The following is a 112831-nucleotide window of genomic DNA, read 5'->3' as shown; positions in this document are numbered from 1 at the left end:
CCGACCTCCTGGAGCTGATGAAAAGCGACGATTCAGCGCATGGATTCACCGCGCAGAAGACCGGCCGCAAGGGAAACCTGCGCCAGGCAAGGCGCAGGCTGGCAGAGCTGGCGGCCCTGAGCAGCAATGCCAGGCGGGACTTTCCGAGTAAGTACGACGCGCTGATCGGCCTGTTCCATTCCGGCGGGCTGCACCGCGGCAAGAGCCGGATCGCCAACCACCCAGGGCAGTTCGTGGCCGCAGTGGCGGACATCCTTGACCGGCGCAACCTCTCGCCTGCCAAAGCGTTTACCGTTCTACATCGACATTTTGGCGCCATCACCGGAGCAGGCATCAACCTGCTGACTGAGATTCTGCACGCGCTGGACAACAAGCGGTTCGCCGTGATGAACCAGAACGCGGTGTCGGGACTGGCGCTCGCCGGCATCCGGGACTACCCACTGCATCCAACCAAGCAGAACGTCAGTGCGGAAAGCTACGCAAGGTACTGCGGGCATGCCGATACGGTCAGACGATCGTTGGGCCTGGACGACTTCACGGAGCTGGATGCACTGTTCAACTACGCCTATTGGCGGGAAACGGAAGAAGACGAAGCCGCGACCTGACTGGATCACCCCACGGAAGGCGACCTGTTCCGTCTATCCCCTGGGGATAGCTCAGGGATCGCGCAAGGCTGAACGCAGCCGTGCGAGGTAGGCGCGCGCCACCTCGGGGTCGGCTGGGCGGGAGGCCGAAGGCGACGACGATGACGCGGGCCCCGCAGCTCGCGGCGCGGGCGGCGCTGCTGCGTCGGTGCCCGCCCACGCCTTGAACTCCCCGCGGATCGCCTTCTGGATGATGCCAAACAGGTAGCCGGCCGGGTTGCGCACCGCGCTGTTGTGGCAGCGTGCCGCCCACTCGTCGAGAACGGCCTGCCGCTGCGCCTCGTCCACCTGCTGCAGCGCCACCAGCGCGCCGGCCTGCTGCTCGTCCTTCAAGCGCAGGAAACGCTCGGGCAGTCGCAGGTTCTGCAAGGCCCTCGCGCGCGGTACTGTACGTACTTCATTTATACGATCATTACGTACTGTACGGTCCTCCTTCGGAATCCGAAGAGAGCTGTCCGGCGCGGGTTTCGGCCCTGCTTCGGATTCCGAAGACGGGCGCGCAGCATTCCGAAGAAGGGCTTCCTGGCCTGCTTCGGATTCGTGGTCCGCACCCTCCTGTGGATAACCTGGCGTCGTCCAGCCATGCCGCGCCATGCGCTGCGCCAGCACTTGCAGACGGGTCGGCAGCGTGCGCCCGCTGAGCAGCGGGTCTTCGGCGATCTCCCGCAGCGTGTTCATGCCCACGACCTGCACCGCCTTCGCCGCGTGCGTGAGCGCCTGGCTCACCAGGCCCAGGTAGTCCGGGTCGAGCTGCATCGCCTCGAAGGGTGACAGCGGTTCGTCGTGCAGCACGTAGAGGTTGCCTTGGATACGGCCGGTCTTGGGATCGCGCCGCCGCCGCACCAAGCTGAGCCAGCGCGTCAGCCGCAGCAGCGTCAAGGCGCGCGCCACGGTCTCGTGCGAGGCTTGCGCCGCACAGGGCATGGACGCCAGATATGGGCGGAGCTGGTCGTAGGTGGGAAAGGCGGTCACGCCGTCGTCGTTGAGCTGCAGGCGGAACACCTGCCAGGCATTGCGCTCCAGCGGCGTCAGGCGCCGGTCGAGGAACAACGCGCGCGGCACGCTCTCGTGCCGGTTGCCGCTGTAGAGAAAGCCGTCCTGGCTCGGCGCCGTGCCCTGCGCCGGTTTCTTCGGCTCAAGGTGCCGCAGCGCCTCGTCGAACAACGCCGACAGCGCAACCGGGCCATCACGCCGTGGAGCGTCGCCCGTCGTCATGACCTACACCAGCCCCTGGTCGACCCAGTTCCGTATCGCCGACCAGATCACCGACATGGGCAGGGTCATGGCCTCGGCCAGGTCCATGGTCAGCGCCAGCATCGCCATGTCGTCGTTCAGTGCGATGTGCCGCTCCGTGATGCCGGCCTTCCAGCGTTCCCACAGGGCCACGTCCTGCGCCTCGTCGAGCACCGGATGCCGACCCTTACGCTTGGGCAGCCCGAGGATGTCGCGGCGCAGCGCCACTTCCTGATGCGTGAGGCCGTAGAACTTGCTGACCATCTCCGTGCTCGCCCCCAGGCGCAGCATGCGGTCCACCGTGGCGATCTCCCGCTCCACGTCGTGCACCTGGCTCAGCAGCCGCTTCAACACTTCCCGGTTCACCGACACCGAACACCACGACACCGTGGCATTCACCAGCATGCTCACGAGTTCTGGGTGCTTCAGCGCATCCAGCTCCTCCTCACCGAAGCCCATGGCCTTGCAGCGGCGCAACTGGCCGTTGCGCAGGTCATGCAGGGCCTGGGCGATCACGGCCTGGTTGAGCGGGTGCGGTGCCGACATACGGGAGCCTCCTGCGCTCAGAAATCCTGGCTCGCTACGCCGGCTTCCAGATCCAGCAGCCGGCGCGCCAGGCGCAGCAGACGGAACAGCTTTACCAGCCCGGCATCGCTCAGGCGCGTGACCAAGCCGCCGTGACCATGCAGCAGCGGCCCAAGGTCATCGGCCAGCCGCGCGCTGTCCAGCCCGGTCGCGGGTGCCGGCGCGGTGCTCAGCGCGTGCAGCAGGGTCAGCATCGCACGCGCGAACGCCGGGAGCGCCTTCGCCTGGCCCACGGCCGGCGTCACGCAGACGAAGCCGATGCCGCCATCGCTGGCTTCGATGTGGTCGCCCACCGCCGCTTCCCCCGCGATCTCGCGAGCGAACTGCGCGATATGCACGCGCAGGCGATCCGGCACGTCCAGGCCCGGCTCGATGTACCAGACATCCGAGATGGGAAAGAGCCCGCCAACCTGCACCGGGATCGCACGCAGCGCGTCGGCCTCGAAGTCGGGTAGCTTGTCGCCGAGCTGATCCGCGACCATCCTCTGGATGGACTGCAGGCGCTCGGTGGTTGGGGCCGGCGTCACGATGTGCCCCTGCAGGCGCTCGTCGCGCTGCCCTTCCCGGGCGTTTGGTGCAGCGGCAGGTGGTGCCGAGGGTGTCTCTGCCGGTGGCGCGACGGGCGAGGTGTCCCGTGGCGTTGGCGCCGCGGGCGACAGTTGCGGCGTGATGGCTGGCGCCGCAGGTGCGACAGGCGTTGCCGGGTTCGGCGCGGCCGGCTCGCTGGTCAATACTCGCTGACGGCTTTCGCTGTCATCGACCTCCAATGCCAGCGTGTCGTAATCCGCTTCCAGCAGCTCGGCCATCTGACCCACCAGTTCGTCCTGCACGCGCTGGGGCGAGAAGCCCTCCGGCTGCGTGTCGAACTGCGACAGCACATCCTGAAACAGCGAAGCGAAGTCCACGGTCAGCGGCCGGCCCAGCGCACGCCGCTCCCAGGTGCGCTCGCACGCCTTGCGCAGCACTGCGAGCCGGTCCACCTGATGCCGGCCCAATCCGCCGTACAACAGCGTCGGGATCGCCGGCAGCAGATAGCGCACCGCATCGTTCATGCGGCTGATGTGTGACTGCGGCACCGGATAGCCGTCGGCCGTCAGTCGCCGCGCGAGTTCGCTTTGCGACAGCGCCTGGCCGCTTTCCTGCTCGTAGAACTCGCGCGCCTTCTCGATGCCCAAGGCCCGCTCGATGAAGGTCAGGCCGCCGCGCAGCTCGTTCTCGGCCAGATGCCCGGTCAGCGCCACGATTTCGCCGCGCGCCGGCCACGGGCGGAACAGGCACGCAATCCGGAAGAAGCGTTCCTCCTTGGTCTCGCTCCACAACTCGCGCAGGATCGCCAGCCGCGTGTTGCCACCGTTGCGAATGATGTAGTGCGCCTCGCCCGGCCTGCGCGTGATCGCGGGGGGCGCGTCCAGCCCACGTTCGCGGATGGACGCCTTGATCTCCGCATAGGCCGGGTTGCGCGTCACGCGTGGGTCGTGGTCGTAGGGCCGCAACTGGTCCAGCGTCACCACCATCGGCGTGTCGGCGATGGGGTCGCTCAAGGTCGCGGCCGAAGGGCCGCTGCGCTCGAAGCCGGTGGCCAGCAGCTTGGCAGCCATGTCCTGCGGCGTCAGCTCAGCCACGGCCATTCTCCTGCGCTTGCCGGTCGGCGCGGCGAAGCTGTGCGCGGGCATTGCGGTCGGCACGGTGGTCGCTCGCCGTCGAGCTGGTGTAGATCGACGCGCAGCCTTGCTTCGTGAATTTCAGGTGCCCGCCGGACGTGCGAACCACGCGCCAGCCTTCGCCCAGCGCGAACTCGATCAGCGCGCGCAGCCGTTCGCGGCCGCGCGCCAGTTCATGCGCGCTCGCCATGGCCGGCCCCTCCCGCATCGGCCCGACCGGTGACCAGCGCGAAGCGCTCCCGCCACACGGGGAACAGCTCGCCGGCCAGCGTGCGCATGGTCTCCAACGCCGCGGGCGCCGTGCGCCCAGCCGGCTGCCGGTACTCCACCCGGTGCACCGGCAATCCTCGTGTCGCAGCGCGCGGATAGGCTTCGATGGCCGGTACGTCGGTGCCCAGCACCTGCACGCCGGCCTGTTCCTGAAACACCTGTCGCAGCGCCTGCTGGACCAGCCGCGCATTCGACGACACAGGATGCACACGGTTGATGAGCAGACGCAGCGGCGGCGGCTCGATGCCCAGGTGCCGATACGGCGCGATGTCCTCGATCAGTTGCAGCGTGCCGCGCCGCAGCTCGCGCGCCGCGAGGATTTCCGGCGTCACCGGCGACAGCGCCAGGTCGGACGCCAGCACCGCCATCTCCAGCAGCACGCTGCGCGCGCCCTGGGTGTCGATCAGCAGCAAGTCGTAGTGCGTGCGGAAGACGGGAAGCAGATGGCGCAGTCGCAGGCGCCCATCCGGAGCGTGCAGCAGCAGCGTGTTCAGTTCGCCGCGGTCGTCGTTGGAGAGCACCAGGTCCAGGCCCGCGATCACGGTGCGCGACACCAGTTGCTCGATGCGCCGCTCGTTGAAGGCCAGCATCTGGTAGATGCCGCCGGGCGCGCGAACGTCCAGCGTGAAGTAGCTCGACAGCGTGGGCTGCACGTCCAGGTCCAGCAGCAGCACGCGCAGCCCGGCATCGGCGATGAAGCCGCCCAGGTTGGCCGCCGTCGTGGTCTTGCCCACGCCGCCCTTGGTCGAAATGATGGACACCACCTGCATGGGCTTCTCCTCGTCGAATGGCATGAACCGAGAAGAAGCGTCAGGCGCGTTCTTTGAGGCGATCGGCGATCCACTGTTCGATCTCCACCGAGTCCCAGCCCACCGCGCGCACGCCCAGGCGCAGCGCCTTGGGGAACTTGCCTTCCTTCATGAGGCTGTAGATGTGCGCGCGCTTGAAGCCGGTCTTGGCTTCGACCTCGGCGCGGCGCAGGATGCGGTGCTCGGGCGGCAAGGCCGGCGCGATGGTCTGCGAAGACATGAGAGGCACTCCTTGACGCTCGATGGCGTTGTTCAGAAAGTGCCTCGCATTCCATATGCTGCTGCTGCGAGATTCACTGCAACTGCAGAACACGCAACTGCAATTGCAGTCTGCTGTTACAGGCTCAGCGCGATGCCTCCAGGTGGCGACGCGCCTGTGCCAGCTTGCTCCACAGCGTTCGCTCGCTGATGCCGGGCCGCCCTTCATGGTGGGCCAGTAGCGCACTGATCACCGCATCCATGTTGCGGAAGGACGAGTAGGCAGAGCCCGCGGGGGACTTGCCCAACAGCAATGTCAGCAGGCCGCCAATGATGTTCAGGTAGGTCGATTCGCTGCGCAGGCCCGGCTCACGCGCATCGCCCTCTCGGATGCGAATGGCATGCTCCTTCGCCAACGCTTCGTGCTGCGCCTTCAGCGCCGTATGCAGTTGTGCGAGTTCGGCAAGCTGCAGCTTGGCGGCCTCGCGATCGGCCAGCAACACGTTCAGCATGGCGACGCTCACCGCAGGGTGCAGTTCGCGCTCAATGCCGTCGAACAGGAACGGAGGCCGCTCACCGGGGTAGTAATGCGACATCCACGCCTTCAGGTCGACGTGGCGCACGATCAACGCAGGATCGTCGAGTGCGGGGCGCTGAGATTCCTGCGCCATGCCTGCCTTGCCATAAGAAAGTTCATCGTGTGCCAGTGCGTCGAAGATGCGCTCGGAAAAAAGGCGCAGTAAGGGCCAGCGCGGAAAGTCGTTCGGCTCGGGCATGGCCCGTGGCCCGAGCGTTTCAAGAATCCGCGGCTCAAAGCGCAACAGGCCCGCCCAACGGATGGCCGCCTCGATCGGGCGGTAGTAGATCCTGGCGCCAAAGGCAAGGCAACTCGATTTCTCCATGTCGCGTGCGTCCCATCGTCGGATCGAACTCCGGCAGACGCGCACCGCCCAAGTGGGCGAGGCGATTGCCCAGAAATCCGGATGAAGCGCAGGGCCGGCCGGCATCGTGGAAGGAGGCGTTGCATCGGCGCTGACGGCCGGCCAAGGGCAAACTACATCTTGCTACGCTTGAAACTCCTCAACCATAATGCGGGCGCTTTGCCTTTGGACCGGCACGCGGCTTGGTGGTCGCGCTCCCCTGGAATCAAGCATGGGTGCCGCGCTTTACCCGAAACCTGGTCAAAGTTTTCCGTAGGAATTCCAACGGCGTAAAGTGCCAATGCGTCAATCGGATGAGCCGGTTTGCAACCAGCAAAAGCTCATGCGTTCCGCGTCAGTGAAATGACCGCGGCGGCGAGCCCGCAGGCGGGTGCTGGAGTACAGAAGGGCGCAGCAATTGCGTCGAAACTGGAATCAGTACAGCGCATGAGCCATGCAGATCGGGTCAGCCGCAAGACCAAAAATGAATCGCGCAATCCGAGAAAACTAGCCGCGCACCTTCCGATAGATCCGCGTCAGATCGCGCGTGATGTGCTTGCGTCCTGATGGCATACACGTTCGGCGCGTTCGATGAACCGCTGCAACGGCTCCGTCATACCACCCTCGGTTCGTAACAGATAGGTGGTTATCGATGCGCTCTGATCGGCCAACGGGCGGACAACAACATCCGCCGGCTGGCAAGTTGCCAAGTGCGCGGCAGTGGAAAAACCTAGCCCGTACCCTGCGGCCACCAACGTCAGCATCAGCCCGTGAGAAGCGGCGTACTCGGCCACAATCGGTTGGACATCGACAGAGCGGAACAGTCGTTCGCTCTGCCGACCGCAACCTTGGCATGCCCGTGGATCACAAAGTACCAGCGGATAGCTCACCACTTCCTGCAACGGCACTTCCTTGAAGGCTACAAGCGGGTGCCGTGCGGGCAGGAGCACTACCAAGGGGTCGGCCCACAACGGCTGAGCAATGATCCCGGCCTCCACTTCATCGACCATTGCAAAGCCGGCGTCGAACAGATCCGCGTTCAGCCCCTGCACGAGTTCGGTCAGCGGTACTTCGGAGAGCCGGATGTTTACCTGCGGCGACTCTTCGCGGCACAGCGCAAGCAGTGCTGATAGCCTCGCCCGCCCTATGTCTCTCGACAGCGCGATGCGCAAAGTGCCCTGAAAACCGGAGGCAGCAGCCTTCGCTCTGGCCACTGCCTGCTCAACGCTCAACATGACGCGGCGGGCGTCCTCCAAGAAGACTCGCCCTGCCCAGGTCAGGGTTGCGCCACGCGGCGTGCGACTGAGCAACGTCACGCCTAGAGTTGTCTCCAGCTTGCGGATCGTGCGTGATAGGGGAGATTGTTCTATGTGCAGCCGCCGAGCGGCTCGACCGAAGTGCAGTTCCTCGGCTACAGCAATGAAGCAGCGAAGATGACGTAAGTTCATGCGCAGTCCTTCGTGACGTGACCAGTCCTTATGATCGTAGGGAGCCGCATGCGTGCGGAGAAGAGACCGGCATGTCTTGCAGCGCCTGCCGTCGCCGGCTTACAGCACGCGGGCAATGGTGTCCGGAGTTATTGCAACGCTGCTTGAGCGCGGGCGGCGGTCATGGCGGATGGCTAGAGCACTCGCGCCAGCGCGCCTCGGCTAGTCTTCTGTGGCCGCAGCGACCCGAGGAAGACAGTCGCGGCGTCTTACGTCACTCCCCGAGGGCGAGCGATTTGGTCTGTCGACACGGGCGGCGGCGCGGCGTCTGAAGCTCGCGCCAGCGGGCATCGCGCCGGATGAACTGTCGATGGGCATGTTCGGCGACTTCGAGATCGCCACCTGTAACCGCGCTGCTGAAGCACTGCGACCGGAGCAGCCGCAGCAAGCGGCTGACGCGGGCGGACAAGCAATTCCTGGAACATGTGCCGCGCATCTTCACTGCCTTGCAGCAAGCCCGCGACAGCGTGAGGGCAGCGGCCAACGGCTTTCACGGTCAGCAACGCATTGCGCTGTCCGATGGCATCACCCCGTCGCGCTTGCCGACCTTGCTGGCGCTATGCCGGCAGGAGGAGCCCGAAGTCGAGTTGCGCCTGTTCGAGGTGCCACTGTCGCAGCAAATCAAGGGGCTGCATGACGATCTGTATGACCTAGGGCCCAGTCTGGTGAAGTGGGTGACGGCATCGTGGCTAAGGTGCTTTGGAGCGACCCCCTCATGGTCGCGGTGCCGGCATGGCATCCGCTGCTCAAGCACAAACGTATCTCACTGGACGAGGTGCTGCGTTATCCGATGGTGCCGTGTGACCCACATGCATGCGGGAGTCATGCACGTCAGATCCAACGAGTGCTGCGGCGGGTGAAGCAGGAACCCGTGATCGCTGAACGGGTGGCTTCTTGGGAACCTGGAACTCGTCGAGGTATATCGATTGGATAGGGGCTAGTCTTCCGTCAGCAGGTGTAGCCATCCCCTGCTAGCGACTTCCATAGAACTTTTCCACGAACGAGCGACGGTAACTCTGGTGGCAGGCTAGGCAGCTTTGCTGGGTCTTGGAGAAAGCCGCGATGACTGCTTGGCCGTCACTCCGCTTTGCGGCCTCGCCCATGGCGGTCGTGGCGTCATGCACCTGTCCATCAAGACCCCGAAACTTTCCAGCGTCTGCCCCAAGCCAGGCAAGGATGCGCATCTTTTCCGACATGGGCGGCTCGGCATGCTTGGCGATTCGTGGTGCTAGCTCGGCGACCAGTGGCCAGTCTTCTTTGGAGATCGCGCCCGTGACGACTTGCATGTCGCGCCCGAGTCTTTCCATTATGGTACGAAGCGCCATTGGCTTTGCCGCCTCTGCGGACTGCGCACCGAGTGCCGTGGCGAAGGTTGCCAAGAGCACGGACAGCGAGACTGTGAAGAACGATCTGGGTTTCAAGGGCTGGTTCACGAATTTCTCCATTGATGTTGTGACGAATGCTTTGGGTCTAACGAATGGTTGCAGGTGTCCTCAAAATTCCAAGCTCAGCGCGATCGATCCGAATGCGTGATAGCCCGCCTGCTGGTCGAACTCGCGGGTTCTCCAAACGCGCATCACGGCAAGCCGCACGCCACGTCCAGCAACGATCCATTGGCTGCTGATGCCGAGAGCTGCTTGCGCGACCCAAGGCCGCCGGCTGACATGGTGGCTATTCCGGAACATGTTTCCGTCGAGTGAGAAGTCCCAGGCGACGGCTTTACCCTCCAGGTTCAGGAAGACATGTGCCCCAGGTTTGGGCGCCAGGACCGATTGCGGCGTTGTCGTGCGCAGATCGGCAACACCAGAGGGCGGGCGGTTCTCCGCGCCAGGGCGGATCGGATAGCTGCCGAAGTCGTTCGGTATGTTCCAGCCCGCGCGAAACTCCACGCCGGTACTGGCGGCGGTTTCGATGTTTCCGACCCGCAGGGCATAGCTGCCGATCACGTCGCTGCCCCATCCAGGGCGGACCGCACCCTCCGTGTACGGCTTGAACTTGCGTTCCATGGCCATCTGAAATGCCGGCTCGTTGCGCAACTGGTTGTCCCAGCCGCGAAATCGCTCGATGCCACGCACCCGATGCACCAGATCCTGCGACTTCTCTGCCAGCGACCAGGGGCCGATCAAGCCCAGGGTTAGTTCGCGTACGTCCAGCATTTCATAGCTGGCAGCCTGTGGGTGGATTCGGCGATTCCACGCCAGGCTCAGGTAGAGCAGGCCAGCGTACGGCCGATTGTCGGGAATCAGATCGGTGCGAGTCTTGTCCTCGGGTGTGTACATAGACTGGCCAAAGCGAACGACGAGGTTCTGCGATGCCGGTTGGTCGCCGGTATCGCGCCAGAAGCCGGGATCGGCCCAGCCGATGAAGCGGGCGTACAAACCAATCGGCTGTGGCAGGCACTCGGGACGGAGCTCGCCTTGCAGATCACGTGAGACTGCTGTTAGCGCGACACCGTTGGTGTAGTTGCGGTCGGAGCCGGTGAATAGATCGTTCTCCAGGCGCAGGGTGCCACCCCGCCAGCGCAGGGATTGCCCTGGCGAGCAGGAGGGAGGATCTGCAGAGAGCGAGAAGTCGGAACCGAAAGCAGAAATCGGGCTGAACAATGCACAGGCAATCAACAAGGTGGCGCACTGCATCGACTGCTGCACCTTGGTGCCGCACAGGCTCCGGCAATACCCGTCGACGCCGATCATGTCGCCCCATCGCCTGCTGCCCTGTTGACGTAAAAGCGTTCGAGGGCACTAACGATTTCCTCGGCTTCGTCTACGCAGGTGAACAAGTCGAGATCGGATGGAGAGACATAGCCTTCGTCGAGCAGAAGATCGAAATCAACTACGCGACGCCAGAATGCACGGCCGACCAGCACCACCGGAATACGCTGCATCTTTCCGGTCTGGATCAAGGTGAGCACCTCGAACAGCTCATCGAGCGTTCCATAGCCACCGGGGAAGGCCACCAAGCCCTTGGCGTGCAACAAGAAGTGCATCTTGCGCAGCGCGAAATAGTGGAATCGGAACGCCAAATTTGGGCACATGTAGGGGTTGGGTGCCTGTTCGTGGGGCAGCGTGATGTTGAGGCCAATCGAACGTGCGCCGACCTCGAAAGCACCGCGGTTGGCGGCCTCCATGATGCCGGGCCCACCCCCGGTGACGACGACGAAATCACGGCGGTTTTGCTGCTGGAAACGCGCCGAAATAAGGCCCGAGAAACGCCTCGCTTGCTCGTAGTGACGTGCCTGTTCGACCCGGCGATTGGCTCGGGCAAGCTCTTGCCTCAGCCCGACATCCTCCGGAGTGACGCGCGCCTGACGCTCCAGCGCGCCAAGACGGGCTTCTGCCGTCTCGGCATCGCTCACGCGTGCGCTGCCGAAGACCACTACCGTCGAGCGAATGCCTTGCTCGTGCAGGATGCGGTCAGGCTTGAGCAGTTCGAGCTGCAGTCGCAGCGGCCGCAGTTCTTCCTGGCCAAGCAGCTCGATGTCTTCGTACGCAAGACGGTACGTTGGCGACTCGCGGATGGCGCGCAGGCGTTCATCGAGATCTTCGGCGGGCTTCATCACTCGTGCGCCAGAAAGTCCGGCCAGCGCAGCGCATGACCATACTCAGGCACCGTGACCTGCCAGCCGAGTTGCTGTTGCAAGAGTTCGGCGAAGGTCTGGGCGGCGGACAGTTCCCCATGCACCACGAAGGTTTGCGCCGGGGGGTGAATAAAACCCCGAGCCCAATCCAGCAACGCCTTTTGGTCGGCATGCGCCGAGAGGCCATCCACGCTGTGGATCGCAGCACGTACCGGAATGTCCTCACCGAAGATGCGCACGCGTTCGGCCCCCTCGATCAGGCGCCGGCCAAGCGTCCCCTGCGCCTGGAAACCGGGAAACAAGATGCTGCATTCGCGGCGTGGCAAGTTGTGCCGCAGGTGGTGCCGGATGCGTCCCGCATCGCACATGCCGCTGGCAGAAATGATGATGGCTCCGGAGCGGATCCGGTTCAGCGCCATGGACTCCTCAGCGCTCGCTGTGAAACTCAGGTATGGGAGGTTCTCGCCGCGCGCGTGCCAGCCGGCCAACCGCTTCGCCTGTTCGTCGAACAATTCGAGATGCTCGCGCGTGATGCGCGTGGCCTGCGTGGCCATCGGCGAATCGACGAATACCTTCGGTTGCCGCAGCCGCCCCTCGCAGGTGAGTCGGTGCAGGTGATAAAGGATTTCCTGGGTTCGGCCGACCGCGAAGGCCGGCACGATGACATTGCCGCCGCGTTCGAACAATGTCTTTTCGACGATGCCGATCATTTCCTCTTCGGTCGCCGAGAAATCCTTGTGCTGGCGGTTGCCGTAGGTGGACTCGATGACGAGGATGTCGGCGTCCTCGATGGTTGTCGGGTCGCGCAGTATCGGGCGCCCCGGCTGGCCGAGGTCGCCACTGAAAACGAGCTTTGTCGGGTAGCCATATTCGGTGACCCAGACCTCGATGATGGCCGACCCAAGAATGTGCCCGGCATCGCGGAAACGGGCGCGCACCCCGACGCGGGGCGCGAACTCCCGGTCGTATTCGATGCCTCGCACCTGCTGCAAGCAGTCGCTGGCATCCTGCAGCGTATACAGCGGCGGCAGTGCGTCCTTTCCGCGGAGTCGCTGCGCATTGCGTTTTGCATCGCTCTCCTGGATGTGGGCACTGTCGGGCAGCATCACGCCCAGCAGATCAACCGTGGCGGGAGTGGCGTAGATGGCCCCCTTGAACCCGGCGCGCGTGAGTTTGGGCAATAGCCCACTATGGTCGATATGGGCATGGGTCAGGAGCACGAAATCAATCGACGCCGGGTCGAACGGGAATGGCTCATGGTTGCGCGCCGCCGCCGTGCGGCCGCCCTGAACCATGCCGCAATCCACCAGGAAGCGTACGTTGAGCGCTTCCACCAAGAAACACGACCCGGTGACTTCGCGCGCAGCGCCCAGAAAATGCAGTTTCATGGGATGCTCACTCCGGTTTTTTCTTTTGTATCGGGCAAGTGCTCAGGCCAAGCAGACGGTAGCCCGGACAGCGGCCAGCCAGGCCGGTGATGAGGGGCATGATTCCGATGAGTCCCAGCCAACGCCAGGATGAATCCAGCCACAGCGGGAGGCTGAGCAGAACCAGTCCGACGACGATGCGGACAATGCGGTCGAGACTTCCAACGTTGATTTGCATTACGGTCTCCTTGTGTTGAGTCAACGGCTTGAAAACGCGACGGGGGCGGCAGCGCCCCGCAGCGGATGGGTTGCGGTCGATGCCGTCGTGGATACGTCCCAGCCGCCACCAAGGGCCTTGTACAGCGCCACCAGTTGCACGGCGGCGTTGGTATGCGCGCGTGCGGCTGCGGTTTCGGCCTCGTGCAGGCTGCGCTGGGCAGCCAGCAGTTCGACCAGCGCAATGTCGCCTGCCGCATAGCGCGCCTTGGCGTGGCCGTAGCTGGTGCGCGCGGCATCCAGTGCCATACCGCGGCGCTCCAGTGTGTCCAGCCCGCCGTGGTAGTCGCCCAGCGCGCGCTCGGCGTCGCCCAGCGCCGTCAGCACCGCCTGCTCATAGGCCAGCGCGGCCTGCCGCTCGGCCGCCTCGCGTGCCCGAATTTCGGCTCGCACACGGCCACCGTCGAACAGGCGCCAGGAAATCAGCGGCAGGATGGAAAAACGCGAGCTGGATGCATCGAACCAATCGCCCGTGCTGAGCGCTTGGAACCCGCCGCCGATACCGATGGAGAGTTTGGGGAACAGTTCGGCCGTGGCCACGCCGATGTCGGCGGAACTCGCTGCCAGGCGACGTTCCGCAGCCAGCACGTCCGGGCGCCGGCGCAGCATCTCTGCGCGCTCGCCCACCGGCAGCGCCCGCAGCGTGCTCGGCGTCAAGGGGCCATCCAGCAGTGCCAGCTCCCGCTCCGGCGGCGCGCCCAGCAGCACGCCCAGGCTGAGTATCGCGGCGCGCTGACGCACCTGGATATCCGGGATGAGCGCGTTGACTGCTGTCCATTGGGCGTACGCCGCCTCCACGTCGGCGGCCGACGCGTCGCCCAGCGCATGCCGCAGGCGCACCAATTCCAAGGTGTGCTGCAGCGTATCCAGTGTGGCCTGTTGTGCGTGCAACTCGTAGCGGGCGCCGACGGCGGTGAACCAGGTGCGCGCGACCTCGGCCACGATGCGCATGCGTACTCCCTGTGCCTCGGCTTCGGTCGCCTGCAGGCGAGCGCTGGCGCCCTCCAGGGCGCGCCGCCTGGCCCCGAACAAGTCGGCCTCCCAGGCCGCGTCGAAGCCCGCGTCGTAGATGGTCTGCGTGGCGTCAAGACCGGGGATGGAGCCTACGAGCAGGGGTCCGTTCTCGCTTTGACGGCGCCGGTTGACGCTCGCGCCAGCGGCGGCGGTGGGCAATGCCTCGCCGGCCACACGATCGCGCAGGGCGCGTGCCTCATCGATGCGTGCCGCAGCCTGGCGCAGATCCAGGTTCTGTGCCAGCGCCGTGGCCATCAGGCGATCGAGGATGGGATCGTCCAGTGCAGACCACCATTGGCTCAAGTCTGCGGACTGGGATTCGCTTGCCAACGGCAAGCTCCAGCCGCTGCCGACGTCGACCGGCGGCGGCTCGCGGTAGTCAGGGCCCACGCTTGCGCAGGCGGTCAGCAGCACGCAGGACAAGGCCAGCGCGAGCGGACGCGCGCGCCCAGGGGTCAGGCCGCTGACGGTTGCGCGAAGAAAGGAAGTGCGGGGCTTGGATTTCATTGCAGGCGTCCTCGGACGAATACGGTGGCCATCGTCAGCGTGGCCAGGGCGATGACCGCCAGCGGCCACAGGCTGGCGAGAATGTCGCCGGGCGGCATGGCCTTGAGAAAGCTGCCTTCGACGATGATGAGGAAGTGGGTCAGCGGAATGGCCTGGGCCAGCCATTGCAGGACGACGGGCATGTTTTCCACAGGCGTCGCAAAGCCGGACATCAGCACCGCCGGCACGCCGATGGCGAACGCCCCCAGGATGGCCTGCTGCTGCGTCATGCTGACCGCGGAAATCATCAGACCGATGCCGACCACCGACAGGATGAACAGCACCAGGCTGGCGAGCAGGAGCGCAAACGAGCCCGTAAACGGGATGCCGAACAGGAATACGCCCGCGCTGATCATGAACAGGCCCAGCGCGGTGCCAATTGCGAGTGCCGGCAGTGACTTGGAAATGATGATCTCTGGCGTCGAGGTGGGGGACACCAGCAACTGGTCGAAGGTGCCGAGCTCGCGTTCGCGTGCAATCGACAGCGAGGTGATGAGCAGCGCGCTGAACAGCGCCAGGATGCCCGTGAGGCCGGGCACGATGAACCAGCGGTAGACCAGATTCGGGTTGAACCAGTGGCGCACGACCACGGGCGTTGGTGCCTGGGCGTCGGGCACGACCTCGGCGCCGACATCGGCGGCGATGGTGGACAGATAGGCTACGGTGATCTGCCCGGAGTTGCTGCGCCGGCCATCGACCAGTACCTGCGCGCGGCCACTTTCGCCGGCGGCGATGGAGCGCGAAAAATCCACCGGGATGGCAAGCGCGGCGATCACCTCGCCACGGTCGATCAGCTCGTGTAGCTGCTGCTGGCTGTCGACATGCCGGACGTGGGTGATGAAGCGGGCGCTGTCCAGGCGCTGTACCAACTCGTGCGACCAGCGCCCCGCATCCTGATCGTAGACGGCGATATCGACGTTGCGCACTTCCAGCGTCGCGGCAAAGGCGAACACCAGCAACTGAAGGATCGGCGGCACGAACACCACCATGCGGCTGCGCGGGTCGCGCAGGACGCTGAGCACTTCCTTGATGAACTGGGCACGCAGGCGGGTGAACGAGAATGCGGAGGTCAACATCGCTTCACTCCAGGTTCTTGCGCGTGGCGCGCTTGGCGATCACGAAGAACAGCACCCCGATCGCCGCCATGGCCGCCAAGTTGGGCAGGAACACGGCCCAGATGTCGCCGGCCAAGAACACCGTCTTCAGCGAATCGACGAAGTAACGCGCCGGAACCAGCCGGGTGATGGCCCGGATTGGCGCGGGCATCGCGTCGATCTCATATAGAAACCCCGACAGCATGAAAGCCGGCTGAAAACCCGTGAACAGCGCGATCTGCGCCGCCAGAAACTGGTTGCGCGCCAGCGACGAAATCAACAGACCCTGACCCAGCGCCGGTACCATGAACACTGCGGACAAGAGCAGCAGCGCCGCCAGCGAGCCCCGCATCGGAACGCCGAACACGAATACCGCCAGCGCCGCCGCGCCCAGCGTGGACAGCATGCCGAGCACGAAGTACGGCAGCAGCTTGCCGATCAGGATTTCGGCCACCGAGGCCGGTGTGGACAGCACCGCCTCCATCGTGCCGCGCTCCCATTCACGCGCCACAACCAGCGCCGTTAGCATGGTGCCGATGATGGTCATGACGATGGCGATGGCGCCGGGAATCAGCGCTCGACGGCTTTCCAGCTCTGGGTTGAACCAGTAGCGCGGCTCCAGCACTACGGCCTGCGGCGGCGCCGCGACATCGAGCCCGGCGCGCCAGGTCTGGACCACGCCGCGGGCGTAGTTCTCGACGTAGTTGGCGGTATTGGGGTAGGAGCCGTCGGTGACGATCTGCACCAGCGGTTCGCTGCCGCGCTGCGCCAGGCGCTGCTCGAAGTCCTGCGGGATCACCACGTAGCCGCGCAGGTCGCCGGAGATCAGTTGATCGGCCACTTCGCGCCGGTCATGGGCGAAATGGGCATCCAGGAAGCGCGTACCGGCAAAGGCCGCCGCAAGCTCTTGCGCTGCAGCGCCGGGCGACTCCAGCACCACGCCGACGCGGACATCCTTCGCATCCAGCGACACCGCATAGGCGAACAACAGCAACAACACCACCGGCAGCACGAACGCGATCAGCAGCGTCGAGGGGTCGCGCAGCGCCTGGTAGCTTTCCTTGGTGACCAGGGCGATCAAGCGCCGCAGATCAAAATGGCGCAGGTCGGTCTGCTGTGGTCCATTCCCGTCTTTGTGCTTTGTGGTGCCGTTCATATGGCGGCCTCCAGCTCGCGGTCCGCCGACTCCACCAGGTGAATGAAGGCGTCCTCCATCGTCGGGTCGGGTCGTTCGGGGCTGATCGCCGAGCGTTTGAGCGCGTCGGGCGTATCCAGCGCAATCAGTTGCGCACGCGACAGCATGGCGACGCGGTCGCAGTACTCGGCCTCGTCCATGAAGTGGGTGGTGACCATGATGGTCACGCCCTTGCGCGCCAGGCCGTTGATGTGGGTCCAGAATTCGCGCCGGGTAATGGGGTCCACGCCCGACGTGGGCTCATCCAGGAACAGCACGGGCGGCCGGTGCATCAGCGAACAAGCCAATGCCAGGCGCTGCTTGTGTCCCAGCGGCAGGGAATCAGGCGTGGCGGACAGCCAGTCGCCCAGATCGAAGGTTTCGATCATCTCGGCAATGCGCTCGCGCCGGGTGTTGCCTTCCAGTCCGTAGACGCCGGCCGAGAATTCCAGGTTCTGCTGCACCGAGAGCAGGCCGTAGAGCGAAAACTTCTGCGCCATGTAGCCGAGCCGGCTCTTGGCCGCTCCGGTGGCGCGGCGCAGATCATGGCCCACTACATGCGCTTCGCCAGCAGTGGGTTTCAACAGGCCGCACAACATCTTGAAAGTGGTGGACTTGCCGGCACCGTTGGGGCCGAGCAGGCCGAAGATTTCGCCCTTTTGCACCTCGAAGCTGACGTTGTCGGTGGCGGTGAACTCGCCGAAGCGCTTGGTGAGGTTTCGGCACGACACGGCAATGTCGAAACCCAGCTCAACCGGCGGCAGACGCTCGGCCAGCGTCGAAGTGCCGCCGGGGCCGCCACCGAGCAGATCGATGAAGGCGTCTTCGAAGCGCGCTGGCACCTGCGCCAGCCGCACCTGCGCCTGATCGGACAGGGCCTGGAGCTGCTCCGCTTGAGCGCCCTCGCGCAACACCACGCGCACGCCGGCGCCTTGGATCACGCCATCGCTCACGCTCTCCAGGTCGAGCGCCTGTGTCAGCACCGCCCGGCGCTCGGCGCCGACGTTCTCCAGACGGAAGCTGCGGCCTTCGAGCTGCGCGGTGAGTTGCTGCGGCGGACCATCGAACAGGAGCTGTCCCTGGTTCAGCAACAGCACGCTCTCGCAGCGCTCGGCTTCGTCGAGATAGGCGGTGGACCACACCACGGCCATGCCCTCGTCGGTCAACGCCTGCACCATGCGCCATAAATCCTGGCGGCTGACCGGGTCGACGCCCACACCGGGCTCGTCCAGCAGCAGCACCTTGGGCCGCGCCATGAGTGCACAGGCAAGGCCCAGCTTCTGCTTCATGCCGCCGGAGAGCTTGCCGGCCAGGCGTTTGGTGAAGGGTCCGAGCCGCGTGAAGTCCAGCAGCTCGGCAAACAGAGCGGCGTTGCAGTCCGCATCCATACCGCGCAACTGCGCGTACAGGCGCATGTTCTCCATCACCGACAGGTCTTCGTACAGGCCAAAGCGCTGCGGCATGTAGCCGCTGGCGACGTGGATGGCGTCGTTGTCCTTGACCACGTCATAGCCTGCCAAGGTGACGTGGCCGGCGTTCGGCACCAGGAGGCCGGTCAGAATCCGCATCAGCGTCGTCTTGCCGGCGCCGTCGGGGCCGACCAGACCGGTCAGCCGCCCATAGTGGATGCGCGCGCTCAAGCCCCGCAGCGCCTTTATGTCGCCGAAATGCTTGTCCACGCCCTCGATGACGACGGCAGCGTCTTCGCGCGCACCCGTAGGCACCGCGGCGATGGCAGGGCTTGCCTGCATCTCAACGCTCCCCCGGGATAGTGGTGCCGGCTTTCGCATCGACCTCGATTGTCACCGGCATGCCCTGGCGCAAGGCACTGTCGCTGTCGGCTTCGTCGATGACGATGCGCAGGCGGTACACCAGATCCGTGCGTAAATCCGTCGTCTCCACCGTCTTGGGGGTGAACTCGGCGCGCGGCGAGATGAAGCCGATCTGGCCGCGATAGACCTTCTCTGATGAATCGCTTTTGACGCGCACCACAGTACCGGGCGCGATACGCCCCAAGTCCGACTCGCCCACGTAGGCGCGCACGTAAACCGGCTTGTCCAGGCTCAGGCTGTAGACCGCGCTCTGGCTTGCAACCATGCTGCCGGGCTCGCGCACCCGTGCGATGACGGTTCCGCTACTGGGCGCCATCAACTCGGTGTCCGCCAAGGCTGTCGTGGCTTGCGCTGCGGCGGCCTGTGCGGCCGCAAGGCGAGCCTCGGCCGCGGCAATGTCTTCCTTGCGAAAGCCTTCGGACGCTTGCGACAGGGCGGCCTTGGCTGCTGCGACGCCCGCGGTGGCTTGATCCCTCGCCGTGCGGGCGGCATCGACCGTGCGCTGGCTGCTGGCGCCTGATGCCAGCAGGCCACTTTGGCGTTGGAAATTGCGCTCGGTTTCGGTGGCGAGCGCCTGTGCCTGCCTGAGCGCTTCGCGCGCCAGGGTGATTTCCTGCGGCCGCAGGCCACGGCGCAGCTTGGCCAGTTCCGCCTGCGCCACTTGCACCTGGGCCTGCGCTGCCGCAAGGGCTTCCCGATACGGCTGCGCGTCGAGCGTCGCCAGCCGCGCACCGGCACTGACGGCATCGCCCTCATCGAAAGCCATTTGCATCACGCGCCCGGGCTGACGGAAGGCCAGTTGCACCTCGCGGATGTCGACGTTGCCGTAGAGGCGCAATGCATCTTGTTGTCCATGGTCGCGCGACAGCCAGAACGCCAGTGCGCCGCCAAGAGCGAGCACGACAACGGCGATCACGACCCAACGGGTTTTTCTGGAAAGGAGGTTTGGAGTTTTCATCGATGGGTTTCCGCTGGATAAAGGTGCTCAGTGCTCGCGTGCGACCGGCGCATTCGCCGCTGACCGGCGCCAGGCTATGGCCGCTATGCCAGCCCACACCAACGTGCGCAGCGTCATGGCGACCACCGTGCGCCGCTCCCAGGCGCCACCCAGAGCCACATGCACTCCGAAAGCCAGGAACACGAGTGCGGTCGCCACCGTGATGACAATCGCCAACCACGCGGCCCAGCGCCGGCGCATCCACAAGCCGACGCCGGCGACGATGTAGGCGATCCCGGCCAGAAAATTGAACCAGAGCACGAAAGGCACATAGTCGCCGGCGGCTTGGCGCGCCGCGCCGTCGACAAACAGGACTGCGCCGCCTTCCCAGATGGTCATCAGGCCAAAACCGATCGCAATCAAGGAGACCACGCGCATCCAGATCGAGCGTCCGCTGTGTGCCGTCATGTTCGTTGCTCCCGATTTGTGGAAGGGTTTGGAGGTCGCAGTCGCGCTTGCGGAGAAGACAGGTGTTTCATGTGTTGCTTTCGATGCCACGGCGATAGATGGCAAACACGGCTGGTGCGTCACGGCGGATGCGACAGACCTTGCCCGCCAACAGCGACTGCATGACCAGTCCCTGGATCGTGCCGATGAACAACACGGCGGCGGCATCCACATCCAGTCCCGCATCCAGTTCGCCCTGCGCCTTGCCGGCTTCGAGCAGGCGATGCAACCGCTCGCCGTAGTGCTGAATCAAGGTCTGCACCATTCGCTTGGGCAGGGTCTCTCCAGGTCGCTGCAATTCGCCGAAGAGCATCCTCGGCACACCCGGGTGCTCGGACACGAAGTCGATATGCGTCATGAAGACCGCCTCAAGGGCTGCGACCGGAGACGTAGTGCCTTCTGCTGCCTTGTCCACCCGAGCCAGCAGGCGTTCCGTGACCCAGGACATCACCGCCTGCAGGATGGCGTCCTTGGTCGGGAAGTGACGAAACAGCGCCCCCTGGGTCAGCCCCATACGCTGTGCGATGGCTGTGGTCGTGATGTCGCTGGGGTTCTGCTCGGCGGCCAAGTCGACCACCGCCTCGACTGTGGCCGCGCGCCGCTCATCGGCCGGTAGATGCTTGGAGTGTCCACTCATTGCTTGCGCCTTCGAAAGTGAGATAATCTATTACTATCTTAGCACCATGCAAGCTTGCCGCAAGAGGGGAAGCGCGAAAAGGAGGTCTCGATGAACAGCAGAACTGCTATCTCAGACGGCTGCCAACGGTCGATTTCTGGCGGGCGCATACGTCGCCCTCCGCACCTCATTGGCGGAAGGGCGCCGGCACATCGCAAGCCTGGCGGGGGCGTAAGTGGACGGGATGTGGATGGAGATGCTGGCGCCCGAGAGGCCGAACCAGAAGAAGACGAACAGGAGGTGGCCTTGGATTTCAGATTGCTGCGCTACTTCGTCGCAGTTGCGGAAGAACTGCATCTGGCCCGGGCAGCCGAGCGTCTGGGCATTGAGCAATCGCCTGTGTCGCGTGCGATGCGCGACCTGGAAAGCCAGCTTGGCGTGCAGTTGTTCGACCGCAGCACACGCCTGACGCGGCTGACCTGGGCCGGCCAGGTGTTCCTCGGCGAATGCCGGCGCGTGCAGGCCACCGTGGAGCAGGCAGTCAAGAGCGCCAAGGCGGCGGCACAGGGCTACCAAGGCAATCTACGCATCGCGATCTGCGACAGCCTGGCGCAGCCCCGCATCGCCACCTTGCTGGCACGCAGCCGCGAGGATGAGCCCGAGCTGGAGATTCGCGTCTTCGAGTTGCCGTTCGCGCAGCAGCTCAAGATGCTGCACGACGATCTGCTGGACATCGGCTTTGCCTTGTCAAACGCGGTACATGATGGCCTCGTCGCCGAGCCGGTGTGGACCGATCAGCTGTCGGTGATCGTGCCCGCACGCCACCCCTTGCTGGCGCACGTGCAGGTGCCGCTGGCCGAAGCCCTGAAGTTCCCGCTGGTTCTGTGCCATCCCGAATCGGGATCGGGCTGCCGCCATCAGATTCAAGCGTTGCTGCAGGACGCAGGCACGCCCCTCAAGCTGGTCGATGAAGTGACCAGCCTGGGTGTGATGCTGACCTTGGTCGGTGCCGGCTACGGCATCGGCTTCGCCATCGCCTCGCAGGTGCAGACGCTACAGCGCCCGGACATCTCCATTCGTCCCCTGGCCGGCACCCCACCGGTGCTCTATACCTACCTGCTGCGCCGCCAGGGCGAACCCTCGGAGCCCATGAAGCGGTTCATCGAGCGGGCGAAAGGCGGGCGGGACCGCGCCTGTCGATGATGAGTCAATCCTTTGAGGACGCAGCTCACCTGTCCGTTGCGGCCTGTGGCGTGATGTGCCAGTGGACAGATAGACTTCGGTATGAAATCCGATGCTCTGGCTGTTAGTGGATGTGCTTGGCTCGCTTTGGATCACCCGCAACGGCCTGCGTTGACCAGGCCGAAGACTTGAGTCCACAATCGAGTCCATTCCGTGACGCTTGGATCGGAAAAGACGTTCGTAATAAACGAGTTAGCGACCGGGTGCTGTTCCCATCGCCCGCTCCAGCATTCCAGCAAGGCATGCTGCAACGCGGCCCTCCGGCTGCTCTCCCCTCCCCCACTTTCCCACACGCTAATCCGTCAGCGGGCGCAGTTCCAGCCGGCTGTCAAACCGCCGCGCCTCTCCGCTGAGGGGATCGGTAAAGGCAAGCGTGCGCGCCAACAGTTGCAGCGGGTTGGAATAGTCCCCTTCCGGCGGGTCGTTCACCTCCGGGTAGAACGCATCGCCGCGCAGAGGCAGGCCCAGCGCGGCCATGTGTACGCGCAACTGGTGGCGCTTTCCGGTGATGGGCTGCAGCCGGTAGCGCGCCCAGGGTGCCGCAACCTCCAACACGTCGATGTGCGTGCGCGCGTTGGGCGTGCCGGGCACCTCGTGCATGCGAAAAAAATGGCCGCTTTCCTCCAGCCGGCTTTCATGGATGCACGGCAGCGGCAGGTCGGCGCACCACGGTGCAACGGCCTCATAGACCTTGTGCACCCGTCTGTCGCGAAAGAGGGCCTGGTAGGTGCCGCGCGTTGCCCGCTGCACGGAAAACAGCACCAGGCCTGCCGTGTCGCGGTCGATGCGGTGCACGGGGGACAACTCGCTCAGGCCCAGCCGGCGCTTCAAGCGCACCAGCAGGGTCTGCTGCAGGTAGCGGCCCGCGGGCACCACGGGCAGAAAGTGGGGTTTGTCGGCCACAAGGATGTGCGCATCCTGGTAGAGCACGGTTTCGTGGAACGGCAGCTCGGGCTCGGGCGGCAGTTCGCGGTAGTAGTAGTAGCGTACGCCCGGCGTGAACGGGCAGCGCTCCGTGGCGGCCGCGCCGAACTCGTCCACCACTTCCTTCGCGCGCAGGCGGCGCAGCCAGTCCTCGCGCGACACGGCGGGCAGGCGCTGTGCGAGGAAGTCCACCAGAAGCCCCTGCCCCGCCGAGGGCAGAACCACGCAACTGGGGTTGACGCCGTCGCGCATGGGCAGAACCCGGGGATCGTGGCTGTTGTGCATGGGGCCGCGATTGTAGGGGTCCAGGCTCCCGCCCCATGTACCAATACTACTGTTTTGATAGCTACCAGCGCTTGATGGTAAAGCGCTAGATGCTATTTTGTCTTGGGTTGCAAACCGACGATCACGAAGCGCGATCCACGCCGTCCAACGCCTCGTCGATGGCTTGCTTGATCCGTGCGAGCGTGTGCAGGTCGCCCTCCGATCCTTCCACGGGCGCCCAGCGTATGGCGTCCATATGGGCTATCGCGTGTTGCGAGATGGCTGCCACGCTGACCTGGACCGGCGTGCCGGCAGCGACGGGCGTGGCCTCAGGAATAGGAATGCGGATCAGGAAGCCGCGATAACCCTCTTCCAGGACCTGGGGCAGCGCAGGCGTTGCATCCATCGCGGTGGGCTCCGGTGTCATGCGACCGCGGGCTTGCTCTCGCCCGATGCGATGGCCGCCAGGCCGCGTACCGCGGCATCGCGCGAGGTCCAGTGGTCATGTGGCAGGGGCAGGGTGCGTCCATCCACCTGGGCATGGGCGTAAAAGTAGCGGCGGCCATCCGGCGCCAGGCACAGCATGCCGGAATAGGTCACGCTGTCGGCCACGCCGAAGATCGTTTCCTGGGTGAGTGCGTCGGTCGTTTGCATGAGGGGCGCCTTGGTGTAAGTGAATGCAATGGCGCCATTCTTGAAGCAACAGCTGTGGTTCAACGTAGGCCAAAGGCGCATGCACGCCCCGGCGGCGTCCTATGGGTGGGCTGTAGGACAAGCGCGGCAATCGCCGTACGCACGGCCCAGCGCGAGGATGTTCGCACTAGCATGGCTTCAAACACCACTCCGCGCCCTGCGGCAAGGCACACCCGTTTGGCCAGCTTGCGGCGCCTTTGCCATGCCCCCTGAGAACACGCCCACCGCCGCCTCCCTCCCCCACCGTTCCACGCGCCAGCGCGTGCTGCGCTGGACGCTGGGCACGATAGGCGCAGTGGTGGCGGCCCTGGCGCTGTTCGCCGTGGTACTGGTGAATTGGGACTGGAACCGCGCCAAACCCTGGGTGAACGACAAGGTGAGCGAGGCCACGGGGCGCACCTTCTCCATCGATGGCGATCTGTCGGCGGAGTGGCACTGGCCCCAACCGCTGGAAGAAGGCTGGCGCCGTTGGGTACCCGGTGTGACCGTGCGTGCCCAGCAGCTCTCCCTGAGCAACCCGGAGGGCTTTGAGGTACCGGAAGCGCCGGGCAAAGGCACGGACCAACTGCCCGCCCTTCCCCCGCGCCCCGAGCCAGCCGCGCCCGCAGGTGATGCCGACGCGCCCACGGCGGCAGCAGCGCCTGCATCTGCGGGTTCGGCGGCGTCCGACGTCGCCCGCGCCGTCGCGCTGGAGGTGGGGGGTACCCAAGCGAATGCTCCGGCACGCCCGCCCACGGGCATGGGCACCATCGCCAGCGCCAGCGCCACATTGCGCCTGCTGCCGCTGCTGTCCCGCACGCTGCTGCTGGACACAGTCGTACTGACGGCGCCCGACATCGTGCTGGCACGCAAACAGGACGGGCGCAACAACTGGACCTTCACGCGCTCCCATTCCCGAGAGAGCACTGCCGAGGACAACCCTTGGGATCTGCGCTTGAACCAGCTCGTCGTGCGCGGCGGCTGGTTGGGCTATGCCGATGGCCTGAAGGATTTGGCGCTGCGTGCCCGCATCGACACCCTGCCCACTGGTGCACCGCAGGCCGAAGGCAAGTACGGCATGAAGATCGCGCTGCAGGGCACCTACCGCAAGGCGCGCATCACCGGAGAAGGACTGGCAGGACCGGTGCTGTCGCTGCGCCAGCAGGCCGCGCGCTATCCGCTGCGCTTTTCCGCGCGCTCGGGCAGCGTGCAGACGCGGGTGGAAGGCGTGCTCAACAATCCCGCCAAGCTTTCGGGCATGGATCTGCAGGTGTTCGTGAAGGCGCCCAGCATGGCGGACCTGTATGAACTGACCGGCCTGGTGCTGCCCAACACGCCGCCGTTCCAGGTCGAGGGGCGCCTGCTGGGCAACCTGGCATCGGCCAAAGCGGTGTGGGAATACCGCGACTTCAACGGCACCGTGGGCAGCAGCGACCTGCACGGCAGCCTCACCTACACAGGCGGCGAGCCCCGTCCCAAGCTGCAGGGCCATATGACGTCCAAACAACTGCGCCTGGCGGATCTGGGCCCGGTCCTGGGCGCGCCCAGCGGCGTGCGCGCGCAGGAGAAAGGCACGTCGCGCCGCCCCGGCAAGGTGCTGCCCGATGCCCGCTTCGCCACCGACCGCTGGGGCGCCATGGACCTGGACCTGGCATTTGCCGGGCAGAAGGTGGTGCGCCCCGACAGCCTGCCACTGGACAACCTGAGCGTGCGCGCGGTGCTGGAAGACCGCCAGCTGCGCCTGACACCGCTGCGCTTTGGCGTGGCCCACGGCCGCATCGACTCCAACGTGCTGCTGGACAGCCGCACCGATCCGCTGCAGGTGCAGTTGCAGGGCTCGGTCCAGGGCCTGCAGCTGTCGGCTCTCTTTCCCAAGGTGGAGCGCATGCAAAAGAGCCTGGGGCGGCTGGACGGCGCTCTGGCGCTGACCGGCCAGGGGCAGTCGGTGGCGCGCATGCTGAGCACCAGCGGGGGCGAAATGCGGCTGTACATCCGCGACGGCACGCTAAGCAAGGAATTGCTGGATCTGGCGGCGCTCAACCTGGGCAGCGTCATCGTCTCCAAACTGTTCGGCGACGACAAGGAGGTCAAGCTGCGCTGCGCCGTGGCCAACCTGGACGTACAAGGTGGGGTGGCCAGCACGCGCACCGTTAAGCTCAACACCGAGGAGGCCATCGTCGAAGCCAAGGGCACGGTGGACCTCGGCGACGAACTGCTCAACCTGCGCATCACGCCCGATTCGCTGAAGTGGAAATTCTTCTCACTGCGCACGCCGTTGTATGTGCGCGGCACCTTCGCAGATCCGCAGGTGGGGGTAGAACCCGGGCCGCTGCTGCTGCGCGCGGGGGCGGCGGTGGCTGCCGCCCTCACGGCGCCCGCGGCGCTGGCGCTGCTGCCGATTACCGTGCCCGCCGCGGAGGACGACGCGCACTGCGCTGCACTTTTGGCCAAGGCCGGCGCGTCACCGGCATCTGCGCCGGCCAAGCCCGCCTCGCGCGCTCAACGTTAAAGTAGCCACAAGGCTCGCCAATACAGCGTCAACAGCTATTGTTTTAATAGTTTCTGGGTGTGCGGCCTGGGGCACGCACTGGTCGTGCTCACTGCACGGCCGGAACCGTGAGTTGCACACACAGACCGCGGCCTTCCTGCGGCAACAGCTCCAGCCAGCCCGCCACCGCCGCCGCACGCGAGCGCATGCTGTCAATGCCGCGTCCCAGACTGTGGCACGCGGGCTCGCCGCTCGGCAGCCCTGCGCCGTTGTCCGCCACCTGCAACTGCCACGCCCTGCCCTGCAGCGTTTGCACGGAGTGCAGGCGGATCACGAGCGCCGTGGCGTCCGCATGCTGCAGCACATTGCTCACGGCTTCCTGGACGATGGCGGCTATCTCCCGCGCCACCTTGCCTCCTGGCAGGGCCAGTTCATCGTGTGGCGCAATCTCCCAGTGCAGCGCGATGCCGCGCCGGTCCAGCGCAGGCTGGATGCGGTGGCGCAGCCGCGCGAGCCGGTCTGCCAGGGAATCGTCCTCGCCGTCCATCGAATCCACCAACAGGCGCAGGTCGAGCAGGCACAACTCCAGCGACTGCATCAGCGTCCCGTGTTCGGGATCCCGCTCGTCCACCAGGGCGATGGCGTTGACAAGTTGGGACCCCACCTGGTCGTGGAGGTTGCGTGCAATGCGTTCGCGCTCGCGCTTCACGTCAGGGCTGGGCCGGATGCTGCGCCGTGGGCGCCACTGCAGTGCGCGCGGCAACTGCACGATCAGCAAGATGCCCAGCACTACCAGAGCCCCCAGGCCCAGGAGCTTCCAGCGCAACTGCGCCTGCAGACTCAGTTGCTCCGCAGAGGCCAGCAGCAGGGTATCAACGGACATGGCAAGCAACCAGACAGCAACGCAGGCGATTGCAAAGGCCGGCGGACGGGTGCGAAACATGGAAATCTCCCTCATCCCTGCAGCAGGTGCGACGGACGTTTGTGCGCCCAGGCGGCTCTTCTTTCAGAACAGCCCGCGCAGTGACGCGAAGCGCACGGCCTGCGCCCGCGTGCGCACCTGCAGCTTGCGGTAGATGTTCTTGATGTGCGTGTTCACGGTCAGGCTGCTGATGAACAGCCGGTTGCCGATCTCGGCGCTGGTGTAACCGCTGGCCACCATGCGCAGCACTTCTTTCTCGCGCTGGGACAGGCGCTCGGTTTCCTGCTCCACGCGCCGCTGGGCGTGCGGGGCGGCGGCGCCGCTCGGGTCAAACCGCTGCAGCAGGCGGCGCGCAAGGTTGGGGGTGATGGAAGCACCGCCGTTGGCTACCTGCAGTACCGCCTGCGGATAGCTGCCGAACCATGAGTTCTTGACGAGATAGCCCGTGGCACCCAGCTCGAAGGCGTGCAGCACCTGCTCATCGTTCTGCATGATGGAGATGACGATGGCCTCGGCCGTGGGGCGCACCGACTTCATGTAGTCGATCAGCATGAAGCCCTCGCCATCGCCGAGGTTCAGGTCCACGAGCATCACATCGAACTCATGCTGCTTGATGGCCTTGCGGCCCTCGCGCACGCTGGTCGCTCATCAACTCTTGCGCGATGACGCGCCGCATGTGCGCATCGTCATCCACCAGCAAAACGCGCACAGGCTTTTCTAGCTGCCCCGCCAGAAAGTCCGGCCAGATGGAGGGCGGATTCTGGTGCATGGCGAATTGGCCTGGGGTGACAGACGTCCCCCGCGGAGCGGCCATTGCACCAGGAGGATCGTTGACGGGCAGCATAAAGAAGTCTCCAGACGGGGGCGCCTGTTGGCGGCCCCTCAGCGTTTGCACACCGTAACCACGGAAAGATCATCCCAACGCTTTGGGTGCTTTCCTCACAGGAAAACAAATTACACCGAAACATCCGGAGATATTCGTAATTTCTTCGTGAGTTACCTGACTCACATTTTGAAACTAACGCAGATAAGGGATAAACCTCGCTCAAACACATTAATGGGAAATTTTCCCTGCGAAAGAATATGCAGGCGTGCCAGCTGTTTTTTGCAGTCCCGCCCGGTCCGGCCCTCACTGGTAATAAACACATCCCATCCGCAGCGATTCGGTTGTTACCGAATGACACTACCTGAGAAACACCCCTGCGCCGGTCCTTTTCAGCGCCTCTCTTGGCCCTCTTTCCTCTCTGACGCACGCATTTGCAGTGCTGTCAGAGCGCCCCCTTCTTCGGCTACCCGCGATGGGAGATGGATGCCGGAGGCCCCCCTGCGGAAACTGGAGCCAGACAAAAAGACGGGCGGCCTCCGGCATTCCTCCTCGGGTTGGGCGCGGTCTTTCTTCTTGTCGATGTAGCCGTGACACCGGTCATAACCCAAGCCACCGGAGGGCGCGGTCTTTTTGACACGTTATAGGAGAGACAGTCATGAAAGTTCTTGCATTTTTTGCGTTGAGTGCCGTCGCGACTGCTGCCATGGCAGTGCAACCGCCCAGCACCATCACCCTGAATGGGCCGTCCGTGCAAATGACCAACTCGGTCGGCACCGCCATCTCCAATACGTCCGGCGCACACAACGAGGCATTGCAAAACATTGCCTCCAACGCCGGCCCCGTGCAGGTCTTTGCTGGGGGCTCGTCTACACAGACCGCCAATTTGGGCCTGGGTGCCGTGACCAACGAAGCCAAGGGTGACGACGCCCTTGCCCGCCAGAACCTCGCCAGCAACAACGGCAAGGTGGAAATCCGCGCTGCTTCCAGCCAGACGGTGAACAGCCTGGGTGCCGTGCTGAGCAACCTGGCTGACGGCAGCGATGCGCACGCCACCCAGAACGTCGCCTCCAACTACGGGCATGTGGTGGTAGCGGCAGCTTCTACCCAGACGGCCAATTTCATCGGTGGCAGCGCAGTCAACCAGGCCAAGGGCTCGCACTCGTTCGCGGTGCAGAACATCTCCTCCAATGACGCTTGCGCCGAGGATCCCTGCCCCGGCGGCAACTGCTATCGCCCCAACTGGTGAGTCCGCGAGCGCCAGGCCTACTGAAGGCCTGGCGCTTTTTGTGCAGGTTGCTTGAGGAGATTCGCCATGCTCAGTCGCGCAACACGCTTCCTGGCGCCCGCCACGGCAGCCCTGGCCTTGTGCGCCGCGGCACCCGCCTGGGCCGCGCCGGGAGAAGACCCGGTGGTGCTGGACAAGAAGGTCAATGTGCAGATGCAGCCGTTGCCTTCTGCGCCGCGCTCCGGCTACATCAACCACGACACCGGCCTGCCCGCCTGGCAACAGGCGCGCCTGACTCGTTACGTGGCCAAGGCGTTCTCTGGCGACACCACGGGCATCGTGACCGAAAAGGACGTCGTCAACGCGGTGAACACGCAAGGCTCCAAGGTCGTGTGCTCGCAATCCGTGGGCAGCAACTTCGGCACCGCGGCCTCGGGTGGCACCGGCAAGCCCGGCGCCGACCAGGTGGTGGTGCTGCGAGGGGATCTGGTCAATATCTGCTGGTGACGGCCATCAGCGTGCGGGCGCGGCCGGGCATGCGCCGCGCGCCTGCTCGGCCGCGCCAGAGGGTTGGATAACGCGAAGACGAGAGGGCTTTGCCATGAACACCGCAACCACACTTCCCCGCGGTCCCGGCCGCAACGGCGCCCCACGCCGTGGCGCTGCCTGGCTGATGCTGGCGGGCGCTCTACTGCTCAGCGCCTGCACAACGCCGCTAGACCCCCGCAAGGACGCATCGCTGCAGCAGGCGGCTTATACGACGGACCGCCCCGTCGTGCGCCCGACGCGCTCGGTCTCCAGCTTCTCGGATTCGCTGATGTGCATGGACCACATGCTGCGCGCCGCGCAGGTGCCCACCACGCTCATCACCAGCAAGCAGGTCATCGACTATTCCAGCCGCGTGCCCGTTGCTGCCAAGGACATGATCATCACCTCTCTGTCGCAGATGTCGCGGCTGTCCAACGCCTTCCGCTACGTGGACTATGAGGTGGACATCGTGCGCCAGGATACGGTGCAGAACCTCACCACCATCTTGCTCAACAACAACCTGATGCAGCTGCAGCGCCCCGCGCTGTACGTGTCGGGTGCCATTGCGTTCGTGGACCAGAACGTGGCCACCAACCGCTTCGACGCCGGCACCTCCGCCAGCCGCCTGGACACAGGCTACAGCCGCAACCGCTCGGCCACCGTGATCGGGCTGGAGATGCACCTGGGGGACTTTCGCACGCGCACGCTGATTCCCGGACTGGACTCAGCCAATGAGGTGGTCATCGGCAGCGGCAGCCAGGGCCTGGACGTGGCCGGGCGCATCGGCAGCTACGGCGTCAACTTCAACGTGGGGCGCGACTACGCGCTGGGCGCCGGCGGCGCCATGCGCACGCTGATTGACCTGGCCACCATCGAGCTCGTGGGCAAATGGGCACGCGTGCCCTACTGGCAGTGCCTGACGCTGGAACAAACGCATCCCGACTTTCAGCGCCAGATGCGCGACTGGTTCGACGAAAGCGGCGGCGTAGGCCAGGCCACGCTGGTGCAGAACTCGCTGATCGCCCAGGGCTACCTGCAGGCGGGCACCGACCTGCTGGCGCTGGACTCGCCTGCGCTGCGCACCGCGCTCACGCAGTTCCAGATCGACAGCCTGCTGGTGCCCACCGGCGTGCTGGACTTCTCCACCTACGAGCGCGCGATGCGCCACTTCGTGACGTTGGCACCCGATGGCTCCCTGCAACGGGTGGGCTGGGGCCCGTCGGGCCCCACCGGCAGCATGGCCGAGAACAAAGGGGATTCCACGCCCGTGCGCACCTCGGGCCTTGCGCTCACCTCCACCACGCCCCCGCCACGGCGCATCGACATGCAGATCGAGAATGCGCTGCCCCCGGGCATGGAGCCCACTTTCGAAGTCGGCGAGCAGGTGTTCGTGTCGGCCACCGTGTCGCGCACCTCACACATGTACTGCTACTTTGCCGACCCCTCGGGCAACGTCATGCGACTCACGCCCAACCAGGTCACGCCGTATTCGCTGGTGGCGGCGAATCAGGCGCTGCGACTGCCCGACTGGCTGGTGCCCAACCCGGCCTTCATCATGGACGCGAGCCGCCCTGGCACCGAGCGCGTGGCCTGCTTTGCCGCCGAAACCGACGTGCTGCCCCGGCTGCCCGCGCCACTGCAAGGCGCAGGGCTGGTCAACATTCCCGGCTACCGCACCATCGAGGACATCGACAAGGCCTTCCAGCAGGGCGTGGGCACCAGCGGCTACGTGAAGTCCGAGGTGTACTGGAAGACCCAACCCAAGAAGGCTCAGCCCGCGGCGGCCGCACCTGCCGCCCCGCAGCCCGCCAAGCGCTGAGGGCGCGGCCCGCCCCATCTCGCCAGGACGCCGCCATGACGCCCCTGCTCCGCCCTTTCGCGCCCCGGGCCGGTGCCGCCCTGCCACCCGGCGGCGGGCGACTGGCCCTGCCGGCCGTGCTGCTCCTGGCGTGCACGCTGCTGGCTCCGGCCCAAGCGCGCATCGAAGCGCTGCCGCAGCCCGCCATCCAGCCCAGCCAGGGCGGCGGCGACTTCACGCCGCCGGCGGTGCAGCCCGCGGCCCCGCTGATCGAGCCATCCGGCTCCTCCAGCGTGCCGCGCATCCAGCCCTCCGGCCAACCCCAGGCCGAACCGTTGCGCCTGCCCCAGCCCGAGGACGAGGCCACCCTGGCGCAGTTGCGCCGGTTGCGCGCCACTGCCCTGGCGCCAGCGCGCAAGGGCAGCGCAGCGGAAAAGGCCGCCGCGCGCAGCGCCTGGGTCCTGGGCCTGCTGTACCTGCACGGCGAGCGCGTTCCCCTGGACCGCACGCAGGCGCGGTACTGGTTCGAGCGCGCACGCGCGCTGGGTGAGCCCTACGCCAGCGCCGGCCTGGCCTGGTGCGAGATCGATGGCTGCGTGGGCCCGCCGCAACCTGCGGCCGCGCGCCCGTGGATCGCCCAGTTGCGTGCGGTGGACGCGCCGCTGGCGCTGCTGCTGGAATGGTGGGCGCAGGAGCGCCTGGCCCCGCTGCCGCCTTCCGCCGCCGCACCGCGCGCGCCGGATGCCCCCCCGCAGGAGAACGGACACGCAGCCCTGCTGCAGCGCGCCGCCCAGGCCGGCAGTGCCCAGGCGCTCAACGAACTGGGCCTGCGCCAGATCGCCGCGGCGCGCCTGCCCGATGCGCTGGCACAGTTCCGCGCGGCGGCGCCGCGCTCGCCCGCGGCAGCCTCCAATGCCCGGCTGCTGGCCAGCCGCATGGAGCAGACCATCAGCGCACAGCCCGCCCCACACACGGCCGACGAATGGCTGGCGCAGGCGCGCCGCTACCACCGCGGCGACGGCGTGCCGTCCAATTACACCGAAGCCATCCGCCTGTACCAGATCGCCGCCGCCAGCGGCAGCCGACCCGCCAAGCGCATGCTGGAGCTGATCTACTCCCGCCCCGCGCCCGACGGCACGATCGATGTGGCCTGGATGCGCCAGCTCTCCACCATGGAGCTGTCGCCCGAGGGTTCGGTGCTCACCCTGCAGCCGCCGCCCACACCGCAGCTGTTCGTGCGCGACCCCACGCCGCTGTACGCGCTGATTCCACAGGAATGGCGCTCGGGCCGGCCCGTGGGGCCACGCTGACTATCGTTTTGATAGCTGTCAGCGCTTTTCACATAAGCGCCAGAGCCTTATTTCTCTTGAAACTCAATGGAAGTCGCGGCTGCCGTCCAGCGCCTGCGCCAGGCGGCCCAGCAGCGGCGTGAGGTCCTTGAACCGCTCGCCCACCAGGTGGCGCACGGCCGTGTCCGCGCCCGGTGCGCGGGCACACTGCCACACGCCCTCCACCGCCAGCAGGCGCGAGCGCAGCAGCGCGCTGCGCCAGCGCTCCAGCCGCGCGGGCCACACGATCACATTGACCGAGCCGGTCTCGTCCTCCAGCGTGACGAACATCGTGCCGTTGGCTGAGCCCGGCCGCTGGCGCACGGTGACGATGCCGCAGGCACGCACGCGCCGCCCATGGGGCGCCGATTGCAACTGCTGCGCCGTGGCCAGCCGCCAGCGCTGCAGCTTCTCGCGCAGCAGCGCCAGGGGGTGGCGCCGCAGCGTCAGGCCCGTGGCGGCGTAGTCCCACAAGATGTCTTCGCCCTCTGGTGCGGCGGGCAACTGCAGGGCGGCCTCATGCACGGGCGCGTCCTGCAGCAGCGGCGGAGCGCGCAGCTGGGCCGCGGCGTCCCACATCTGCTGGCGCCGGTGGCCCGCCAGCGCGCGCAGCGCATCAGCCGCGGCCAGGGCCTGCAGATCCTGCCGGTCCAGCCGCGCGCGCAGGGCCAGGTCTTCGCTGTTGACAAAGGGGCCGCTGCCGCGCGCCTGCACCAGCCGCTCGGCCGCCGCCGCGCCCAGCCCCGCCACCAGCCGCAGGCCCAGGCGCACGGCCGGCTGCGCCAAGGACACGCCGGCAACGGGTGCCAGGGGCTCCTCCAGTGTGCAGTCCACGTCGCTCGTCGCCACGTCGATGGGCAGCACGCGCACGCCATGGCGGCGCGCGTCCTGCACCAGTTGCGCCGGTGTGTAAAAGCCCAGCGGCTGCGCATTGAGCAGCGCGGCCAGGAAGCACGCGGGCTCGTGCCGCTTGAGCCAGCTGCTGGCGTAGGCCAGCAGCGCAAAGCTGTAGGCATGGCTTTCGGGAAAGCCGTATTCGCCAAAGCCCAGGATCTGCTGGAACAGTCGGTCGGCAAATTCCGGCGGGTAGCCGTTCGCCAACAGACCGTCCTTGAAGGGCTTCTCGAAGCGGTGCACCTCGCCCTTGCGCCGCCAGGCGGCCATGGAGCGGCGCAGCTCGTCGGCCTGGCCCGCGCTGAAGCCCGCGCCGTCGATGGCGATCTGCATCACCTGTTCCTGGAAGATGGGCACGCCCAGCGTGCGCCGCAGGGCGTTGTCGAGCTCCGGGTATTCAATGGGGAACGGCTCCTCGCGCTTCGTGCGCTGCCACTGGCGCCGGCGCTCGCGCGCCTGCAGGTAGGGGTGCACCATGCCGCCCTGGATGGGCCCGGGCCGCACGATCGCCACCTGCACCACCAGGTCATAGAACTCGCGCGGCTGCAGGCGCGGCAGCATGCTCATCTGCGCGCGGCTCTCGATCTGGAACACGCCCACGGTGTCAGCGCGGCAGACCATGTCGTAGGTGGCCGGGTCTTCGGGCGGGATGTCGGCCAGGTCCCATGACTCGCCCCGCAGCGCGGCACGCATTTCCAGGCAGCGGCGCAGCGCGCTGAGCATGCCCAGCGCCAGCACGTCCACCTTCAAGAGGCCCATGGCGTCCAGATCATCTTTGTCCCACTGGATGATGGAGCGCCCGTCCATGGCGGCCGGCTCCACGGGCACCAGGCGTGTGAGCTTGCCCTCGGTGAGCACGAAGCCGCCCACGTGCTGGCTCAGGTGGCGCGGAAAGCCGCGCAACTGGCGCGCCAGTTGCAGCCACAGCGCGGCCGTGTGCGCGCCCAGCGGCTCGCCCAGGCGCTCGGCCAGCGCCAGCAGGTGCTCCGTGGCCAGCACGTCGTCGAACCAGTGGTGCTCCTTGGCGAACGCATCTACCAGCGCCGGCGCCACACCCAGGGCCTTGCCCACGTCGCGCAGGGCGCTGCGCGTGCGGTAGCTGATGACCACCGCGGTGATCGCGGAGCGCTCGCGCCCGTACTTGTCGTAGATGTACTGGATGACGGTCTCGCGCCGGTCGTGCTCGAAGTCCACGTCGATGTCGGGCGGCTCGCTGCGTTCGCGGCTGATGAAACGCTCGAACAGCAGGCGCGTCTTCTGCGGGTCCACCGCCGTGATGCCCAGGCAATAACACACCGCCGAGTTGGCCGCCGAGCCCCGCCCCTGGCACAGGATGTCCTGGCTGCGCGCATAGCGCACGATGTCGTGCACCGTGAGGAAGTACATCTCGTACCCGCACTCGGCGATCAGCGCCAACTCCTTCTCGACCTGCGTCGCCACCGCTTCTGGCACGCCATCGGGATAACGGACACGCGCGCCCTCCCAGGTGAGGCAGGCCAGCGTCTGGCTTGCCGTCATGCCGGGCTGCACGGTCTCCAGCGGGTAGCGGTACTTGATCTCGTTCAGGCTGAAGGTGCAGCGCGCCGCCACCTGCAGCGTGGCCGCCAGCAGCGCGGGTGGGTACAGGCCCGCCAGCCGGCTGCGCGGGCGCAGGCGCTTTTCGGCATGCGGCTGCAGCGCGAAGCCGCACGCGGCCACGCTGCGGCCCAGGCGCACGGCGGTCAGTACGTCCTGCAGCGGCTTGGCCGCGCGCGAGTGCATGTGCACGTCACCCGCGGCCACCAACGGCAGGCCCAGCTGCGCGCCGGCCTGCGTGAGCGTGCGCAGCCACAGACCGTCGTCCGGTGCGGTGTGCAGCTCTACCGCCAGCCAGCAGTTAGAGCCAAATAGGCCTCTAACGCTTTCTAGACAAGCGCTGACAGCTATTAAATCAGAAGCATCCACAAACGCCTCACGACGGAGCGCCAGCAGCACCTCGCAGCCCTGCAGCAGCGCCCAGGGCGACTGAGCATCCACGCGGTAGCCGCCCTTGCCGGCACGCTGGCGCGCGGCGGTGATGAACTCGCACAGGTCGCCCCAGCCCTGCACGTCGCGCGCCAGCGCCACGATGCGCACGTCGCCCCAGCAGAACTCGCTGCCCACGATGAGCGGCAGTCCCAGCGCCTGCGCCGCGCCATGGGCGCGCACCACGCCGGCGACGGAGCATTCGTCGGTCAGCGCCAGGGCGCTGTAGCCCAGTTTGTGCGCGCGCTGCACCAGTTCCTGTGGATGCGAGGCGCCGCGCTGAAAGCTGAAGTTGCTCAGCGCGTGCAGCTCTGCGTAGGCGGGCAGCATCATCCGTACACCCCCTGCAAGAACCAGCCGCCCGTCGCCCGGTCGCGGAAGACCCAGACGGTGCCCGCCGCCGGGTTGTGGGCAACGAAATAGTCGCGCCGCACCAGGGCCGAGCCACCATCCTGCGCGCCATTGTGTGCACTGACCTGCACATCGCTCTCGTCGTCGTTCAGGTCCGCTGCGGCCTCCCACCAGCCGGTTTCCACGCGCTGCGGCCCGTCCAGCAAGCGCAGCGGCTGGCCGTGCAGGCAAGGCCGGCTGCCGCGCAGGGCCAGCGGCCGCGCAGGCCGCACGAGCCAGGGCGGAAGCAAGGGCGCGAGGGTGCAGTCCTGTGCGGGCGCCGGCGGCGCGGCGCGGGCCGCCAAGGCCGGTTGCCACTGTTGCATGCATTCGGGACGGTGGTCTGCCTGGGACCGCGGCACCCGCAGGCTGTCCGCGCCCAGGCGGGCCGAGAGGCGCTCGACGAACTGGTGCCAGGGCTCGCCCTGCCCCGCCCCCGCGTCGCCTGGCTGGGGCGGCAGCAGGTCCGCGCTGGCCTGTGGCATGGGCGCGGTTTGCAGGCTGCGCAGCGCCAGCCGGCTCACGGGCGCGGCCAGGCGCTGGTGCGCCAGGCGCTCGGCCAGCAGGCGGCGCAGGTGCGCCATGCCCTGCAGCGGTTCGGCCGTGCGCAGCGTGAGGCTCTGCCAGGGGGGCAGGTCCACGCCGTCGATACGGCGCAGGTCATGGCGCCAGGCCAGCTCCAGCGCCTGCACGCCCTGGTGGCGCGCGCGCAGCCAGCCCTGCAGTGCATCCAGCAAGCGCTGGCCGGCCCACAGCAGCGCGGGGGCCGATTCGGCCAGCGCGGGCAGTTCCAGCTCCAGCGCGAACTGCTCGGGCAGCGTGATCCAGTCCAGGCCATGCGGTGCGTCGCCCCAGGCACGGTCCAGCGCCGCCAGGGGTTCGGCGCCGAAGCGCCGCGCCACCCCGGCGCGCGGCAGCGCACGCACGGCGCCCCAGGTGCGGCAGCCCAGCTGCTGCAGCGCCTGGGCATGCGGGCGCAGCGCCGAGAGGGTGGCAACCGGCAGATCGTGCGGCAGCCGCCGTGGCACGGGCCGGCCCTGGCGCTGCAGGCGCAGCAGGGCCAGGGCCTGCAGCGCCGTGGGCGCACTGGCCCAGAGAGGTCCGCCCTCCAGGGTTTCGGGCCCGGGGGGTGCGTGGTCACGCAGCAGGCTTTGCAGAGCGGCGCGCCCGCCCCACAGGCGTTCGGTACCGCTCACCTCCAGCAGCAGCGCCTCGTCCACAAGGGCCACGCGCGGCGTGAAGCGCAGCGCCCACCAGCCCTGCGCGACAGGCGGCAGGCCGATCACGGGCCCGGTGGCAGGCCCGGTCGTGGCCTCAATGGGTGGCAAGTGCCAGGCAAGCCAATGCATCCTCCACCTCCTGCGGTGTGTGGCCCCCCATGCCCCAGGCGGCCGCCTGCACCTGGCGGCGCCATTGGGCCTGTGCCTGCAGCGCCGCGGCCAGTACCGGCGTGCGTGCGGGCAGTGCCACGGGCTGCGCCAGCGGCGGGCCGCGCCGCTTGACGACATGGACGTGCAGCTCCTCGCCCTGCGGTTGCAGCCACAGGCGCAGCGGCGCGGGCGATGCCTGCGCGCGCGAGCGCTCGGGACGCATCACCCACAGCAGCTGGCGGTGCTGCGCGGCCGCCAGCTGCAGCCGCCGCAGCACGGCGGCAGGCACCTGCGGCAGCCAGGCCAGCACGGCGCGCACGTCGCGGCAACGCAGCGCCTGCTCGCAAGCCCAGGCCGCGGCCATGTCCGCACGCGGGCTGGGCGGGTGAATGCAGCACAGCCGGTCGGCGGTAAGCCCCACGGGTTGCAGCGCCGGCAGGAAGGGCTCCAGCGGCGGCGTGACCAGTACCGCGTGTCCCGGGCCTTGCGCCAGGTGCGCGGCCAGGGCCGGCATCACCAGGGTCCACTCGGGATGGGCCTGGGGAGGCAGCAGCAACTCGCTCATGCACCCCAACGGCCACCCCCCACCGGGCAGTTGCGCATCCAGCGGCGCATGGCCCGTGGCCAGCGCCGGCTGCGGCGCGTGCGCCCAGGCATCGCCCTGCCAGACGCCGGGCAGCGCGTTCAGGGAAGAGGAAAGAAAAGCCGCCATGCGAACCGCCGATGAATACTGTTCAAATATACAGTAATCATCGGCGGTTGGCGGCTCCAACCCGGCCGGCGTCAGGGCCTAGCGTCTGATCCGGCGGTGCGTCAGGGAGCGAATCTCAGCGCTGCGCCAAGCGCACCGCGCAGGCATCGCGCCACTGCACGACCGCCTGGTCGCCCGCCTGCGGGCTGTGCTCCAGCGTGAGCCAGCGGCTGTGGGTGGCATCCACGATGCCCTGCAGTTGCCACAGGGCTTCCCGCCCCAGCAGAGCCAGTTCGGCCAGGCCTTGTTCATCGCCCTGCAGGTATTGCAGGGCTTCGGCCTGCTGCTGGGGATGGGAGCCGGCCTCGAACAGGGTTTTTTGCAGCGCGGAAAGCCGCTGCTCCACGAAAGCGCAGGCCTCGGATTCCGCCGCCTCTGGCGACAGCCCGGCGCGGCGGGTGTCCCAGTCGCCGAAGGCCGTGGACAGCTGTTCAATGAGCCGCTCCACATCTGCCGGCGTGACCTGTACATCGGTCTGCACGGCGCGTATCTGCAGCACGGGCAGCAGACAGGCGATGAGCGCTGCGGGGAACTTGCGGTGGTTCAGGCGCAGCGTGAGCGACAGGCGCTGGGCCGCGGCCTCGTTGGCGTATTTCTCGAAGAAGGCGGCCACCACCTCGGCCACCATCAGGATCTGCCCCATGAGCGAGATCTGGTCCCCCTGCAGGCCGCGCGGATAACCGCTGCCATCCATGCATTCATGGTGTTCCAGCACGGCCTGCTCCACCACGCGCGGGAACATGTTCTGCCCCCGGATGATCAACATGGCCGTGATGGGGTGCGCCATGAGCTGCTGGCGCCCGACGGCCGTCATCTTGTTGGCCGGGTCGTGCCAGACGGGGTCCATGTGCAGCACGCCGATGTCGTGCAGCAGCGCCGCCGTCGCCAGAGGCACGCATTCGCGGTCGCTCCAGCCGCTCTTGATGCCCAGGTACACGGCCGCCAGCATCATGCGCACGCTGTGCTCGAACAGCGCCGGATGCTGCTCGCGCATGACGGTGAGCTTGAAGGCCAGGGACGGCGGCAGCAGCAAGGCGCGCACGGGTGCAAGCAGCTTCTCGGCGGTCATGCCATCCAGCGTGTGCACCAGCAGATAGGCCAGCGTGTCGTGCTCGCACTGCGACGCGGCCAGCTGCACGATGGACTGCACGCTGACCATGTCGTCCATGGCCAGATGCTCGTCGATGCTGCCGCGCAGCTTGTGCTTGACCAAGCGGTCGTAGAGCCGGCTGTCCACGCGCGCGCCCTTGTCCACCAGCTTGATGCCCCGATCGGTGTAGAGCGCTTCCTGCGTGACCACGGTGCGGCGATCGGCCATGTCGGTGATGGCACGCAGGTAATGGCTGTCTCCGTCGGCAAAAGCCGCCGGGCTGAGGTCGGGTGCGTTCATGCGCAGACGAAATGTTAAAAAATGTCACGCGCACTATACGGTGCTTTGCCTTGCGCAAAAAGACAAAAAAGCCGGGTGATCCCACCCGGCCCGTAGTTTTGGCCCCGCGCCCCCGCCGTGCATGCGCATGGCGGCCTGGCGGGTGCCTGTCCTCAGCGCAGCAGCGGCACGCCGGTCTTGGACTGGATGTCCTCGAAGCTCACGTCCGGCGCCAACTCCACCAGTTTCAGGCCTTCGGGGGTGACGTCCATCACGCCCAGGTCGGTGATGATGCGGTCCACCACGCCCACGCCCGTCAGCGGCAGCGTGCAGGCCGGCAGGATCTTCAGGTCGGTGGTGCCGTCCTTCTTGCGCGCCACATGCTCCATGAGCACGATCACGCGCTTGACACCGGCCACCAGGTCCATGGCGCCGCCCATGCCCTTGACCATCTTGCCGGGGATCATCCAGTTGGCCAGGTCGCCCTTCTCGCTGACCTGCATGGCGCCCAGGATGGACAGGTTGATCTTGCCGCCGCGGATCATCGCGAACGACTGGTCCGAACTGAAGATGGACGAACCGGGGATGGTGGTGACGGTCTGCTTGCCGGCGTTGATGAGGTCGGCATCCACCTTGTCCTCGGTGGGAAAGGCACCGATGCCCAGCATGCCGTTCTCCGACTGCAGCCACACCTCTTTGTCCCCGGTGAAATTGGCCACCAGCGTGGGAATGCCTATCCCTAAGTTGACGTAGAAGCCGTCTTCGAGTTCTTGCGCGGCGCGGGCCGCCATCTGATCTTGGGTCCACGGCATGGTTCAGGCTCCTGCTTTCTCGGTGATGGTGCGCTTCTCGATGCGCTTCTCGGGGTTCGGGTTGTGCACGATGCGGTGCACGTAGATGCCGGGCAGGTGGATCTGGTCGGGGTCCAGCGCGCCGGTCTCTACCACCTCCTCCACCTCGACGATGCACAGCTTGCCCGCCATGGCGGCGGCCGGGTTGAAGTTGCGTGCCGTCAGGCGGAACTGCAGATTGCCCGACTTGTCGGCCCGCTGCGCCTTGACCAGCGAAACCTGCGGCACCAGCGAGCGTTCCATCACGTAGGTCTCGCCGTCGAACTCGCGCAGCTCCTTGCCCTCGGCCACGATGGTGCCCACGCCGGTTTTGGTGAAGAAGGCCGGGATGCCCGCGCCGCCGGCACGCAGCTTTTCGGCCAGCGTGCCCTGCGGGGTGAACTCCAGCTCCAGCTCGCCCGCGAGGTACTGGCGCTCGAATTCCTTGTTCTCGCCCACGTAGGAGCTGATCATCTTCTTGATCTGGCGCGTCTCCAGCAGCTTGCCCAGGCCGAAGCCGTCAACGCCCGCGTTGTTGGAAATCACCGTGAGGTCCTTCACGCCGCTGGCCTGCAGCGCATTGATCAAGGCCTCTGGAATGCCGCACAGGCCGAAACCGCCAACGGCCATCAGCTGGCCATCGGCCACGACGCCCTTGAGCGCTTCGGCCGCCGAGGGGTAAAGCTTGTTCACTACAGTCTCCTGGTTTGCTGGGTGGATACGCTACGATACTACGTAGTTTTTTAAGTAGTTTTCCCTAAAGACTTGCACCACTATGAATGTTGCCGACTACCGCTTGGCCTTCGAGATGGCACCCGTGGGCCTGGTGATTTCGCGCAACCGCACCATGGTGGATTGCAACCGACATGTGTGCGAGATGTTCGGCGCCTCGCGCGAACTGCTCATCGGCCAGTCGTTCCAGATCCTCTACCCCAGCCCGGACGAATATGAGCGGCTGGGCGCACGCATGGCGCCCATCCTGAACGCACGCGGCCACTATGCCGACAACCGCATCATGAAGCGCGCCAACGGCGAAACCTTCTGGTGCCACGTGTCCGGTCGCGCGCTGGATCGCAACGATCCGCACGCCTCGGGCATCTGGAGCTTCGAGGACCTGAGCGCGCAGCGCCCCGTGCGCGCCGAGCTGACGGCGCGCGAACGCGAGGTGGCCGCGCGGCTGCTGGACGGCATGACCTCCAAGGAGATCGGCCGCGCGCTGGACATCAGCCACCGCACGGTGGAAATCTACCGCGCGCGGCTCATGCGCAAGTACGGCGCGTCTACGGCCGCGGACCTGGTGCAGAAGCTGTTGGCGGGATAAGTCATCAAAAAAGTGAGCTGTTGGCGCTTGCCCTTCAAGCAGTTCAAGGCATTTACTGCCTGAAATCTAATCGCAGCAAGTGCTGCCAGCTATGGTTTTTGAAGCCGCCGTCGCGCCGCTCAGTGCAGTTTGAGCCGCCCCGACACGCGTTGCTGCAGCAGCCGCGCCAGCGCCAGCACCGCCGTCTTGCCCAGGCCCAGGATGGCGCGGTGGTGCATCAGGTGCAGCGACATGTACATCCACTTGGCGATCAGCCCTTCCACGAAGAAGTTGCGCCCCGCCAGGCCGCCCATCAGGTTGCCCACGCCCTTGTTCTCACCCAGCGAGACGAGTGAGCCGAAGTCGCGATAGACGAAGGGCTCCGCCACCTCGCGCTCGCGCAGCAGCGCCAGCAGCACGCGCGCCAGGTAGTCGGCCTGCTGGTGCGCGGCCTGCGCGCGTGCCGGCACCATGCGCCCGCCCTCCCACACGCAGGCCGCGCAGTCGCCCAGGGCCAGCACGTCAGGGGCCGAGGTGCGCAGCCGCTCGTCCACCACGAACTGGTTGAGCCGGTTCACTTCCAGGCCCAGCGCGGCGTTGGCGTCCGCGGCCTTGATGCCCGCGGCCCAGACCATCATCTCGGCCGCGATCTCTCCGGCCGAGGTGACCAGCACGCCCGGGCGCAGCTCCAGCACGCGCGTGCCCGTCATCACCCGCACCTGCTTGCGGCGCAGGGCCACGGCGGCCTGGGCAGAGATGCGCTCGGGCAGGCCGCCCAGAATGCGGTCGCCCGCCTCCACCAGCGTCACGTCCAGCCGAAAACGCTGGCTGCTGCCCAGGCTCTCCAGCAGCTCGGCATGGGCTTCGAGCAACTCGGCGGACAGCTCCACACCCGTGGCGCCCGCGCCCACGATGGCGATGGACAGCGCGCGCTTGTCCGTGAACGATGCCCGCGCGCAGGCGCTCAGCCAGTCGGCATGAAAGCGCTGCGCATCGCGCACGTTTTCCAGCAGATAGGCGTGTTCGATGCCCGGCGTGCCGAAAGCGTTGGAGCCGCTGCCCAGCGCCAGCACCAGGCGCGTGAAGCTCAGCGTGCGCGCGGGCACCACCTCCTCGCCATGTGCATTGCGCTGAGGGGCCAGGGCGATGGTCTTGCGCGCGGCGTCCAGCCCGGCCAGTTCGCCCATGGTGAAGCTGAAATGGTTGCGCCGCGCGAGCACGGGGTACGACAGACCCTCCTGATGGGCGTCCAGCGTCCCGGCCGCGACTTCGTGCAGCGTGGGCTTCCAGATGTGGAACGCAAAGCGGTCCACCAGCAGCACCCGCTCACGCCCCTGTCGCGGCCCCAGCGCGCGCCCCAGGCGTGCAGCCAGTTCCAGGCCGCCGGCCCCACCCCCCACGATCACGATGTCGTAATGCATGTCAAACCTTCTTCCAGGTTACCGCTCTACAGTGTAGGCAAGCCTGCGTCTATTGCCGCGTTGCGGAAATTCAATGGGTTTGCGCTTGCCGTTTAAATAGATAGAAACAATAATTCTCAAAAACAAATAGTTCACATCTATTTAACCCGCAGCAGTCCAGAAAGGAGCTCTCCCATGACCCATCGCCTCACTACCGCCGCCGGCGCACCCGTGGCCAATAACCAGGATTCGCTGACCGCGGGCCCGCGCGGCCCCATGCTCCTGCAAGACCTGTGGCACCTGGAAAAGCTCGCCCACTTCCACCGCGAGGTGATCCCCGAGCGGCGCATGCACGCCAAGGGCTCGGGCGCCTTCGGCACTTTCACGGTGACCGGCGACATCACCCGCTACACCCGCGCCAAGGTGTTCTCGTCGATCGGCAAGCAGACCGAGTTGTTCGCGCGCTTTTCCACGGTGGCTGGCGAGCGCGGCGCAGCCGACGCCGAGCGTGACATCCGCGGCTTCGCCGTGAAGATGTACACCGAGGAAGGCAACTGGGATCTGGTGGGCAACAACACACCGGTGTTCTTCTTCCGCGACCCGCTCAAGTTTCCCGACCTGAACAAGGCCGTCAAGCGCGACCCCTACACCAACATGCGCAGCGCCGAGAGCAACTGGGACTTCTGGACCGGCCTGCCCGAGGCGCTGCACCAGATCACTATCGTGATGAGCGACCGCGGCATTCCGCGCGGCTACCGCCACATGCACGGTTTTGGCTCGCACACCTACAGCCTCATCAACCAGGCCGGCGAGCGCCACTACGTGAAGTTCCACTGGGTCTGCCAGCAGGGCATCGAGAACCTGTCCGACCAGGAGGCCGCCGCCGTGGTCGCCCATGACCGCGAGAGCAGCCAGCGCGACCTGCTGCAAGCCATCGACCGCGGCGACTTTCCGAAGTGGAAGCTGTGCGTGCAGATCATGACCGAGGAAGAGGCGCAGACCTACCGCTTCCACCCCTTCGACCTGACCAAAGTGTGGAGCAAGAAGGACTTCCCGCTGATCGAGGTCGGCGTGATGGAGCTCAACCGCAACCCCGACAACTACTACGCCGACGTGGAGCAGGCCTCGTTCGCGCCCAGCAACCTGGTGCCCGGCATCGGCCCGTCGCCCGACCGCATGCTGCAGTCGCGCCTGTTCTCGTACGCCGACGCGGCACGCTACCGCCTGGGTGTGAACCACCACCAGATCCCGGTGAACGCCGCGCGCTGCCCGGTCAACATCTACCACCGCGACGGCGCCATGCGCGTGGACGGCAATGCCGGCCGCACCATTGCGTACGAACCCAACACCCAGGGTGCGTGGCAGGAGCAGCCCGCGTACGCCGAACCGGTGGAAAAGCTCTACGGTGACGCCAGCCGCTGGAACTACCGCGAGGACGACGATGACTACTTCACCCAGCCCGGCGACCTGTTCCGCCTGATGACGCCGGAGAAGCAGCGCCTGCTGTGCGAAAACACCGCGCGCAACATCAACGGCGTGTCGCAGCACATCATTGACCGCCACATCGCGCACTGCACTCAGGCCGACCCGGCCTACGGCGCCGGCGTGAAGGCTGCCCTCGAAGCCGTGCGCGCCGGCACGCTGTAATAAGCACCGCCGCCCTGCCCAGGTCCGCACCCGGGCCAAGCATCAAAATACCGCCCAGCCCTTACCCGACAAGCGCTGGGCGCTTCTGTTTTTGACAAGCCCGATGCCCTCCTGCACCCACCTGGCCCGCCGGCCCGTATGCCCCCGCTGCCAGCGCCCCGCCGCAGCCTGCATCTGCGCCGCCGTGCGGCCCGTGGCGCACCAAGTGCAGGTACTGATCCTCATGCACCCGCTGGAGCGGCACCAGGCCAAGGGCACGGCACGGCTGCTGCACCTGTGCCTGCCGGGCAGCCGCATCGTGGTGGGCGAGGCGTTCGATGCCGCCGCGCTGGCGCAGGAAATCAACGCCCCCTGGGTTGATGGCGACCGGCAGGCACCGCGCCGCGCAGTGCTGTTGTACCCGCCCACGCCGCTCGACCCGCAGCACCCCATGCTGCCCGCGCCGCCGCTGTCGACCGACTGGCTGGCAGTGCCCGAACGGCTGCGCCTGGTGGTGCTGGACGGTACCTGGCGCAAGAGCCGCAGGATGCTGTGGGCCAACCCTGCGTTGCAGGCCCTGCCGCGCCTGGCCCTGCAGCAGGTACCGCCCACGCGTTACGCCGTGCGCAAGGCGCACGCGCCCCACCAGCTCAGCACGCTGGAGGCCACGCAGTGCGCACTGCAGCAACTGGAACCCGCCAACCCGCACATCGCCGCGCTGGGTCAGGCCATGGACGCATTGATGGCGCTGCTGTGCTCGCGCGATGGCGCGGCACGCTCGGCTATGCTCGGACCAGACCTTTCATAAAAAATCGGAGACACCCATGGCCGAACGCTATCCCTTCCCCGACCTGAACACATTGCCCGAGGACATCCGCGCCCGCATCCTGGAGGTGCAGGAAAAGGCCGGGTTCATCCCCAACGTGTTCCTGGCGTTCGCCCGCCGCCCGGCCGAATGGCGCGCGTTCTTCGCCTACCACGATGCGCTGATGCTGAAGGAAGAAGGCAGCCTCACCAAGGGCGAGCGCGAGATGATCGTCACCACCACCAGCGCCGCCAACCAGTGCCTGTACTGCGTGGTGGCACACGGGGCCATCCTGCGCATCTACGAGAAGAAGCCGCTGGTGGCCGACCAGGTAGCGGTGAACCACCGCAAGGCCGACATTCCGCCGCGCCAGAAGGCCATGCTCGACTTCGCCATGAAGGTCTGCCAGCGCGCGCACGAGATCGAGGACGCCGACTTCGAGGCGCTGTACCCCCACGGCTTTGACGATGAGGACATCTGGGACATCGCGGCCATCACCGCGTTCTTCGGCCTGTCCAACCGCATGGCCAGCTTTGCCGGCATGCAGCCCAATCCCGAGTTCTACCTGATGGGCCGCCTGCCGCGCGAGAAGAAGGCCTGAGCGCCAAGGCGCTCTTAAAACAATAGCTGCTCGCGCTTGATAGATAAGCGCTGGCGGCTGTTTCTATTTGGATGCCAACACGGCGCTCCGGCAGCCGCTGAAGGCATCCAGCGGGCGCTGGTAGGAAGGCGACTGCACGTCCAGCAGGCCCAGCACGGTGTGGTAGAGGTTGTCGTGCGTCAACGGCGCATCGCCGCTGGCGCGCAGGCAGTCGGCCGCTAACCCGTCACGGCGCATGAAGGAGGTGTCCATCCACGCCACCATGGGCACGTGCTTTTGCATGTCGGGCGCCACGCCGTAGGGCATACCGTGCAGGAACAACCCGTACTCGCCCAGCGACTCGCCATGGTCGCTCAGGTACAGCAGGGCCGTGTCGTACTTGGCGCTCTGGCCACGCAGCCAGTCGATGGCCTTGCCCAGGAAGGCGTCCGTTGCGGCGATGGAGTTGTCGTAGGCGTTCACCAGTTCACCGTGGGCGCAGTCGGCCAGCACTTCCGTGCGGCATTCGGGCATGAAGCGCTTGCCTGCATCGGCCGAGCGCTTGTAGTAGGCCGGCCCATGGCTGCCCATCTGGTGCAGCACCAGCAGCACGCCGCGCTCGCGCTGCGCCGCAGGCAAGGCGGCCAGGCGCGCATCCAGGTTGTGCAGCATGGCCTCGTCGCGGCATTCGCCGCCATCGCACAACTGCTTGCGCGCATCGGCATCCAGGCCTTCGGCGGCCGATGCGTGCGGCACGCGGTCGCACACGCCCTTGCAGCCGGACTGGTTGTCCAGCCACAGCACGCCCATACCCGCGGCTTGCGCCACGTCCAGCAGGTTCTCGTAGTCGTTGTCACGCGACTCGAATGCACTCTTGCCCAGTGGCGAGAACATGCAAGGCAGCGACGCCAGCGTGCTGGTGCCGCACGAGCGCACTTCACGCCAGCTCATCACGTTGCGTTTGGTCAGTTCCGGCGTGGTGTCGCGGCCATAGCCGTTGATGCCGAAATGGTCCGCACGCGCCGTCTCGCCCACCACCAGCACGAACAGCGTGGGCCGCGCCCCGGCCGCATAGCTGGCGCCCAGCGCGGCGCCCTGGGTCATCGGCACCAGCGTGTGGCTGCGCGCGAACACCGGTCGCAGGGCCGACACGGAGGTGGAGTACAGACTGGCCAAGGGGTTCATCAGGTAGCGCAGGTGCGGGTGGTTGCGCATCAGCGGCGCCAAGTCCCGCGACATGGCCGCCACCGTGCCGGCGGCCAGGCCCAGCGCCAGCACCAGCAGCGCCAGGTTGCGGCCCACCTGGCGCAGCGGCCGCATGGCGGGAATACGCACACGCAGCAACCACCAGGAGGGAAGCGCCGCGACGGCCAGCACCGCAGCCAGCATGCGCAGGCTCAGCAGATCGGCCACCTCGCGCGCATCCGTCTGCAGCACGTTGGCGGCCATGCTGGGGTCCATGACGACGCTGTAGGTCAGCATGTAGTACTGCGACAGCGCGGCCACCATGACCACCAGCCACCACAGCAGCTTCATGCCGCGCGTCCAGGCGGTGAACGCCAGAATGGCCACCGTGCCGCACGCCGTCAGCACGGCCAAGGCAGCCGCTGAACGCAGGTACAGGCTGGGCGCGCCGCCAATGCGCGTGATTTGCAGCCACAGCGGCCAGTTGGCCGCCAGTACCAGGTACAGCGACAGGCGCACCACGACCTGCTGCGCCGACAGCGGGGTGGTCATCCAGCCATCCAGCCGGCGCAACGCACCACGCAAGAGGCCTTCGTCGGCAGGGCTGGAAGATGACACAAGCGGCACGGAGGCCGAGGAGGGAGAGGCAATGGAGGCGCGCGAAGACATGCCGCCATCGTGGAACCTGCCACTGAAGCCAAGCTGAAGACGCCGCTCAGGCTTCGTTCAGCTTTGTATCTGCCGCTACTCCCAGGCGCACGTGCAGCTGCGCCAGACTTTCCCACGCAAGGCCCACGGTCCAGCAGGACCAGGCGGACCACAGAGTGTGGCTCATGAAATGTGCACCGCGCATCTGCTGGGCCCAGCCCAGTGCCAGCCCAGCCATCAGAGCGCCCGGCAGCCAGAGGCGCGCCACGTTCGGCGCCGCGCGGCGCAGTACGAACCAGCCCGCTACAAAGCCAAACGCGGCCGAGGCATGCCCTGCAGGGAAGCAGTGCCCCGGCCCCAGGTCGCGCACGCCCCACACCCAGTGCGAGATGTACAGCGCCACCCCGCCGAACTCGGCCAGATCCCAGGGACAGCTGGTGGTGTTCAGGCGCTTGAACACCGAAACCGCCAGCATCGCCCCGATGACGGACAGCACCAGTTGCGCGCGCTGCGCCGGCGCCATGACGCGCAGGAATCCCCAGGGCCGCCACACCCCCATCGCCAGTGCGGCCAGCAGCGCGCCGCTGGCATAGCGCGGACCCTCATGCGTCAGCAGGGCAAAGGTGCGGTGGTCACGCCAGGCAAAGCCCTGCGCCCCCCCAAACAGGCGGGCCAATGGCAGATCCAGGCCCGAAGCGTCCCACAAGACGAGCAACAGGAAAAGCAACAACGTCACCGCATACAGGCGGCGTAAATTCCAGAAGGGCATGGCAAGGAATGGCGACACAACACCGCCATGGGCAGAAAACGGCACCCCGCCAGGCTACGCCCGCGGCCTGAATGCACCATGAACACCAGACCGCCCGCACAGCGCCCTACACTTTCGGCCTCACCCACCTTAGAGAAATCTGCATGCGCGTGCTGCTGGTAGAAGACGACGAAGCCCTATCCGAGGCCGTGTGCGGCTATCTGCGCGCCAAGGCCTTCGTGGTCGATGCCGTTCCCAGCCTGGCGCAGGCCGGCGCCGCCCTGCGCGCGGCCCAGTACGCCGCGGTACTGCTGGACCTGCACCTGGCCGATGGGGATGGCCTGAGCCTGCTGCCGCAGATCCGTGCCCTCAAGGACCGGCCCATCGTCATCGTGCTGACGGCGCGCGACCAGGTCAGCGACCGCATCGCCGGCCTGGACGCGGGAGCGGACGACTACCTCGTCAAGCCCTACGACCCCGGTGAACTGCTGGCCCGCCTGCGCGCGGTGGAACGCCGCCGCAACGCCGCCTATGTACCGGTATTGGCGCTGGGCGACCTGCAGATTGACCTGTCGCGCGAGCAGGTGCGTCGCGCCGGGGTGCCGATCGCGCTCACGCAGAAGGAATGGGCGCTGCTGCGCGTGATGGCAACCCGCCCCGAGCGCATCCACACGCGCGAAAGCCTGCAGGACGCGCTGTATGGCTTTGACGACGAGGCCGACAGCAACACGCTGGAGGTGTTCATCAGCCGGCTGCGGCGCAAGCTGGGGCGCGAACACATCGAGACCCTGCGCGGGTTGGGCTACCGCCTCGTGCACCGTCCTGACGAAGGCGCAACGGCATGAGGACACACCTGCGCGGGCCATTGCGCACGCAGACCCTTGCGGGGCGACTGACGCGCAGCCTGATCCTCTGGGTGGGCGGGGTGTGGCTGCTGTGCGTGCTGGGCGTGGTGTGGTACACGGACCGCGAGATCAGTTACAACTTCGACAGCGAATTGGTCGAGGTCTCACACCGTTTCTTCGATATTGCCCTGGACCACCTGGACGCGGCCGGCCCGCGCGACGCGACCGAGGGGCCGCTGGTCCTGCCCTCTCCGGGATCGTTTGCCGATGCAGACCTCCTCTACCAGATCGTCGCGCCCGACACGCGCGTGCTGGCGCGATCGGCCGAGGCCCAGCCCGAGCAGTTCGACGTACCGCTGGCGCCGGGCTTCGAGAACACGCACGGATGGCGTGTCTACACCCTGTCGCACCCCACTCGCCCCCTCTTCATGCAGGTGGCCGACCCGCTGCACGAGCGGCGCGAGGCGGTGAACCGCACCCTGGTCGGCCTGGGCATCGTCATGGTGGCTATGCTACCCCTGCTGGCGCTGCTGCTGCGGCGCATCGCACGGCGCGAATTGCAGGTGCTGGACGCTCTCACGCACGAGATCAGCCTGCGCGACGGGCAGCAGCTCACCCCGATCGCCCTGCCCGGCCTGCCGCGTGAACTGCGCAGCGTGGAAGACCATGTAAACCGGTTGCTGGACCGCCTGTCCCGCGCGTTGGACGTGGAGCGCGCCCTGGCTGCCAACGCCGCGCACGAACTGCGCACCCCGCTCACCGCGGCCCGCCTGCGGTTACAGACCGCGCTGGAACATGGCCTGCACCGTGACGACGTGCAGGCCGCCATCGCCGCGCTGCAAACGCTGAGCCGCCGTACCGAAAAGCTGCTGCAGCTGTCGCGCGCCGAGTCCAGTGCCCCCTATACCCGGGAGCCCGTGGATCTGGCCCAACTGGCCACCACGGTGGCGCAGGAGTTTTGGCAGGATGATCGCGCCGCCGACCGGCTGGATCTGGTGACCGCTTACGAAGGGCCCGCTCCCGTAGCGCGGGGCGATTTCGACGCGCTGGCCATTGCCCTGCGCAACCTGCTGGAGAACGCACTGAGCTATGCCGGCGACAGCGCGGTGGAACTCATCGTGGGCCCCGGCTGCGCCATCGCCGTGCGCGACCACGGCCCGGGTGTGAGCAGCGACCGCCTGCAGACCCTGCAGCAGCGCCATGTGCGCCAGAGCGCGGACCGCACGGGGTATGGGCTGGGTCTGTCCATCGTCGCGACCATTGCGGCCAAGCACGATGCCCAGCTACAACTCACGTCACCCCTGGCTGGCGAGGCTGGCGGGTTCGAGGCGCGGCTGTTGCTGACGCCCAGGTAAGCCAGCCGTTGCCCTTACGCCAGCGCCAGGCCCCGGGGGCCCGGCGGGGTCTGCGGTGGGTATCCAGGATCAGGCCTGCGGTGCCGGCAACGCGACTGCCGAGGAATCAACGCGAAAGACCCCTACGGCCTGGGCCACTTGCGCCGCCTGGCCCTGCAGCGATTGCGTCGCAGCGGTGGCCTCTTCGACGAGCGCGGCATTCTGCTGCGTCGCCTGGTCCATGTGCGCCACCGCGATATTCACCTGCTCGATGCCCGAGCTCTGTTCACGGCTTGCCGCGCTGATTTCACCCACCAGCGCGCTCACCTGGTCAACGCTGCGAATGATGTCCTGGATGGATGTGCCGGCCTTCGCCACGAGTTGGTTACCCGCCTCGACGGTATCGACCGAACGTCCGATCAAGTCCTTGATCTCCTTCGCCGCTTCGGACGAACGGCCGGCCAATGAGCGCACCTCGGAGGCCACCACGGCAAACCCCCGCCCCTGCTCGCCGGCCCGTGCCGCTTCGACCGCCGCGTTGAGCGCAAGGATGTTGGTCTGGAAGGCAATGGAGTCGATCACGCCAATGATGTCCACGATCTTGCGCGACGACGCGTCGATGGCGCGCATGGTCTGCATCACATCGTCCATCACCTGGCCGCCTTGCTGGGCCTGCTCTGCCGCCGTGCGCGCCAGCTGGTTGGCTTGATGGGCGTTGTCGGCGTTCTGACGCACCGTCGACGTCAGCTCTTCCAGGGAAGCTGCCGTTTCCTCCAGCGAACTGGCTTGCTGTTCCGTGCGCCGGGACAGGTCCAGGTTGCCTGCGGCAATCTCTGCCGACGCGCCCGCAATGCTGTCGGCGCCCTGGCGCACCTCGCCTACGATGGTACGCAAACGGTCGGTCATGGCTTGCAGCGCTTGCAACAGCTGGGCACCTTCGTCCCGGCCGCTGGAGTGCACGGCATGCGTGAGGTCACCTGCGGCGACCACCTGCGTTGCTTGGACAGCGCGGGCCAACGGCGCAGTGATGCTGTGGGTAAGGATCCAGGCCACACCGATGCCCGCCACCAGGACCACCAGCCCGATGCCGCCCATCAGCCAGGAGCTTGCGGTAGCGCTGCTGTCGATGTCTTGCCCGGTGCGATCGATACTGGCCCGCTGGAAGTCGCGCAGCGCCGCCAGGCTTTCCAGATAGCCACGGGAGGCAGGAACGAACTGGCGCTCGAACAAGGTGGTCACCTGCTCTGCCTGCCCACCCTTCTTGGCGGCGATGATGGCGTCACGGGCCTGGATGTATGCCTGACGGTGTCCGCTGAGAGTGTCAAAGAGGGCTTGCTCTTCGCTGCCGGAAATGAGCTTGACGAACTGGGCCTGCCGTTCGTTGGTTTCCTTGCTCGACGCGGCGTTCTCTGCAGCGAACAACTCCGTCAGCGAGTCGTCGCTGCTGCGCGCGACCGCAGTGGCACGCTGGATGCTGGCGCGAATCACTCCGTACCAGTCGGTCACCAGCCGTTCCTTCTGGAGCGGCACAGAAAGGATTTGCCGCGTGCTCCCGGCCACCCCCTGCAACTGCCACACCCCCACTGTGAGCATGAGCACCGCAAACAGGATGAGCAGGCCAAACCCAGCCGTCAGGCGGGTGCCGATACGAAAGTTTTCCATATGTCCCTCGGAACGTGAACGGCTGACTTACCGTCCGTGAAGCAAGCACGAGAAGGAAAAACCGCCAAATGTAAATAAGTGTGACTTTATTCGGAAGTGGCTGGTAACAAGCATCTCCCGCAGAATGCCCCTGCTCGAGCTAAGTGTTTACCCTAGTATCTCGTCCAATTTTCGCCAGGTTGCCACACCACAGCGCTGGCCGTCGCGGTGCCAGACTCGGGTTTGCCGTGGCCTCCACTTTCACATAACGAAAGTGCTGCCAAATTACGGAATGCGGGATTCGAAAAAGCGGGCATCGCTTGCCGTTTTTCAGTGCGCTTCCCCATAAAGCGAAGGTACCCGAACGCCCCGTTTGCGCTTGTGCACTGCACAAAATGAAGTGTCTGGACGGCATCGCGAGAAGTGAACGACCGTGCGATTCCTGTGCGACGGCCTGAATACAATCGGTCACCACACAGGGCCATCGCTCCCACAGGCCGGCACCCTGCCTTTTTCCACTATCGAAGCAGAAGAGACACCCATGACGAACGACGAAATTCTGAGCACCTACGGTCCCCGGGAAGCCATGGAATATGACGTGGTGATCGTCGGCGGCGGCCCCGGCGGGCTTGCCACCGCCATCCGCCTGAAGCAACTGGCGGCCGAGAAGGGCCAGGACGTTTCCGTCGTCGTGCTCGAAAAAGGCTCCGAGCCGGGCGCGCACATCCTGTCCGGCGCCATCATGGACCCGAAGGCATTGACCGAACTGATCCCCGACTGGAAGGCCAAGGGCGCGCCGCTGAACCAGCCCGTGACCGACGACGCCATGGTGTTCCTGGGCGAGAAGTCCTCCCTGCGCACGCCCAATTTCCTGCTGCCGCAGTGCTTTCAGAACCACGGCAATTACATCGTCAGCCTGGGCAACGTGGTGCGCTGGCTGGCCGAACAGGCGGAAGGCCTGGGCGTGGAGATTTTCCCCGGCTTTGCCGCCGCTGAAGTGCTCTACAACGAAGACGGCTCCGTCAAGGGCGTGGCCACCGGCAACATGGGGGTGGGCAAGGACGGCGAGCCCACGAGCGAATTTCAGCTGGGCATGGAATTGCATGCCAAGTACACCATCTTTGCCGAGGGTGCGCGTGGTCATCTGGGCAAGCAGATCATCGCCCGCTACAAGCTGGATGCGGAGAGCGACCCCCAGACCTACGGCATCGGCATCAAGGAGTTGTGGGAGATCGACCCCCAGCGCCACCAGCCCGGCTTCGTGCTGCACACCGCCGGTTGGCCCATGGACAACAGCACCTACGGTGGCGCCTTCCTCTACCACCTGGAGGACAACAAGGTCACGCTGGGCTTCATCACCGGCCTGGACTACAGCAACCCCTACCTGAGTCCGTTCGAGGAATTTCAGCGCTGGAAGACCCACCCCAACATCCGCTGGTACCTGGAGGGCGACGAGGCCAAGGGCATCAAGCCCGCCAAGCGCCTGGGCTACGGCGCACGCGCCATCACGGCCGGCGGCCTGATGAGCCTGCCCAAGTTCGTCTTCCCAGGCGGCGCGCTGGTGGGCTGCGAGGCGGGCTTCCTGAACGTGAGCCGCATCAAGGGCAGCCATGCCGCCATCAAGACCGGCATGCTGGCCGCCGAGGCGGCATATGACGCCATTCAAAGCGGTCGCCAGCACGATGAGCTCTCTGCCTATCCCAAGGCCTTCGAGGGCAGCTGGCTCTACACCGAACTGAACAAGGCACGCAACTTCAAGGCCTGGTTCAAGAAGGGCCTGGTCACGGCCACGGTGATGAACGGCATCGAGCAGTTCGTGCTCAAGGGCCACATTCCATGGACGCTGCACCGCGACAAGCCTGACCACGCTTACCTGAAGCCCGCGGCCGAGTGCAAGCCCATCGTGTATCCCAAGCCGGACGGCAAGCTGACCTTCGACCGCCTGTCCAGCGTGTTCATCAGCAACACCAACCACGCCGAGGACCAGCCCGCGCATCTGACGCTCAAGGACGCCAGCGTGCCGGTGAATGTGAACCTGGCCAAGTACGCCGGCCCCGAGGCGCGCTACTGCCCGGCCGGCGTATATGAGTTCGTGCCGGACGAAGCCAAGGGCGGCAGCGCACAACGCCTGCAGATCAACGCCCAGAACTGCGTGCACTGCAAGACCTGCGACATCAAGGACCCGACGCAGAACATCGTCTGGGTCACGCCGGAAGGCGGCGGCGGTCCGAACTATTCGGGCATGTAACCAAGGGGTTGCTGCGCAATGCTATATTTTTAATAGCTGTTAGCGCTTGACTGAAAAGCCGTGGAGGCACTTTCCACCCAAAAGTGCCGCAGCGCCCGTTCCGTCCACGGACGGCAGGCAAACGGTAGACTCCCCACAAGGCCGCGCGTGGTTCCTGCGCCGGCCTGGTACTACAAACACAGGAAAACACCGCACGTTCAATTGGAGAGTGAACCGTTATGAAGAGTTTGTCTTGGGCGCCCCTGGGCGCTATCGCCCTGGCCGCAGCCGCCCTCGCGCCCGTGGCGCATGCGCAGCAAAAGTCCGTTGCCGTGACCGCCATCGTGGAGCACCCCGCCCTGGACTCGATCCGCGACGGCGTGAAGGCCCAGTTGCAGGCCGCCGGCTTTGAAGAGGGCAAAAACCTCAAGTGGCAATACCAGAGCGCCCAGGGCAACACGGGCACCGCCGCGCAGATCGCGCGCAAGTTCGTGGGTGACAAGCCTGACGCCATCGTCGCCATCGCCACGCCCTCTGCCCAGGCCGTAGTGGCTGCCACCAAGACCGTGCCTGTGGTGTTCTCTGCCGTGACGGATCCCGTGGCCGCCAAGCTGGTGAAGAACTGGGAACCCTCCAAGACCAACGTGACCGGCGTGTCCGACATGCTGGCGCTGGACAAGCAGATGGATCTGGTCAAGCAGGTCGTGCCCGGCGCCAAGCGCGTGGGCATGGTCTACAACCCGGGCGAGGCCAACTCCGTCGTCGTGGTCAAGGAACTCAAGCAACTGTTGCCCAAGATGGGCATGACGCTGGTGGAGGCTTCTGCCCCGCGCTCGGTGGACGTGAGCAGCGCCGCGCGCAGCCTGGTGGGCAAGGTGGACGTGATCTACACCAACACGGACAACAACGTCGTCTCGGCCTACGAGTCGCTGGTGAAGGTCGGCCAGGAGGCCAAGGTGCCGCTGGTGGCATCCGACACCGACAGCGTCAAGCGCGGCGCCATCGCCGCCCTGGGCATCAACTACCGCGACCTGGGCGAACAGACCGGCCGCATGGTGGTGCGCCTGCTCAAGGGCGAAAAGCCCGGTGACATCAAGCCTGAAGTCAGCACGAAGATGGAACTGTTCGTGAACCCAGGCGCCGCCGAGAAGCAGGGCGTGAAGCTCTCCGACGCGCTGGTGAAATCCGCCACGCAAGTGGTCCAATAAACCTTCGCGCCAAGGCCGGGCCGCCGCGGCAGCCCGGGCCACTGGCACCCCACGCAGGAGCCATGGCGCCATGGCTCCTGCTTTGTTTTCTATCCGCCACTGTCCATGTCACTCTTTTCCCTGCTGGGTGCCGTCGAGATCGGCCTGATCTTCAGCCTGGTCGCGCTGGGCGTCTTCATCTCGTTCCGGCTGCTGCGCTTTCCCGACCTGACGGTGGACGGCAGCTTCCCGCTGGGCGGCGCGGTCTGCGCCATCCTCATTTCCACCGGCCATAACCCCTACGTGGCCACGGTGGCCGCCACCGCTGCAGGGGCTGTTGCCGGTCTGGTCACGGGCTGGCTGAACGTGCGCCTGAAGATCATGGACCTGCTGGCGTCCATCCTGATGATGATCGCGCTGTATTCCATCAACCTGCGCATCATGGGCGGCCCCAACGTGCCGCTGATCAACGACGAGACGCTGTTCACCTTGCTCCAGCCGCCGGGCCTGGACGACTACTGGTCGCGCCCGATGATCCTGCTGGTGATCGTGATCGCGGCCAAGCTGTTCATGGACTGGTTCTTCGCCACCGAGCGCGGCCTGGCCATCCGAGCCACCGGCTCCAACGCGCGCATGGCCCGCGCGCAGGGCATCAACACCGGCGCCATGGTGCTGCTGGGCATGGCCGTATCCAACGCGCTGGTGGCACTGGCGGGCGCGCTGTTCGCGCAGACGCAGGGCGGCTCGGACATTTCCATGGGCATCGGCACCATCGTCATCGGCCTGGCCGCCGTGATCGTGGGCGAGAGCATCCTGCCCTCGCGCCGCCTGGTGCTGGCCACGCTGGCCGTGATCATTGGCGCCATCGTGTACCGCTTCTTCATCGCGCTGGCGCTCAACAGCGACTTCATCGGCCTGAAGGCGCAGGACCTCAACCTGGTGACTGCCGTGCTGGTCACCATCGCCCTCGTGATTCCGCAGCTCAAGCGCAAGCTGGCCGCACGCGGCCGCTGAAAGGAAGGCTCTCCCCATGCTGAGCGCACAAGACCTCTTCATCACCTTCAACCCCGGCACGCCCATCGAGACGCGCGCGCTGCGCGGCATGTCGCTGGACATCCCGGCGGGTCAGTTCGTCACCGTTATCGGCTCCAACGGGGCAGGCAAATCCACCTTCCTGAATGCCATCTCGGGCGACCTGTCGGTGGACACCGGCCGTATCGCCATCGACAACCAAGACGTGACGCGCCAGCCCGTGTGGGAGCGCGCCCGCCGCGTGGCGCGCGTGTTCCAGGACCCTATGGCCGGCACCTGCGAAGACCTCACCATCGAGGAGAACATGGCCCTGGCCCAGCAGCGCGGCACGCGTCGCGGCCTGCGCGGCGCCGTCAAGCAGTCTGAACGCGCCATGTTCCGCGAACGCCTGGCTACGCTGGGCCTGGGCCTGGAGAATCGCCTCACCGACCGCATCGGTCTGCTGTCGGGCGGTCAGCGCCAGGCCGTGAGCCTGCTCATGGCGGCATTGCAGCCCTCGCGCATCCTGCTGCTGGACGAGCACACCGCCGCGCTGGACCCACGCACGGCCGATTTCGTGCTGCAGCTCACGGCCCGCATCGTGGCCGAGAACCAGCTCACCACCATGATGGTCACGCACAGCATGCGCCAGGCGCTGGACGTAGGCCAGCGCACCGTCATGCTGCACCAGGGGCAAGTGGTGCTGGACGTCTCGGGCGACGAACGCGCGCGTATGGACGTGCCCGACCTGCTGCAGATGTTCGAGAAGGTGCGCGGCGAGAAGCTGGCCGACGACGCGCTGCTGCTCGGCTGATGCTTCTCTATTAATAGCTACTAGCGCGTTTCAGGAAAGCGCTAGAGGGCAATTTCGCTTCAAATACGGGAAGCGTGCGCCGCGCGGTAGTCACCGCTTCGCGCGGAGTTTTTTGGGCGAAAAGCCGTAGAGCCGGCGAAAGGCGGTGGAGAAATTCGCAGGGCTGCGGTAGCCCGCCAAGTCCGCCGCCTGCGCCACGGTGATGCCCTGTGCCGTGATGGCATCGGCCGCCCTGCGCAAGCGGCCTTCGCGCAAGTGTTCGAAGATGGGCTTGCCGAATGCCTGGCGGAACTGCGTTTGCAGGGTGCTGGCGTTGCAGCCCATGTGCCGCGCGATTGCGCCCATGGTGAGGGAGTCAGCGGCGCCGCTGTCGAGCCAGTCGCGCAGATGGCATGCCCGCTGGTACGCGGTTGGCCGCAATCCGGCTGCCTCGCATGCGGCGGCGGAATTGGCGGGCGCGACCCACTGCGCCAGCGCCTCGATGACCAGTTCGAGCGTCAGGCACTCCTGCTGCAGCCCGCTGAGCGGCCCGTCCTGCAACTGGCCCTCTGCCAACAACTGCTCGGCAACGTACACCGCCCTGGGCGAAGGCGCCCACGCCGTCATGGACAGGTGGGGCAGCGCGTTCAGGTGGCCCAGCCCCGCCTTGTCCAGCCATTGCGGCGTCAGCGTGAGAACCAGCATGCGCTCGCGCGACGGCGCGCGGCAGCGGTGCTCGTACGGCGCCGGCCCGCGCAGTGCCACCACGGCCGCCCGGGCCCCCCCGCCTGGGGGCACCGCCACCGGCAGGGCCAGGGGGCCGATGCGCAGCCTGCCGCCGCCCTGCAGCTTGAACACGATCTTGATCCCGCTCTTGGTCAGCGGGAAGCGGCTGGTCAAGCCACGCAGGTACGCGATGTCCGTGCGGTGCAGGAAGAACCCGGCGCGCAGTTCGGCCAGGGACAGCGTGCCGTTGAACACGGAACCGCCGACGGCCTGCTCGGGCCCGCTCAGAGCCCCACCGTGCGCCAGCCGGTCCAGCAGCAGGGCCGTAATTTCCCCCGCCTGGGGCTCGGCCTGCCGGCGATTCACGATCGAGGCAAAGGTTTTTGTCGCGGCAAACATATTCCCTGTCAGCGCAAAAGAAGAAGAACGGAGCTGTCCCGATACTACACGCCAGTTGATAACCATTCTCAATCTCAGCGGTCTCGCCACACCTACCAGGCGCTCCCTCTTCCATGTTCGTGAAACACCCTTGCCCCTACCCCTTGCTTCTGGCCCTGCCCGGCCTGTTCTCGGCCTCTCTCGCGCTGGCGCAGGAGCCCACACTCGCCACTGTCAGCGTGCAGGAAAAACTCGTGTCCGACGTGACCACCACCGTCACCAGCGAAGCTGTGCAGACCCACGCGGCGCGCAGCCTGGGTGAGATGCTGCGCGACGAGCCCGCCGTGTCGGTGGGTGGCGGTGCGGCCATCGCACAAAAACTCTACATCCGGGGCGTGGAGGATTCCATGCTCAACACCACGCTGGACGGCGCGGCGCAGAGCGGCCGGGCGTTCCACCACCAGTCCCGCCTGCTGATCGACCCGGAACTCATCCACAGCGTGGAGATTGACCGCGGAGCCACACCCGCGAGTGCCGGGCCGGGGGCCCTGGCAGGCTCCATCCGCATGACCACCAAGGATGGCCGGCAGCTTCTGCGCGACGGCCAGACCTTTGGCGCCAGCGTGCGCGGCGGCGTGGCATCCAACGACGGGCACCGCTGGGGCGCGGCGCTGTACGGCCTGGCGGGCGAGAGCGTGGACTTTCTGGTGTCCGCCAACCGTGACGACAACGATGATTACCAGGCGGGCGACGGCATCCGGCAGACGCACAGCGGCTCCAAGCAAAGCAGCGGGCTGGGCAAGCTCAACTGGCGCATCGCCGCCGGCCACCGCCTCACGCTGGGCTATCAGGCCGTGCAGGACGAGGGTTCGCGCTACCTGCGCCCCAACTTCTGGCAGGGCCAGGGAAATTCGCTCATGCCCCAGAAGACCACGCGTGACACGCTCACCGTCACCTACCGCTATGACGGCACGCGCACCCTTCCGGCCATGGAGTTAGGACTGTTCTCCGACACGATGAAGGTCACGCGCATCACGACGGCCGCGCAGCCGCAGTTCAACAAGCCGCTGGGTCATCAGTTCGGCGAAGAGATCGCCTCCAGCGGGCTGAACCTGAAAGCCGCCACCCGCGTGGCGGACGCCACCGTACGCTACGGACTGAACATCCATCGCTTCGAGATGAACGCCGTCCATGCCCGCCCGCCCGCCGCATCCACCAGCAACGGGCGCGAAGAAAGCAGCGTGAAGGGACTGTTCGCCGAAGGCAGCATCCCACTGGGTGACCAGTTCCTCCTGGGGGCGGGCGCGCGCTACGACTGGTACGGCTACACCGACAACCACGCGCAGCGTATCTCCAGCCGCGGCTTGAGCCCCAACATGTCTCTGACCTGGATGGCGACCGACGCGCTGAGCGTGCGCGCGTCCGCAGGCACCGCCCTGCGCGGCGCGGGACTCAAGGAGGCGTTCTATGTGGACAACACCCGCTGGCGGAACGACCCCGGACTGCAGCCAGAAAAGGCCCGCAACGTCGAGCTGGGCGTGAACTACAACGAGGGCCCGTGGAGCGCTAAAGCCACCGTGTTCCGCCAGCAGATCCGCAACTTCATCTCCACCACCACCGGCGCAACCTGGGCCGTGGCCAACGTAGGTACGATGAAGTCCTCAGGCTACGAGGTCGGTGTGGCATGGAATCGCAGCGTGTGGCGCAGCGGTCTTGCTGTGGCCAGCGCCAAGCCCCAGCTCAACGGCTACGACCTGGGCGACGAGGCCTACGGGCTGGGCGTGTCCACCGGCCGCAGTTGGAACCTGAACCTGGGCTACCGCATCCCCACGTGGAACCTGGACCTGGAATGGTTTGGGCGCTTCGTGGAATCCAAGACCTCGACCGAATATCTGATTTCCGAAAGCCGCACCGCCACCAAGCACAAGCCCGGCTTTGGCGTGCACGACGTCTACGTCAACTGGCTGCCCTACGGCAACGACCGCTTGCGCGTGACCTTCGGCGCGCGCAACCTGCTCAACAAGTTCTACTACGACCAGGGTAGCTACGCCTACTACGTGAGTGCCGCTGGCGCCATCAGTGGCCGGGGCTTCGCCGAGCCGGGCCGCAACGTACGCCTGGACGTGACGTGGAAGTTCTGACGGCCAATCGCCGCGGGAAGCGTTAACCCGGGAACAGGGGCAGGTCCGCCTTCTTGAGCGTGCGCAACACGAAGCTCGAGCGGCTGTGGCGTATACCCTTGATCCTGTAAAGCTTCTCGCGCAGCAGGCGCTCGTAGTCGCGCGTGTCCTTGACCACCACGCGCAGCAGGTAGTCGTAGTCGCCAGAGACCAAGTGCGCCTCCACCACTTCCGGGATGCTGGCAAGCATCTCGCCGAACTTTTCCAGCGTGTTGTCCGAATGGCTGTCCAGCGTCACCTGCACCAGCACCGTGTCGCCCAGGTCCAGCGCCTGCGGGTTCAGGCGCACGGTATACCCTTCGATCACGCCCGCCTCTTCCATCTTCTTGATGCGGCCCCAGCACGGCGAGGGGCTCAGGCCGACGGCGGCGCCGATCTCTTGCAGGCTGGCGCGTGCATTGCCTTGCAGCACGGCGAGAATTTTTCTGTCCAGACGATCCATTCGCCATATTATTTATGAATTTCTAAATTCACAGAATATTTTTCCGCAAATATTGAATTTCAGAAGAAATTCAGCAAATTCATCCGCACACTGCAGCGCATACTCTGTGCATCAAGGCGCTCTTACCGGGGCGCACGACATTGACGAGACCCCGCCCGGTTACCGCTGGGCGGGGACTTGGCAAGACGGGCCAAGGCGGCCTTCTCAAGTCCCCGCGCAAACCCCTATGACCTGCGTCATGTTGCATTGCCATAATTTTTCGGCAGCACCCGCAGATTCACAGGAGACAACATGCAGCTGACCAAACTTGCGCTGGGCCTGGGCTTGGCACTGGGCATGGCCGCAACGGCCTTGGCACAAACCACAATGCGCATCAGCATCTCGACGGCGCAGAACTCCCACCAGGGCGTCGCCATCGACACGTTTGCCAAGGAGGTCGAAAAGCGCACCGGCGGGCGCTACAAGGTGCAGACCTTCTACAACGGCGCGCTGGGCGGCGAGCGCGAATCCATCGAGGCGGTGCAGTTGGGCACACAGGAGTTGGCCTTCAGCTCCACCGGTCCGGTGCCCAACTTCGTGCCCGAGACCAAGATCCTGGACGTGCCCTTCCTGTTCCGTGACAAGGCCCACGCACGCGCCGTGCTCGACGGCCCGATCGGCCAGGACCTGCTGACCAAGTTCGATGCCAAGGGCTTCAAGGCGCTGGCCTGGGCGGAGAATGGCTTTCGCCACATGACCAACAGCAAGCGCGACGTGAAGACGCCCGAGGACTTGAAGGGCCTGAAGATGCGCACCATGGAGAACCCGGTGCACATCGCCGCGTACAAGGGTTTCGGCATCATCACCACGCCCATGGCCTTCCCCGAGGTGTTCACAGCCCTGCAGCAGGGCACGGTGGACGGCCAGGAAAACCCCCTGCCCGTCATCATCTCGGCCAAGTTCGATCAGGTACAAAAACACCTCTCGCTGACGGGTCACGTGTACTCGCCCTGCCTCTTCGTGATGAACAAGGCGGTGTTCGACAAGCTCTCACCCGCGGACAAGCAGGCCTTCATCGACGCCGCCAAGGAGGGCACCAAGGCCAACCGCGCTCGCGTGGACGAGGACGACGCCAAGGGCGTGGCCGACCTGCGCGCCAAGGGCATGACGGTGATCGACGATCTGGACAAGTCCAAGTTTGTCGCCGCGCTCGCGCCCGTGAACGCGCAGTTCGAGAAAGAGTTCGGCAAGGCCAACCTCGACAAGATCCGCAACTACAAGTGACGCTCACTTTTCAGTAGCTGCTACCGCCCGTGGATCATGCGCCACGGGCGTTTTTATTCATATTTTCGTGAGTGCGCATGAAAACCTTCTTCCTCTCCTGCGAGCGCTGGAGCACCGCCGTTGCCATGTGGGGCGCCTGCGCCATGCTGGCGCTGGCCTCGGCGCTCGGCGTGTTTCAGATCCTGATGCGTTTCGTTTTCGAAGAGCCGGCCGAGTGGACCGAGGTGCTGATCCGCTTCAGCCTGATCTGGATGGTGTTTCTGGCGATTCCCATGGCATTCCGGCAGGGCGCCATGGTCAGCGTCGACGTGCTCTACCGCTGGAGCCCGCGCCCGCTGCGCCGCGTGCTGGACTGGGTGGTGTGCCTGGCAGCGCTGGCGCTCATCGCCGTGATCATCTGGTGGGGGTGGGACTACGCGCGCCGCGGCGGCGTGCAGTCGATGGCAGGGCTGGAGTCGGTGTCCATGTTCTGGGCCTATCTGGCCATGCCCGTGGGTGGGCTGTTCAGCATCCTCGGCATCGTGGGCAATCTGATCGACCCGCAGCGCCATGAACTGGAGACTGCCCAATGAGCGCCGCGCAGAGCCGCCTCAAACAAGCGAGCGGCCCCCTCGGGGGGCGGCGGGTACATGAAATGACGCGCGTGGGGGCCCTATGACCACGGTCATGATCTCCACCATGGTGCTGTGCTTCGCGCTCACCATCTCCGTGGCCGTCTCCATCGGGCTGGCCTCCATCCTGGGCATCCAGGTGGCGAACGCCAACATGCTGATTTCCGTGAAGGAGATGTTCGCCTCCATCAACAAGTTTCCGCTCGCAGCCATTCCGTTCTTCATCCTGGCGGGCAACCTCATGGAGACCGGCGGTATTTCGCGCCGGCTCGTGGAGTTTGCCAAGAGCATCGTGGGCGGCGTGCAGGGCGGCCTGCCCATGACCTGCGTGCTCACCTGCATGATCTTCGCGGCCGTCTCAGGGTCATCGGTGGCGACCACGTTCGCCATCGGCGCCATCCTGATTCCTGCGCTCATCAAGCATGGCTACCCCACTAGCTACGCGGCCGCGCTGCAAGCCACCAGTGCCGAGCTGGGTGTGATCATCCCGCCGTCCATCCCCATGATCCTGTACGGCGTGGCGGCCGAGGTGTCGATTGGCGAGCTGTTCATCGCCGGCTTCGGCCCCGGCATCCTCATCAGCGGTGCGCTGATGTTGTTCGTCTGGGTGTATTGCAAGTACAAGGGCTGGGGCAAGCATGACGGCGACGGACGCATGCCCTTCGGCCGCGCGCTGCTGCAGGCGGGCTGGGCACTGCTGATGCCAGTCATCATCCTGGGCGGCATCTACGGCGGCGTGTTCACGCCCACCGAGGCCTCTGCCGTGGCCGTGTTCTACGCGCTGGTGGTGGGCATGCTGATCTACCGCGAGATCCGCATCGCGGACCTGTTCGCCATCCTGCGCAAATCGGCCATCTCGTCGGCGGTGATCATGTTCATCATTGCCAATGCGGGCCTGTTTGCCTTCCTCATCACGCGCGCTGGCGTGCCGGACGCCATCGGCCGCTGGCTGCAGGAGGTGCTGCAGTCGCCCGCGCTGTTCCTGCTGGGCGTGAATGCCGCGCTGTTCGTGATCGGCATGTTCATCGAGACCAGCGCCGCCATCATCGTGCTGGCGCCGATCCTGGCGCCGGTGGCCCAGCACTTCGGCGTGGACCCGGTGCACTTCGGGCTGATCATGGTGGTGAACCTGGCGCTGGGCATGATCACGCCGCCCTTTGGCGTGAACCTGTTCGCGGCATGCACGGTGGCGCGCATCTCCCTGGATCGTATCGTCGCCCACCTGTTGCCGTTCGTGGGCGTGGTCCTGCTGTGCCTCCTGGTCATCACCTACGTGCCATCGCTTTCACTGGCCCTGCGTGATCTCGTGTACGCAAAATAGATAGAATCCGTCCCGTCAGGAGAGAGTCCGCGCCCCCCAGGGCCGGGCCGCCGAAGGCGCAGGCAGCAGCCGAACGCTCAGGCAAAAGGACTGGCGACACGCCCGCAGGGATGCGGGTGTTTCCCTTGCTGGAGAGAGGCCGCAGCAGCATGCGGCCCACCGAAGGAGCAAGCCCCGTGACATGCCATGCAGGCGGGGTGAATCTCTCAGGTAAAGCGGACAGCGGGGCAAATCGGCGATCGAGAGATCGCTCCACCATTTGCCTTCGCCCATTGCCATGTCCGCCATGTCCGACCTGCTCACCACTCCCCTCAACGCCCTGCACATCGAACTGGGCGCCCGCATGGTGCCCTTCGCCGGCTACTCCATGCCCGTGCAATACCCCATGGGCCTGATGGCCGAGCACCACCACACGCGCACGGCGGCCGGCCTGTTTGACGTGTCGCACATGGGGCAGCTCAAGCTGTTCGGCCCTGACGCCGCAGCAGCATTCGAGACGCTGATGCCCGTGGACGTGGTCGACCTGCCCGTGGGCAAGCAGCGCTACGGCCTGCTCCTCAATGACGAGGGCGGCATCATCGACGACCTCATGTTCTTCCGCATGGCACAGGACGAGCTCTTCGTGATCGTCAACGGCGCCTGCAAGGTGGGCGACATTGCCCACATCCAGGCGCGCATCGGCCAACGCTGCCAGGTGATTCCCATGCCCGACCAGGCCCTGCTCGCGCTGCAGGGCCCACAGGCGGCTGCGGTGCTCGCGCGTCTGGCACCAGGCGTGGACAAACTGGTGTTCATGACCGGCGGGCATTTCGACATCGCCGGGGCGCTGTGCTTCGTGACGCGCAGCGGCTACACCGGCGAGGACGGCTTCGAGATCTCGGTGCCCGCCGCGCAGGCCGAGGCCTTGGCGCGCACGCTGCTGGCCCAGCCCGAGGTCAAGCCCATCGGCCTGGGTGCACGCAATTCGCTGCGCCTGGAAGCCGGCTTGTGCCTGTATGGCAACGACATCGACACCACCACCACCCCACCCGAAGCCGGCCTGAACTGGGCCATCCAGAAGGTGCGCCGTACAGGCGGCGCGCGCGCTGGCGGTTTTCCCGGTGCCGACAAGGTGCTGGCCCAGATCGACAGCCCGGCCACCCTCACGCGCAAGCGCGTGGGCCTGGTGGCGCTGGAGCGCGTGCCCGTGCGTGAGCACACCGAGTTGCAAAACGAGTCGGGCGAGCGCATCGGCGAAGTCACCAGCGGCCTGCTGGCCCCCACTGCCGACAAGCCCATCGCCCTGGCCTACGTAATGCCCGCCCATGCCGCCCCCGGCACCCGTGTGAACGCCATGGTGCGCGGCAAGGCCGTGCCCATGGAAGTGGCTGCCACGCCCTTTGTTCCCACACGCTACTACCGCGGCTGAATTCACCACGGCGAACTGCCACCGCGCCCAGGTCAGCCCGGCTACAGTGCGGGCTGACCACTCTCAAACCTTTTCCTTCCACCTCTTCTTCCCGGAGCCCCTCATGAGCATCCAGTTTTCCAAAGACCATGAATGGATCAACGCAGCCGACCCGGCCGCGGCCGTCGTCGGCATCACCGTCCACGCGCAGGATGCGTTGGGCGATGTGGTGTTCGTGGACCTGCCCGCGGTGGGCACCACCTTTGCCCAGGGCGACGTGGCCGGTGTGGTCGAGTCCGTCAAGGCCGCTGCCGATGTCTACATGCCCGTGTCCGGCGAAATCGTCGAGGTCAACGAGGCCTTGCGCGCCGACCCGTCCCTGGCCAACTCCGACCCGCTGGGCGCCGGCTGGTTCTTCAAGGTCAAGCTCAGCGACGCCGGCCAACTCGCCGGTCTGATGGACGAAACGGCCTATACCGCCTTCGCCCAGAACGCCTGATGCACCCGCGGCGCCGTGCACACGGCGCCGCCGCACCGCCCCATCGCTCTTGAGACTGGTCCCTCGCCATGCAGATGCCCTCCCCCCTGCCCCTGGCGGCGCTTGAAAACGCCGCTGAATTCCTGCCCCGCCACATTGGCATCGACGCCGCCGACGAAGCACACATGCTGTCGGTGATCGGCGAGGCTTCGCGCCGCGCGCTCATTGATTCCATCGTGCCGCGCTCCATCGCGCGCCAGCGCCCCATGGACCTGCCCGCGCCGGCCACCGAGGCCGCAGCGCTGGCTGAACTCCAGGCCATTGCGTCGAAGAACCGCATCCTCAAGAGCTTCATCGGCCAGGGCTACTACGGCACGCACACGCCGGGCGTCATCCTGCGCAACGTGCTGGAAAACCCTGCCTGGTACACGGCCTACACGCCCTACCAGGCCGAGATCTCCCAGGGCCGCATGGAGGCGCTGCTCAACTTCCAGACCATGGTGTGCGACCTCACGGCCATGCCCATCGCCAACGCCTCCATGCTCGACGAGGCCACCGCTGCCGCCGAGGCCATGACGCTGGCCAAGCGCTCGGTCAAGTCCAAGAGCGACGTCTTCATCGTGGCCGGCGATGCGCACCCGCAGACCATCGAAGTCATCCAGACCCGCGCCGCCCCCATCGGCATCACCGTGGTGGTGGCCAATTCCCAGGAGGAATGGCAGGCGGCCCTGGCCGGCGACTTCTTCGCCGCCCTCATCCAGTACCCTGCCAGCAGCGGCTGGGTGCAGGACTGGCAGGCCGACGTGGACGCCATCCACGCCAAGCAGGCCGCCGCCATCTTCGCTACCGACCTGCTGGCGCTCACGCTGCTCAAGGCCCCCGGCGAGTGGGACGCCGACATCGTGGTGGGCTCCACCCAGCGCTTTGGCATGCCCATGGGCGCCGGCGGACCGCACGCCGCCTTCATGGCCTGCCGCGACGAATTCAAGCGCAGTCTGCCCGGCCGCCTGGTGGGCGTGAGCGTGGACGTGCACGGCAAGCCCGCCTACCGCCTGGCGCTGCAAACGCGCGAGCAGCACATCCGCCGCGAGAAGGCCACGAGCAACATCTGCACGGCCCAGGTGCTGCCGGCCGTGATCGCCAGCATGTACGCCGTGTACCACGGCCCCGAGGGCCTCACGCGCATCGCCCGCCGCGTGGCGCGCTTCACCGCCATCCTGAGCCGCGGCCTGGCGCAGCTGGGGTTCACCAGCCGCCACCATGGCTCGGCCTTCGACACACTCAGCCTGCACACCAAGGATGCTACGGATTCAATAGCTGCTCGCGCAGTCCAGATGAGCGCAAACCTGCGAAAAGCCTGGAATGAATACCTGTGCATCTCGCTGGACGAGACCACCACCCGCGCCGATATCGAGCTGCTGTGGAAGATCTTTGCGCGGGACGGCCAGCAACTGCCCACCATCGAGGCGATGGACGCGGCCGGCGCACCGGCGCTGTTCCCCGACGCTCTGGCGCGCACCAGCCGCTTCATGACGCACCCGGTGTTCAATACCCACCATTCCGAAACCGGCATGCTGCGCTACATCCGCCAGCTGTCCGACAAGGATCTGGCGCTGGACCGCACCATGATCCCGCTGGGCTCGTGCACCATGAAGCTCAACGCCACCAGCGAGATGATCCCCATCACCTGGCCCGAGTTCGCCCAAGTGCACCCGTTCGCCCCGGCCGACCAGCTCGAAGGCTACCGCCTGCTCGACGAGCAACTGCGCGCCTGGCTGTGCCAGGCCACGGGCTACGCCGGCATCAGCCTGCAGCCCAACGCAGGCAGCCAGGGCGAATACGCCGGCCTGCTGGCCATCAAGGCCTACCACGCGGCGCAGGGGCACGCCCACCGCAACATCTGCCTGATCCCCAGTAGCGCGCACGGCACCAACCCCGCCAGCGCCCAGATGGTGGGCATGCAGGTCGTGGTGACCAAGTGCGACGAGAACGGCAACGTGGACATGGCGGACCTGCAAGCCCAATGCGAGAAGCACAGTGCCAACCTTGCCTGCGTGATGATCACCTACCCCAGCACGCATGGCGTGTTCGAGACCCAGGTGAAGGCCTTGTGCGAGCTGGTGCATCGCCACGGCGGGCGCGTGTATGTGGACGGCGCCAACATGAACGCCCTGGTCGGCGTGGCCGCGCCGGGCGAGTTCGGCGGCGACGTGAGCCACCTGAACCTGCACAAGACCTTCTGCATCCCCCACGGCGGCGGCGGCCCCGGCGTGGGCCCGGTGTGCGTGGTGGAGGACCTCGTGCCCTACCTGCCCGGCCATGCCACGGGCGGCATTGCTTCCAAAACAGGAGCTGTCAGCGCAGCTCCCTTGGGCAATGCGGCCGTTTTACCCATCAGCTGGATGTACATCCGCATGATGGGTGCCGACGGTCTGCAGGCCGCGACCGAGACAGCGATCTTGAGCGCCAACTACATCAGCGCGCGCCTGAAGGACCACTATCCCACGCTGTACGCTTCCGCCAACGGCCATGTGGCGCACGAGTGCATCCTGGACCTGCGCCAATTGAAGGACACCAGCGGCGTGATGGCCGAGGACGTGGCCAAACGCCTGATCGACTACGGATTTCACGCACCCACGCTGTCATTCCCCGTGCCCAACACGCTGATGGTGGAGCCCACCGAGAGCGAGACGCTGTTTGAGCTGGACCGCTTCATCGACGCGATGATCGCCATCCGGCGCGAGATCCGCCAGATCGAGGCCGGCACCTGGCCGCAGGACGACAACCCCCTCAAGAACGCGCCCCACACGGCCGAGTGCCTGCTGGCAGCCGACTGGCAGCACCCCTACCCGCGCGATGCGGCAGCCTATCCCGTTGCCGCCCTGCGCCAGAACAAGTACTGGAGCCCCGTGGGCCGTGTGGACAACGTCTACGGCGACCGCAACCTGTTCTGCAGCTGTGTTCCGGTGAGCGAACTGGGCTGACGGCCTTCTCCGCTCAGGCATTCACAAAGGCCCTACCATCGGGCCTTTGTTGCTTCTGAACATTTGACCCATGCGCCCCCTTCTCGCACTGCTCGCATCGCTTGCCCTCGTCTCCGCAGCCCAGGCGCAGGCCCCTGCCGTCACCACCGGCAGCGGCCTGGTCTATGAGTCGCTCAAGGACGGCAGCGGTGAATCACCCAAGGCCACCGACACCGTCAAGGTGCACTACCGCGGCACCTTCCCCGACGGCAAGGAGTTCGACAGCTCCTACAAGCGCGGCGAGCCGACCGAGTTCCCGCTGAACCGCGTCATCCCCTGCTGGACCGAAGGCGTGCAGCGCATGAAGCCGGGCGGTAAGGCCAAGCTGACCTGCCCGCCGGCGATTGCGTATGGCGCGCGCGGCGCGGGCGGCGTGATTCCGCCCAACGCCACGCTGAATTTCGAGATCGAGCTGCTGTCGGTGCGCCGCTGAACGAGGCAGCGGCACCGGCCTGTAGGGCACCAGGCAGACGCGTACACTGGCAGTCCTGCGGATTGCCCGATTCCCATGAGCCGCCCCGACCTGTCCCTGCTGTTTCCCGCCGCGGAGCCTGCCTCGTCCCCCCCTGAGCAGCCGGAGCGCCGCGGCCCTCAACGGGCCAGCGGCGACGTGGCCGAGCTGATTGCGCAGCTGCGCGCCTCACAGGCCGAGCTGGAGGCGCAAAACCAGGTGCTGCGCTACAGCCAGGCCGCGGCCGAAAGCGCTTCCGAGCGATTCGAGGCCCTGTTTTCCAGCGTACCGCTGTCGCTCATGGTGGTGGACGAGCATGACATGGTGATCCAGGCCAACTCCATGGCACAGCGCTCGTTCCAACCGCGCGAGACGGACCGTCCCCTGACGGCACTGATGCCCTTCGTGAGCGACAGCCACGCGCCGCGTGTACGCGAGGCCTTCGACCAGGCGCGGGCCATGGGCACGGCCGAGGCCACGGAGGTTGTGTTCCACATCAGCGAGGGCCGCCACATCACTGGCGACTTGCACATCGCACGCATCGAGTCGCGCTCCGAGCAGGACGCGCCGCTCACGCAGTTTCTGTGCGCCGTGATCGACCAAGGGCCGCTGCTTGCCGAACGCCAGGCCCTGCAGCGCAGCGCACAGGAGCTGCAGGAGCGCAACGTGCAACTGCACACCAGCGAGCGCCGGCTGGAAGCGGTGATCAACTCCGCGCTCGACGCGATCATCTGCGTGGACCAGCACGAGCGCATCACCGTGTTCAACCCCACAGCAGCGATGCTGTTCCAGTGCGCCACCAGCGACGCGCTGGGCAGCCCGTTGAGCCGCTTTCTGCCCGAGGCCCAGCAGGTGTTGGCGTTCGCGCAACTGACCACGCAGGCGGCGCTGGGGGAGATGACGGCGCTCACGGCATCGGGCCGCGAGCTGGCGGTGGAGATCAGCGTTTCGTTCGAGCGCCATGCGGAAGGCGAGACCACCACCGTGTTTGCCCGCGACCTCACGGCCCGCAAGCGCGAAGAAGCCCGCCGCAACGCGCTGGAGGGACAGCTGCGCGAGTCGCACAAGATGCAGGCCGTCGGCACCATGGCCGGCGGCATCGCGCACGACTTCAACAACATCCTGCATGCGATCCTGGGCAACGTGGAGCTGGCCAAAGCCGATTGCCCGCCCTGCACGCCGATGTACGAAAGCCTGCTGGAAATCGACAAGGCCGGCCGGCGCGCCCGCGACCTGGTGCGGCAGATCCTCACCTTCAGCCGCAACGAGCCGCCCAAGCGTGCGGCCGTCACCCTGGCAGAGGTGGTGCACGACACCGAACGGCTGCTGAGGGTCACGCTGCCGCCCGAGATCGAGCTGACCGTGCATGTCCCCCCCGACCTGCCCCCCGTATTGGCGGATGCCACGCAGGTGGAGCAAGCGGTGCTGAACCTGTGCACCAACGCCGTGCACGCCATCGGCAGCCGCCGTGGCCGCATTCGCGTGGATGCTGCGCTGATCCAGCCCGACCAGCGCATGCGCGAAAGCCTGGGCCTGAGCGCGGGCGACTACGTGGCCGTGCGCGTGCATGACAACGGCCCGGGCATGGACGCCGCCACCCAGTCGCGCATCTTCGAACCCTTCTTCACCACCAAGCCCGTGGGCCAGGGCACCGGCCTGGGACTGGCGGTGGTGCACGGCGTGATGCGCACCCACGGTGGTGGCGTGGACGTGCACAGCGCACCCGGCGAGGGCAGCCGCTTCACGCTGTACTTTCCCGTGGCATCGGACGCCATGGTGGCCGCCCTGCCGGAGGTTCCCGCGCCGGTCGCGCCCGCCAGCCCGCCCGCGGTGGCGCCGGCAACAGACCGCCTGCTGCACGTGATGTACGTGGACGACGACGAGGCGCTGGTCTTTCTGGTGCAGCGCCTGCTGCGCCGCCGCGGCTACGAGGTCAGCGGTTTCACCGACCCGCACCAAGCCACAGACGCCCTGCAGGCCCACCCCGAGCGCTACGACCTGCTGGTGACGGACTACAACATGCCGGGCTACTCGGGCCTGGATCTCGTGCGCGCGGCCCGCACCATCCGCAGCGACCTGCCAGTGGCCCTGGCCTCCGGCTATGTGACGGCGGAAATCGAACAGGCCGCGCTGGCCGAAGGCGCACGCGCGCTGATCCACAAGCCCAATGACGTGGAAGAGCTGTGCGCGACCGTGGACCGGCTGGCCCATGGCGGTTGAGTTGACAGCACCGCAGGCCGTGCAGACGGCGGGGGCGCATGCACCTTTGCAGGGCATGCCGGCCAGCCCATCAGAGGGCGTCCGCAGCGTGCACGTGGACGACACGCTGCTGGTGCTGGAGAAACCCTGGGGATTGCTGTGCGTGCCCGGACGGGGCCCCGACAAGCAGGATGCCTTGAGTACGCGCGCCCAGGCGCTGTGGCCCGACGCGCTCATCGTGCACCGGCTGGACCAGCCCACGTCGGGACTGGTGCTCATGGCGCGGGGCGCCGCGATGCAGCGGGCCCTCAGCCACAGCTTCGCCCAGCGGCTGGTGCACAAGCGCTACCGCGCCGTGGTGGCGGGCCGCATGCCGCCGCCCGACCCTGCGCACGCGGACGGCTGGGGCGAGATCGCGCTGCCCATCGCGGCGGACTGGGAACGCCGTCCGCTGCGCGTGGTGGATGCCACGCACGGCCAGCCCAGCCTCACGCGTTGGCGCGTGCTGGCGCACGACGCCGCCGGCGACACCACCTCCGTGGAGCTGGAACCCGTCACCGGTCGCACGCACCAGCTGCGCGTGCACCTGGCGGCACTGGGCCACCCCATCCTGGGCGACCAGCTCTATGCCGATGCGTCCGTACAAGCCCGCGCACCGCGCCTGTTGCTGCACGCCTGCGTGCTGGAGTTCGCGCACCCGCTGCAGGGTGGCTGGTGCGCGTTTGCCTCGGCACCGCCGTTTTGATCGCCGCGTGCGTGGCCGTTACCATGCCCGCATGACGCAACACCTCTACATCCTCACCGGCGGCTCACGCGGCATGGGCCTGGCCATGGCACACCAGTTGCTGAAACCCGGCAACACGCTGATCAGCCTGGCGCGCAGCACCTCTGCGCCGTTGTCCACGGCCGTGCCGCAGGGCGCGACGCTGGAGCAATGGAGCGTGGACCTGGCCCAGCCTGCGCAGGCCGCTCAGCGCCTGCGCGAATGGCTGGCCACGCAGCCTGCCAGCCGGTACGCCAGCGCCACGCTGATCAACAACGCCGGCGTGATCCCCCGCATCGCGCCGCTGTCGGCATGCACCAGCCCGCAGGACATGGCCGAGCTGGCCAACGCGCTGCGCGTGGGACTGGAGGCGCCGATGCTGCTGACGGCCGCCTTCCTGGGCGCGACCGAAGGCTGGGCTGCACCGCCCCACTCCGTGGCGCGCAGGGTGCTGAACATCTCTTCGGGGCTGGGGCGTCGCGCCATGGCGTCGCAGTCGGGCTACTGCGCGGCCAAGGCCGGCATGGACCATTTCACGCGGTGCCTGGCGCTGGACGAAGCCGCCAAGCACCACGGCGCCAAGGTATGCTCGCTGGCTCCCGGTGTGATCGACACCGACATGCAGATCCAACTGCGCGGCGCCAACCCGGCCGACTTTCCGGATGTGCAGAACTTCGCCGCCCTCAAGACGGGCGGCATGCTCACCTCGCCAGACGCCGCAGCTGCCCGCGTGCTCGCCTGGCTGCAGCGTACAGACTTCGGCGCCAACCCCGTGGCCGACGTGCGCGAGGCCTGATGCCGTGCCCCGGCGCAGTGCAACCATTACTATGCATTTTGTAGCTGTTAGCGCTTATCCAATAAGCGCTAGAGCCTGATTTGATTTAAAACCATTACAGGAGAAAACCATGTCCCGTGACGTCGTCGTAGTCAGTGCCGTGCGCACCGCCATTGGCACCTTTGGCGGTAGCCTGAAGGACATTCCGCCCACCGAACTGGGCGCGCTCGTGGTGCGCGCGTCGCTGGCACGCGCGCAAGTGGACGGCAAGGACGTCGGCCATGTGGTGTTTGGCCACGTGGTGAACACCGAGCCCAAGGACATGTACCTCTCGCGCGTGGCGGCCATCCAGGGCGGCTGCGCCGAGGGCACGCCCGCGTTCAACGTGAACCGCCTGTGCGGCTCGGGCTTGCAGGCCATCGTGTCGGCCGCACAGACCATCCAGCTGGGCGATGCCGACGTGGCCATCGGCGGCGGCGCGGAGGTGATGAGCCGCGCACCCTACGCGAGCCTCGCCAGCCGCTGGGGCGCGCGCATGGGCGACTTCAAGATGATCGACATGATGATCGGCGCCCTGCACGACCCCTTCCACAACATCCACATGGGCGTGACGGCCGAGAACATCGCCGCCAAGTGGGGCATCACGCGCGAAGACCAGGACCGCCTGGCCGTGGAGAGCCACAACCGTGCCGAGCGTGCCACGGCAGCGGGCTACTTCAAGGACCAGATCGTCCCGGTCACCCTCAAGAGCAAGAAGGGCGAGGTGCAATACGCCACCGACGAGCACTTCCGCGCCGGCGCGACACTGGACGACATGGCCAAGCTCAAGCCCGTGTTTGCGAAAGACAACGGCACGGTGACGGCGGGCAATGCCTCGGGCATCAACGATGCGGCTGCCGCCGTGGTGCTGATGGATGCCAAGGCAGCGCAGGCCCGTGGCGCAAAGCCTTTGGCGCGCTTGGTGGCCTACGCCCATGCGGGCGTGGACCCGAAGTACATGGGCATCGGCCCTGTGCCCGCGACTCAGTTGGCGCTCAAGAAGGCAGGCCTCACAGTCAACGACCTGGACGTGATCGAGGCCAACGAGGCCTTTGCCGCGCAGGCCTGCGCCGTCACGCGCGACCTGGGCCTGGACCCGGCCAAGGTCAACCCCAACGGGTCGGGCATTTCGCTGGGCCATCCCATCGGCGCCACCGGTGCGCTGATCACCGTGAAGGCACTGCACGAACTGCAGCGCATCCAGGGCCGGTACGCGCTGGTGACCATGTGCATCGGCGGTGGGCAAGGCATCGCGGCCATTTTTGAGCGCCTCTGACACGCCACGCCCCGCCATCGCCGATGGCGATGGTATGCGCGCGCTTCGGCACGGTGCGGCCCACGATGGCTGGGCCATCATCCAGGCGGGCGCGCGCCAGATGCGCCATGTTCCATACCAGGTTCTCCAGGAGACTTTTTCCCCATGCTTCGTCGACATATCCTTTCTCTTGCCACCCTTGCCTGTGCCTTGGGCGCTATGCCCGCCCATGCCCAGACCAGTGCACCCGCTGCCGGCACCTATCCCGCCAAGCCCATCCGTTTGATCGTGCCCTTCCCGCCCGGCGGCGGCACCGACATCCTGGCCCGCCTGGTCGCCGCCAAGCTGACGGAAGCCAACAAATGGACCGTGGTGGCCGACAACAAGCCGGGGGCTGGCGGCACCATCGGTATTACCGAGGCGGTGAAGGCCGCTCCCACAGGCTATGACATCGTCATGGGCCAGAAGGACAATCTGGTCATCGGCCCCTGGCTGTACAAGAACCTGCCGTGGGACCCCACCAAGGACCTGACGGCCGTGGCCCACGTGGCGTACACGCCAGTGGTCATCGCCACGAGTGTCAACTCCAAGTACAAGTCTTTGGCCGACGTGGTGGCGGCCGCCAAGGCCGCGCCGGGCACCGTCACCTATGGCTCGCCCGGCAACGGCACCTCCATTCACTTGGCGGGCGACCTGTTCGAGAAAGCTGCCGGCATCAAGCTGAGCCACGTGCCCTACAAAGGCTCCAACCCGGCACTCATGGATGCGTTGGCGGGCAATGTGGAACTGCTGGTTTCGTCGCTGCCCTCGGCCATGGGTCAGATCAAGGCGGGCAAGCTGCGCCCGTTGGCGGTCACCTCGGCCAAGCGCAGTTCGTCGCTGCCCGACGTGCCCACGGTGGCCGAGTCCGGCTTCAAGGGCTTTGACGTGAGCACCTGGTACGGCGTGCTGGCGCCGGCAGGCACGCCGCCAGCCGTGGTGAACACGCTCAACGCGGAAGTCAACAAGCTGCTCGCCACCGCGGACATGAAGGCTGCCATCCAAGCGCAAGGCGCAGAGCCGCAGGCCATGTCGCCGGAACAGTTCTCGACCCTGCTCAAGAACGAATACGTGCAGTGGAAGGGTATCGTGGAAGCCTCGGGTGCACGGATTGAATAACCCGTGCTCGCAGCGCCCCGTTCCGTGACCGAGGCGCGAAAAGACAACGGCTCGCGTTGCGAGCCGTTTTCATGTGTGGCGACGTACGCCCCGGGTCAATCCCGCACGACCAGCACCGGCACGTGGGCCACGCCCAGCACGCGCTGTGTGACGCTGCCCAACACCAATTTTTCCAGCCCGCGGCGACCGTGCGATCCCATCACGATGAGGTCCGCGCCCGTGCTCTCGACGGCGCGCTGGATGCCGTCGTGGATCGCATGCCCCTCGCCTACCATGGTGTTGACGCTGGCGACGCCTGCCTGGGTGACAGCGGCCTTGGCGGCGTCCAGGGCCGTGTTCGCCTCGGCCGTCGCGGCACTGAGGTATTGCGCCTGGCCGTAGGCGAAATCGGCGCCCACCCCCGTGAAGGGATAAGGGTCGATCACGTACAGCGCCGTCACGGCGCTGCCGAAGGTCTTGGCCAGCGCTGCCGCCTTGGCCACGGCCTTCATGGACGTCTCCGAGCCATCGACGGGAATCAGAATGTGCTTGAACATGGAACCTCCTTTTGGTTAGGGTGGCAGGCCTGGAAGGCCCGCAACAACAACGAGTGTGATGCGTACGCGGCCTCCAAGGCTTGATTCGCATCAATTATTGGGACGCATCCCCTTGAAAGCCACCGCCCCGGCAGGTAACCACCAGGGTATCGCGCCAGCCGCCATCTTCGGTGGGCTGGATGGGTGTGGTTTCATGGATCATGCGCGCATCGTCCAGCAGCATGACGGACCAGGGCTCGCTCAAGGTAAACCGCTGTCCATTCGGGCCCGTGGCTTCGAAGATGCGGGTCTCTCCACCCTTGATGCCCTGGCGGCTTACCAGGAACACCGCCACCAGGTCCACGCCGTCGCGGTGCGCGCCTTCGGGTGTCGGACGGCCGATGCCGCCCTCGGTGTCAATGCGGAACTGATGTGCTTCGATGTAGCAGGGTTGAGACGGCTGCCCGCACATCGCTTGCGAGAGGCCCGCAGCCGCCTGCATGAGTTGCCGCCACACCGGTCGAGCCACCGTTTCGTCACGCATGGGCGCAAACCAGCGCTGCAGCCCTCCGTGCAGCGCGTTGTACTCCACCGGCTGCCAGTGCGCGCGGTGCGGTGCCTGGTTCACGGCGGGCCCCTCGACAATGAAGCAGGAATGGCGCCGCCTGCGGTACCGGCCTCCGTCCTTGAGGTAGTCATCCGGGGGCAGATCTGACCAGTCGGCCCCCAGGGCCTCCAAATCGCGCAGGGCACATCCTACCCATGTCGCTGTGTCCCGGGGTTGCAGCACCGCATAACCCCGGTCACGCAACTGCGCGACGACCTGTGAGGGCGGTGTATAGGGAGGGGAGAACGTCACATGTGCCATAGGCACACAAGCTTAAGGCAACACCGCCGAGCACACGCAGTGTTGGCGCGAAAACTCCGGGTGGGAAATGTCTCCCTTGAAAAGCCTGAACCCTCATCGTGCTGCGGCCATCAGATACCAGGCTTTAGGCCTGCCTCAGCGATCACCGCGCCCGTGGCCTCGGCCGTTGCCGTTGCCTTTTCCATTCCCACGGCCGCGATGGTCATCATCCCGGTCGCGGCCGTTCCAGTGGCCGCGGCCATCGTCAAACGATCGGCCATCGAACCGGTCGCGGTCATCGCGGAATTTGCCGGGCCGGCGCGGGGGCTCCTTTACGAAATACACGGGTTGACCGCAAGCAGAGTAGCGCGCGCAGTGCTTGGACCAGTTCTTGGCATGGCCCGGCGGCACATACATATAGATGGGCGAACGGGGAACATAGACCGCGGGAGGTGCGATCACCACCGGCTGCGGGTACAGCAGCGCAGGCGCGCTGTTGCCGATATCCACGCGGCCGTAGACGCCGGGAGCAATTTGTCCGCCCACCGTGGCGTTGATGTAGGTCTGGGCTGCCACGCCCCCGGCGGAGGCTGCCACGGCCAAGGCCATAGCCAAACCGCGGGCCAGTTGGAGGGTTGAGGAGAGGGAGTGAGGCTCGCGGTTTTTCATGGTGATTGCTGATGCCAAAAACAAACTGGTGGAATGCACGGCCATTTGTAACTGCACAAATGGGAAAAAGGCGCAGATACTCTCTGAAAGATGTAAGCAATAGCGTATTCGCCACGGTAATGCGCCTGGTGCTTGTCGATGGAACTACGCTGCACAGGTTTTCTTATCAGCGACAATGATTCATTGAGACCGGCAATGCGCTCCGTTGGAACCATTGCAGAGAAACAAAGCTGCGCCACTGTGTGCGCAGTAAGTGGACAAGATGAACATCGTAATACTCGACGATTACCAGGACGCCGTGCGCAAGCTGCATTGCGCGGCACGGCTGGACCCCTACTCCGCAAAGGTCTACACGAACACCGTCAAGGGGTTGGGGCAGCTATCGGTGCGCTTGCGGGACGCAGATGTCATCGTGCTGATCCGCGACCGCACGCAGATCACGCGCCAACTGGTGGACAAGCTGCCGCGCCTGAAGCTGATTGCCCAGACCGGCCGCGTGGGCGCGCACATTGACCTTGCTGCCTGCACCGAGCGGGGAATCGCCGTCGCTGAAGGCGTGAGTTCCCCCGTTGCGCCAGCGGAACTCACATGGGCTCTCATCATGGCCGCCATGCGCCGCCTTCCCCAGTACATCGCCAATCTCAAGCATGGCGCATGGCAACAGTCGGGCCTGCGCGCCGCATCCATGCCGCCTAACTTCGGGGTGGGCAATGTCTTGCGTGGCAAGACGCTGGGCATCTGGGGCTACGGCAGGATCGGGCAGATCGTGGCAGGTTATGGGCGCGCTTTTGGGATGAACGTGCGCGTGTGGGGGCGGGAAGCCTCACGGGTCCAGGCACTGAGCGACGGCCTGCAGGTAGCGGCCACACGGGCAGAGTTTTTCTCCCAATGCGATGTGGTTTCACTGCATGTGCGTTTGACCGAGGAAACGCAGGGCATGATCACACTAGAGGACCTGTCGTGCATGCGGCCGACGTCCCTTCTCGTCAATACGTCACGTGCCGAGCTCATCGAGCCGGACGCCCTGATCGCCGCATTGAACAGAGGCCGCCCGGGCATGGCTGCAGTGGATGTATTTGAAAGCGAGCCCATTTTGCAAGGCCACGCGCTGTTGCGGCTTGAGAACTGTATTTGTACACCACACATCGGCTACGTCGAACAAGACAGTTACGAGCTTTATTTCGGAGCCGCCTTTGACAATGTGGTGAACTACATCAAAGGCACGCCCTCGAATATCGTCAACCCCGGCGCGCTGCAGGTTCGACGCTGAACGGTTGCTGATATCAAGAGAAAGGGCTCCCCAAGGAGCCCTTTTTTACGAGATCCGCCTCAAGGAGAGGCGGACCAGATCGATCAGTTCAACGGCGTCTTCTTGCCTTCCTTGTACGTGTACAGCGTAATGGCCGGGTTCTTCATTTCGCCATTGGGTTCAAACGCAATGTTCGCGGTCACGCCCTTGTAGTTGGACTTGAGCAACTCGGGGATATACACCTTCGGGTCCCAGGAGCCGGCGCGCTTCATAGCGTCCACCAGCAGCATGGTCGCGTCATAGGTGTACGGGCTGTAGACCTGGAACTGGTTGGGGTACTTGGCGTCGTATTTGGCCTTCCAGGCCGTGCCGCCAGGCATCTTGGCCAGGGATGCGCCACCCTCTGCGCAAATCACGTTAGCCAGCGTCTTGGCGCCTGCCGCCAGCTTGGCAATTTCCGTGGTGCATACGCCATCCCCACCAAAATACTTCGTGTTGGCCAAACCCAGTTGCTCCATCTGGCGCAACATGGGACCTGCCTGAGGATCCATGCCGCCGAAGAAGATCGCATCGGGGTTCTTGGCCTTGATGGCCGTCAGAATGGCCATGAAGTCCGTCGCCTTGTCCGTGGTGAACTGCTCGTCCACAACCTTCATGCCTTTCTCGGCTGCCACGCGCTTGAACACGTTGGCAACGCCCTGGCCATAAGCGGTGCGGTCATCCACGATGGCCACGGTCTTCAGCTTCAGGGTTTCCGCCGCGTAAGCCGCCAGTCCAGCACCCAGAGCGTTGTCGTTCGCAATGATGCGGAAGGTGGTTTTGTAGCCGGGGCGCGTCAGGTTGGGGTTGGTTGCGGCGCCAGTGACGTGGGGGATCCCGCAGTCGTTATAGACCTTGGAAGCAGGGATCGTGGTGCCCGAGTTCAGGTGCCCGACCACCCCCGCGACCTTGGCATCGCACAACTTCTGTGCGGCCGCCGTGCCTTGCTTGGGATCAGCGGCATCGTCCTCCGCCACCAATTCCAGCTTCACCTTCTTGCCACCGATCGTGACGCCCTGGGCGTTCAGCTCTTCAATGGCCATGCGAGCGCCGTTTTCGTTGTCCTTGCCGTAGTGCGCCTGGGCGCCGGAGACCGGTGCCACGTGACCAATCTTCACCACCTCTTGAGCAGCGGCCACACCGGCAACCGCTGCGATCGCAGCAGCCACGGTCATTTTCAACTTCAGTTGCATATGGATCTCCAATTAAGAAAAGCGCTGGAAATATTGTTGTGAACCAACGCGGAGAAACATATCGCAATTTATGTTCCACATCACTAGGGAACACAAGGAGGTTCTGCGAAACGACACAGGGAAATACCCTGACGCAGCATCAATGGCCGCTGCGCTCGCCTGCCAGTTCCTCGGCCACGGCTTCGTAGACGGCCTGCCGCACTACCGATTCCACTTCCTCTCGCAGACGAGGCACCATGGACCGTGTCTGCTCCTGTACCACCACTGCGATCGCCTCGCGCAAACGTTGGTCCAGCACGACGTCCACGCGCTGCATCACGCGATGCACCACGTACTCCTCAAACCCGTAGGGCAGCCCTGCAGGCAGCGGCGCAACGGGCGCGGGAGCTGCGAGGGGCGGTGGTGAATGCGGAGCCGCTGGCAAAGGCACAGAGAGCGACGCAGCGGTGGTCGCAGGTCGTGTCACCGTAGGCGACGGACGCGCCGAGCTCCCTTCGGCTTCGGGCATCTGCACCACGTCGGTGAGCGTGGGCACGAATCTGGGAGGTTTCTTGGTGGGTGTTGTCATCCCGCGCTTTCCTTGAGTACCAGATCGTGGCGAACGATGTCATACCCCAGCGCGGCATAGCCGCGCCAGCGCTCCCGCGCGCGCTTCCGATCATCCTCATCCGCCTGGCTGACCACCTCCACGACCCGAGCGTACTGCGCAAATCCCTCGGGCAAGACATTTCCCAGGTTGACCAACACGTCCCGATTCGGACTGGTACGAGGGTCTTGCACCAACACGGTGGGAGAGGCATGCAGAATTTCCTCGTCGGCGTCTCCCAGGCAATGGCCAACGAAATCCGAGGGCGCTAACGCCCAGAGCTGGCGATCCAGCCGCAGCAAGGTGTCTGCATCACCCGTGACCGTCACCCGCGCATCCTGCCGGGTGGCTTTTCGCACCAGGCGACAGACATACGCCAGTTTGTCGGGTGCATTGAAGTGGAATGCCACCTGTGTCATGCGCGCACCTCCAACGACATGGCCCTCAAGCCACCGACTTGCGGCTGCGCGTCTTTTGCTTGGGTTTCACGGTACTCACCGTCGCCCGCTCCAGCAGATAGTGCACCAGCAGTCCCACAGGCCGGCCGGTGGCGCCCTTGGCGGCGCCGCCCTTCCAAGCCGTCCCGGCAATGTCCAGGTGTGCCCACGGCGTGTCCCCGACGAAGCGCTGCAGGAACTTCGCGGCGGTGATCGAACCACCGGCCCGGCCTGCGACATTGGCCATGTCGGCAAAATTGCTCTTGAGCCCTTCTGCGTACTCGTCATCCAAGGGCATACGCCAACAGGGGTCAAGCGCGGCATCGCCTGCCGATAGGAGCTGTTCCGCCAATAGGTCATCGGAGGCAAACAGTCCGCTGCGCAGGCCACCAAGCGCCACCACACAAGCGCCTGTCAATGTGGCAATGTCCACCACGGCGGCTGGCTTGAAGCGTGCCGCGTAGGTCAGCGCGTCGCACAGGACCAGACGCCCTTCTGCGTCTGTGTTGAGGATTTCGATGGTCTGGCCGCTCATGCTCGTCACGACATCGCCCGGCTTGACCGCTTTACCATCGGGCATGTTTTCGCACGCAGGAATGAGGCCCACCACGTTGATCGCCGGCCGGAGTTCCGCCAGCGCCCGGAACACGCCCAGGACGCTCGCCGCCCCGCCCATGTCGAACTTCATCTCGTCCATCTCCGCCGCGGGTTTCAGCGAGATCCCCCCAGTGTCGAACGTGATGCCCTTGCCCACCAGCACCACGGGAGCCTGCGTGCGGGCCGCGCCGTTGTAGCGCAATTCCACCAGGCGAAGCGGCTGATCGGATCCTTGAGCCACCGCCAGAAACGCCCCCATGCCCAGCTTGGCCACCTCAGTAGGGCCCAGCACCTGGCACTGGACGCCGGGGTATTTCGCAAGCGTCTTGGCGGCATTGGCCACCAGCGTGGGGGTCGCATGGTTGGCAGGGCGATTGGCCCACTCGCGCGCAAACTCTACACCGGCCGCCACGGCCGTGGCCGTGGCGAACTCCGGCTGCGCTGCACCCGCATCGGGCACGCCCAGGGTGACACGCAGCAGGGCACGCGGCTCAGCCTTGGTCTTGGTGGCGGTATAGACATAGCTCCCATCGGCCACCGCACGCACCGCAGCGCCGATGGCGCCCCGCTGGGCCGAGGTTCCAAACACCAGCGCCACGCGCTTGACCGACGGCAACTTGAACGAGGGGGCCAAGGCTTGCATGGCCTGGCGCACCGCATGTGCATCGGCCGCACCGCACCCCAGCAGCACAACCCGACGCGCCGCAACACCGGCGGGGGCGTAGCACTGCAGGAGCTTGCCCGGTTTAACCTCCAGATCGCCTTGCTTGAGCGCATGCGCCGTCAGGGTAGACAACACGTCGCTGCCCGGCAGGAAGCCTTCAGGCACCAACACCACCAGCAGGTCGCATTTGTACGCAGCAGCGGCAGCCAGCGAAAGCGTCTTCAGTTCGAAGTTCATAATCAGCGTTTTCCTTCGAGCCAATGTTATTCGATTCATCCATTCGCAAGGAGCTGGCCCGCACCTTCGGCGCGACCCTGGTGGTTCTGGTCACCGTCGTGATGACCATGATGCTGATCCGTACGCTGGGCCAGGCATCCCGGGGCAGCGTGAACCCTTCCGACGTGATGCTGGTCATGGGTTTCACGGTGCTGGGACAACTGCCCACCATCCTCAGCCTGAGCCTGTTCGTCACTGTGGTGGGGGCGCTGTCGCGCATGTACCGCGACAGCGAGATGGTCATCTGGTTTTCGGCAGGACGCGGACTGATGAGCCTGCTGGCACCGCTGTTCCGGTTTTCCTGGCCCGTCATGCTGACCATCGCCGCGCTGTCGCTCGTGGTCTGGCCCTGGGCCAACCGGCAGATCCAGGAGCTCAAGACGCAATACGAGCAGCGCAGCGACGTGGACCGTATCGCGCCTGGGGAATTCCAAGAATCCTCCAATGGCTCACGCGTGTTCTTCATTGACAAGGACGCACCGGATGCCAACTCGGCCAGCAACGTTTTCATTGCCACCAACGAACCCAACCGCGAGACGGTCACCTCCGCGCAAAGCGCGCGCCTGGAGATCCGCAATGGCGAACGCATGGCGCTGTTGAGCAACGGGCAGCGGCTGGAGACGCTGCGGGACAAGCCGGGCCTGCGCGTCAGTGAATTTGCCGAGTACGGCACGCTTGTGGGTGGCGGATCGCAGAACGACCCCGAGGCGGCCTCCATCAAGACCCGCGACACCTGGGAGCTGGTCATCGACCCGCAGCCGCGCCACCAGGCGGAACTGGGCTGGCGCATCGGCATGGCGCTGGCCGCGTTGAACTTCGTCGTCCTGGGCCTGGCGGTGGCCGTCGTCAACCCGCGGGCGGGGCGCAGCACCAGCCTGGTGTTCGCACTGTTCGCCTTTGTCGTGTACTACAACCTCATGACCGTTGGACAGACATGGATCGGCGTGGGCAGGCTGGGCTTGCTACCGTTCATGCTGATGCTGCACGGCGGTACCCTGGCCCTGGGCCTGCTGCTGCTGGCCGCGCGCCACAACCACTGGTCGCTGCGCAGCCTGCTGGGCAGGAGGACGGCATGAAAACCATCCGCCGCTTCATCTACCGCGAAGTCGTCGTGGGTGTGGCCTTCGTCACCCTCGCCTTCCTCGCGCTGTTCTTCTTCTTCGACATGGTGGACGAGCTACGCTGGGTGGGCCGCGCGGGCGCCAATGGCTACCAGCTCTCGCACGCGCTGCTGTTCGTGGCGCTGAGCTTGCCGCAGCACCTCTACGAACTGCTGCCCATCACCGTGCTGATTGGCACCATCTTCGTGATGGCACGGCTGGCGCAGAGTTCGGAGTTCACCATCATGCGCACCAGTGGGCTGGGTCCCTGGCGGGCGCTGAGCACGCTGCTGATGCTCGGCTGCGCGTTCGTCATGGTCACAGTCATCGTCGGGGACTACATTGCCCCGGCGAGCGAAAAAGCGGCCTCCCTCGTGAAAGCCCGCCGGCTGGGCCAGATCAGCACTGGCGCCACGGGCGCATGGCTGAAGGAGCGCCAGGGCGACCATTCGATCGCTGTGAATGTGCGTGCCGTGGACCCCAATGGCGCCATGCGCGGCGTGCGGGTGTTCGAGTTCGATGCGCGCGGACGCGTCGCCGCTACCATCCAGGCGGAACAGGCCACCTTCGACGACGCCCGCGATGCGTGGAATCTGCAGCAGGTCGAGCGCACCCTTTTTGAGGCCGAGGCCGATGGCGGCATGCGCGTGTCGCGCCTGCAAGAGCCCACGTTGCGTTGGCCCACGCGCATCAGCCCCGACATGGTGGCCGCGTCGCTGCTCAAGCCGGACAAGATGGCGACGATCGAACTGTTCCGCTTCGTACGCCACCTGGAGGCCAACGGCCAGTCGGCACAGCGCTACGAGATCGAGTTCTGGCGCAAGGTCTTCTACCCCTTGAGCTGCCTGGTGATGGTGGTGCTCTCCCTGCCCTTCGCCTACCTGCATTTCCGCTCGGGGGGTATTGCGGGCTATGTGTTCGGCGGGGTGATGGCGGGCATCAGCTTCTTCCTGCTGAACAATGTGTTCGGCTTCGCGGGCAATCTGCAGAACTGGTCGCCCTGGCTGACCGCGGCCGCGCCGGGCCTGATCTATTCCGTGCTTTCGCTGGCAGCGTTTGGATGGCTGGTATTGAGGCGCTAGACCCACCGCAGTAGACACATGACGAACCCTAGTACCAACGGCATCGTGCTGTTCGCACACGGCTCCCGCGACCCCCTGTGGCGCCTGCCCATGGAGGCGGTGCTCGCGCGCATGCGCGCCGAGCAGCCCGCGCTGGATGTGCGCTGCGCCTACCTGGAGCTGTGCACGCCCGACCTGCCTTCAACGATTGCCGCGATGGCGGCGCAGGGCATCACCCAGGTGGGCATCGTGCCCATGTTTCTCGGCACCGGGCGGCATGCGCGCGAAGATCTCCCCCGCATGGTCGAGGAGTTGTCCCAGGCGTTTCCACAGATGCGCCTGCACCTCAGCCCTCCCATCGGCGAGGACGAACGCATGACGGCACTGATGGCGCGCATTGCCGCCGAAGCATTGGTGCCGTAACGATATCTGCGCCTTTCGCGTCCATCGTTAGATTGATGCAGCATAATGATGCGACTTCTTAGCCGCATTTCAATATGAATCTGCACCAGTTTCGCTTCGTTCAAGAGGCGGCGCGCCGCAACCTCAACCTCACCGAGGCCGCCAAGGCACTGCACACCTCGCAGCCGGGGGTATCCAAGGCGATCATCGAGCTGGAGGACGAGTTGGGCGTGGACATCTTCGCGCGCCACGGCAAGCGGCTCAAGCGCGTGACCGAGCCCGGTCAGCACGTGCTCAAGAGCATCGAACTCATCATGCGCGAGGTGGGCAACCTCAAACGCATCGGCGAGCAGTACAGCGCCCAGGACAGCGGCACCCTCGCCATTGCCACCACCCACACCCAGGCGCGTTATGTGCTGCCCGTACCGGTGGCCAAGCTGCGCGAGGCGTATCCCAAGGTCAACATCAGCCTGCACCAGGCCACGCCGCACGAGGTGGCGCGCATGGTGATCGACGAAGTGGCCGAGATCGGCATGGCCACGGAGTCGCTGGCGGAGTATCCCGACCTCGTCACCCTGCCCTGCTACGAGTGGCAGCACGTCCTGGTGCTGCCACCCAGCCATCCGCTGGCGCAAAAGGAGCGCGTGGGGCTGGAGGACATCGCGCACGAGTCGCTCATCACCTACCACCCCTCATTCACCGGGCGCGGCAAGATCGACCAGGCCTTCGCCACCCGCAAGCTGCAGCCGCGCATCGTGCTGGAGGCCATCGACTCCGACGTGATCAAGACCTACGTGCGCCTGGGGCTGGGCATCGGCATCGTGGCGGAGATGGCCATGCGCGACGACCCACTGGGCGACCTCGTCGTGCGCCCCGTCGGCCATCTGTTCGGTCAGAGCGTGGCGCGCGTGGCTTTCAAGCGCGGTGCTTACCTGCGCAACTTCGTCTACAAGTTCGCCGAGCTGCTGAGCGACCGCCTGAGCCGCGACCTGATCGCCCGCGCCATGACCGGGCACGTCAACGACTATGAGCTGTGATGCGCCCTGAGCCGCTTTAAGGCTTCCCGCATGGGGACGACGCCAGCGGCCTGGGCAAGCCCGCCCCAAGACCCGTGTTCGCAAAGCATGCGGCCGTCGGAACGCCACGCGTTGCGCCAGTTTTGAATGAGTGACACCCAATGACCACGCCCCACTTTCCCAGCCGCCTGCCCAACGTGGGCACCACCATCTTCACCGTGATGTCCGCGCTGGCGGCCGAACACCAGGCCGTGAACCTCGGCCAGGGCTTTCCTGACTTCCACTGCGACCCGCAGCTGATCGACGCCGTCACGCGCGCCATGCAGGCCGGCCACAACCAGTACCCTCCCATGGCCGGCGTGCCCGCGCTGCGACAGGCCGTTGCTTCAAAAATTGAAGCACTCCACACTCGCCAGTATTGCCCCAACGCCGAAATCACCATCACAGCCGGGGCGACCCAAGCCATTCTCACCGTCATCCTCGCCTGCGTGCAGCCGGGCGACGAGGTGATCGTGCTGGAGCCCTGCTACGACAGTTACGTGCCCAACATCGCACTGGCCGGCGGCGTCGTGGTCCGGGTGCCGCTCACGCCGGGCAGCTTCCGCCCTGACTTTGCCAAGATCGCGGCGGCCATCACGCCGCGCACGCGCCTCTTGATCATCAACACGCCGCACAACCCCAGCGCCACCGTGTGGACGGCCGACGACATGCGCACGCTGGAGGAACTGCTGGCCCCCACGGACGTGCTCCTGATCAGCGACGAGGTGTACGAGCACATGGTCTTCGACGGCGCCGAGCACCAGAGCGCCGCGCGCTTCGCGGGCCTCGCGGAACGCGCTTTCATCGTCTCCAGCTTCGGCAAAACCTTCCACGTCACGGGTTGGAAGGTGGGCACGGTGGCTGCCCCCGCCGCCATGACGGCGGAGTTCCGCAAGGTGCACCAGTTCAATGTGTTCACCGTAAACACACCCATGCAGTACGGCCTCGCGGACTATCTGCAGAACCCCGCGCCCTACCTGCAGCTGCCGGCCTTCTACCAGGCCAAGCGCGACCTGTTCCGCCAGGGTCTGGAGGGCTCGCGACTCAAGCTGCTGCCCAGCACCGGCAGCTACTTCCAGTGCGTGGACATCTCGGCCGTGAGCGACCTGAACGAAGCGGACTTCTGCCAGTGGCTCACGCGCGAGATCGGCGTGGCCGCCATTCCCCTGTCGGCCTTCTATGGCGACGGCTTCGACCAGCGCGTCGTGCGTTTTTGCTTCGCCAAGAAGGACGAAACGCTGCGTGCGGCCATCGAACGCCTGCGCACGCTTTAAGCCCAAACAGGCCGCCGCGCTTATCCAGCAAGCGCTAGCAGCTCATCATTCAATAGCACCCAGGAGCGTTGCCTCCTGGCGCACGCAATCGACGGCGAGCGACGTAGCGCATGGCGCGGGCCAGCACCTGTGACACCCCGTGTGGCACACAGGTGCCGCGGAAAGTCGCGCCACTGCGCCGCGCAGCCGAGCAAGCCGTGGGGCAGTACGGCGGACGCCACCATTGCCCGCCCGCCAACGCCGGAACACCTGGGGAGCACGAGAGGGGATCGTATTCACCTCGACCTTTCCGCCGTCGACCGGCACGGGCGACAGACGCGGCGCACCTTGGCTCACGACTTTGGTATGTTTTTGATAGCTGCTAGCGCCCGCCCCACAAGCGCCAAAAACCAATTTGACCTCAACTCACAACAGCACGATGTCGTACTGCGCCTGGCCCATGGCGCTTTCGGCCTGCAGGGAGATCGGCTTGCCAATGAAGTCCGACAGGCCCGCCAGGTGCTGGCTCTCCTCGTCCAGGAACAGCTCCACCACGCGCGGGGATGCCACCACGCGGAACTCGCGTGGATTGAACTGTCGTGCCTCGCGCAGCACCTCGCGCAGGATGTCGTAACACACACTGCGCGCGGTCTTCACCTGGCCCGCGCCCTGGCACGTGGGGCACGGCTCGCACAGCATGTGCGCCAGCGATTCGCGCGTGCGCTTGCGCGTCATCTCCACCAGGCCCAGCTGTGAAAAACCGCCCACCATGGTCTTGACCCGGTCGCGCGCGAGCTGCTTGCGGAACTCCGCCAACACCGCGGCCTGGTGGTCCTCGCGCAGCATGTCGATGAAGTCGGCAATGACGATGCCGCCCAGGTTGCGCAGGCGCAACTGCCGCGCGATGGCGCCCGCGGCCTCCAGGTTGGTCTTGAAGATGGTGTCGTCGAAGTTGCGCGCGCCCACGTAGCCGCCGGTATTCACGTCGATGGTGGTCAGCGCCTCGGTCTGGTCCACGATGAGGTAGCCGCCCGACTTGAGCTGCACGCGCCGGCCCAGCGCCAGGGCGATCTCCTCGTCGATGGAATACAGATCGAATATGGGGCGCTCGCCCTTGTACAGCTGCAGCTTGGCGGCGGCCGCAGGCATGAATTCATTGCCGAACGCCTTCAGCGCCACGAACTGCTCGCGCGAATCGATGCGGATGCTCTGCGTTTGCTCGCCCGCCAGGTCGCGCAGCACACGCTGCAGCAGGCTCAGGTCCTGGTACAGCAGCGAGGTGGGCGGATGCGTCAGCGCTGCCTGCCGGATGCCTGCCCAGGTCTTGCGCAGGTAGGCGATGTCTTCGGCCAGCTCTTCGTCGCTGGCGTCCTCACCATTGGTGCGCAAAATGAAGCCGCCGCTGCTGCCCGATGCCTGGTCATCCACCAGCTTCTGCAACCGCGTGCGCAAGGCGTCGCGCTCGGCCTGGGGAATCTTCTGCGACACGCCCACGTGGTCGTCCTGCGGCAGGAAGACCAGCAACCGCCCGGCGATGCTGATCTGCGTGGACAGGCGTGCGCCCTTGCTGCCGATGGGGTCCTTGATGACCTGCACCATGAGCGCCTGGCCCTCGAAGACCTGCTTCTCGATGGGCACGGGCGGTTCGTTCTTGCGCGCGAACATCGGCGCCTCGCCGCCTTCCTGGCGGTGCCACACGTCCGCCACGTGCAGAAAGGCCGCACGCTCCAGCCCGATGTCGATGAAGGCCGATTGCATGCCCGGCAGCACGCGCGAGACCTTGCCCAGGTACACGTTGCCGACCAGGCCCCGCTCCAGCGTGCGCTCCACGTGCAGTTCCTGCACGGCGCCGTTTTCGACCACGGCCACGCGCGTTTCCTGCGGCGACCAGTTGATGAGGATGTCTTGTTGCATGGGCTTTTGCCAGATGAGGCGCCCATGATGCCTCAGAACCAGCGCTCCCCGCCGCCCTACCGGCGGCCGGCGCCCGTCACACCATCGTCGCCAGCATGCCCTGCATGAGTTGCGGCTGCAGCGCCACCACGTCGCCCACGATGATGAGCGCCGGCGGACGCACGCGGTGCTGCTGCGCCAGCGCGGGCAGGTCCTGCAGCGTGCCGGTGATGCAGCGCTGCCCGGGCAGCGAGGCTTGCTCCACCAGCGCTGCGGGCGTGCTGTCCGGCAGGCCGTGGCGCACCAGTTCGCGGCAGATGATCGGCAGCGTGCCCATTCCCATGTAGATCACCACGGTCTGGCGCGGGCGCGCCAGCGCCTCCCAGTCCAGCGCCACTTCGTTGTCGCCGCGCAGGTGGCCGGTGGCAAACACCAGGGTCGCGGAGTGGTCGCGGTGCGTGAGCGGGATGCCGGCGCAGGCGCCCGCGCCCTGCGCGGCGGTGATGCCCGGCACCACGTCGAACGCGATACCGGCCTCGGCCAGTGCCTGCACCTCTTCGCCGCCACGGCCGAAGATGAAGCCATCGCCGCCTTTCAGACGCACCAGGCTGCGCCCGCTGCGCGCCAGGCGCACCATGAGGTCAATGATCGATTCCTGCGGCAGCGTGTGGTGCGAGGACTGCTTGCCCACGTAGATCAGGTCGGCATCCTCAGCCACGTAGCGCAGCACCTCCTTGCCGACCAGGTGGTCGTAGAGCACCAGGCGCGCGCCGCGCAGGGCCTTGACGGCGCGCAGCGTGAGCAACTCAGGGTCGCCCGGGCCTGCGCCCACCAGCGTCACGTGTCCAGGCTTCGGGGGCTGTCCGGACTCTCCTGCTGCGGGTGCCACGGTGAACCAGCGCGCATCTTCAATGAAGCTCATATGGGCCTCTCCTTTGCGGATCATGGGGTGGCTCCATTGTTCAAAGGCTGCACCGTTTGCGTCCTTGAACCAGTTCAAGGACAGCGGCAACACCCGCTGCGACGATGCTCCCACTCGCATGAAGAGGGGATGGACAGCGACCTCGCGAGAGTGGCCGTGGCAGCCGCCAGGGCCCACCCAAGCGCTGATCCGTGACGCAGAGGACCCACAATGACAGCAAAGAGGATCGCCAGGCTGGTCGCATTAGCGGCCGCCACCCTGGTGTCTGCCACCGCTATGGCGCAGGACGCCAAGCCAGTCTCGGAGGCCGAGAAAAACTACCAGGCAGGCGGATCGCCGCTGGCGGAAGTGCCCATGTACCAGAGCACGAACCCCAAGGCACCCAAGATGACGCAGGCCGAGTTCGACCGCGCACGCCAGATTTACTTCGAGCGTTGCGCGGGCTGCCACGGCGTGCTGCGCAAGGGCGCCACGGGCAAGCCGCTCACACCGGACGTGACCCTGCCCAAGGGCACGGACTACCTCAAGGTCTTCATCGCCTACGGCTCGCCTGCCGGCATGCCCAACTGGCAGACGTCCGGCGAATTCGACGAGGCGACCGTGGACCTGATGGCCCGCTACATCCAGCAGGACCCTCCCACACCGCCCGAGTGGAGCCTGGCCGACGCCAAGAACACCTGGAAGGTCATCGTGCCGCCAGACCAGCGTCCCAAGAAGAAGATGAACAAGTACAACTTGGACAACATCTTCTCCACCACGCTGCGCGACACGGGCGAAGTGGCGCTGATCGACGGCGACACCAAGCAGATCATCAACATCGTCAAGACCGGCTACGCGGTGCACATCTCGCGCATGTCGGCTTCGGGGCGTTATCTGTTCGTGATCGGCCGCGATGCCAAGATCAACATGATCGACCTGTGGATGGAAAAGCCCGACAACGTGGCTGAAATCCGCGTGGGCCTGGAAGCACGCTCGGTGGACACCTCCAAGTTCAAGGGCTATGAGGACAAGCTGGCGATCGCCGGTGCATACTGGCCTCCCCAGTACACCATCATGGACGGCAACACCCTGGAGCCCCTGAAGATCGTGTCCACCCGCGGCATGGTCGTCGGCACGCAGGAATACCACCCCGAGCCGCGCGTGGCTTCCATCGTGGCATCGCACTACAAGCCCGAGTTCCTGGTGAACGTGAAGGAAACCGGCAAGACGATGATGGTGGACTACTCCAACCTGAATGCGCTGAAGACCACCGAGATCGGCTCGGCCCCCTTCCTGCATGACGGTGGCTGGGATGCATCCAAGCGCTACTTCATGGTGGCTGCCAACAACAGCAACAAGATTGCTGCGATCGACGCCAAGGACGGCAAGCTGGCCGGTCTGACCGAAGTGGGCAAGATCCCCCACCCCGGCCGCGGCGCCAACTTCACGCACCCCAAGTACGGTCCGGTGTGGGCCACGGGTCACCTGGGCGACGAGACCATCTCGCTGATCGGCACCGACCCGCAGAAGAACAAGCAATACGCCTTCAAGGAAGTGGCCAAGCTCAAGGGCCCGGGCGGCGGAGCGCTGTTCATCAAGACCCATCCCAAGTCCAAGCACCTGTGGTCCGACGCACCGCTGAATCCTGATCCCAAGGTTTCGCAAGCCGTGGTGGTGTTCGACATCAACAACCTGGACAAGGGCTACGTCACGCTGCCGATCGCCGAATGGGCAGGCCTGCCCGATGACGGTGGCGCCAAGCGCGTGACCCAGCCTGAGTACAACAAGGCAGGTGACGAAGTGTGGTTCGCCGTGTGGTCGGCCAAGGACAAGCAAAGTGCGCTGGTCGTCGTGGACGACAAGACGCTCAAGCTGAAGTCCGTGATCAAGGATCCGCGCCTGATCACGCCGACCGGCCACTTCAACGTGTACAACACCCAGCACGACGTCTATTGACGCACTTCGAAGGCCAGCCATGTCACGCACCGCGTTCCTGTCCCTGGTCCTGGCATTGGCCGCTTCGGCGGCCGGCGCACAGGGCACGCCCGACCCTGACCGAGCCGCCCAGCTCGTGCGCATGGTGCGGCAGGACTGCGGTTCGTGCCATGGCATGCGCCTGACGGGCGGCCTGGGTCCCGCGCTCACCCGCGAGGCCCTGGCCGGCAAGCCACCCCACTATTTGGCTGCCGTCATCACCCACGGCATCCCCGGTACACCCATGCCGCCCTGGAGCGCCATGCTGCAGGGAAGCGAGGCCCTGTGGATCGCCGAACAGCTGGCCAACGGGTTCCCCGAAGAAAACAGGAGGTCCGCCCCATGAAACGGCGTGCCCTGCTCTCCCTTACCGCCAGTGCACCCCTGATTGCCACGGGCTGTGCGGCTCCCTCTTCCACCACCTCCACATCCGCCGCTCCTGCAGCCACGCTGCAGGGCACGGGCGATCTGGGCGTGGTCATCGAGCGCGCCAAGGGCGCACTCACCCTGATCAACACCAGCCGGCGCGAAGCCGTGGGCCGCGTTACCGGCCTGGGCGACCTGTCGCACGCCTCGGTGGTGTTCTCGCGTGACGAGCGCTTTGCCTACGTCTTCGGCCGCGACGGCGGCCTGACCCAGGTAGACCTGCTCACCCAGCACATCACGGGCCGCGTGATGCAGGCCGGCAACTCCATCGGTGGCGCCATCAGCGCCGACGGCAGCCTGGTCGTGGCGCAGAACTACACGCCCGGCGGCGTCAAGGTCTTCGACGCCGCCACCCTTGAGTTGCTGGCCGACCTTCCCGCCCACACGGCCAGCGGCGAACGCTCGCGCGTCGTCGGCCTGGCCGACCTGCCGCAGCGCCGGTTCATCTACAGCCTGTTCGACGCGAACGCCATCTGCATCGCCGACTGCTCCAACCCCCGAAAGCCGCAGGTCACCACTATCCCCAACATCGGCCGCCAGCCCTACGACGCACTGGTCTCGCCCAACGGACGCCACTACATCGCCGGCCTGTTCGGTGAAGACGGCCTGGCCATGGTGGACCTCTGGGACAACCCGCCGCGCGTGCGCCGCATCCTCGCAGGCTACGGCCGCGGCCAGCAACCGCTGCCGGTGTACAAAATGCCCCATCTGCGCGGCTGGGCCATCGCGGGGGGCCATGCCTATCTGCCGGCCATTGGCCGCCATGAGGTGCTGGTTGTCGACACCGCCACCTGGGCCGAGGTCGGCCGCATTCCGGTCGCGGGCCAGCCGGTGTTCGTGATGGCGCGGCCCGACGGACGTCAGGTGTGGGTCAACTTCTCTGTGCCAGACTACAACCGCGTGCAGGTCATCGACACACCGAGCCAGCGCGTGGTGCAGACGCTGGAGCCCGGCAAGGCCGTGCTGCACATGGAATTCACGCCGCGCGGCGAATCGGTCTGGATCAGCTGCCGTGACGACAACCGCGTTCAGGTCTACGACACGCACACCTTGCAGTCCCAAGCCAGGCTGGACGTGGACGCCCCCAGCGGCATCTTCTTCACTGCCCGCGCACAGCGCATGGGGTTCTAAGCCATGCCGAGCAGCCAGAACGCAACCCACCTCGCGCTGCTCAACCACTGGCAGCGCGGCTTTCCCCTGTGCGCCGAACCCTTCGCGGCCATCGGCCACAGCCTGGGGGTGGATGCCGAGGCGGTGCTCAGCGGCTACGCACGGTTGTGGCAGGCGGGCGCGCTCAGCCGCATCGGCGCGGTGTTCGCGCCGGGCGCGGGGGGCGCCTCCCTGCTGGCGGCCATGGCCGTGCCGCCCGAGCGGCTCGACGACGTGGCCGCCACGGTGTCGGCCCACCCGGGCGTCAACCACAACTACGAGCGCGAGCACACCACCAACCTCTGGTTCGTGGCCACCGGCCATGACACGGACCAGGTGGAGCGCCTGCTCCAGTCCATCGAGCACACCACCGGCCTGCCCGTGCAGCGCCTGCCCATGCTGCGCCCCTACCGCATCGACACCGCCTTCGACCTGGAGAGGACGTCCGCAGGCGTGGGGGACGGCGTCGGCACCACGGGCCCCACGGGCCGCGCACGCACCCCCCTGGCATCCGGCGACTGGCCCCTGGCCGCGCTGGCCGAGCAGGGCCTGCCGCTGACCGAGCGGCCCTATGACGTATGGGCCGACCAGCTCCACAGCAGCACGCCCGCCGTGCTGGCCACCATTGCCCGCTGGCAGGACGAAGGGCTGCTCAGCCGCTTCGGCGTGGTGGTGCGTCACCATGAACTGGGCTATACAGCGAATGCCATGGCCGTGTTCGACGTGCCGGACGACCACGTGGACACCCACGGCCTGGCCCTGGCCCATGCGCACGGCGTAACGCTGGCGTACCGCCGTGCGCGCACGCCGGACTGGCGCTACAACCTGTACTGCATGGTGCATGGGCGCGACCGCGCAGCGGTGCATACCCAACTGGCGCAGGCCGTGGCCCAGGCGGGCCTGGCCCCCTGCCCCAGCGCCGTACTGTTCTCGCTGCGGCGTTTCAAACAGACGGGTGCGCGGCGGTTTGCCCACCATGCGCCCCATGCCATTCCCGAACCCATGCAGGAGGCCGTCGATGCTCTCCCCTGAAGACGCTCGGCTGATCGACCACCTGCACGGCGGCTTTCCGCTGGTGGACCACCCTTTCGCCGCCGTCGCCGCCGACATCGGCTGGACCGAAGAGCAGGTCATCGAACGCCTGCACCGCCTGCTCGCCCAGGGTGTGCTCACGCGCTTCGGCCCGCTGTTCCAGATCGAACGCGCAGGCGGCCAATTCGTCCTCGCGGCCATGGCTGTGCCCGAGGATCGTTTTGACGCCGTGTGCGCTGCCGTCAACGCCTTCACTGAGGTGGCGCACAACTACCGCCGCGAGCATGCGCTGAACATGTGGTTCGTGGTGGCGGCCGAGTCCCCCGCGCTGGCGCGCGAGACCCTGGCACGCATCGAGGCCGCGACTGGCCTGCCGGTCTACGCCTTTCCCAAGGAAGAAGAGTATTTCGTGGAGTTGCGCCTGCCGCCCCTGCCGGCGCAGTCCACCGGAGAACACCATGGCGCTTGATGCCTTCGACCGTGCGCTGATCGCCGCCACGCAGGGCGGGCTGCCGCTGGTGGCGCGCCCCTACGAAGCCGTGGGCGCCATGCTGGGCGTGCCTGGCGAGCAGGTGCGCGAGCGCCTGGCCCGGATGATCGACGAGGGCCTGGTGCGCCGCATCGGCGCGGTGCCCAACCATTACCGCCTGGGCTACACGGCCAACGGCATGAGCGTGTGGGACGTGGACGATACCCAGGTCGCCGCGCTGGGCCGCCAAGTCGCCGCGCTGCCGAGCGTGAGCCACTGCTACCGCCGCCCGCGCCACCTGCCCCACTGGCCCTACAACCTGTTTGCCATGCTGCATGGCCCCAGCCGCGCGCATGTCGAGCAACAGGCCGAGCAGATTGCCGGCCTGCTGGGCGATGCCTGCCGCGCCCACGACATCCTGTACTCCACGGCCATCCTCAAGAAGACCGGCCTGCGCCTCAAGGAAGACTGACCATGTTTCGCATCAGCCAGTACCTGCGTGAACTCGCCCAGGCCCAAGCCACCGGAACCTACCCCACTTCGCGCGAACGGCACGCGCGCGGCCCCGTGGTCATCTGGAACCTGATCCGGCGCTGCAACCTCACCTGCAAGCACTGCTACGCGCTCTCGGCCGACCACGACTACGCTGGAGAGCTGTCGTTGCAAGAGGTATACACCGTCATGGACGACCTCAAGGCCTTCGGCGTGCCTGCGCTCATCCTCTCGGGCGGTGAGCCACTGCTGCGCCCCGACCTCTTCGAGATCGCGGCGCGCGCGCGTGACCTGGGCTTCTACACCGGCCTTTCGACCAATGGCACGCTGATCGACGAGCCCATGGCCGCGCGCATCGCTGGCGCGGGCTTCGACTACGTGGGCATCAGCCTGGATGGCCTGAAGCCCACGCACGACAAGTTCCGCCGTCTGGACGGTGCGTTCGACCGCAGCCTGGCCGCCATCCGCCACCTGGCCACGCACAACGTCAAGGTGGGCCTGCGCTTCACCATGACAGCGCTGAATGCACACGATCTGCCCGCGCTGCTGCAGCTCATGAAGGACGAGGGCGCCAACAAGTTCTACTTCTCGCACCTGAACTACGCGGGGCGTGGCAACATCCACCGCGACAAGGACGCGCACCACCAGGCCACACGCCAGGCCATGGACCTGCTGTTCAACCACGCCTGGGCCGATGCCCAGGCCGGCAGCCTGGACGACTACGTGAGCGGCAACAACGATGCCGACGGCCCCTATTTGCTGCAATGGGCACGCGAGCACCTGCCGCAATGGGAAGACGCCTTGCGCCAGCGCCTGCTGGCCTGGGGCGGCAATGCCAGCGGCCAGATGGTGGCCAATATCGACAACCTGGGCCATGTGCACCCCGACACCATGTGGTGGCACCACGACCTGGGCAGCGTGCGCGAACGGCCCTTCTCGCAGATCTGGAACGACACCAGCGACCCGCTCATGGCGGGGCTCAAGCAGCACCCGCGCCCTGTCCAGGGCCGCTGCGCCGGTTGCCAGTACCTCTCGATCTGCAATGGCAACACCCGCGTGCGCGCACAGCAGCTCACGGGCAACCCCTGGTTCGAAGACCCCGGCTGCTACCTCACCGATGCCGAAGTGGGCGCCTCCAGCACGCCCTTCGAGTTCCCCGCCAAGCATGAGCGCCGTCGCACGATCGAGATTGCCCATGCGTAAACTAGAAACACATTTCCCTGAGCGGCTACGCCGCTTCCCCCTTCTCTGCGCTATCGCGAAAAAGGTGGACACCGCCGCGGCGAAGCGGCCCTTGCGCGGCGCCCGCTGGTCTGGGCCGAGCCGTTATCTGGCGGCCTTGGGTCTGTTCTGGCTCACGGGCCTGCACGCCCAAACCACCGAAGCCCTCCAGCCCAACGCCCCCGCCCTGTACCAGCAGCACTGCGCTGTATGCCACGGCGCGCAGCGCACCGGCATCATGGGCCCCGCGCTGCTGCCCGAGAGCCTGGAGCGCGTACGCCCCGCCGAGGTGTTGCGCGTCATCCAGCAAGGGCGCCCCGCCACCCAGATGCCCGGGTTCTCCGAGCAGTTGGGCGACGCGGAGATTCGCGCCCTGGCCGCGTGGGTACGTACCCCCGTGGTGCCCGCGCCGCGCTGGGGCGAGGACGATATCCGGGCGTCGCGCACGTTCACGCCCGTGCCCGACGATGAGCCCGCCAAGCCGAAGTGGAATGCAGACCCGATGAACCTCTTCCTCGTCGTGGAAGGAGGCGACCACCATGTCTCGCTGCTTGACGGCGACCGCTTCGAGGTCATCACGCGCTTTGCCAGCCGCTATGCGCTGCATGGCGGCCCCAAGTTCACGCCGGACGGGCGCTACGTGTTCTTCGGTTCGCGCGACGGCTGGATCACCAAATACGACCTGTGGCGCCTGCGCGTGGTGGCCGAGGTGCGCGCGGGCTTGAACATGCGCAACGTGGCCGTGAGCGGCGACGGGCGCTGGGTGATGGCCGCCAACTACCTGCCCCACACGCTGGCGCTGTTCGATGCCGATCTGAACCTCGTGCAGACATACGCCGCAGCCACGCTCGACGGCAAGGCGAGTTCACGCGTTTCGGCCGTGTACGACGCCACGCCGCGCAAGAGCTTCGTGGTGGCGCTCAAGGACATCCCCGAGCTCTGGGAAATCTCGTACGACCGGAACGCGGCCCCCATCTACGATGGTCTGGTGCACGACTACAAGATGGGAGAGGCCATCGCCAAGCCTGGCTACCTGGGCGTGCGGCGCACCCCCCTGAGCGAGCCGCTGGACGACTTCTTCTTCGACCAGTCCTACCGCCACGTACTCGGCGCCACGCGCCCGCGCAGTGGCGCCGACGAACGCGCAAGCGCGCAGGTCGTGAACCTGGACATCCGGCGCAAGGTGGCCGATCTGCCCATCGCCGGCATGCCGCACCTGGGCTCGGGCATCACCTTCGCCTGGGGCGACACCACTGTGCTGGCCAGCCCCAACCTGGGCGGCGGGGCCGTGGACGTCATCGACATGCAGACCTGGAAGACGGTACGCACCATCGCCACGCCCGGCCCGGGTTTCTTCATGCGCAGCCATGAGGACACGCCCTACGCCTGGACCGACTCCATGATGAGCCCCACGGCCAAGGACACTCTGACCATCATCGACAAGCGCACGCTGCAGCCGGTGGCCCAGGTGCGCGAGCCCGGCAAGACGCTGGCGCACATCGAGTTCACCCGCGATGGCCGCTACGCCCTCGCCAGTGTCTGGGAAATGGACGGCGCCCTGGTGGTCTACGACGCCGCCACCTTCAAGGAAGTCAAGCGCCTGCCCATGAAAAAGCCCGTGGGGAAATACAACGTCTGGAACAAGATCACCCGCAGTGAGGGCACATCGCACTGAACGATTTGAGATAGATCAAGTCAAAACCTAGGGGTCTCCCCTGTAATGCGCGCATGGACATCGCGCACTTCGACATACCGCGCTACCTTGCGGCGCTGCCCCTGTTCCAGGAAATGGCACCCCAGGAGCTGGAACGCCTGGGCACGGGTTGCCGGCTACGCCGCTATGCGCGCGGCGAGATGGTGTTCAGCGTTGGCATGCCCTGCGAGGAATTCCACGTCACCGTAATGGGGCAGGTGAAGCTGTTTGCACTGTCGCCAGCGGGGCAGGAGAAGGTGATCGAGCTTGCCGGCCCCGGCATCAGCTTCGCCGAGGCGCTGATGTTTACTGATCGTCCCTATATCGTGAACGCCCAGGCCCTGACCGATACCCTGCTGCTCTCTGTAGGCAAGGCGGCCGTGGTGCGCGAGATCGAGAGCGAGCCGCGCTTTGCCATGCGCATGCTCGCCGGCATCTCGCGCCGCCTGCACGGCCTGGTGCATGACGTGCAGACCTATACGCTGCACAACGGCGCGCAGCGCGTGATCGGCTACCTGCTGCACGCCCTGCCCGAGGACGCGCCTCATCCCCCTACCGCGCCTGTGCCTCCGCAATGCCCGGCCCGCGCGGCACTGCAGTCCGTTGCTCCCGCGCCGCCAGCCAGCGCGCGCAGCATCTCGCTGCCGGTGAGCAAGGCCACCATCGCTTCGCGGCTGTCGATCACGCCCGAGTATTTCTCTCGCGTACTGCACGACCTAGAGGCCGCCGGCCTGATCCACATCGACAAGCGCGACATCCACATCCCGGATACGGCGCGCCTGGCCAAATACCCGATGTAACCAGGCTCCGGGCCTGACAGGCTGCGCCTAGACGGCCAGCACGCCCGCTGCGCGCAACAGGCGCGCCGTCTCATACATGGGCAGGCCCATGATGCCGGAGTAACTGCCCGACAGGTGCTCCACATAGGCGGCGGCGCGCCCCTGGATCGCATAGGCGCCCGCCTTGCCCTGCGGCTCGCCCGTAGCCACGTAGTCCTCGATCTGCGCCCGCGACATGGGCGCAAAGCGCACGCGCGAGACTGACAGCGCCGTGAGGCGTCGGGGACCCACCTGCAGCGCGACGGCCGTCAATACGCGGTGTTCATGCCCCGCCAACTCCCCCAGCATACGCACCGCGTCGTGCGCATCCTCGGGCTTGCCGTAGATGGTGCGGGCCAGGGCCACGGTGGTGTCGGAGCACAAAATGGGCGCTGGCGACAGCCCGCGCCGCGCATGGCGCACCACGGCAGCGTCCAGCTTGAGCCCCGTCACCCGCTCGACATAGGTCGTGGGCGTCTCACCAGGCAGCACGGCTTCGATGGCCTCGGCATCCTCGGCCTCGTCCCCCGCCGCGTTGGGCAGCAGCAGCTCATGGCGCACCCCCAACTGCTCCAGCAACTGGCGGCGCCGCGGGCTCTGGGAGGCCAGGTAGATGAAGCGGTTTTCTTGAGTCAAATGTGCCTCCAGCGCCCGACCAGCAAGCGCGAGCAGCTATCAAATCTGAAGTTATTCGCGATGGTACGGGTGCCCGGCATTCACCGACCAGGCACGGTAGAGCTGCTCGATAAGCAACACGCGCACCATGGCATGCGGCAGGGTCAGGTCGGACAGGCGGATGCGCTCGTGCGCCGCCTGGCGGAAGGCCGGGTCTAGGCCGTCGGGGCCGCCGATGACCAGGGCCACATCATCCCCCCCGAGCTGCCAGTCCTTCAGCCGCTGGGCCAGGGCCTTGGTGGTGAGACTCGTGCCCCGCTCGTCCAGCACCACCACACGCGTGCCACGCGGGATGGCCGCTTCGATACGCTCGCGCTCGGCAGCATAGAGCGTCTCCAGCGTCTTGGAGCCGCGCGGCTCGGTCTTGACGGCCTTGAGCTCGACCTTCAGCTCGGGCGGGAATCGCTTGGCATAGTCGTCATAGGCCGTCTGCGCCCAGTCGGGAACCCGCTGGCCCACGGCCACGATCAGCAGCTTCATGGGTCAGCGCAAGGCTCAGGCCTTCTTGCGTGCGGGGGCCTTCTTCGCAACAGCCTTGCCGGTGGATTTGGCGACCGGCTTGCGTGCCGTGGTGGTAGCAGCGGCCTTGGCGGGTGCCTTCTTGGCCACAGGCTTGTTCACCACGACGGTCTTCACCGCGTTCTTGACAGCTGGCTTCTTCGCCGCCACGGGCTTTGCCGTGGTCTTCTTCGCTGCGGGTTTGGATGCGGCCTTGACCGGTGCCTTCTGTGCCTTGCTCGCGAGCTTGCCAGCGGGCTTGGATGCGGGCTTCACTGCGGATTTCGCTGCCGGCTTGGCCGCTGCGGGGGCTGCCGCCTTGGCCGGCTTTTTGCCGGTTGCGGACTTCGTGGCGGGCTTGGCTGCTGCCTTCTTGGCGGCCGGCTTGCGCGCGGGCGCCTCGTCGTCGCCTTCCGAGGCCATGATCTTGCGCGGCTTGGCAGCGCCCAGCTTCAGGCGCACGGGCTTCTCGCCCCAGATCTCCTCCAGCCGGTAGTACTGGCGGATGGCGGGCTGCATGACGTGCACCACGGCCTGGCCGCAGTCCACGATGATCCATTCGCCGTTGTCCTCGCCCTCGCTGCGCGGCTTGGGGAACCCGGCCTTGCGCACGGCGTCGCGCACGCTGGCGGCCAGCGCCTTGGTCTGGCGGTTGGAGCTGCCGGTGGCGACGACCACGCGCTCGAACAGCGGCGAGAGATGCTCGGTGTTGAAGACCTGGATGTCTTGCGCCTTGACGTCTTCCAGGCCATCGACGATGGCGCGCTGGAGCTTGGTGACGTCTTTCTTGGCGGCGGTTTCCGATTTGCTGGAAGTGGTCATCAGGTGGTCTTCAGTGAAGGAATGGAATCAATATAGCCTGCAAGCACCGCCACGGCCAAGGGGGGCGCGGAGCGGTTGTCAGGGCATGTTTCAGATATCAAAAACGGGTCTGGCGCTTGATGATCAAGCGCAGGCAGCTATTGAAATTATAGTTACCCGCGCTCACACACTCAGATCCAGTCGCGGCGCTGCAGAAAGCGCTCGGTCAACAGCGCCTCGGGCGAGCCCGGCTGCGGCTCGCGCTGGTAGGACCAGGCCGCCAGCGGCGGCATGGACAGCAGGATGGATTCCGTGCGCCCGCCCGACTGCAGGCCGAAGTGCGTGCCGCGGTCCCACACCAGGTTGAACTCCACATAGCGGCCACGCCGGTAGAGCTGGAACTCGCGTTCGCGCTCGCCATGGCCCATGTGCATGCGCCGCTGCACGATGGGCAGGTAGGCGCCCAGGAAGGCATCGCCCACGCTCTGCGTCATGGCCAGGCTCTGCTCGAAGCCCAGCTCCGCGAAGTCGTCAAAGAAGATGCCGCCCACGCCGCGCTGCTCATTGCGGTGTTTAAGGTAGAAGTACTCGTCGCACCAGGTCTTGAAGCGCGGGTACAGGCCTTCGCCGAAGGGCGCGAGCGCATCGCGGCAGGCACGGTGAAAGTGCACCGCATCCTCGTCGAAACCGTAGTACGGCGTGAGGTCCATGCCGCCGCCGAACCAGCAGATGGGGTCCTGGCCTGCCTGATCTGCCGCACCTGTGCCCGCCGCACCTGTGCCGGCTGCGATCATGCGCACGTTCATGTGCACCGTGGGCACGTAGGGGTTGCGCGGGTGGAACACCAGCGACACGCCCATGGCCTCGAACGGCGCACCCGCCAGCTCCGGCCGGTGCTGCGTGGCCGAGGGCGGCAGGCGCGGACCGCTCACATGCGAGAAGCCGCAGCCCGCGCGCTCGAACACGCGCCCACCTTCCAGGATGCGCGTGATGCCGTCGCCCTGCAGTGCAGAGCCGCTTTCGCGCCGCCAGGCATCGGACCGAAAGCGCACCCCGCCCTGGCTTTGCGGCCCCTCGATGTCCTCCAGCGCGCTGGTGATGCGCGCCTGCAGGCCCTCCAGATAGCCGCGCACGCGGGCCACGGTGTCCGCCGTGTTGAAGGTGGTTTTTTGTGTGGTCATCCGTTGGCCTTCACCGCACGGTGGCCAATGTCGTGGCGGTACTGCGCGCCGTCGAAGTGAATGCCGCGCGCCACGTCGTACACACGCTGCTGTGCCTGCTTGACGCTGTCGGCCAGCGCCGTCACGCACAGCACGCGCCCGCCACTGGTACGCACCACGCCATCCACGAGCTGTGTGCCGGCGTGGAAGACCATGGCGTCGTCCGCGTCCTGCGGCAGGCCGGTGATGGCATCGCCCTTGCGCGGGTTCTCGGGATAGCCCTGGGCAGCCATCACCACGCCCAGCGCCGTGCGGCGATCCCACTGCAGTTCCACCTGGTCGAGCTTGCCGTCCACGGCCGCCCCCAGCACCTCCACCAGGTCGCTCTTGAGGCGCATGAGGATGGGCTGTGTCTCGGGGTCGCCCATGCGGCAGTTGAACTCCAGCGTTTTGGGATGGCCCGTCGCGTCGATCATCAGGCCGGCATACAGAAAGCCCGTGTAGGGGATGCCGTCTTTTTCCATGCCACGGATGGTGGGCAGGATCACCTCGCGCATGGCGCGCGCATGCACATCGGCCGTGACCACCGGCGCAGGCGAATACGCGCCCATGCCACCGGTGTTGGGACCTTGGTCGCCATCCTTCAGGCGCTTGTGGTCCTGGCTGGTGGCCAGCGCCAGGACGTTCTTGCCGTCGCACAGCACAATGAACGAGGCTTCCTCACCTTCGAGGAATTGCTCAATCACCACGCGGGCGCCGCCTTCGTTGTGGGCCACGCCGTACTTGTTGTCCACCAGCATGAAGTCCACGGCGTCGTGGGCCTCCTGCAGCGTCATGGCTACCACCACGCCCTTGCCCGCCGCCAGGCCGTCGGCCTTGATGACAATGGGTGCGCCCAGACGGTTCACGTAGGCATGCGCGGCCTGCGGGTCGGTGAAGGTCTCGTACTCGGCCGTGGGGATGCCGTGGCGCTTCATGAAAGCCTTGGAGAAGGCCTTGGAGCTTTCCAGTTGCGCGGCAGCCTGCGTGGGGCCGAAGATGCGCAGGCCGTGGGTACGGAACTCGTCCACCACGCCAGCGGCCAGCGGTGCCTCGGGGCCGACCACGGTGAGCGCGATCTTCTGCGCCTGCGCCCACTCGCGCAGGGCCGTCACGTCGCTGATGGGCACGTTCTCATACTTTGGCGACAGCGCCGTGCCGCCGTTGCCGGGCGCCACGTACACCTTGGAGGTCTTGGGGGACTGGCTCAGCTTCCAGGCCAGTGCGTGTTCCCGGCCGCCGCCGCCAATGACTAGGATTTTCATAGGGTGTCGGTGCTCAAGTTCCTAGAGCTCTGCGTTGTGGTAGACCTCTTGCACATCGTCGAGGTCTTCGATCATGTCCAGGAGCTTTTGCATGCGCGCGACATCGTCGCCCTCCAGGGCGATGGTGTTCTCGGGGCGCATGGTGACCTCGGCCACCTCCGGCTGAAGGCCCGCAGCCCCCAGCGCATCGCGCACCGCCTCGAAATCGCCGGGCGCGGTCAGCACCTCGATGGCACCCTCATCATCGGTGATCACGTCCTCGGCGCCCGCCTCCAGGGCCACTTCCATGACCTTGTCCTCGCTGGTGCCGGGGGCGAAGATGATCTGGCCCACGTTCTTGAACTGAAAGGCCACCGAGCCTTCCGTGCCCATGTTGCCGCCGTACTTGCTGAAGGCGTGGCGCACTTCGGCCACGGTGCGCACGCGGTTGTCGGTCATGGTGTCCACGATGATCGCGGCGCCGCCGATGCCGTAGCCCTCGTAGCGGATTTCCTCGTAGCTCACGCCTTCCAGCGTGCCCGAGGCCTTGTCGATGTTGTACTTGATGCGGTCGGCCGGCATGTTGGCGGCCTTGGCCTTGTCGATGGCCAGGCGCAGACGCGGGTTGGCCGAGGGGTCGCCGCCACCCGTGCGCGCCGCGACGGTGATTTCACGAATGATGCGGGTCCAGATCTTTCCGCGCTTTTCATCCTGGCGCCCCTTGCGGTGCTGGATGTTGGCCCATTTACTGTGTCCTGCCACTGCAGCGTCCTTTGATTGATTTAATCTTGCGGCCGCGATTTTACTTTTGACTCACCCCATCACTACCGCCATGTCCGAACCTCTCCTGATTGCACAGCGTGATTCCACGCAATGCCACCTGCTGCCGGGCCTGGCCAACCGGCACGGCCTGATCACCGGCGCCACCGGCACCGGCAAGACCGTGACGCTGCAAACGCTGGCCGAGCAGTTCTCGCGCATCGGCGTGCCGGTGTTCATGGCCGACGTGAAGGGCGATCTCACCGGCATCAGCCAGAAGGGCAGCATTGGCGAGAAGCTGGGCAAGACGCTGGCCGACCGCGGCTTGGCCGCGCCCGAGCCCACGGCCTGCCCCACCACGCTGTGGGACGTGTTCGGCACGCAGGGCCACCCCGTGCGCGCGACCATCTCGGACATGGGGCCGCTCTTGCTGGGGCGCATGCTGAACCTGAACGAAACCCAGCTGGGCGTGCTCAACCTGGTGTTCAAGATCGCGGACGACAACGGCCTGCTGCTGCTGGACCTGAAGGACCTGCGCGCCATGCTCACCTACGTGGGCGACAACGCCAAGGACTTCACCACCGAGTACGGCAACATCTCCACGGCCAGCGTGGGCGCCATCCAGCGCGGGCTGCTGCAGATCGAGACGCAGGGCGGCGACCAGTTCTTTGGCGAGCCCATGCTCAACATCCAGGACTTCATGCAGACCGTGGACGGGCGCGGTGTGGTCAACATCCTGGCGGCCGACAAGCTGATGAATTCGCCGCGCCTGTACGCCACGTTCCTCCTGTGGATGCTGTCGGAGCTGTTCGAACAACTGCCCGAGATCGGCGACCCCGAAAAGCCCAAGCTGGTGTTCTTCTTCGACGAAGCCCACCTGCTGTTCAACGAAGCGCCCAAGGTGCTTGTGGAGCGTATCGAACTGGTGGTGCGCCTGGTGCGCTCCAAAGGGGTCGGCGTGTATTTCGTCACCCAGAACCCGCTGGACATCCCCGACAGCGTGCTGGCCCAGCTGGGCAACCGCGTGCAGCACGCGCTGCGTGCCTTCACCCCGCGCGACCAGAAGGCCGTGAAGGCCACGGCCACCACCATGCGCCCCAAGGCGGGCCTGGACATCGAGGCCGCCATCACCGAGCTGGCCGTGGGCGAGGCGCTGGTGAGCTTTCTCGACGCCAAGGGCCGCCCCAGCGAGACCGAGCGCGTGTACGTGCTGCCGCCCGGCAGCCAGATCGGCCCCATCACCGACGTGCAACGCCGCGCACTCATCGGCGAATCGCTCGTCGCGGGCACCTACGAGCAGGCCGTGGACCGCGAATCTGCCTACGAGAAGCTGCGCGGCCGCGCCGAGCAGGCTGCCAGCACCGCCCCCAGTGCCCCCGGCAACGGCACGGCGCAGGGCGACAGCGGCCTCATGGGCGGCCTGAACGATGTGCTGTTCGGCAGCACCGGGCCGCGCGGCGGCAAGCGCGACGGCCTGGTGCAGACCATGGCCAAGTCGGCCGTACGCACCATGGGCACCAGCCTGGGCAAGGAAATACTGCGCGGCGTGCTGGGCGGCATCTTCGGCGGCAGGAAGCGCTGAGGCGTTCCAAGCCAAATTCAGCTCCAGCGCCCGTCTATCAAGCGCCAACAGCTATTATTTAAGGAGCATCCGATGATCGACCTGTATTACTGGACCACGCCCAACGGCCACAAGATCACCCTCTTCCTGGAAGAAAGCGGCCTGCCCTACCGCGTGCACCCGGTGAACATCGGCCGGGGCGAGCAGTTCGCGCCGGACTTTCTGCGCATCGCGCCCAACAACCGCATCCCCGCCATCGTGGACCAGGCGCCCGCGGATGGCGGCGCGCCGCTGTCGGTGTTCGAGTCCGGCGCCATCCTGCTGTACCTGACCGACAAGACCGGCCGGTTCATCCCGCAGGACTTGCGCGGGCGCAACGAGGCGCTGCAGTGGCTGTTCTGGCAAATGGGCGGACTGGGGCCCATGGCCGGGCAGAACCACCACTTCACGCAGTACGCGCCTGAGCCGGTGCCCTACGCCATCGACCGCTACGTGAAGGAAACCGCGCGCCTGTACGGTGTGCTGGACAAGCACCTGGCCGACGGGCGCGACTACATCGCAGGGGACTATTCCATTGCTGACATGGCCTGCTACCCCTGGATCGTGCCGCATGAGAGGCAGCGCCAGGACCTGGCGGATTTCCCGCACCTGAGGGCCTGGTTCGAGCGCATCCAGGCACGGCCCGCCACCGGCCGCGCCTACGCGCTGGCACAGACCATCAATACCGCGCCCACGGTGGACGAGGCGGCCAAGAAGATCCTCTTCGGCCAGGACGCCGGCACCGTGCGCCGCTAACCAAGCACCGAGGCGCCCATGAAAAAAAGCCGCTGTTCAGCGGCTTTTTCGTGGGTGGACGGGGGCCTCGGCGGCACGGTGCATGGCGCGCATCAGTCCACGAGCCCCACGAACACGTTCTGCACGTCGTCGTTGTTCTCGATGCCTGCCAGGAAAGCCTGCACTTCCTCCTGCGCCTCGGGCGAAAGGCTGGCCATGCTCACCGGGTTCTTGGCCTTGTAGCCCAGCTTGACCGACAGCACCTTGAAACCGAAGCCCGGCAATGCCTTGGCCACCGCGTCCAGGTCCGAGGGGTCGGTCAGGAACAGGGTCTGGCCCTCTTCCTCGCCGGGCTCGAAGTCCTGGGCACCGGCCTCGATGGCGGCCAACTCCGCGTCGGCGCCGGCTTGCTCGGGCTCGCCCTCGATCATGCCCACGTGGTCGAAGTCCCAGGCCACGGCGCTCATCTGCCCCTTGCGAAAGCACACGCGCATCTCGGGCGCCGTGCGATTCACGTTGTCGGTCAGGCACTCCACCATCACCGGCACCTGGTGCGGGGCAAAGCCCTCGTAGATCACGCGCTCGTAGTTCACCGCGTCACCCCCCACGCCCGAACCCTTCTTGATGGCACGCTCCAGCGTGTCCTTGGGCATGGACGCCTTGCGCGCCGCCTCGATGGCCAGGCGCAGGCGCGAATTGCCGGCCGGGTCGGCCCCCGCGCGCGCGGCGACGATGATTTCCTTGACCAGCTTCCCAAAAAGCCTGCCCTTGGCATCGGCGACCAGCGCCTTGCCCTTTGCCTTCCATTGCGCGCCCATGGCTGCGATTCCTTTGCTTGGAGCCAACAAAAAATGCGGCCTGCGCCGCAGCGGCAAAGTGTATACCTCGCCGCCAGACCGGCTGGACCGCGACAGAGGGGCGCCTGCCGGTGGCGCCGCGCGAGATGGCGCTTCTTTGCTATGCATCAAATAGCTGCCTGCGCTTGCCCTACAAGCGCTGCAGGCCGATTTCGCTCTGTGCCCGATGACCGCCGCACCGTCGCGCAAGCGACGCCCCGGCCCGCCGGCCACTCCTACAGTCGTGCCATGAACACCCTCACCTGCTTCACCCTCACCGTCACCGACCACGTGGCCCACCTGGTGCTGAACCGCCCCGAGGCCATGAACACCATGCACCCGCAGTTCTGGCGCGAGCTGGACGCCGTGCTAGCCGACCTGCACCGCGGCGGCGATGCGCGCGCGCTGGTCATCAGCAGCACGGGCAAGCACTTCAGCGCGGGCATGGCGCTGGAGACCTTCGGCGGCGCGATCACGCTGGACGACCGCAGCCCCGAGGGGCGCGCCGCCGTGTTCGACCTGCTGACGGACATGCAGGCCACCTTCACGCGCATCGAAGAGCTGCGCATCCCCGTGATCGCGGCCATCCACGGCGGCTGCATCGGTGGCGCACTGGACATGGTGGCGGCCGCCTGCATCCGCTATGCCACGCGCGATGCCTTCTTCTGCATCCAGGAGATCAACATCGGCATGGTGGCCGACGTGGGCAGCCTGCAGCGCCTGCCCAAGCTCATGCCGCTGGGCCTGCTGAACGAGCTGGCCTACACCGGCCGCCGCCTGCCGGCCGAGCGCGCGCTGGAATGCGGACTGGTCACGCAGCTGTTCGACTCGCACGAAGCGCTGGTGGCCGGCGCCCTGGCCTGCGCGAACGAGATTGCCACCAAGCCGCCGGTGGCCGTCTGGGGCACCAAGCAGGCCGTGCGCTATGCGCGCGACCACGGCGTGCACGACAGCCTGCGCCAGATGGGCTGGCTGCAGGGCGCCATCTGGAGCAACCGCCACGTGGGCGAGGCCGTCTCCGCCATGCAGGCCAAGCGCGCTGGCGACTTCCCGGCGCTGGCGCCGCTCAAGCGCTTCAGCGAACTCGGCTGACGCACGCGCCGCGCGGCCCCGGTTTCAAAGTTGATAGCTGGGCGCGCTTGCTGCAAGGGCGTTGCAGGCCAATCGAGGCATATACCGCCGGGTGTCGGGCTATGATGCGGCAACCCGCCTGCGGCGCGGCACCGCGCCGCGTTTCCATTCACCAGCGTTCGCCCACAGCCATGCACCTGCCGCGCCCTCCGCTGCCCACCTACGACGACGTTGCCGAAGCGGCCCATCGCCTCAAGGGCATGGCACACCGCACGCCGGTGCTGAGTTCCAGCACGTTGGATGCGCTGCTCGGAGCGCAGGTGTTCTTCAAGTGCGAAAACCTGCAGCGCATGGGCGCGTTCAAGTTCCGCGGCGCGTTCAACGCACTGGTGCAGTTCAGCGACGCGCAGCGCCAGCGCGGAGTGATCGCGTTCTCGTCGGGCAACCATGCGCAGGCCATCGCGCTGTCGGCGCGGCTGCTGGAGATTCCCGCAGTCATCGTCATGCCGGAGGATGCGCCGCTTGCAAAGATAGCAGCCACGCGCGGCTACGGCGCCGAGGTGGTCACCTACAACCGCTTCACCGAAGACCGCGAGGCCATCAGCCGCCGCCTGGCCACCGAGCGCGGCATGACGCTGATTCCGCCCTTCGACCACGCCCACGTGATCGCCGGCCAGGGCACGGTGGCCAAGGAGCTGTTCGAGGACGTGCCGCACCTGGACTACCTGTTCGTGCCGCTGGGCGGCGGCGGCCTGCTGTCGGGCTGCCTGCTGGCAGCGCGCGAACTGGCGCCGCAGTGCAAGGTGGTCGGCGTGGAGCCCGAGACCGGCAACGACGGACAGCAGTCCCTCAACGCAGGCCACGTGGTGCGCATCGACACACCGCAGACGATTGCTGACGGTGCACAGACGCAGGCACTGGGCGCGCTCACCTTCCCCCTCATCCACGCCGGCGTTTCTGACATCGTGACCGCCACCGATGCGCAGCTCATGAGCGCGATGCACTTCTTTGCCGAACGCATGAAGATCGTGGTCGAGCCCACGGGCGCGCTGGGACTGGCGGGCGCGTGCCATGGCGGCGTGCGGCTGCGGGGCAAGCGCGTGGGCGTCGTCATCAGCGGCGGCAACGTGGACATGACCCGCTACGCACAGCTGCTGACCGCGGCGTCGGCAGATTGACCTGAGGCGGATGGGCCGCTGGCCGGCGGTGCGTCGGCGCTGCCCGCGCGCAGGGGCTTGGCGCCAGAGTGCAAAATTCCGGTCTCGATCTTTTTTTCTACCCCAATAAGAGGCACCAGCCCATGAGCAACGTCCACGTCATCGACCACCCCCTGGTACAGCACAAGCTGACCCTGATGCGCAAGAAGGACGCCAGCACCAACAGCTTCCGCCGCCTGCTGGGCGAGCTGTCCACCCTGATGGCTTACGAAGTCACGCGCGACATGCCGCTGCAGGACATCCAGATCGAAACCCCCCTGGAGACCATGACCGGCAAGGTCATCGACGGCAAGAAGCTCGTGCTCGTGTCCATCCTGCGCGCGGGCAACGGCTTCCTGGACGGCATGCTCAACGTGGTGCCGGGCGCGCGCATCGGCCACATCGGCCTGTACCGCGACCCGGACACGCTGCAGCCGGTCGAGTATTACTTCAAGATGCCCTCCGAGATGGCCGAGCGCGACATCATCGTCGTGGACCCGATGCTCGCCACCGGCAACTCCGCCGCCGCGGCCGTCGCGCGCCTCAAGCAACTGCAGCCGCGCTCGATCAAGTTTGTGTGCCTGCTGGCTGCACCCGAGGGCGTGGCCACGCTGCAAAAGGCCCACCCCGACGTGCCCATCTACACCGCCGCCATCGACCGCGAGCTCAACGACCACGGCTACATCCTGCCCGGCCTGGGCGATGCGGGCGACCGCATCTTCGGCACCAAGTAACGCGCTGGCGACAGGGCCTGCCCCGGCCCTGGCCGCGCCGGTCGCTCCTACTTCAGACGATTTCGGACGATTTCGGACGTCGGCTACTGCGGCACCACCTGACCCACCGTGGCCGATGGCGCGGCCTGGCCCGCGGGTAGCGCCGGGCCGCCCGCGGCCTGGGCGTCGCGCCAGCCAGCCATGAGGTCGTTGGCCATGGCCTGCAGCAACCGCTTTTCCCGCTCATCGAACGCGCGCGGCGCGGTGTCCATCAGGCACAGCGTGCCCAGCGCATGGCCCGCCGCGTCGCGCAGCGGAACGCCCGCGTAAAAGCGCAGACCCTGCTCGCGCAGCGCCGGATTGCCGGCAAAGCGCGCATCCCGCGCAATGTCGGGCACCACCAGCGACCGCTGCCGCGCCACCACATGCCCGCACAGCGACAGGCCGCGCGGCAGGCCCTGACCCGCCGAGCAGGCCTGCCCCCCGCCGGCCGACAACGGGCCGTGCGCACACAGCGTGACCTGCCGCTCGCGATCCACCAGCGACACCATCGCCAACGGTACGTCGAAGATGTCGGCCGCGCGCTGGGCCGTGTGCTGGCACAACTGCTGCAGCGCGGGGCTGTCCAGCACGCCGCTGGCCTGCAGGGCGCGCAGGCGCGCATCGTCGTCCGCGGGAATGGGCGCGGGGGTGTAGGCGCCTTCCACGCTGGCGCCCTGCAGCTGCGCCACCTGGGCCAGGGTTTCCTCCAGCGACAGCGCCAGCGCGTCGGCGCCGAGTTGGGCACTCAGCTCGTCCTGCGGCTGGGACTGCACCCCACCCCACAGCGCCAGCACGATGTGCACATGCGGCCAGCGGCGCTTGAGCCTGCGGCACAGGTGCCGCGCGGCGGCGGTGGGCTCGGGCGCGAGCCACACCACGCAGACCACGCGCACGGCGTCCAGGTCCAGGCCATCCAGATGTTCGGCGCTCATGGCGCCCTCCACGCGCGCCAGCGCCGGGCAATGCTGCAGCGACAGCGCATGCGCCAGCATGCGCGCCGCGAACAGGTCTACCTCCCACTTGCCGCCCAGGCACACCACCGGCTCTTGCGCAGCGGCGTCGGGCACCGGGTACTGCTCCTCCAGCTCGTCCAGCAGCGC

103 protein-coding genes, 2 pseudogenes and 2 riboswitches (2 of these 107 running past the window's edge) are annotated in these 112831 nt (G+C 66.4%); of the genes and pseudogenes, 51 read left to right on the top strand and 54 right to left on the bottom strand.

Translation table 11 applies throughout. The features are described from left to right. On the top strand, positions 1-605 hold the 3' portion of the coding sequence (locus AC1PPL_RS01020; protein WP_479972424.1) for a phospholipase D-like domain-containing protein. The gene continues 613 nt to the left of window position 1, outside the view; the window shows 605 of its 1218 coding nt (coding positions 614-1218); its start codon lies beyond the left edge, outside the window; it ends in the stop codon at positions 603-605. A 51-nt stretch (positions 606-656) separates the two neighbouring features. Here AC1PPL_RS01020 and AC1PPL_RS01015 read toward each other — a convergent pair whose 3' ends face one another. The 8 genes from AC1PPL_RS01015 to AC1PPL_RS00980 all read right to left on the bottom strand — a co-directional run bounded on the left by AC1PPL_RS01015 (position 657) and on the right by AC1PPL_RS00980 (position 7768). Continuing rightward, complete coding sequence (locus AC1PPL_RS01015) at positions 657-1859, bottom strand: STY4528 family pathogenicity island replication protein (RefSeq protein WP_479972423.1); 1203 nt, start codon at positions 1857-1859, stop codon at positions 657-659. 3 nt (positions 1860-1862) lie between these two features. Continuing rightward, the gene (locus AC1PPL_RS01010) at positions 1863-2423 is read right to left on the bottom strand and encodes a DUF2857 domain-containing protein (protein ID WP_010792177.1); all 561 of its coding nucleotides are present in this window, start codon (positions 2421-2423) and stop codon (positions 1863-1865) included. A gap of 17 nt (positions 2424-2440) precedes the next feature. Then, the gene (locus AC1PPL_RS01005; protein ID WP_345803584.1) at positions 2441-4084 is read right to left on the bottom strand and encodes a ParB family protein; all 1644 of its coding nucleotides are present in this window, start codon (positions 4082-4084) and stop codon (positions 2441-2443) included. Continuing rightward, entirely contained in the window at positions 4077-4313 is a 237-nt protein-coding gene (locus AC1PPL_RS01000; protein WP_012584779.1) for a hypothetical protein, read from the bottom strand. Before AC1PPL_RS01000 ends, AC1PPL_RS01005 begins: the two co-directional genes overlap by 8 nt. Continuing rightward, positions 4297-5163, bottom strand: a complete 867-nt coding sequence (locus tag AC1PPL_RS00995) for a ParA family protein (protein ID WP_013721843.1) — start codon at positions 5161-5163, stop codon at positions 4297-4299. The genes AC1PPL_RS01000 and AC1PPL_RS00995 overlap by 17 nt, the downstream gene beginning before the upstream one ends. 40 nt (positions 5164-5203) lie before the next feature. After that, the gene (locus AC1PPL_RS00990; protein ID WP_004255100.1) at positions 5204-5422 is read right to left on the bottom strand and encodes an AlpA family transcriptional regulator; all 219 of its coding nucleotides are present in this window, start codon (positions 5420-5422) and stop codon (positions 5204-5206) included. Between the two features lie 124 nt (positions 5423-5546). Then, positions 5547-6407, bottom strand: a complete 861-nt coding sequence (locus AC1PPL_RS00985) for an ATP-binding protein (RefSeq protein WP_479972422.1) — start codon at positions 6405-6407, stop codon at positions 5547-5549. Between the two features lie 449 nt (positions 6408-6856). Next, entirely contained in the window at positions 6857-7768 is a 912-nt protein-coding gene (locus tag AC1PPL_RS00980; RefSeq protein ID WP_017244804.1) for a LysR family transcriptional regulator, read from the bottom strand. Between the two features lie 410 nt (positions 7769-8178). Between AC1PPL_RS00980 and AC1PPL_RS00975 the strand changes: the two are divergent. Beyond that, positions 8179-8702, top strand: a pseudogene (locus tag AC1PPL_RS00975) (LysR family substrate-binding domain-containing protein); the annotation flags it as partial. A gap of 76 nt (positions 8703-8778) precedes the next feature. On the opposite strand, the gene AC1PPL_RS00970 reads toward AC1PPL_RS00975, so the two are convergent. The 12 genes from AC1PPL_RS00970 to AC1PPL_RS00915 all read right to left on the bottom strand — a co-directional run bounded on the left by AC1PPL_RS00970 (position 8779) and on the right by AC1PPL_RS00915 (position 20768). Further along, positions 8779-9252, bottom strand: coding sequence for a cytochrome c (locus tag AC1PPL_RS00970; RefSeq protein ID WP_479972421.1), 474 nt, complete (start codon positions 9250-9252; stop codon positions 8779-8781). Positions 9253-9300: 48 nt separating this feature from the next. Next, positions 9301-10500 carry a lipid A deacylase LpxR family protein gene (locus AC1PPL_RS00965; protein WP_479972420.1) on the bottom strand — a complete coding sequence of 400 codons (1200 nt, stop codon included), beginning with the start codon at positions 10498-10500 and terminating at the stop codon, positions 9301-9303. Beyond that, complete coding sequence (locus AC1PPL_RS00960) at positions 10497-11363, bottom strand: LOG family protein (RefSeq protein WP_023125212.1); 867 nt, start codon at positions 11361-11363, stop codon at positions 10497-10499. The genes AC1PPL_RS00965 and AC1PPL_RS00960 overlap by 4 nt, the downstream gene beginning before the upstream one ends. Continuing rightward, positions 11363-12772 carry an MBL fold metallo-hydrolase RNA specificity domain-containing protein gene (locus tag AC1PPL_RS00955; protein ID WP_065086171.1) on the bottom strand — a complete coding sequence of 470 codons (1410 nt, stop codon included), beginning with the start codon at positions 12770-12772 and terminating at the stop codon, positions 11363-11365. The genes AC1PPL_RS00960 and AC1PPL_RS00955 overlap by 1 nt, the downstream gene beginning before the upstream one ends. Before the next feature lie 7 nt (positions 12773-12779). Further along, positions 12780-12989, bottom strand: a complete 210-nt coding sequence (locus AC1PPL_RS00950) for a YgaP family membrane protein (protein ID WP_017244801.1) — start codon at positions 12987-12989, stop codon at positions 12780-12782. A 20-nt stretch (positions 12990-13009) separates the two neighbouring features. After that, positions 13010-14548, bottom strand: coding sequence for an efflux transporter outer membrane subunit (locus tag AC1PPL_RS00945; protein ID WP_479972419.1), 1539 nt, complete (start codon positions 14546-14548; stop codon positions 13010-13012). Continuing rightward, positions 14545-15663 carry an ABC transporter permease gene (locus AC1PPL_RS00940; protein ID WP_017244799.1) on the bottom strand — a complete coding sequence of 373 codons (1119 nt, stop codon included), beginning with the start codon at positions 15661-15663 and terminating at the stop codon, positions 14545-14547. The genes AC1PPL_RS00945 and AC1PPL_RS00940 overlap by 4 nt, the downstream gene beginning before the upstream one ends. 4 nt (positions 15664-15667) lie before the next feature. Next, positions 15668-16837 carry an ABC transporter permease gene (locus AC1PPL_RS00935; protein ID WP_479972418.1) on the bottom strand — a complete coding sequence of 390 codons (1170 nt, stop codon included), beginning with the start codon at positions 16835-16837 and terminating at the stop codon, positions 15668-15670. After that, positions 16834-18606: an ATP-binding cassette domain-containing protein gene (locus AC1PPL_RS00930; protein ID WP_065086169.1), complete on the bottom strand. Its 1773-nt coding sequence runs from the start codon at positions 18604-18606 to the stop codon at positions 16834-16836. The genes AC1PPL_RS00935 and AC1PPL_RS00930 overlap by 4 nt, the downstream gene beginning before the upstream one ends. A gap of 1 nt (position 18607) precedes the next feature. Further along, positions 18608-19645, bottom strand: coding sequence for a secretion protein HlyD (hlyD, locus tag AC1PPL_RS00925; RefSeq protein WP_065086168.1), 1038 nt, complete (start codon positions 19643-19645; stop codon positions 18608-18610). A gap of 27 nt (positions 19646-19672) precedes the next feature. After that, positions 19673-20092 carry a hypothetical protein gene (locus tag AC1PPL_RS00920; RefSeq protein ID WP_023125218.1) on the bottom strand — a complete coding sequence of 140 codons (420 nt, stop codon included), beginning with the start codon at positions 20090-20092 and terminating at the stop codon, positions 19673-19675. 67 nt (positions 20093-20159) lie between these two features. Then, positions 20160-20768: a TetR/AcrR family transcriptional regulator gene (locus AC1PPL_RS00915; protein ID WP_015476681.1), complete on the bottom strand. Its 609-nt coding sequence runs from the start codon at positions 20766-20768 to the stop codon at positions 20160-20162. A 285-nt stretch (positions 20769-21053) separates the two neighbouring features. Here AC1PPL_RS00915 and AC1PPL_RS00910 point away from each other — a divergent pair, with 285 nt between their 5' ends. Further along, positions 21054-21950 carry a LysR family transcriptional regulator gene (locus AC1PPL_RS00910; protein WP_065086167.1) on the top strand — a complete coding sequence of 299 codons (897 nt, stop codon included), beginning with the start codon at positions 21054-21056 and terminating at the stop codon, positions 21948-21950. Positions 21951-22283: 333 nt separating this feature from the next. Here the strand turns inward: AC1PPL_RS00910 and AC1PPL_RS00905 are convergent, their stop codons facing one another. The 3 genes from AC1PPL_RS00905 to AC1PPL_RS00895 all read right to left on the bottom strand — a co-directional run bounded on the left by AC1PPL_RS00905 (position 22284) and on the right by AC1PPL_RS00895 (position 23831). After that, positions 22284-23198: a pseudouridine synthase gene (locus tag AC1PPL_RS00905; protein ID WP_479972417.1), complete on the bottom strand. Its 915-nt coding sequence runs from the start codon at positions 23196-23198 to the stop codon at positions 22284-22286. A gap of 121 nt (positions 23199-23319) precedes the next feature. Further along, positions 23320-23583 (bottom strand): hypothetical protein, encoded by a 264-nt coding sequence (locus AC1PPL_RS00900; RefSeq protein WP_479972416.1) that lies wholly within the window; start codon positions 23581-23583, stop codon positions 23320-23322. A gap of 17 nt (positions 23584-23600) precedes the next feature. Then, positions 23601-23831 carry a hypothetical protein gene (locus AC1PPL_RS00895; RefSeq protein WP_041839010.1) on the bottom strand — a complete coding sequence of 77 codons (231 nt, stop codon included), beginning with the start codon at positions 23829-23831 and terminating at the stop codon, positions 23601-23603. 241 nt (positions 23832-24072) lie between these two features. Here AC1PPL_RS00895 and AC1PPL_RS00890 point away from each other — a divergent pair, with 241 nt between their 5' ends. Continuing rightward, complete coding sequence (locus AC1PPL_RS00890) at positions 24073-26358, top strand: AsmA family protein (RefSeq protein WP_479972415.1); 2286 nt, start codon at positions 24073-24075, stop codon at positions 26356-26358. 88 nt (positions 26359-26446) lie between these two features. On the opposite strand, the gene AC1PPL_RS00885 is transcribed toward AC1PPL_RS00890, so the two are convergent. Both AC1PPL_RS00885 and AC1PPL_RS00880 read right to left on the bottom strand, forming a co-directional pair. Beyond that, a complete protein-coding gene (locus tag AC1PPL_RS00885) occupies positions 26447-27220 on the bottom strand; it encodes a sensor histidine kinase (protein WP_287740697.1) in 774 nt (257 codons plus the stop codon). A gap of 123 nt (positions 27221-27343) precedes the next feature. Continuing rightward, positions 27344-28103: pseudogene (locus AC1PPL_RS00880) on the bottom strand (LuxR C-terminal-related transcriptional regulator). Between the two features lie 637 nt (positions 28104-28740). On the opposite strand from AC1PPL_RS00880, the gene AC1PPL_RS00875 reads away from it, so the two are divergent. The 4 genes from AC1PPL_RS00875 (at position 28741) to AC1PPL_RS00860 (ending at position 32946) form a co-directional block, all read left to right on the top strand. Further along, positions 28741-29331 (top strand): hypothetical protein, encoded by a 591-nt coding sequence (locus AC1PPL_RS00875; RefSeq protein WP_103738924.1) that lies wholly within the window; start codon positions 28741-28743, stop codon positions 29329-29331. A gap of 66 nt (positions 29332-29397) precedes the next feature. Continuing rightward, on the top strand, positions 29398-29817 hold the full coding sequence (locus AC1PPL_RS00870) for a hypothetical protein (protein WP_011805218.1): 420 nt from the start codon (positions 29398-29400) through the stop codon (positions 29815-29817). 94 nt (positions 29818-29911) lie between these two features. Continuing rightward, positions 29912-31657 carry a DUF4384 domain-containing protein gene (locus AC1PPL_RS00865; RefSeq protein WP_479972414.1) on the top strand — a complete coding sequence of 582 codons (1746 nt, stop codon included), beginning with the start codon at positions 29912-29914 and terminating at the stop codon, positions 31655-31657. A gap of 35 nt (positions 31658-31692) precedes the next feature. Then, positions 31693-32946 carry an SEL1-like repeat protein gene (locus tag AC1PPL_RS00860; protein ID WP_479972413.1) on the top strand — a complete coding sequence of 418 codons (1254 nt, stop codon included), beginning with the start codon at positions 31693-31695 and terminating at the stop codon, positions 32944-32946. 63 nt (positions 32947-33009) lie between these two features. Here the strand turns inward: AC1PPL_RS00860 and AC1PPL_RS00855 are convergent, their stop codons facing one another. The 6 genes from AC1PPL_RS00855 to AC1PPL_RS00830 all read right to left on the bottom strand — a co-directional run bounded on the left by AC1PPL_RS00855 (position 33010) and on the right by AC1PPL_RS00830 (position 41265). Beyond that, complete coding sequence (locus AC1PPL_RS00855; protein WP_479972412.1) at positions 33010-36195, bottom strand: error-prone DNA polymerase; 3186 nt, start codon at positions 36193-36195, stop codon at positions 33010-33012. Then, the gene (locus tag AC1PPL_RS00850) at positions 36192-37601 is read right to left on the bottom strand and encodes a Y-family DNA polymerase (protein WP_479972411.1); all 1410 of its coding nucleotides are present in this window, start codon (positions 37599-37601) and stop codon (positions 36192-36194) included. Before AC1PPL_RS00850 ends, AC1PPL_RS00855 begins: the two co-directional genes overlap by 4 nt. Further along, positions 37567-38334: a translesion DNA synthesis-associated protein ImuA gene (imuA, locus tag AC1PPL_RS00845; protein ID WP_479972410.1), complete on the bottom strand. Its 768-nt coding sequence runs from the start codon at positions 38332-38334 to the stop codon at positions 37567-37569. Before imuA ends, AC1PPL_RS00850 begins: the two co-directional genes overlap by 35 nt. A gap of 115 nt (positions 38335-38449) precedes the next feature. Further along, entirely contained in the window at positions 38450-39763 is a 1314-nt protein-coding gene (locus AC1PPL_RS00840; RefSeq protein ID WP_312566294.1) for an HD-GYP domain-containing protein, read from the bottom strand. Between the two features lie 152 nt (positions 39764-39915). Then, the gene (locus tag AC1PPL_RS00835; protein WP_312791047.1) at positions 39916-40554 is read right to left on the bottom strand and encodes a 3-oxoacid CoA-transferase subunit B; all 639 of its coding nucleotides are present in this window, start codon (positions 40552-40554) and stop codon (positions 39916-39918) included. Between the two features lie 3 nt (positions 40555-40557). Continuing rightward, a complete protein-coding gene (locus AC1PPL_RS00830) occupies positions 40558-41265 on the bottom strand; it encodes a CoA transferase subunit A (RefSeq protein WP_479972409.1) in 708 nt (235 codons plus the stop codon). Between the two features lie 82 nt (positions 41266-41347). Between AC1PPL_RS00830 and AC1PPL_RS00825 the strand changes: the two genes are divergently transcribed. Further along, complete coding sequence (locus AC1PPL_RS00825) at positions 41348-41893, top strand: PAS and helix-turn-helix domain-containing protein (RefSeq protein ID WP_088886809.1); 546 nt, start codon at positions 41348-41350, stop codon at positions 41891-41893. 119 nt (positions 41894-42012) lie between these two features. On the opposite strand, the gene AC1PPL_RS00820 is transcribed toward AC1PPL_RS00825, so the two are convergent. Beyond that, positions 42013-43293, bottom strand: a complete 1281-nt coding sequence (locus tag AC1PPL_RS00820) for an NAD(P)/FAD-dependent oxidoreductase (protein ID WP_284466799.1) — start codon at positions 43291-43293, stop codon at positions 42013-42015. A gap of 174 nt (positions 43294-43467) precedes the next feature. Here AC1PPL_RS00820 and AC1PPL_RS00815 point away from each other — a divergent pair, with 174 nt between their 5' ends. The 3 genes from AC1PPL_RS00815 to AC1PPL_RS00805 all read left to right on the top strand — a co-directional run bounded on the left by AC1PPL_RS00815 (position 43468) and on the right by AC1PPL_RS00805 (position 46304). Further along, the gene (locus AC1PPL_RS00815) at positions 43468-44919 is read left to right on the top strand and encodes a catalase (protein ID WP_479972408.1); all 1452 of its coding nucleotides are present in this window, start codon (positions 43468-43470) and stop codon (positions 44917-44919) included. Between the two features lie 103 nt (positions 44920-45022). After that, the gene (locus AC1PPL_RS00810) at positions 45023-45706 is read left to right on the top strand and encodes a tRNA-uridine aminocarboxypropyltransferase (protein WP_479972407.1); all 684 of its coding nucleotides are present in this window, start codon (positions 45023-45025) and stop codon (positions 45704-45706) included. Positions 45707-45722: 16 nt separating this feature from the next. After that, positions 45723-46304, top strand: a complete 582-nt coding sequence (locus tag AC1PPL_RS00805; RefSeq protein ID WP_015913292.1) for a peroxidase-related enzyme — start codon at positions 45723-45725, stop codon at positions 46302-46304. 63 nt (positions 46305-46367) lie between these two features. Here the strand turns inward: AC1PPL_RS00805 and AC1PPL_RS00800 are convergent, their stop codons facing one another. Continuing rightward, on the bottom strand, positions 46368-48137 hold the full coding sequence (locus AC1PPL_RS00800) for a phosphoethanolamine transferase (protein ID WP_479972406.1): 1770 nt from the start codon (positions 48135-48137) through the stop codon (positions 46368-46370). A gap of 46 nt (positions 48138-48183) precedes the next feature. Next, the gene (locus AC1PPL_RS00795) at positions 48184-48885 is read right to left on the bottom strand and encodes a phosphatase PAP2 family protein (protein WP_479972405.1); all 702 of its coding nucleotides are present in this window, start codon (positions 48883-48885) and stop codon (positions 48184-48186) included. 143 nt (positions 48886-49028) lie between these two features. Here AC1PPL_RS00795 and AC1PPL_RS00790 point away from each other — a divergent pair, with 143 nt between their 5' ends. Continuing rightward, a complete protein-coding gene (locus AC1PPL_RS00790; protein WP_011805201.1) occupies positions 49029-49709 on the top strand; it encodes a response regulator in 681 nt (226 codons plus the stop codon). Continuing rightward, on the top strand, positions 49706-51064 hold the full coding sequence (locus tag AC1PPL_RS00785; protein ID WP_479972404.1) for a sensor histidine kinase: 1359 nt from the start codon (positions 49706-49708) through the stop codon (positions 51062-51064). The genes AC1PPL_RS00790 and AC1PPL_RS00785 overlap by 4 nt, the downstream gene beginning before the upstream one ends. Before the next feature lie 69 nt (positions 51065-51133). Here the strand turns inward: AC1PPL_RS00785 and AC1PPL_RS00780 are convergent, their stop codons facing one another. Beyond that, positions 51134-52705, bottom strand: a complete 1572-nt coding sequence (locus tag AC1PPL_RS00780) for a methyl-accepting chemotaxis protein (protein ID WP_374608052.1) — start codon at positions 52703-52705, stop codon at positions 51134-51136. 520 nt (positions 52706-53225) lie between these two features. On the opposite strand from AC1PPL_RS00780, the gene AC1PPL_RS00775 reads away from it, so the two are divergent. From AC1PPL_RS00775 to AC1PPL_RS00760, 4 genes are all read left to right on the top strand, one after another. Continuing rightward, positions 53226-54932: an electron transfer flavoprotein-ubiquinone oxidoreductase gene (locus AC1PPL_RS00775; RefSeq protein WP_287966319.1), complete on the top strand. Its 1707-nt coding sequence runs from the start codon at positions 53226-53228 to the stop codon at positions 54930-54932. Between the two features lie 218 nt (positions 54933-55150). Then, on the top strand, positions 55151-56119 hold the full coding sequence (locus AC1PPL_RS00770; protein ID WP_088886817.1) for an ABC transporter substrate-binding protein: 969 nt from the start codon (positions 55151-55153) through the stop codon (positions 56117-56119). 105 nt (positions 56120-56224) lie between these two features. Next, positions 56225-57112 carry an ABC transporter permease gene (locus AC1PPL_RS00765; protein ID WP_015913285.1) on the top strand — a complete coding sequence of 296 codons (888 nt, stop codon included), beginning with the start codon at positions 56225-56227 and terminating at the stop codon, positions 57110-57112. Between the two features lie 16 nt (positions 57113-57128). After that, on the top strand, positions 57129-57923 hold the full coding sequence (locus AC1PPL_RS00760; protein WP_011805195.1) for an ABC transporter ATP-binding protein: 795 nt from the start codon (positions 57129-57131) through the stop codon (positions 57921-57923). 90 nt (positions 57924-58013) lie between these two features. Here the strand turns inward: AC1PPL_RS00760 and AC1PPL_RS00755 are convergent, their stop codons facing one another. Further along, positions 58014-59027, bottom strand: a complete 1014-nt coding sequence (locus tag AC1PPL_RS00755; RefSeq protein WP_479972403.1) for a helix-turn-helix transcriptional regulator — start codon at positions 59025-59027, stop codon at positions 58014-58016. Positions 59028-59140: 113 nt separating this feature from the next. On the opposite strand from AC1PPL_RS00755, the gene AC1PPL_RS00750 reads away from it, so the two are divergent. Then, positions 59141-61147, top strand: coding sequence for a TonB-dependent receptor domain-containing protein (locus tag AC1PPL_RS00750; RefSeq protein ID WP_479972402.1), 2007 nt, complete (start codon positions 59141-59143; stop codon positions 61145-61147). A 22-nt stretch (positions 61148-61169) separates the two neighbouring features. Here the strand turns inward: AC1PPL_RS00750 and AC1PPL_RS00745 are convergent, their stop codons facing one another. Next, positions 61170-61628 carry an Lrp/AsnC family transcriptional regulator gene (locus AC1PPL_RS00745; RefSeq protein WP_479972401.1) on the bottom strand — a complete coding sequence of 153 codons (459 nt, stop codon included), beginning with the start codon at positions 61626-61628 and terminating at the stop codon, positions 61170-61172. 291 nt (positions 61629-61919) lie between these two features. Here AC1PPL_RS00745 and AC1PPL_RS00740 point away from each other — a divergent pair, with 291 nt between their 5' ends. The 12 genes from AC1PPL_RS00740 to AC1PPL_RS00685 all read left to right on the top strand — a co-directional run bounded on the left by AC1PPL_RS00740 (position 61920) and on the right by AC1PPL_RS00685 (position 76351). Continuing rightward, the gene (locus AC1PPL_RS00740) at positions 61920-62891 is read left to right on the top strand and encodes a TRAP transporter substrate-binding protein (RefSeq protein ID WP_123675804.1); all 972 of its coding nucleotides are present in this window, start codon (positions 61920-61922) and stop codon (positions 62889-62891) included. A gap of 77 nt (positions 62892-62968) precedes the next feature. After that, complete coding sequence (locus AC1PPL_RS00735) at positions 62969-63463, top strand: TRAP transporter small permease (RefSeq protein WP_312303494.1); 495 nt, start codon at positions 62969-62971, stop codon at positions 63461-63463. An 82-nt stretch (positions 63464-63545) separates the two neighbouring features. Further along, entirely contained in the window at positions 63546-64823 is a 1278-nt protein-coding gene (locus AC1PPL_RS00730) for a TRAP transporter large permease (RefSeq protein ID WP_312303496.1), read from the top strand. 6 nt (positions 64824-64829) lie between these two features. Then, positions 64830-64922, top strand: a riboswitch (glycine riboswitch). Positions 64923-64941: 19 nt separating this feature from the next. Further along, positions 64942-65056, top strand: a riboswitch (glycine riboswitch). Positions 65057-65100: 44 nt separating this feature from the next. Beyond that, on the top strand, positions 65101-66231 hold the full coding sequence (gene gcvT, locus AC1PPL_RS00725) for a glycine cleavage system aminomethyltransferase GcvT (RefSeq protein ID WP_479972400.1): 1131 nt from the start codon (positions 65101-65103) through the stop codon (positions 66229-66231). 103 nt (positions 66232-66334) lie between these two features. After that, complete coding sequence (gene gcvH, locus AC1PPL_RS00720) at positions 66335-66709, top strand: glycine cleavage system protein GcvH (RefSeq protein ID WP_011805186.1); 375 nt, start codon at positions 66335-66337, stop codon at positions 66707-66709. Positions 66710-66777: 68 nt separating this feature from the next. Then, on the top strand, positions 66778-69672 hold the full coding sequence (gene gcvP / locus AC1PPL_RS00715) for an aminomethyl-transferring glycine dehydrogenase (protein WP_287740753.1): 2895 nt from the start codon (positions 66778-66780) through the stop codon (positions 69670-69672). A gap of 70 nt (positions 69673-69742) precedes the next feature. Next, positions 69743-70144 (top strand): FKBP-type peptidyl-prolyl cis-trans isomerase, encoded by a 402-nt coding sequence (locus AC1PPL_RS00710; RefSeq protein WP_088886822.1) that lies wholly within the window; start codon positions 69743-69745, stop codon positions 70142-70144. A 75-nt stretch (positions 70145-70219) separates the two neighbouring features. Beyond that, positions 70220-72382, top strand: a complete 2163-nt coding sequence (locus AC1PPL_RS00705; protein WP_479972399.1) for a PAS domain-containing hybrid sensor histidine kinase/response regulator — start codon at positions 70220-70222, stop codon at positions 72380-72382. A gap of 55 nt (positions 72383-72437) precedes the next feature. Next, complete coding sequence (locus tag AC1PPL_RS00700; protein ID WP_479972591.1) at positions 72438-73106, top strand: RluA family pseudouridine synthase; 669 nt, start codon at positions 72438-72440, stop codon at positions 73104-73106. A 31-nt stretch (positions 73107-73137) separates the two neighbouring features. Further along, positions 73138-73920 carry an SDR family NAD(P)-dependent oxidoreductase gene (locus AC1PPL_RS00695; protein ID WP_479972398.1) on the top strand — a complete coding sequence of 261 codons (783 nt, stop codon included), beginning with the start codon at positions 73138-73140 and terminating at the stop codon, positions 73918-73920. Between the two features lie 109 nt (positions 73921-74029). Beyond that, a complete protein-coding gene (gene bktB / locus AC1PPL_RS00690; protein WP_287805052.1) occupies positions 74030-75214 on the top strand; it encodes a beta-ketothiolase BktB in 1185 nt (394 codons plus the stop codon). Between the two features lie 144 nt (positions 75215-75358). Beyond that, positions 75359-76351, top strand: coding sequence for a Bug family tripartite tricarboxylate transporter substrate binding protein (locus AC1PPL_RS00685; RefSeq protein WP_015913274.1), 993 nt, complete (start codon positions 75359-75361; stop codon positions 76349-76351). A gap of 95 nt (positions 76352-76446) precedes the next feature. Here AC1PPL_RS00685 and AC1PPL_RS00680 read toward each other — a convergent pair whose 3' ends face one another. The 3 genes from AC1PPL_RS00680 to AC1PPL_RS00670 all read right to left on the bottom strand — a co-directional run bounded on the left by AC1PPL_RS00680 (position 76447) and on the right by AC1PPL_RS00670 (position 78382). Further along, positions 76447-76887 carry a universal stress protein gene (locus AC1PPL_RS00680; protein ID WP_015913273.1) on the bottom strand — a complete coding sequence of 147 codons (441 nt, stop codon included), beginning with the start codon at positions 76885-76887 and terminating at the stop codon, positions 76447-76449. A 94-nt stretch (positions 76888-76981) separates the two neighbouring features. After that, positions 76982-77734, bottom strand: coding sequence for a 2OG-Fe dioxygenase family protein (locus AC1PPL_RS00675; protein ID WP_479972590.1), 753 nt, complete (start codon positions 77732-77734; stop codon positions 76982-76984). A gap of 135 nt (positions 77735-77869) precedes the next feature. Next, entirely contained in the window at positions 77870-78382 is a 513-nt protein-coding gene (locus AC1PPL_RS00670; protein WP_049756523.1) for a hypothetical protein, read from the bottom strand. 262 nt (positions 78383-78644) lie between these two features. On the opposite strand from AC1PPL_RS00670, the gene AC1PPL_RS00665 reads away from it, so the two are divergent. Beyond that, positions 78645-79652: a D-2-hydroxyacid dehydrogenase family protein gene (locus tag AC1PPL_RS00665; RefSeq protein ID WP_015913270.1), complete on the top strand. Its 1008-nt coding sequence runs from the start codon at positions 78645-78647 to the stop codon at positions 79650-79652. A gap of 83 nt (positions 79653-79735) precedes the next feature. On the opposite strand, the gene AC1PPL_RS00660 is transcribed toward AC1PPL_RS00665, so the two are convergent. From AC1PPL_RS00660 to AC1PPL_RS00645, 4 genes are all read right to left on the bottom strand, one after another. Beyond that, positions 79736-80863, bottom strand: a complete 1128-nt coding sequence (locus tag AC1PPL_RS00660; protein WP_015913269.1) for a branched-chain amino acid ABC transporter substrate-binding protein — start codon at positions 80861-80863, stop codon at positions 79736-79738. A gap of 139 nt (positions 80864-81002) precedes the next feature. Beyond that, positions 81003-81431: a hypothetical protein gene (locus AC1PPL_RS00655; RefSeq protein ID WP_479972397.1), complete on the bottom strand. Its 429-nt coding sequence runs from the start codon at positions 81429-81431 to the stop codon at positions 81003-81005. Continuing rightward, positions 81428-81868: a DNA polymerase III subunit chi gene (locus AC1PPL_RS00650; protein ID WP_479972396.1), complete on the bottom strand. Its 441-nt coding sequence runs from the start codon at positions 81866-81868 to the stop codon at positions 81428-81430. The genes AC1PPL_RS00655 and AC1PPL_RS00650 overlap by 4 nt, the downstream gene beginning before the upstream one ends. Positions 81869-81893: 25 nt before the next feature. Continuing rightward, entirely contained in the window at positions 81894-83384 is a 1491-nt protein-coding gene (locus AC1PPL_RS00645) for a leucyl aminopeptidase (protein ID WP_479972395.1), read from the bottom strand. A 23-nt stretch (positions 83385-83407) separates the two neighbouring features. On the opposite strand from AC1PPL_RS00645, the gene lptF reads away from it, so the two are divergent. The 5 genes from lptF to AC1PPL_RS00620 all read left to right on the top strand — a co-directional run bounded on the left by lptF (position 83408) and on the right by AC1PPL_RS00620 (position 88315). Further along, entirely contained in the window at positions 83408-84499 is a 1092-nt protein-coding gene (gene lptF, locus AC1PPL_RS00640) for an LPS export ABC transporter permease LptF (protein ID WP_088886830.1), read from the top strand. Further along, positions 84496-85605 carry an LPS export ABC transporter permease LptG gene (lptG, locus tag AC1PPL_RS00635; RefSeq protein ID WP_015913265.1) on the top strand — a complete coding sequence of 370 codons (1110 nt, stop codon included), beginning with the start codon at positions 84496-84498 and terminating at the stop codon, positions 85603-85605. Before lptF ends, lptG begins: the two co-directional genes overlap by 4 nt. A gap of 18 nt (positions 85606-85623) precedes the next feature. Next, positions 85624-86007 carry a sirohydrochlorin chelatase gene (locus AC1PPL_RS00630; protein WP_015913264.1) on the top strand — a complete coding sequence of 128 codons (384 nt, stop codon included), beginning with the start codon at positions 85624-85626 and terminating at the stop codon, positions 86005-86007. A 74-nt stretch (positions 86008-86081) separates the two neighbouring features. Then, on the top strand, positions 86082-87023 hold the full coding sequence (locus AC1PPL_RS00625) for a CysB family HTH-type transcriptional regulator (protein WP_047351197.1): 942 nt from the start codon (positions 86082-86084) through the stop codon (positions 87021-87023). Positions 87024-87163: 140 nt separating this feature from the next. Next, entirely contained in the window at positions 87164-88315 is a 1152-nt protein-coding gene (locus tag AC1PPL_RS00620; RefSeq protein WP_479972394.1) for a pyridoxal phosphate-dependent aminotransferase, read from the top strand. A 405-nt stretch (positions 88316-88720) separates the two neighbouring features. Here the strand turns inward: AC1PPL_RS00620 and rng are convergent, their stop codons facing one another. Both rng and cobA read right to left on the bottom strand, forming a co-directional pair. Then, the gene (rng, locus tag AC1PPL_RS00615; protein WP_103738269.1) at positions 88721-90208 is read right to left on the bottom strand and encodes a ribonuclease G; all 1488 of its coding nucleotides are present in this window, start codon (positions 90206-90208) and stop codon (positions 88721-88723) included. A 76-nt stretch (positions 90209-90284) separates the two neighbouring features. Then, positions 90285-91109: a uroporphyrinogen-III C-methyltransferase gene (cobA, locus tag AC1PPL_RS00610; RefSeq protein WP_041839006.1), complete on the bottom strand. Its 825-nt coding sequence runs from the start codon at positions 91107-91109 to the stop codon at positions 90285-90287. 210 nt (positions 91110-91319) lie between these two features. Between cobA and AC1PPL_RS00605 the strand changes: the two genes are divergently transcribed. From AC1PPL_RS00605 to AC1PPL_RS00565, 9 genes are read left to right on the top strand one after another with little or no spacing between them, the layout of a single operon-like run. Next, positions 91320-93044, top strand: a complete 1725-nt coding sequence (locus tag AC1PPL_RS00605; protein ID WP_011805163.1) for a nitrite reductase — start codon at positions 91320-91322, stop codon at positions 93042-93044. A 19-nt stretch (positions 93045-93063) separates the two neighbouring features. Then, complete coding sequence (locus tag AC1PPL_RS00600) at positions 93064-93408, top strand: c-type cytochrome (protein ID WP_479972393.1); 345 nt, start codon at positions 93064-93066, stop codon at positions 93406-93408. Beyond that, complete coding sequence (locus AC1PPL_RS00595) at positions 93405-94619, top strand: cytochrome D1 domain-containing protein (RefSeq protein WP_015913258.1); 1215 nt, start codon at positions 93405-93407, stop codon at positions 94617-94619. Before AC1PPL_RS00600 ends, AC1PPL_RS00595 begins: the two co-directional genes overlap by 4 nt. Before the next feature lie 3 nt (positions 94620-94622). Continuing rightward, positions 94623-95669, top strand: a complete 1047-nt coding sequence (ahbB, locus tag AC1PPL_RS00590) for a siroheme decarboxylase subunit beta (protein ID WP_479972392.1) — start codon at positions 94623-94625, stop codon at positions 95667-95669. Then, entirely contained in the window at positions 95656-96138 is a 483-nt protein-coding gene (locus AC1PPL_RS00585; RefSeq protein ID WP_015913256.1) for an Lrp/AsnC family transcriptional regulator, read from the top strand. The genes ahbB (AC1PPL_RS00590) and AC1PPL_RS00585 overlap by 14 nt, the downstream gene beginning before the upstream one ends. Continuing rightward, positions 96128-96610, top strand: a complete 483-nt coding sequence (ahbB, locus tag AC1PPL_RS00580; protein ID WP_479972391.1) for a siroheme decarboxylase subunit beta — start codon at positions 96128-96130, stop codon at positions 96608-96610. Before AC1PPL_RS00585 ends, ahbB (AC1PPL_RS00580) begins: the two co-directional genes overlap by 11 nt. A gap of 2 nt (positions 96611-96612) precedes the next feature. After that, the gene (gene nirJ / locus AC1PPL_RS00575; RefSeq protein ID WP_479972390.1) at positions 96613-97833 is read left to right on the top strand and encodes a heme d1 biosynthesis radical SAM protein NirJ; all 1221 of its coding nucleotides are present in this window, start codon (positions 96613-96615) and stop codon (positions 97831-97833) included. Then, positions 97826-99526, top strand: coding sequence for a cytochrome D1 domain-containing protein (locus AC1PPL_RS00570; RefSeq protein ID WP_302079028.1), 1701 nt, complete (start codon positions 97826-97828; stop codon positions 99524-99526). Before nirJ ends, AC1PPL_RS00570 begins: the two co-directional genes overlap by 8 nt. Positions 99527-99579: 53 nt before the next feature. Further along, positions 99580-100344, top strand: a complete 765-nt coding sequence (locus AC1PPL_RS00565) for a Crp/Fnr family transcriptional regulator (protein ID WP_172206952.1) — start codon at positions 99580-99582, stop codon at positions 100342-100344. 27 nt (positions 100345-100371) lie between these two features. Here the strand turns inward: AC1PPL_RS00565 and AC1PPL_RS00560 are convergent, their stop codons facing one another. The 6 genes from AC1PPL_RS00560 to AC1PPL_RS00535 all read right to left on the bottom strand — a co-directional run bounded on the left by AC1PPL_RS00560 (position 100372) and on the right by AC1PPL_RS00535 (position 105541). Next, entirely contained in the window at positions 100372-100998 is a 627-nt protein-coding gene (locus AC1PPL_RS00560) for a Maf family protein (RefSeq protein WP_479972389.1), read from the bottom strand. A gap of 51 nt (positions 100999-101049) precedes the next feature. Then, positions 101050-101517 carry a 23S rRNA (pseudouridine(1915)-N(3))-methyltransferase RlmH gene (gene rlmH / locus AC1PPL_RS00555; RefSeq protein WP_312563133.1) on the bottom strand — a complete coding sequence of 156 codons (468 nt, stop codon included), beginning with the start codon at positions 101515-101517 and terminating at the stop codon, positions 101050-101052. A 15-nt stretch (positions 101518-101532) separates the two neighbouring features. Further along, positions 101533-102357 carry a ribosome silencing factor gene (rsfS, locus tag AC1PPL_RS00550; RefSeq protein ID WP_313147306.1) on the bottom strand — a complete coding sequence of 275 codons (825 nt, stop codon included), beginning with the start codon at positions 102355-102357 and terminating at the stop codon, positions 101533-101535. A 170-nt stretch (positions 102358-102527) separates the two neighbouring features. After that, the gene (hemF, locus tag AC1PPL_RS00545) at positions 102528-103517 is read right to left on the bottom strand and encodes an oxygen-dependent coproporphyrinogen oxidase (protein WP_479972388.1); all 990 of its coding nucleotides are present in this window, start codon (positions 103515-103517) and stop codon (positions 102528-102530) included. Beyond that, positions 103514-104800 carry a phosphoribosylamine--glycine ligase gene (purD, locus tag AC1PPL_RS00540; RefSeq protein WP_015913248.1) on the bottom strand — a complete coding sequence of 429 codons (1287 nt, stop codon included), beginning with the start codon at positions 104798-104800 and terminating at the stop codon, positions 103514-103516. The genes hemF and purD overlap by 4 nt, the downstream gene beginning before the upstream one ends. A gap of 21 nt (positions 104801-104821) precedes the next feature. Next, positions 104822-105541, bottom strand: a complete 720-nt coding sequence (locus AC1PPL_RS00535; protein ID WP_011805149.1) for a YebC/PmpR family DNA-binding transcriptional regulator — start codon at positions 105539-105541, stop codon at positions 104822-104824. A 70-nt stretch (positions 105542-105611) separates the two neighbouring features. On the opposite strand from AC1PPL_RS00535, the gene AC1PPL_RS00530 reads away from it, so the two are divergent. Then, entirely contained in the window at positions 105612-107120 is a 1509-nt protein-coding gene (locus AC1PPL_RS00530; RefSeq protein WP_479972387.1) for a helicase HerA-like C-terminal domain-containing protein, read from the top strand. Positions 107121-107192: 72 nt separating this feature from the next. Then, positions 107193-107894, top strand: a complete 702-nt coding sequence (locus AC1PPL_RS00525; RefSeq protein WP_479972386.1) for a glutathione binding-like protein — start codon at positions 107193-107195, stop codon at positions 107892-107894. Positions 107895-107986: 92 nt separating this feature from the next. Here the strand turns inward: AC1PPL_RS00525 and AC1PPL_RS00520 are convergent, their stop codons facing one another. Beyond that, entirely contained in the window at positions 107987-108691 is a 705-nt protein-coding gene (locus AC1PPL_RS00520; protein ID WP_015913245.1) for a YebC/PmpR family DNA-binding transcriptional regulator, read from the bottom strand. 267 nt (positions 108692-108958) lie between these two features. Between AC1PPL_RS00520 and AC1PPL_RS00515 the strand changes: the two genes are divergently transcribed. The 3 genes from AC1PPL_RS00515 (at position 108959) to upp (ending at position 111710) form a co-directional block, all read left to right on the top strand. Then, the gene (locus AC1PPL_RS00515) at positions 108959-109801 is read left to right on the top strand and encodes an enoyl-CoA hydratase-related protein (RefSeq protein WP_015913244.1); all 843 of its coding nucleotides are present in this window, start codon (positions 108959-108961) and stop codon (positions 109799-109801) included. 170 nt (positions 109802-109971) lie between these two features. After that, entirely contained in the window at positions 109972-110958 is a 987-nt protein-coding gene (locus AC1PPL_RS00510; RefSeq protein WP_088886845.1) for a threo-3-hydroxy-L-aspartate ammonia-lyase, read from the top strand. Positions 110959-111080: 122 nt separating this feature from the next. Next, a complete protein-coding gene (upp, locus tag AC1PPL_RS00505; RefSeq protein ID WP_015913242.1) occupies positions 111081-111710 on the top strand; it encodes a uracil phosphoribosyltransferase in 630 nt (209 codons plus the stop codon). A gap of 83 nt (positions 111711-111793) precedes the next feature. On the opposite strand, the gene AC1PPL_RS00500 is transcribed toward upp, so the two are convergent. Beyond that, positions 111794-112831: the end of an AI-2E family transporter gene (locus tag AC1PPL_RS00500; RefSeq protein ID WP_479972385.1), read on the bottom strand. 1455 nt of this gene lie beyond the right edge of the window; 1038 of the gene's 2493 nt are visible here — the last part of the coding sequence; its start codon lies off the right edge, out of view; the stop codon is at positions 111794-111796.

It is taken from the genome of Diaphorobacter sp. B2A2W2 (genome assembly GCF_056730635.1).
This window is presented reverse-complemented; position numbering and strand designations above follow the sequence as displayed.

Coding starts and splice junctions, on each gene's coding strand:
- AC1PPL_RS01015 (WP_479972423.1), bottom strand. CDS start 1,859: ATGACGACGGGCGACGCTCCACGGCGTGATGGCCCGGTTGCGCTGTCG.
- AC1PPL_RS01010 (WP_010792177.1), bottom strand. CDS start 2,423: ATGTCGGCACCGCACCCGCTCAACCAGGCCGTGATCGCCCAGGCCCTG.
- AC1PPL_RS01000 (WP_012584779.1), bottom strand. CDS start 4,313: ATGGCGAGCGCGCATGAACTGGCGCGCGGCCGCGAACGGCTGCGCGCG.
- AC1PPL_RS00995 (WP_013721843.1), bottom strand. CDS start 5,163: ATGCAGGTGGTGTCCATCATTTCGACCAAGGGCGGCGTGGGCAAGACC.
- AC1PPL_RS00990 (WP_004255100.1), bottom strand. CDS start 5,422: ATGTCTTCGCAGACCATCGCGCCGGCCTTGCCGCCCGAGCACCGCATC.
- AC1PPL_RS00985 (WP_479972422.1), bottom strand. CDS start 6,407: ATGCCGGCCGGCCCTGCGCTTCATCCGGATTTCTGGGCAATCGCCTCG.
- AC1PPL_RS00980 (WP_017244804.1), bottom strand. CDS start 7,768: ATGAACTTACGTCATCTTCGCTGCTTCATTGCTGTAGCCGAGGAACTG.
- AC1PPL_RS00970 (WP_479972421.1), bottom strand. CDS start 9,252: ATGGAGAAATTCGTGAACCAGCCCTTGAAACCCAGATCGTTCTTCACA.
- AC1PPL_RS00965 (WP_479972420.1), bottom strand. CDS start 10,500: ATGATCGGCGTCGACGGGTATTGCCGGAGCCTGTGCGGCACCAAGGTG.
- AC1PPL_RS00960 (WP_023125212.1), bottom strand. CDS start 11,363: ATGAAGCCCGCCGAAGATCTCGATGAACGCCTGCGCGCCATCCGCGAG.
- AC1PPL_RS00955 (WP_065086171.1), bottom strand. CDS start 12,772: ATGAAACTGCATTTTCTGGGCGCTGCGCGCGAAGTCACCGGGTCGTGT.
- AC1PPL_RS00950 (WP_017244801.1), bottom strand. CDS start 12,989: ATGCAAATCAACGTTGGAAGTCTCGACCGCATTGTCCGCATCGTCGTC.
- AC1PPL_RS00945 (WP_479972419.1), bottom strand. CDS start 14,548: ATGAAATCCAAGCCCCGCACTTCCTTTCTTCGCGCAACCGTCAGCGGC.
- AC1PPL_RS00940 (WP_017244799.1), bottom strand. CDS start 15,663: ATGTTGACCTCCGCATTCTCGTTCACCCGCCTGCGTGCCCAGTTCATC.
- AC1PPL_RS00935 (WP_479972418.1), bottom strand. CDS start 16,837: ATGAACGGCACCACAAAGCACAAAGACGGGAATGGACCACAGCAGACC.
- AC1PPL_RS00930 (WP_065086169.1), bottom strand. CDS start 18,606: ATGCAGGCAAGCCCTGCCATCGCCGCGGTGCCTACGGGTGCGCGCGAA.
- hlyD (WP_065086168.1), bottom strand. CDS start 19,645: ATGAAAACTCCAAACCTCCTTTCCAGAAAAACCCGTTGGGTCGTGATC.
- AC1PPL_RS00920 (WP_023125218.1), bottom strand. CDS start 20,092: ATGACGGCACACAGCGGACGCTCGATCTGGATGCGCGTGGTCTCCTTG.
- AC1PPL_RS00915 (WP_015476681.1), bottom strand. CDS start 20,768: ATGAGTGGACACTCCAAGCATCTACCGGCCGATGAGCGGCGCGCGGCC.
- AC1PPL_RS00905 (WP_479972417.1), bottom strand. CDS start 23,198: ATGCACAACAGCCACGATCCCCGGGTTCTGCCCATGCGCGACGGCGTC.
- AC1PPL_RS00900 (WP_479972416.1), bottom strand. CDS start 23,583: ATGGATGCAACGCCTGCGCTGCCCCAGGTCCTGGAAGAGGGTTATCGC.
- AC1PPL_RS00895 (WP_041839010.1), bottom strand. CDS start 23,831: ATGCAAACGACCGACGCACTCACCCAGGAAACGATCTTCGGCGTGGCC.
- AC1PPL_RS00890 (WP_479972415.1), top strand. CDS start 24,073: ATGCCCCCTGAGAACACGCCCACCGCCGCCTCCCTCCCCCACCGTTCC.
- AC1PPL_RS00885 (WP_287740697.1), bottom strand. CDS start 27,220: ATGTCCGTTGATACCCTGCTGCTGGCCTCTGCGGAGCAACTGAGTCTG.
- AC1PPL_RS00875 (WP_103738924.1), top strand. CDS start 28,741: ATGAAAGTTCTTGCATTTTTTGCGTTGAGTGCCGTCGCGACTGCTGCC.
- AC1PPL_RS00870 (WP_011805218.1), top strand. CDS start 29,398: ATGCTCAGTCGCGCAACACGCTTCCTGGCGCCCGCCACGGCAGCCCTG.
- AC1PPL_RS00865 (WP_479972414.1), top strand. CDS start 29,912: ATGAACACCGCAACCACACTTCCCCGCGGTCCCGGCCGCAACGGCGCC.
- AC1PPL_RS00860 (WP_479972413.1), top strand. CDS start 31,693: ATGACGCCCCTGCTCCGCCCTTTCGCGCCCCGGGCCGGTGCCGCCCTG.
- AC1PPL_RS00855 (WP_479972412.1), bottom strand. CDS start 36,195: ATGATGCTGCCCGCCTACGCAGAGCTGCACGCGCTGAGCAACTTCAGC.
- AC1PPL_RS00850 (WP_479972411.1), bottom strand. CDS start 37,601: ATGCATTGGCTTGCCTGGCACTTGCCACCCATTGAGGCCACGACCGGG.
- imuA (WP_479972410.1), bottom strand. CDS start 38,334: ATGGCGGCTTTTCTTTCCTCTTCCCTGAACGCGCTGCCCGGCGTCTGG.
- AC1PPL_RS00840 (WP_312566294.1), bottom strand. CDS start 39,763: ATGAACGCACCCGACCTCAGCCCGGCGGCTTTTGCCGACGGAGACAGC.
- AC1PPL_RS00835 (WP_312791047.1), bottom strand. CDS start 40,554: ATGCCGTGGACCCAAGATCAGATGGCGGCCCGCGCCGCGCAAGAACTC.
- AC1PPL_RS00825 (WP_088886809.1), top strand. CDS start 41,348: ATGAATGTTGCCGACTACCGCTTGGCCTTCGAGATGGCACCCGTGGGC.
- AC1PPL_RS00820 (WP_284466799.1), bottom strand. CDS start 43,293: ATGCATTACGACATCGTGATCGTGGGGGGTGGGGCCGGCGGCCTGGAA.
- AC1PPL_RS00815 (WP_479972408.1), top strand. CDS start 43,468: ATGACCCATCGCCTCACTACCGCCGCCGGCGCACCCGTGGCCAATAAC.
- AC1PPL_RS00810 (WP_479972407.1), top strand. CDS start 45,023: ATGCCCTCCTGCACCCACCTGGCCCGCCGGCCCGTATGCCCCCGCTGC.
- AC1PPL_RS00805 (WP_015913292.1), top strand. CDS start 45,723: ATGGCCGAACGCTATCCCTTCCCCGACCTGAACACATTGCCCGAGGAC.
- AC1PPL_RS00800 (WP_479972406.1), bottom strand. CDS start 48,137: ATGTCTTCGCGCGCCTCCATTGCCTCTCCCTCCTCGGCCTCCGTGCCG.
- AC1PPL_RS00795 (WP_479972405.1), bottom strand. CDS start 48,885: ATGCCCTTCTGGAATTTACGCCGCCTGTATGCGGTGACGTTGTTGCTT.
- AC1PPL_RS00790 (WP_011805201.1), top strand. CDS start 49,029: ATGCGCGTGCTGCTGGTAGAAGACGACGAAGCCCTATCCGAGGCCGTG.
- AC1PPL_RS00785 (WP_479972404.1), top strand. CDS start 49,706: ATGAGGACACACCTGCGCGGGCCATTGCGCACGCAGACCCTTGCGGGG.
- AC1PPL_RS00780 (WP_374608052.1), bottom strand. CDS start 52,705: ATGGAAAACTTTCGTATCGGCACCCGCCTGACGGCTGGGTTTGGCCTG.
- AC1PPL_RS00775 (WP_287966319.1), top strand. CDS start 53,226: ATGACGAACGACGAAATTCTGAGCACCTACGGTCCCCGGGAAGCCATG.
- AC1PPL_RS00770 (WP_088886817.1), top strand. CDS start 55,151: ATGAAGAGTTTGTCTTGGGCGCCCCTGGGCGCTATCGCCCTGGCCGCA.
- AC1PPL_RS00765 (WP_015913285.1), top strand. CDS start 56,225: ATGTCACTCTTTTCCCTGCTGGGTGCCGTCGAGATCGGCCTGATCTTC.
- AC1PPL_RS00760 (WP_011805195.1), top strand. CDS start 57,129: ATGCTGAGCGCACAAGACCTCTTCATCACCTTCAACCCCGGCACGCCC.
- AC1PPL_RS00755 (WP_479972403.1), bottom strand. CDS start 59,027: ATGTTTGCCGCGACAAAAACCTTTGCCTCGATCGTGAATCGCCGGCAG.
- AC1PPL_RS00750 (WP_479972402.1), top strand. CDS start 59,141: ATGTTCGTGAAACACCCTTGCCCCTACCCCTTGCTTCTGGCCCTGCCC.
- AC1PPL_RS00745 (WP_479972401.1), bottom strand. CDS start 61,628: ATGGATCGTCTGGACAGAAAAATTCTCGCCGTGCTGCAAGGCAATGCA.
- AC1PPL_RS00740 (WP_123675804.1), top strand. CDS start 61,920: ATGCAGCTGACCAAACTTGCGCTGGGCCTGGGCTTGGCACTGGGCATG.
- AC1PPL_RS00735 (WP_312303494.1), top strand. CDS start 62,969: ATGAAAACCTTCTTCCTCTCCTGCGAGCGCTGGAGCACCGCCGTTGCC.
- AC1PPL_RS00730 (WP_312303496.1), top strand. CDS start 63,546: ATGACCACGGTCATGATCTCCACCATGGTGCTGTGCTTCGCGCTCACC.
- gcvT (WP_479972400.1), top strand. CDS start 65,101: ATGTCCGCCATGTCCGACCTGCTCACCACTCCCCTCAACGCCCTGCAC.
- gcvH (WP_011805186.1), top strand. CDS start 66,335: ATGAGCATCCAGTTTTCCAAAGACCATGAATGGATCAACGCAGCCGAC.
- gcvP (WP_287740753.1), top strand. CDS start 66,778: ATGCAGATGCCCTCCCCCCTGCCCCTGGCGGCGCTTGAAAACGCCGCT.
- AC1PPL_RS00710 (WP_088886822.1), top strand. CDS start 69,743: ATGCGCCCCCTTCTCGCACTGCTCGCATCGCTTGCCCTCGTCTCCGCA.
- AC1PPL_RS00705 (WP_479972399.1), top strand. CDS start 70,220: ATGAGCCGCCCCGACCTGTCCCTGCTGTTTCCCGCCGCGGAGCCTGCC.
- AC1PPL_RS00700 (WP_479972591.1), top strand. CDS start 72,438: ATGCCGGCCAGCCCATCAGAGGGCGTCCGCAGCGTGCACGTGGACGAC.
- AC1PPL_RS00695 (WP_479972398.1), top strand. CDS start 73,138: ATGACGCAACACCTCTACATCCTCACCGGCGGCTCACGCGGCATGGGC.
- bktB (WP_287805052.1), top strand. CDS start 74,030: ATGTCCCGTGACGTCGTCGTAGTCAGTGCCGTGCGCACCGCCATTGGC.
- AC1PPL_RS00685 (WP_015913274.1), top strand. CDS start 75,359: ATGCTTCGTCGACATATCCTTTCTCTTGCCACCCTTGCCTGTGCCTTG.
- AC1PPL_RS00680 (WP_015913273.1), bottom strand. CDS start 76,887: ATGTTCAAGCACATTCTGATTCCCGTCGATGGCTCGGAGACGTCCATG.
- AC1PPL_RS00675 (WP_479972590.1), bottom strand. CDS start 77,734: ATGGCACATGTGACGTTCTCCCCTCCCTATACACCGCCCTCACAGGTC.
- AC1PPL_RS00670 (WP_049756523.1), bottom strand. CDS start 78,382: ATGAAAAACCGCGAGCCTCACTCCCTCTCCTCAACCCTCCAACTGGCC.
- AC1PPL_RS00665 (WP_015913270.1), top strand. CDS start 78,645: ATGAACATCGTAATACTCGACGATTACCAGGACGCCGTGCGCAAGCTG.
- AC1PPL_RS00660 (WP_015913269.1), bottom strand. CDS start 80,863: ATGCAACTGAAGTTGAAAATGACCGTGGCTGCTGCGATCGCAGCGGTT.
- AC1PPL_RS00655 (WP_479972397.1), bottom strand. CDS start 81,431: ATGACAACACCCACCAAGAAACCTCCCAGATTCGTGCCCACGCTCACC.
- AC1PPL_RS00650 (WP_479972396.1), bottom strand. CDS start 81,868: ATGACACAGGTGGCATTCCACTTCAATGCACCCGACAAACTGGCGTAT.
- AC1PPL_RS00645 (WP_479972395.1), bottom strand. CDS start 83,384: ATGAACTTCGAACTGAAGACGCTTTCGCTGGCTGCCGCTGCTGCGTAC.
- lptF (WP_088886830.1), top strand. CDS start 83,408: ATGTTATTCGATTCATCCATTCGCAAGGAGCTGGCCCGCACCTTCGGC.
- lptG (WP_015913265.1), top strand. CDS start 84,496: ATGAAAACCATCCGCCGCTTCATCTACCGCGAAGTCGTCGTGGGTGTG.
- AC1PPL_RS00630 (WP_015913264.1), top strand. CDS start 85,624: ATGACGAACCCTAGTACCAACGGCATCGTGCTGTTCGCACACGGCTCC.
- AC1PPL_RS00625 (WP_047351197.1), top strand. CDS start 86,082: ATGAATCTGCACCAGTTTCGCTTCGTTCAAGAGGCGGCGCGCCGCAAC.
- AC1PPL_RS00620 (WP_479972394.1), top strand. CDS start 87,164: ATGACCACGCCCCACTTTCCCAGCCGCCTGCCCAACGTGGGCACCACC.
- rng (WP_103738269.1), bottom strand. CDS start 90,208: ATGCAACAAGACATCCTCATCAACTGGTCGCCGCAGGAAACGCGCGTG.
- cobA (WP_041839006.1), bottom strand. CDS start 91,109: ATGAGCTTCATTGAAGATGCGCGCTGGTTCACCGTGGCACCCGCAGCA.
- AC1PPL_RS00605 (WP_011805163.1), top strand. CDS start 91,320: ATGACAGCAAAGAGGATCGCCAGGCTGGTCGCATTAGCGGCCGCCACC.
- AC1PPL_RS00600 (WP_479972393.1), top strand. CDS start 93,064: ATGTCACGCACCGCGTTCCTGTCCCTGGTCCTGGCATTGGCCGCTTCG.
- AC1PPL_RS00595 (WP_015913258.1), top strand. CDS start 93,405: ATGAAACGGCGTGCCCTGCTCTCCCTTACCGCCAGTGCACCCCTGATT.
- ahbB (WP_479972392.1), top strand. CDS start 94,623: ATGCCGAGCAGCCAGAACGCAACCCACCTCGCGCTGCTCAACCACTGG.
- AC1PPL_RS00585 (WP_015913256.1), top strand. CDS start 95,656: ATGCTCTCCCCTGAAGACGCTCGGCTGATCGACCACCTGCACGGCGGC.
- ahbB (WP_479972391.1), top strand. CDS start 96,128: ATGGCGCTTGATGCCTTCGACCGTGCGCTGATCGCCGCCACGCAGGGC.
- nirJ (WP_479972390.1), top strand. CDS start 96,613: ATGTTTCGCATCAGCCAGTACCTGCGTGAACTCGCCCAGGCCCAAGCC.
- AC1PPL_RS00570 (WP_302079028.1), top strand. CDS start 97,826: ATGCGTAAACTAGAAACACATTTCCCTGAGCGGCTACGCCGCTTCCCC.
- AC1PPL_RS00565 (WP_172206952.1), top strand. CDS start 99,580: ATGGACATCGCGCACTTCGACATACCGCGCTACCTTGCGGCGCTGCCC.
- rlmH (WP_312563133.1), bottom strand. CDS start 101,517: ATGAAGCTGCTGATCGTGGCCGTGGGCCAGCGGGTTCCCGACTGGGCG.
- rsfS (WP_313147306.1), bottom strand. CDS start 102,357: ATGACCACTTCCAGCAAATCGGAAACCGCCGCCAAGAAAGACGTCACC.
- hemF (WP_479972388.1), bottom strand. CDS start 103,517: ATGACCACACAAAAAACCACCTTCAACACGGCGGACACCGTGGCCCGC.
- purD (WP_015913248.1), bottom strand. CDS start 104,800: ATGAAAATCCTAGTCATTGGCGGCGGCGGCCGGGAACACGCACTGGCC.
- AC1PPL_RS00530 (WP_479972387.1), top strand. CDS start 105,612: ATGTCCGAACCTCTCCTGATTGCACAGCGTGATTCCACGCAATGCCAC.
- AC1PPL_RS00525 (WP_479972386.1), top strand. CDS start 107,193: ATGATCGACCTGTATTACTGGACCACGCCCAACGGCCACAAGATCACC.
- AC1PPL_RS00520 (WP_015913245.1), bottom strand. CDS start 108,691: ATGGGCGCGCAATGGAAGGCAAAGGGCAAGGCGCTGGTCGCCGATGCC.
- AC1PPL_RS00515 (WP_015913244.1), top strand. CDS start 108,959: ATGAACACCCTCACCTGCTTCACCCTCACCGTCACCGACCACGTGGCC.
- AC1PPL_RS00510 (WP_088886845.1), top strand. CDS start 109,972: ATGCACCTGCCGCGCCCTCCGCTGCCCACCTACGACGACGTTGCCGAA.
- upp (WP_015913242.1), top strand. CDS start 111,081: ATGAGCAACGTCCACGTCATCGACCACCCCCTGGTACAGCACAAGCTG.